The organism is Paraburkholderia aspalathi, assembly GCF_905220735.1.
GTDB classification, from domain to species: Bacteria; Pseudomonadota; Gammaproteobacteria; order Burkholderiales; family Burkholderiaceae; genus Paraburkholderia; species Paraburkholderia aspalathi.
On the sequence record NZ_CAJNBA010000007.1, the window covers coordinates 171,605 to 285,919 of the forward strand.

Genomic DNA, 114,315 nt, shown 5'->3' on the forward strand with positions numbered 1-114,315 from the left:
TCAAGCGCACGTCCTTGGCCTTGTCCTTCAACGCTTCTTTCATCTTGTCGACAAGCGGCTTGAACTCTTCGCCGACCTTTTCCTGCGCCTGCTTTTCTTCGTCATTCAGCGCGCCCAGATCGAGATCGCCGCGCGCGACGCTTTGCAGCGGCTTGCCGTCGAATTCGTTCAGGAACGACAACATCCATTCATCGACGCGATCGGTCAGCAGCAGCACTTCCACGCCCTTCTTGCGGAACACTTCGAGATGCGGGCTGTGGGTCGCGGCCTGCCAGGTATCGGCGGTCACGTAGTAGATCTTCGTTTGCTCGGGCTTCATCCGCGCAACGTAATCGGCGAGCGAGACGTTTTGCTCCGGCGATTCCGTATGCGTCGACGCGAAACGCACGAGCTTCGCAATACGCTCGCGATTGGCGAAGTCTTCGCCGATGCCTTCCTTCAGCACCTGACCGAATTCCTTCCAGAAGCCGGCGTACTTTTCCTTGTCGGCGTCGTTCTCCGAGTTGGCCAACTCTTCCAGCATCGACAGCGAACGCTTGGTCACGCCTTCACGGATCGCCTTCACGTCGCGGCTTTCCTGCAAGATTTCGCGCGACACGTTCAACGGCAGATCAGCCGAATCGACCACGCCCTTCACGAAACGCAGATAGCCCGGCAGCAGTTGTTCAGCGTCGTCCATGATGAATACACGCTTCACGTACAGCTTCAGGCCGGCGCGATGATCGCGGTTGAACATGTCGAACGGCGCATGCGTCGGCACGTACAGCAGTTGCGTGTATTCGCTACGGCCTTCAACGCGGTTATGCGTCCACGTCAGCGGATCCTGATGATCGTGCGAGAGATGCTGGTAGAACTGCTTGTACTGCTCTTCGGTGATGTCGTTCTTCGAACGGGTCCACAGCGCGCTCGCCTGGTTGACGGTCTCGTCTTCTTCCTTCGTGACCATCTCGCTCTTTTCAGCGTCCCACTCTTCCTTCGCCATCAGGATGGGCAGCGCGACGTGGTCCGAGTACTTCTGAATGATCGACTTCAGACGATGCGACGACAGCAGCTCGTCTTCATCGGCACGCAGATGCAGCGTGATGGTCGTGCCGCGCGCAGCGCGTTCGATCTGCTCGACCGCGAAATCGCCCTCGCCCGCGCTTTCCCAGCGCACGCCTTCCGAGGCCGGCAAACCGGCACGGCGCGTTTCGACCGTGATCTTGTCCGCGACGATGAAGCCCGAGTAAAAGCCCACGCCGAACTGGCCGATCAGCGCCGCATCTTTCTGCTGGTCACCGGAGAGCTTGCCGAAGAATTCCTTGGTGCCCGAGCGCGCGATCGTGCCGAGGTTGGCGATCGCTTCGTCACGGCTCATGCCGATGCCGTTGTCGTCGAGCGTGATGGTGCGTGCGGCCTTGTCGTACGACACGCGAATCCGCAGATTCGGGTCGTTTTCGTACAGCGCGCTGTTTTCGATCGCTTCGAAGCGCAGCTTGTCGGCCGCGTCGGACGCGTTCGAAATCAGCTCGCGCAGAAAGATTTCCTTGTTGCTGTACAGCGAATGGATCATCAGGTGCAGAAGTTGTTTAACTTCTGCCTGAAAGCTCATGGTTTCTTGTGCCATGGTCGGACTTCCTCTCTGTTACGAATGGGGTTCTAGTCAGGCGTGGCGCACGGCCGCGAACCGCTTGGGCCCACTTGGGCCTCTCCTTGGCCGCCGGGACCGTGCCGCCGGATGGCCGGATTGCCGTGTCGCCGCTAAGTTGGGGCAGCCCGGCGAGGTTTCAAGAGGCGCGCCGCGCGACGCTGTCGAGATAGCGGCACAGGAACGTCGACAGCTCCGGATCGCCGCAGTTGGCGATATTGAAACGCATCCACGTGGTGGGCGATTGCTGCGGAGAAAACAGGCTACCCGGCGTCAGCAGAAAGCCTTCTTCGTGGCCGGCGGCCGCGAGCGCGCTCGCATCGACGCCCGTGTCGGCCCACAGGAACATGCCCGCCGCGGGCGTCAGAAACAGCTTCATGCCGGTCTTTTCGAGCATCCGCACCGATTTTTCGCGCACGCCGTCGAGCCGCGCGCGCAGCCGCTCGACGTGCCGGCGGTAATGGCCCTCGGTGAGAATCTTGTAGAGCACGCGCTCGTTCAGTTCGGGGCTCGTCATGCCGACCAGCATTTTCTGATCGCTGACGGCCGTGGCCACTTCAGGCGCGCAGGCGATAAAACCCACGCGCAAATTGGGCGCGAGCGTCTTCGAAAAGCTACTCAGGTAGATCACGCGCTTCAACTGGTCGAGGCTCGCGAGGCGCGTGCCCGGATAGCTCGGCGGGCACAGATCGCCGTAAATATCGTCTTCGACGACGATGAAATCGTAGGCCTCGGCGAGACGCAGAATGCGGAACGCCTGCGCGGCCGTGAGCGAGGTGCCGGTGGGATTCTGCAGCACCGAATTGATCACCAGCATTTTCGGCCGCCAGGTCTCGACCAGCGACTCGAGCGCGTCGAGGTCCGGCCCATCCGGCGTGTACGGCATGCCGACCAGCCGCGCGCCTTGCGACGCGAAACGCCCGAACATCTGAAACCAGGCCGGATCGCCAACGATCACTGCATCGCCCGGCTTGACGTAAATCCGAGAAATCAGATCGATCGCCTGGGTGATGCCGGAGACCATCACGATCTGATCCGGCGAAGCGCCGATTTCCAGCTCCTCAAGCCGCGTCTGCAACTGCTGGCGCAGCGGCAAAAAGCCTTGCGGCGTGCCGATGCCGAGCATCTGCGCGCCGCTTTGTCGGCCGAGCGTGCGCAGCGCGTTGGTGATCAGATCGCCGTCGAGCCAGCGGCCCGGCAAGTAGCCGAGGCCAGGACTACGCTCGGGGCGCGCGCCCGTATGCAACATATTGCGCAGCAGCCAGACCACATCGATCGTGGCCGGCGCGGGCGCCGCTGCGGCGATCGTGCGGATCTCGGCCGTCGGCGCAGCGCCCAATCGTTCGCGCACATAGAAGCCGGAGCCGCGGCGCGACTCCAGGTAGCCCTGCGCCACCAGCCGCTCATACGCCTCGACCACGGTGAAGCGCGACACGCCCTTGTCCAGCGCCAGCTTGCGGATCGACGGCATGCGCATGCCGGGACGGAACACGCGCTCCTCGATGCGGCGGCGCGCCCACTGGACGAGCTGCTCGACCAGCGTCAGTGACGTCGTGTCGTGAGGCGTGGGAATCTGGGTAAGCGGGACGGACATAACGGGCTCCAACTGTACCGAACGGTATCGAGTCGATTGTACCGTTACTGTGCCGGTCGCCGCCGCTACATTTAAGGCTACATTTAAGATAAGCAACGGATGATGAAGCGGCCCGGGTTGCATCCCGCCGCTCACAAGCGAACTCGGGCAGGACCCGCCCAAACGCCATCCGCCTGGCCCGCCGACCCGGCAAACGGTTATGCTTACGACCCCGGCAACGCTGCTGCCGCACCCGGCGCACGTCCCGGCTTACCGCAGAAACCGTTTTCCTGATCCGCCATGACTGCCCATTTGCTCCGCCTCGATCACCTCGTGATTTCCGCCCGTACCCTCGACGAGGGCACCCAGTACGTTGCCGACACGCTCGGCGTCGCACCGGCCGGCGGCGGCGCGCATCCGCTGATGCGCACGCACAATCGTCTGCTGAATCTGTGGGGCGGCGTGTATCTGGAAGTGATCGCGATCGACCCGCAGGCGGCAGAACCGGCGGATGGCGCCTCGCCCTGTGCCCGCCTGTTCGCCCTCGACGACCCGGCGACGCAAGCACGGCTCGAAAAAGGCCCGTACCTGTCGCACTGGGTTGCCCGAGTTGAACGGCCGAAGCAGCTCGGCGCATGGCAAACGCAGTATCCGCAGCGCATCGCACCGATCGTGCCGATGACGCGCGGCGATTTCACCTGGAGTCTGTCGGTGCCTGACGATGGCGCCTTCCCCGCGTGGCAAGGCGCCGGCGACGGCGTACTGCCGACGCTGATCCAGTGGGACACGCCGAAGCACCCGTCGGCGGTATTGGATGAAACGGGCATTGCACTGAAAGCTTTGAAAGCAGTCCATCCACAGGCCGACGTAATTGCCGCGCAATTGCACTGGCTGGGCGCGGCGCACCTGATCGCACTCGAGTCCACGGACGGCGCGGCGGCGCTCGTCGCCGAGTTTGAGACACCCGAGGGTCTACGGACCCTTAAATAAGCAGCGCGCGTGGGCCGTCGACTCGCGCGATAATTGAAGTTTTGACCAGTTCCAGAGATACCAGCAGAGGAGACCATGGACCAAAGCGACTTGAAAGCCCCCACGTGGCAACTGTCCGAACGCGCACGCAAGCTCACGAGCTCGGCGATTCGCGAGATCCTGAAAGTCACGGAACGGCCCGAAGTCATTTCGTTCGCGGGCGGCCTGCCCTCGCCGGCAACCTTCCCGGCCGAGCGCATGCGCGAAGCATCCGACCGCATTCTGCGCGACGCGCCCGCCGCGGCCTTGCAATACAGCGCGACCGAAGGCTATCTGCCGCTGCGTGAATGGATCGCGCAACGCTATTCGGTGAACGGCGCGCAGATTCGTCCTTCGCAGGTACTCATCACGACCGGCTCGCAGCAAGCGCTCGATCTGCTCGGCAAAGTGCTGGTATGCCCGAACAGCCCCGTGCTGGTCGAAACGCCAACCTACCTCGGCGCGCTGCAATCGTTCTCGATGTACGAACCGCGCTACGTGCAGGTGCCGACCGACGAGCAAGGCCTGATTCCCGAAGCGCTCACGCCCGAGCTGACAGCCGGCGCACGCCTCCTGTACGCACAACCGAATTTCCAGAATCCGACGGGCCGCCGCCTGCCGGTCGAACGCCGCCGTGCATTGGCCGCGTTCGCGAAGACCGCGCCGTTCCCGGTGATCGAAGACGATCCCTATGGCGCGCTCGACTATGCGGGCGAGCCGCTGCCCACCATGCTGTCGATGGCGCCGGATCACATCGTCCATCTCGGCTCGTTCTCGAAGGTGCTGGCGCCCGGCCTGCGGGTCGGCTACATCATTGCGCCCGAAGAGCTGATCTTCAAGCTCGTGCAAGCCAAGCAAGCCACCGATCTGCACACGCCGAGCTTCACGCAACGCATCGTGTACGAGGTGGTCAAGGACGGCTTCCTCGACATGCATGTGCCGACCATTCGCGAGCTGTACCGCGATCAATGCGCGGCGATGCTGGCTGCTCTCGAACGCTACATGCCGGAAGGCGTAAGCTGGAACCGGCCGGAAGGCGGCATGTTCGTGTGGGTGAATCTGCCCGCGCAGATCGACAGCATGAAGCTGCTCGAAGAAGCCGTCGCGCAGAATGTGGCGTTCGTGCCGGGCGGTCCGTTCTTCGCGAGCGAAGCCCAGCACAACACGCTGCGCCTGTCGTTCGTCACGGTGCCGCCGGCCAAGATCGACGAAGGCGTGTCGCGTCTCGCGGCGCTGATCCGCGCGAAGGTCTAAGCTGTCCCGACCAACTCGCGCCACCGAATTTCATTACTGTTCACTACCGACCAAGGACACACCATGGCTCAATCAAACGTGTACGACAAGCTTAAGGAACTGGGCATCGAACTGCCGAGCGCAGGCGCGCCGGCAGCCGCCTATGTGATGAGCGCGCAAAGCGGCAACACGGTGTACCTGTCGGGCCACATCGCGAAGAAAGACGGCAAGGTATGGGCCGGCAAGCTTGGCGCCACCCTCACCACCGACGAAGGCAAGGCCGCCGCGCGTTCCATCGCGATCGACCTGCTCGCCACGCTGCATGCGCATGTGGGCGACCTGAACCGCGTCACGCGCATCGTCAAGCTGATGAGCCTCGTCAACTCGACGCTTGAGTTCACCGAGCAGCATCTGGTGACCAACGGCGCCTCCGAACTGATCGCAGACGTGTTCGGCGAGCGCGGCAAGCATGCGCGCTCGGCGTTCGGCGTGGCGCAGATTCCGCTCGGCGCATGCGTCGAGATCGAGATGATCGCCGAAGTCGAATAACAACCGCCAACAGGTTCGGCCGCCGGTTCGCCCGGCCGGTCGTACCGAGCGTCCTGAACGCGTCGCGAGGTGTCTGTCACCTGCGACGCGTTTTGCATTTGTGGCGAGGTAGATCGTTCCTTTGTCACCAGATAGAATCCGCCAACCCTATCAATCTGCCGGATTCGCCGGACTGCGCCTGATGACCGCTCACACCGTTCGTTTCAAACAAGTCGACGTGTTCACGTCGGTACCGTTCAAAGGCAATCCGCTTGCAGTCGTGTTCGATGCCGATGCACTCGATGCCGATCAGATGCAGGCCATCGCGCACTGGACCAATCTTTCCGAAACGACCTTCCTGCTGAAGCCGACCGACCCGGCTGCCGACTATCGCGTGCGTATCTTCACGACGCATGGCGAGTTGCCGTTCGCTGGTCATCCGACACTCGGCACCGCGCATGCGCTGCTCGAAAGCGGGTACCGGCCGAAACAGGCTGGCAAGCTGATCCAGCAATGCGGCGTGGGTCTCATCGAATTGAAGGCGCTGAAGGCGCCGGCTGAATCGACCGGTGAAGCACAGGAGACATGGGCATTCGCCGCCCCGCCTGCGCGCGTCACAGCGCTTCCCCAGGATCGGTACGCGGCGCTCACTATGGCTTTGCGTAGCGATGCGATCGACTTCAGCGCAACGCCCTGTGCGGTCGACAATGGTGCGCCATGGCTCGTGGTACGCGTCAATTCAGCGCGCGATTGCCTCGCGCTCGAGCCCGATGCCGCCGCGCTCGCCGACCTCGTCCATGCGATGGACACCCACGGCCTTGCCGTCTATGGACCGCACGGCGCTGACGGCCCGGCCACCTTCGAGGTGCGCTGCCTGATGTCAGGCGGCCGCTTCGGTGTGGGCGAAGATCCGGTGACGGGCAGCGCGAATGCCGCACTCGCGGGCCTGCTGAGCGCCCAGCAATTGCGCCCCGGCGCACACTACACGGCCCGCCAAGGCACCGTGTTGGGCCGTGCCGGCAACGTTTCGGTGCACTACGACGACGACGCCGGCAAAACGTGGATCGGTGGGCCGTCGGTGACGATCGTCGACGGCACGTTCCGCTTGCCATGAACGGCGCAGCGCTCGATTGCGGGTTCGCGCGCGCCGGCCTGCTGCTGAGCGCCGGCCGTGTTTTGCCGCTTCAAGCCACGCTTAACAACAAAATGCCGCACCTTTTGCGCGATTAATGCGCCATGCATGACGAGAGGCCTGGCACACCTGAATTCCATATCCCGATGAAATATTCGAAAACAAGTGCCAGGCCGCAGCCCCATGGCTGGCTGCGCCGGCTGCGAATTCAGCCGGACGGCACGCCCTGTCGCGCCCGCGTATACCCGATGCGAGGACTCTTCCTTAATCCAGTGGCATTAAGTAATATCGAAACGTACCCGATGACCTGCGGATGGTCAGGCACGACGCCACGCTCCCTTCCCCTGCGCAGCAGTCCCGGCACCTTGGTCACCATGCAGCCACCCATGAAATTAGCGCAGTCAATGCTCGCGCAGTTGCAACTGGCCGGCACCAGGGAACGGGCCGCCCGATGAGCCAGTTCCGCTTCTCCGACCAGCGCGAAGCCAAACCCCGCCGCGACCCTGCTGTGTCGCGCCGTCGTGCCCTGCTCGCCATTCCGGCGCTCGGCGTGCTGGTGCTGATCCTGCTTTGGACTGTGATCTTCGCGCGCCTGTCGGTTGAAAAGGAAGCCACGAATCGCGAGGCGATGGCCTCTGCCGCGATTCTCTCCGCGGCGCTGGAGCAGCACACGGTCAAGGCAATTCACCAGGTCGACCAGATCACCCGCTTCGTCAAATACGAGTTCGAAAAAACGCCGAATCATTTCGATCTCTCCAGCACGGTGGAAAAAGGCGTGGTGCAAAGCGAGACGCTCGTGCAGGTGTCGCTGATCGACGAGCACGGCACGCTGATCGCCAACACGGCTGAACTCAATCCCAAACACATCGACCTGTCGGACCGCGAACACTTCAAGGTCCACGAACACGAAAACGACGACCAGTTGTATATCAGCAAGCCCGTGCTCGGCCGCGTATCCGGCCACTGGACCTTGCAGATGACACGGCGGCTGAATCATCCCGACGGCTCGTTCGCGGGCGTCGTGGTGGTCTCCGAAGACCCGAGCTATTTCACCAGCGACTTTTACAACAACGCGGCCATCGGCCGTGAAGGCGTGATCGCGGTAATCTCGGACAACGGCACGGTGCTGGCGCGCCGCACGGGCAGCGTCGACACCGCCAGCGGTTCGTTCTCGGCGAGCGGTTCGTATCCGACCTCAGAGCATGTGTCGGGCACCTACGTCGATTCGATCGACAACGTCACGCGTATCGTCTCCTACCGCCATATCGACGGCTATCCGCTCGGCGTGCTGGTCGGTCTGTCGCAAGCCGAAGAATTCGCCGACTACAACCACACACGCAACGTTTATCTGCTGATGGCGGGCTTCATCTCGCTCGCCATGCTGAGCTTCTTCGCGGTGGCCACCGGCTTGATCGGCAAGCTGCTCGGACGCGAACGCGAGATGACGCATCTGGTCGAGTACGATCTGCTGACCGGTCTGCGCAATCGCTATGCGACGCTGCAAACACTGCGGCACGACGTGGCACAGCATTCCAATCTCGGGCGCCTCGCGATTCTTTTCATTGACCTGGACAACTTCAAGACAGTCAATGACACGCTAGGCCATAACGCCGGCGACATCGTGCTGCAAATGACGGCCTCGCGCCTCGCAACAGCGGTCGGCGACGGCGGTGCATTGAGCCGCATCGGCGGTGACGAGTTCGTCGTGGTGATCAAGGGCGATGACGTCGAGAAGCGTGCCGTCACGCTCGCCGAAGCGGCAGCCGAAGCATTCTCCAAGCCTTTCGAAGTGCGCGGCAGCTCGTTCGTGTTGCACGCGAGCATCGGCATCGCGCTCTACTCGGTTGCCAACGAAAGCGAGATCGACCTGCTGAAAAAAGCCGACCTCGCGATGTACAGCGCGAAAGATGCGGGCAAGAACTGCTACCAGTTCTATTCGCCACAGTTGTCGCACCGCGCGGACCACTTGATGAAGTGGGAGCAGCAACTGCGCGTCGCGCTCGCTGAAGGCCAGTTGTTCCTCGCCTATCAGCCGAAGATCGATCTGACGCGCCGCTGCATCACCGGTTTCGAAGCGCTGGTGCGCTGGAACCATCCGCAACACGGTTTGATTCCGGCCAACGAATTCATTCCGGTCGCCGAATCGACCGGTTTGATCGTGCCCATCGGCGACTTCGTGATCGAGACCGCGTGCCGCCAACTGGCGTTGTGGCAGCAACAGGGCTACGACACGCTCTCGCTCGCGGTGAACATCTCCGCGGTGCAGTTCTGGCGCGGCGATCTGTACGAAACCATCTCACACGCGATCGAGGAAAGCGGCATCTCCGCGCGCCGCCTCGAACTCGAAATCACCGAGACGGCGATGATGGAATATCCCGAACTCGTGTCGGAGAAAATCTTCGCGTTGAAGCGCCTCGGCGTGCGCATCGCGCTCGACGACTTCGGCACAGGCTATTCGTCGCTGTCCTACCTGAATCGCTTCTCGGTCGACACGCTGAAGGTGGACCGCTCGTTCGTCCAGGCGATTCCCGGCGACCGCAGTGTCTGCGTGATGGTCACCGCGATCGTCAACCTGGCGCGTTCGCTCGGACTCACGGTGGTGGTCGAAGGCACGGAGACCGAAGAGCAGATTGCGTGGCTCGCCGCGCTCGGCCATATCGAGGCGCAGGGCTTCCTGTTCTCGCGTCCGGTGCCGGTCGAAGCGATTCCGGCGCTGCTCGAACGCTTCGGCGTATGCGGTATGAAGGGTCATCGCCACGTGCACGATGTCGACAGTACCAGCAGCGTGTCCAGCACGAGCACCAATAGCTGAATGCGGCCCGGCGGTGGCGCGCCAGTCGCACACAAGCGCGCCGCGTGCAGCCTGTAAGCGTATGTGCCGCAGCCCCACGCTTATCCAACCGCTGCTTCGCAAAACCGGCTACATTCACGCTGTAATGCATCACAGCGCGATGCCGTCTGCGAGCCGCGCCAATACACACACAACAATGATCTCAGAGGGCGGGCCGCCCGAATGCGGGGGCCCGCGTCGCCATGCAGTCGATCACGAGCCAGGATGCCGCTAGGCGAGGGAAACGGGAACCGCTATGGACGCTGTTCCGGGTCGTGTTCGGCCTGTCAGCGCTGTCGTGGGGCGGTCTCGCTCTGATGGCACAACTCGAAAACCACTACGTAGAACGCGAGGGGCGGCTCTCGCGCGTGGCGTTTTCCGATCTGATCGCGCTTGCCTGGATGGTGCCGGGACCGGTGGGCTGCAATGTCGCCGTGCAACTGGGACATGCGCTGCGTGGACGCACCGGCGCCTGGGTGGCGGGCGTCGCCAGCGTGCTGCCCTTTTTCATACTGATGACGCTATTCGCGATCTTCTATCGCACGCCGCTCGTGCGCGCCGCAGCTTCCCAAACGTTGCTCAATCACTTCAGCGTGGTGCTGGCCACGCTGATCGCGATCACCTGGTACAAACAGACGCGCGCGCTGGTACGCGGCAAGCTCGAATGGATCGCCGCGGTGCTCGGTTGTGTGGCGCTCTTCTATGCACGCAGTCCCGCGGCCTATGTGTTGATGCTCGGCGCAGCCTTCGGCACCGGTTGGTTCGTCAGTCCGGTTCGCAATACTCGCATCGTGCTGTCGATCGGTCGCGGGGACTGGCAGATGCTGGCCGCATTGAGCGTGTTGCTGGTGTTGTTCGCCCTGCCGTTGCCGCATCGCTATGAACTGGCGCTGCTGTGGCCGCGACTGGCCGGCGCCGGCATGACCTTGTTCGGTGGTGGCTTCTCGGCGTTGCCGGTACTTAAGACATTGTTCGTCACGCCGGCGATCGGCGTGTCGGATAACGACTTCACCTTGGCGTTTTCGCTCTCCCCGTTGTCGCCGGGACCGCTGCTGAATGTGGTGCCGTTCTTCGGCTATCTGGTGGATGGCTGGGTGGGCGCGCTGATTGCCACGCTCGCGCTCTTTGTGCCGTCTGGCTGCCTCGTCGTGCTGGCGCAGCGGCATCTGCATCAGTTGAAGGCCAATCCGCGTTTCGAGCACGGCATGCGGATCTTGCGCGCGGTCACCACCGCGTTTCTGGCGGTGGCCGTGCTGCGCATCGCGGTGCATGTGCCGTTTAAACCTGTGTATCTGGTGACGGCGCTGTTCTCCGGCATGTGCTTCGCAAAGCTCAAGGTGCCGGTGTACGCGGTGTACGGAACCGTGGCGGCCGCATGTGGGTTGTGGCTTGCCTACGGCGCCATGCAGTAGGCGGGCCGGGCGTCAGAACCCGCGTGACAACACCGCTACGCCGATCGTCACCACGCCCAGCACGATATTCACCAGCACCAGACGCCGAATCGTACCGACTGCCTGCGCGCCATCCGGCCACTTCTGCGCCTGCACCGCACGGCGAATGCGCGGGAACACGGCGAAACGAATGTGCCCGAAGATCAGCATCATCACGATGCCGAGGCCGGCCATGGCATGCAACGGCCACGTGGCGTGACCACCACCGAATTGCATCAGCAGAAAGCCGCCCGTGAGGAGAATCACCAGCACGGCTGCGGCGACCCAGTTGAAGAAGCGGCTGAACACCGATTCCCACAAAGGCAAGCGTAGTTGCGGCGAAAGATCGGCAATAGCCGGGCGCAGACAGAAATGCGCGAATACCATCCCACCCACCCACACGGCGACTGCGAGCAGATGCAAAAAGAGTGCGAGTTCGACAGCTTTGTTCATAATTGTTTTCCTCTCCCGATGACGCCACGCCGCTTATGACGAATGATATTTGTAGCGGCTATTGAGCGCATTCGACCGCGCGCTATGCGCTCAGTTCCATGTACTGGCTGCGTCTTAACATTCTTTGTAGTTGTTATTGCAGCGCGCCCGATACCGCGACGGTGCTGCACCCCGGAATTTTGCTGCGTGCGGCGTGTGCTTCAAGGTGCGCGTTGTTGCTGTTTGCACTTTAAAGCACACGCCGCGTTCATGCCTGGTTCTACCTACTTCCAGCTACGACCTGCTAGCTACTAACTACTAGCTACGATTACGCAGCGAGTACCGGACGCATACTGTCGAGCTTCATCTTGCTCTCAGGCGCACGCCCCTTGCGCGCCCGCTTGCCGATATGCGGCGTGAGCGTGGCGCCGCTCAGCTTCTCTTCGTCGACACGGCCACCTCGACGCGTGCCGATCAACACCACGCCCGCCTTGTTGATGGACAGCGCCTGCACCAGCGTTTCCTTGTCGTCGAGCGCCATCAGCGTGACGCCGCGTCCGCCACCCGAGAGCGTCTTCATTTCGTCGAGACCGAACACCAGCAGGCGTCCACCCGAAGACAGACACGCGATATGCGTCGCATCCGGCAGCATCGGCATCGGCGCGAGCGGTGCAGCGCCGGCGTCGATCGTCATGAACGACTTGCCCGCCTTCACGCGGCTCACCATATCGCCGACCTTGGCGACAAAGCCGAAGCCGTTGCTCGACGCAAGCAGCAATGCCTGATCTGCGGACGCCGCGTAGTAATGCATCAGATGGCTACCCGATTCGAGTTCGATCAGCGACGTAACCGGCACGCCATCACCCCGTCCGCCCGGCAGCATCGCCACCGCCACCGAATAGACGCGGCCATTGCTGCCCCACGCGACCAGCGTATCCGGCGTGCGGCACTGGAACGCTGCGTAGAGGCCGTCACCGGCCTTGAACGTGAAGCCGGCCACATCCAGGCCGTGGCCCTTCAGCGCGCGGACCCAGCCCTTCTGCGACACCACTACCGTCACCGGCTCGTCGACCACGCGTGCTTCGAACGTAGCGCGCTTTTCCTGCTGGATCAGCGTGCGGCGCTCGTCGCCGTATTGCTTCGCGTCGCCTTCGATTTCCTTGATGAGCAGACGCTTCATCGCGGTTTCGCTGCCGAGCAGTTCTTCGAGCTTGGCCTTCTCGTCGCGCAGTTCGGACAGTTCCTTCTCGATCTTGATCTTCTCGAGACGCGCCAACTGACGCAGGCGGATTTCGAGAATGTCTTCGGTCTGGCGGTCCGACAAGCCGAATGCGGCCATCAGTGCGACCTTCGGCTCATCCGATTCGCGGATGATGCGAATGACTTCGTCGATATTCAAGAAGACGATCATCCGGCCTTCGAGAATATGGATCCGGTCGTCGACCTTGCTCAAGCGATGACGCGTGCGGCGCGTAACCGTCGCGAAGCGGAACGCGATCCACTCGTGGATGATCTCGCTCAAGCCCTTCTGACGCGGCCGGCCATCGCCGCCCACCATCACCATATTGAGCGACGCGTTCGATTCGAGGCTCGTATGCGCGAGCAGCGAATTGACGAACTCAGTTTGGTCGATGCGGCTCGACTTCGGCTCGAACACGAGACGCACCGGCGAGTCCCGGCCCGACTCGTCGCGCACTGCGTCGAGCAGCGCGAGCATGGTCTGCTTGGTCTGCAACTGTTCGGGCGTGAGCGCCTTCTTGCCGAGCTTGATCTTCGGGTTGGTCTGCTCTTCGATTTCTTCGAGCACCTTCTGCGCGGCCGTGTTCGGCGGCAGTTCGGTAATCACGAGCTGCCACTGGCCGCGCGCGAGCTCTTCGATCTTCCAGCGGGCGCGCACCTTCAGGCTGCCGCGGCCGGTTTCGTAGGCCGCGGAAATCTCGGCGTCGCTCGAAATGATCTGGCCGCCGCCCGGGAAGTCCGGCCCGGCGATGTGTTGCATCAACTCGGCGTGCTCGATCTTCGGATTGCGGATCATTGCCACCGCAGCCGCTGCGACTTCGCGCAGATTATGCGACGGGATTTCCGTGGCGAGACCCACGGCAATGCCGGATGCACCATTCAGCAACACGAACGGCAAGCGCGCGGGCAACAGCCTCGGCTCTTCGAACTCGCCGTCGTAGTTCTTCATGAAGTCGACCGTGCCCTGGTCGATCTCGTCGAGCAGCAGCTTCGCGATTGGCGTCAGGCGCGCTTCGGTGTAGCGCATGGCCGCTGCGCCGTCGCCGTCGCGCGAACCGAAGTTGCCCTGGCCGTCGATCAGCGGGTAGCGCATTGAAAAGTCTTGCGCGAGACGCACCAGCGCGTCGTACGCCGACTGGTCGCCGTGCGGGTGGTACTTACCCAGCACATCGCCGACCACGCGCGCCGACTTGACGGGCTTGGCGTTGTCGCCAAGGCCCATGTCGTTCATGGCGAACAGGATGCGGCGCTGCACCGGCTTCTGGCCGTCGCATACGTCAGGCAGCGCGCGCCCCTTGACCACGCTCACCGCGTAGTCGAGGTACTGCCGTTCCGCGTAGTTGCCGAGCGTCAGGAAGTCGCCCTCCGGGGGCGGCGGCTCGGTGAAAAGGTCGAGAGTGTTATCGTCGTCCATCTAGATTCCGTATCCGTGTTTGGCGTGAAGTTTCGTGCGAAGGCAGAGCGTTGTTAAGAACGCCCGCTCAGATATCCGCTTCTACTTCGTTGCCCTTTTCTTCCAGCCAGCTGCGCCGCGACGCCGCTTCGCCCTTGCCCATCAGCATCGTCATGCGCGCCACCGTGGCGTCGTAGTCGAGTTCGCCGAGCGCCACCGGCGTCAGTCGCCGCGTGTCAGGGTTCATCGTGGTGTCCCATAGCTGCTCCGCACTCATTTCGCCCAGGCCTTTGAAACGGCTGATGGACCATTGCGTATCGCGTACGCCGTCTTTGCGCAGCTTGTCGAGGATGGCTTCGAGTTCGCCTTCGTCGAGCGCGTAGAGCTTCTGCGCCGGCTTCTTGCCCCGCGCGGGTGCATCGACCCGGAACAGCGGCGGACGCGCCACGCACACATGCCCACGCTCGATCAGCTGCGGGAAATGTTTGAAGAACAGCGTGAGCAGCAACACCTGGATGTGCGAACCGTCGACGTCAGCGTCCGACAAGATGCAGATCTTGCCGTAACGCAGATTCGACAGATCGACCTTGTCGTCCGGGCTATGCGGATCGACGCCGATCGCCACCGAAATGTCGTGCACTTCGTTGTTGGCGAACAGGCGGTCACGCTCGGTTTCCCACGTGTTCAGCACCTTGCCGCGCAGCGGCAGGATCGCCTGGTATTCCTTGTCGCGGCCCATTTTCGCCGAACCGCCCGCCGAGTCACCCTCGACGAGGAACAGTTCATTGCGGCCGATTTCCGTCGATTCGCAATCGGTCAGCTTACCCGGCAGAACGGCCACGCCCGAGCTCTTGCGCTTCTCGACCTTCTGGCCAGCACGCGTGCGCGCCTGCGCCTGCTTGATGACGAGGTCCGCGAGTTTCTTGCCGTGCTCGACGTGCTGGTTCAGCCACAGCTCCAAAGCCGGCCGCGAGAACGACGACACCAGCTTGACCGCATCGCGGCTATTCAGGCGCTCCTTGATCTGCCCTTGGAATTGCGGATCGAGCACCTTCGCCGACAGCACGAACGACACGCGCGCGAACACGTCTTCCGCCAGCAGCTTCACGCCCTTCGGCTGCAAGTTATGCAACTCGACAAAGCTCTTCACCGCCTGGTACAGACCGTCACGCAAACCGGATTCGTGCGTGCCGCCCGCAGGCGTCGGAATCAGATTGACGTACGACTCGCGCATGAGCGTGCCTTCTTCGCTCCACGCGACGACCCATGAGGCGCCTTCGCCTTCGGCAAACGTCTCTTCACTGGCGCGCGAGTTTTCGACATAGCGCTCGCCTTCGAACAGCGGGATCAGCAGATCACTGCCGTTCATGCCTTCGAGCAGATAGCCGCGCAGACCGTCTTCGTATTTCCAGGTTTGCGTTTCACCGGTTTTCTCGTTGATCAGCGTGACTTCGACGCCCGGCAACAACACCGCCTTCGAGCGCAGCAGACGCTGCAATTCGCCCAGCGGCAGGTTCGGTGAATCGAAGTACTTCGGATTGGCCCACGCGGTAACGCGCGTGCCCGACTTCTTATCGCCTTTGGTCGCGGGGCGTACTTCAAGCTGCTTGGCGACGTCGCCGTTGGCAAAACTCAGCTCGGCGATTTTGCCGTCGCGCCATACGGTGACGTCGAGCCGGGTGGACAGCGCGTTGGTGACCGACACGCCGACGCCGTGCAGGCCGCCCGAGAACGTGTACGCGCCGCCGGCGGCTTTATCGAACTTGCCGCCAGCGTGCAGGCGCGTGAAAACGATTTCGACAACCGGCACGCCTTCTTCCGGATGCAGGCCGAACGGAATGCCGCGGCCGTCGTCTTCGACCGAGACCGAATGGTCCGTGTGCAGCGTGACCGTGATTTGCCGGCCGTGGCCGCCAAGGGCCTCGTCCGACGCGTTGTCGATAACTTCCTGAATGATGTGCAGCGGATTTTCGGTGCGGGTGTACATCCCGGGCCGTTGCTTGACCGGCTCCAGGCCCTTCAACACCTTGATCGACGCTTCGCTATACGCGGCGTTTGGCTTTTTCGTAGACATGGTTGACTCGGGTGCGTCGGTTCATCGTTGTCCACAGGTCCTGTAGGCAGGTCCGTGGACAATGCGTTGAGTTTTCAAAAAAAGCGAAACGAAACAACGGGGTTAGGTGGGGTGCCCGCAGTGCGGGCAACGTGTTTTATCGCCTGGCTTCCCATGGGCGCGCTCGACGGCGGCTCGATGCGGGCTTACTCAACAGCCCGGCAACGGCCAGCCGGTGCGAACGCCGGGGAAGCCTGTTCGCGGGGTATTTTACTGATTTCGATACGGGCGGCAATTCACGTGGTGCGGGATTGGCCGTTTGGATAAGGCGCGACGCGCGACTTCGGCCAATTGTGCGACCGCGATGAAACCGCTACGGGACCGTAAAAAACTGCGACGGGCCCGCTGCGCAGCCGCGCCCCCCGTCCTCTGCATGAATTCGGCGCAACCTCGGATCACGCCGCCCCCCTGTATCACTTGCGCTTGTTTTCCAGCTCGTCCCAGCGTTCCAGCGCGATCAGCAGTTCCTCGTCGATCGCGGCGTAGCGCTCGGTCAGACGCGTACCTTCCTGAGCATCTTTCGCGAAGACCGAACCGTCTTCGAGTTGGGCGCCAATGGTTTTCTGCTCCGCTTCGAGCGCGGCAATTTTCGCCGGCAACGCCTCGAGCTCGCGCTGGTCCTTGAACGACAGCTTGGCCGCGCGCTGCGTATTACGGCCCGCGCTGGCTGCGCCGCTGTCTTTCGACGCCACTTCTTTAGCCGCGTCTTTCTGCGCGTCCTGCGCCATCTGTTGCGAACGGTCGCGCTGAATCTGCCAGTCCGTAAAGCCACCGACGTACTCGCGCCACTTGCCGCCGCCTTCCGACGCGATCACCGAGGTCGCGACGTTATCGAGGAACGCGCGATCGTGGCTGACCAGCAGCACGGTGCCGTCGTATTCGGTGAGCAATTCTTCGAGCAGTTCGAGCGTCGGGATGTCGAGGTCGTTGGTCGGTTCGTCGAGCACCAGCACGTTGGCCGGCCGCGCGAACAGGCGCGCGAGCAGCAGGCGATTGCGCTCGCCGCCCGACAGCGACTTAACCGGCGACCGCGCGCGTTCCGGCGCGAACAGGAAGTCGCCGAGATAGCTCATCACGTGCTTCTTCTGGCCGTTGACTTCAACCCACTCGCTACCCGGGCTGATCGTATCGGCGAGGCTCTTGTCCAGATCGAGCTGCGCGCGCATCTGGTCAAAGTATGCAACCTGCAGATTGGTGCCGATTCGCACCGTGCCTTCGTCCGGCGGCAATTCGCCGAGGATCATCTTCAGCAACGTGGTCTTGCCCGCACCGTTCGGACCGACAAAGCCGATCTTGTCGCCGCGCATCACCGTGGCCGTGAAGGTATCGACCACCGTGCGCGAACCGTAGCGCTTGGTGACGTCGGTCAGCTCAGCGACGATCTTGCCGGACTTCTCGCCCTGGCCCACGTCGAGCTTGACGTTGCCCTGGACGTTGCGGCGTTCGGCGCGCTCGTTGCGCATCTCCACGAGCCGCGCGATCCGGCCGACGCTACGCGTACGGCGTGCTTCCACGCCTTTGCGAATCCACACTTCTTCCTGTGCGAGCAACTTGTCGAACTTGGCCGCTTCCACTTGCTCCACTTCAAGCTGCTGTGCCTTCCTGGTCTGGTAGGCGCTGAAATTACCCGGATACGACAGCAGACGCCCGCGATCCAGTTCGACGATGCGCGTGGCCACACGGTCGAGAAACGCGCGATCGTGGGTGATGAAGAGCAAACCCGCGCGCAGCGAGACCAGCAGTTCCTCGAGCCAGCGGATGCCGTCGAAGTCCAGGTGGTTGGTCGGCTCGTCGAGCAGCAGCACATCCGGCTGCACGACCAGCGCACGCGCCAGCGCGACGCGCTTTTGCATCCCGCCCGACAGCGAACCGACCCGCGCCTCGCCATTCAAACCGATCTGCTGCAGCGTGGTGGCCACGCGCGTGCTCCAGTTCCAGGCGTCCGAATGGTCGAGCGCCGATTGCAGCGTGTTCATGCGCGACATCAGCGCGTCGTGCTCCGGGCCTTCCGGCTCGTCGGCGAGCTGATTGGCGACCGCGTCGTATTGATCCAGCAGATCGCGGGCGTGGGTTAGGCCGGCAGCGACCGCTTCGAACACCGTGTCGTCCGTATCGAACTCCGGCTCCTGCGGCACGTAGACCGACGTCAGGCCCTGTTGCCGCGTGACGAGGCCGTCGTCCGGCTTGGTCAGATCGGCGACGATTTTCAGCAGCGACGACTTGCCCGCGCCGTTACGGCCGATCAGCCCAACGCGCTCGCCCGCTTCGAGAGAGAAATCCGCGTGATCGAGCAACGCGACGTGACCGAACGCCAGTTGGGCCCCGGTAATGGTGTAAAGCGACATGGAGAATTGGAGAAGACAGCGATGAGTCGGAACTGCTCATTGTACCGGGCGCGCGGGCGGGTGCCTGTCTGCCGGAAGAGATAGGCCGAATGACCGGCTTGCAAAATGGGGAGGAACCGTACGCAAGCCCGATGCAGACCGGATCCGCCTGGGTTCAAGCGCTGCGCGAGCCAGGAGATAAAACAGAACAACGCGGCCGGACGGCGCTCGCGCTCGTCCAGCCGCCTCACCTGTGACGTTACTTCACGTGCACTGTGATGGTTTTGCTCATTTCGGGGCCATACGAACGATGCGCGCCGTCACCGAATTGCAGCGTCAGCGTGTGGTCACCCGGCGGCAGCGTCAGATCGGTTTCGGTCTGGCCTTTGCCGAAGTGAAGCGATTTGTCGGTGGCGGGAATCACTTCGCCCTTGGGAAGCGGCTTACCGTCGATCAGCAGATGATGATGGCCCGTGCCTTCCGTCATCGTGCCAGCCGGCGCGATCTTCATGCCGTCGACGCCGAACACCACGTGCACCGGATTGGTGACGGTCGCGCCGTCCGCCGGTTGCACGAAAGACACGCCAGCGGCCTGCGCCGCGCCCGATACCGCGAGCAACCCGGCCAATACAGTTCCGGCCAACCATTTGTTTTTAAACATCGTTTTTCTCCTTTTTGGGAAACGAGAGTCATGCGCGGGCCATGCGGGCGTCGATCGTGGTTCCAGTTACCTGAGGCCGATCGTCGCAATGCATGCCAGGCGCCCGGCGCGCCTGTCCAAACGACTAGCTGCGGATCAAAGCATACACGCTGTGCATGACGGGTCCGTCACGCGGGCCCGGACATGTCTCAGGCACTTTGCGGCGATGCCGCATGGGTAAATATCTGTCCAATTGACAAATTCCGGTAATATTGCGGATCGCCGCCATGCCCAAAAAAGGGGCAGATTTGGCGGATCAATGCACCGAACCAAAGAAGAGTACGTCGTGAGCGAAGTAATTGAACTGATTGAATATAAGAGCTGGGTCTGCCTGATTTGCGGCTGGATCTACAACGAAGAAGAAGGCCTTCCCGAAGAAGGTATCGCCCCGGGCACGCGCTTCGCCGCGATTCCGGACGACTGGCGCTGCCCGCTGTGCGATGTCAGCAAGGCGGAGTTTGCGGTGGTGGAATTCTGAGCGAGCCAGGTTGAGCCGGGGGTGCGCTGCTTGATGTAGTGCACCGGGCGGTTCGCGCGGCCCAGTGGGTGATGCCCGCTGGGCCGTTTGCTTTGTGGGACGGGGTTTGCGGCGCTCCTCGTGGATAGGCGTGTTTGATGCGCTCTGCGCTCGTTGGCGAATTTGGACTCGCCTGGTCCTTGCCGGGAGTTGGTTGTCGGCGAGATTGCAGCGGCTGTTTTGGTTTGGTCCTCGCCCTGTAGTTCAGGGGGTGGAATGACAGGCAAGGCCCGTCAGATATGGACTTTTGCTATTGCTGTAGCAGATCTGTAGCAAGCGAGACTTCCCCTCTTGGCTCATTGCGCCGACTATCGCGCAGTCCCGACTCGCACGCGTTCATCCGACGACAATCAGCCAACTTCAGACGTTCGCTTACGTCGCGCAAACGGCCGCTTCCCGTCAACCCTGCCCTCGAGAACGCGGCGTTCTTTGTCTCATGCCACGCTCGCGTATCCGTTTGGCGAGCATGCCAAGGTGTCATCCTCCCGCGCCATTTTTTGCAACGCGATTCTTCCGCACGTCACCAAGTTTGGCAGCGAGGTTGCCGGCTGCCGATAATTGCGGTCGTCTTCAACGGTGTTATCTTCCGGTCAAAATTAGTCACTATTTTGCGCGTAACATAGGCACGTTGATCGGACCCCGACACCGCGCTTACCGCCCTGGAGACGCAGACATGCGACTTGCCGACTTTATCTCGCGAGACATGGAGCCGATTCTGGTTCAATGGGAGGCATTCGCGACGACTCTCCTGCCGGCGGCGGCAGACATGGAATCGTTGGGGTTACGCGACCACGCGCAGCAAATCCTGCACGCCGTGGCAAAGGACTTGCAAACTTCGCAAACTAGAGAAGCCCAACGCGAAAAATCACTAGGCCGCGGCCCCAGCCTGATCGATGCGACCGAAACAGCCTCGCAAACACATGCCCTTCTGAGGGCACGGGCCGGTTTCAATATCAAACAGCTCGCCGCGGAATATCGTGCGCTGCGGGCAAGTGTGCTTCGCTTGTGGATGGACGATTGCCAACCTGAAACACCTGATCTGGACGACGTCATTCGCTTCAATGAAGCGATCGATCAGGCACTTGCCGAATCGGTCGCCGTTTTCAGTGCGCAGGTCGAGCAGAGCCGTAACCTCCTGCTTGGCATGTTGGGGCACGACATGCGCAGCCCTCTACAGGCGATTCAGATGACTGCATCGTATCTGGAAGCACTGAATGCTGGGGCGCGGGTATCGGAAGCCGCCGCCCGTCTGATCCGTAGCGGGGCCCGGATTCAAACGTTGCTTGACGACCTGACCGATTTTAATCGGACCAAATTGGGCTTGGGCATCAACGTCACACCCACGAGTGTCAATTTGGCAAACGTGCTTGCCGATGAGCTCGACGAGTTGCGTGCAGTTCATCCTGACAGGCAGATTGAACTGCGCGTGAGTGGTAATTTACAGGGACTATGGGACGGCCCGCGCCTGCAGCAATTGCTTGGAAATCTTGTACTCAATGCCATCAAGTACGGGGCACCAGACACTCCGGTGCTCGTGACGGTAACGGGCGGAGTAACGCATGTCCGAATCGACGTCAGCAACTCCGGACCTTCCATCGAGCGCGCAACGCTAACGCGCATCTTCGATCCCCTGATGCGGGGGCCGGACCAGCAGAGTAGATACGACTGCACTGGTAGCCTCGGCTTGGGACTTTTTATTGCAAGCGAAATCGCCAAGGCCCATCACGGCGCGATCGAAGCGCGGTCCGACGAGACGGAGACCTCATTTTCAGTGTCTCTCCCGCGTGAGGACGGAGCCATAACGACGCGTTGACGGTCGCCCACTGCGAGGTGGAGTGATCCACTCGCCTACGGCTGTTGCAGGCACATGCTGCGTGGAAAGCCTTCATTCATGCGTCGAGTCGAAATGGCGCCTGTGGATCGACCTGAGCCGTTCAAAGCAAAGTAACTTTGCTGGGTCTTCTCGGACTGAGATAGTTCAGGGGGTGGAATGACAGGCGCAACGCCCGTCAGATATATGGATTGCCACCCTTGCTGTAGCAGGTCCGGTACCTGACGAAGCGCGTTCCATCGTCTCCACGCCCGCCTCACTCGCGGGTCGGGGATTGGCGCGGGCGACTAGGGCGATGTGCGCCGCCCTGCGTGTTTCGCGTGACTTTTGCCACATACCGTCGACGCATGGTTAACGATTTCTTCATGTTCTGTCGATGGCACAGGCTCGCGCTTCTGACCACAATGAAACAGGTCAACGTGAGCGGCGCGGTGCGCCGCCGCTGGCCAGCCTCTGCCGGACGCTTTGTGCCTGTGCAAGCGCCTTGACATCACGCACACCCTGCGAAGCGCCCGTGGTCGGTGACAAGGAGATGAACATGAAAAGCAAAAGTTTGACCTGCGCGGCGGCCGTTGCGGCCACCCTTCTGTCGTTGAGCGGTGCGGCGCATGCCAAAGACCCCACCTGTTCCAACGAAACGCTGAGAGGCCTGTATGGATTCAGCGCTCAAGGCGAAATACTCGGCATCATCGGCACGGATGGTGCGGTTCACTACGCAAAGTCTCGGCTGCTGCTCAACGATGTCGCCGTCGTCAACTTCGACGCCAACGGCAACTTCACGCGAAACGATGCGGGCAATATCGGCGGCTTGCCAAAGTCGGGCGGCGCCTTCAACTCCGTTCAGTTCGGCACCTACAACGTGAACAGCGATTGCACGGGAACGATGACGATCAACTACGGCACGAAAGCGAGTCCCGCAGGCGTGGTGCTCGTCGTGAATATCGTTATCTCGTCGGATGCGACACTGGTGATCGGCGAAATGACCAGTGAGACGGTCCCCTTCGCTGCTGCGCCTCCCACCGTCGATGGCACGTGTGGGAACCCATGCTCCGAAGCGGTGCAAATCAGTTTCGAGGGCAAAAAGGTGCTCGCCTACGGATTCCGTTAGGCGGACGGGACACGGCTTCAGGGGAAAGGTGGCAGCGACATCGGTACGACGACGCTTGCCGCTTTGGTGCGCAGGCCGCCCGGCGCCCGGCTTTCGCTGGCGCAGCGGCGCGCTCGGCCAATCGGAGCTGCGGCAGACGCGACCCTTCAAAAACCGATCTGATCGCATCTTTCCGGCGGTCCGTTGCGGGTCGTACTGAGCCGATCAGGTGTCGGGCCGAGTTCGGCCGAGGCCGTGTAAAAACGCGCGTGATCACCTAGACTAAATCAACCCGCTGAAACAAGAGGCGCAGATGGGGCGATTTGTCGAAGGTGCGGAACGCAGTCAGACGACACTCCTGCCGGAGTGTCTCGATGACTTTATCGCTGAAGATAATCCTGTGCGGATTGTCGACGCCTTCGTCGAAGAACTCGAACTGGCATCCCTCGGATTCGAAGGCACCACGCCGGCAAGCACCGGGCGACCTTCTTACCACCCGGCCGTGCTGCTCAAGATCTATATCTACGGCTATCTCAATCGCGTGCAGTCTAGCCGACGCCTGGAGCGGGAGTGCCAGCGCAATGTCGAATTGATGTGGCTGACCGGCCGGCTTGCGCCAGACTTCAAGACGATTGCCGAGTTCAGGCGGAACAATGGTGAGGGCATTCGCAACGTGTGCCGTCGCTTCGTGATGATATGCCGGGAGCTGAAGCTGTTTACACAAGCGTGTCGTAGCCATCGACGGTAGCAAGTTCAAGGCGGTCAACAGCCGCGACAACAACTTCACGCCCAACAAGATTGCACGACGTCAGGAGCAGATCGAGCAAAGCATCCAGCGTTATCTGGACGCACTGGAGACCGCCGATCGCACTCAACCAGCCGAGGTAGAAGCGAAGACTGAACGCCTACGGGAGAAGATTGAGACGCTGCGTGAACAGATGCGCGATCTGGATCGCGCAGCGGAGCTTCTAAACGACCTGCCGGAAAAGCAGGTCTCGCTGACCGATCCCGACTCACGCTCAATGGTCTCTCAAGCCAAGGGTACGGGCGTGGTTGGCTATAACGTTCAGGTCGCCGTCGACGCCCGGCACCATCTCATCGTTACCCACGAAGTCACGAATGTCGGCAACGACCGGACGCAGTTGAGCCCAATGGCCAAAGCGGCGCACGACGCGATGGGCAAGAAGAAAATCAAGGCACTGGCAGACCGTGGATACTTCAGCGCACCAGAGATCAAGGCATGCGACGACGCGGGCATTACGGCATTGGTGCCCAAATCACAAACCTCCGGTGCAAAGGCTGACGGTCGCTTCGACCGGGCCGACTTCATTTACATCGCCAGAGACGACCAGTATCTGTGTCCGGCAGGGCAACGCGATATACCGCTACACCTCGTTGGAGAGTGCCAATCTGCTGAAACTGCGGACCTACTGGAGCACTGCCTGCCCACACTGTCCGCTCAGAAAGCAGTGCACGCCGGCGCCGTATCGGCGCATTCGCCGATGGGAACACGAAGCGGTACTCGACAGAATGCAACGCAGACTGGATCGTCAGCTTGACGCGATGACAATACGGCGACGAACGGTCGAACACGTGTTTGGCACGCTGAAGCACTGGATGGGCTCAACCCACTTCCAGATGCGCAGGCTTGGGAACGTTTCGACTGAAATGAGCTTGCATGTGCTGGCGTACAACCTCAAACGCGTCATGAAGATCCTCGGATTTGCAAAGACACTGCGAGCGATGAAGCTCGCAGGCGCGTAATCTCACGCCTGCCTTTGCTTGTTGGCGTGGCGCAATCAGTTCAGTCGTAGACAACAGGAAGACAGGAAGCTGCGAAGGCGCGGCCTCACCAGTCGCTCGACAGACCGCCGGCTCACGCGTTTTTACACGGCCTCGGCCAGTTCCAGTCACTCGACGCGGGCACTCAGATCGCCGACAATCGATGGTGAATTTGCTCATTGGGAACGCGGCCGAGCAATGCCATATTCCTTGCCGGTCGTGAGGTCGGCACATCGGAAAACAAAATGAAACAGCGACCACAGTTCGTAACGCCGTTGCGTGCAATCATCGCTTTTCCAATTTCACTGGCCGCGGGTGCGATGACGTTTCTTCCTGCAATCATGGCAGAAGGTGTCCCGCAGGTTCCAAGTGTCTTTGTGGGCCACGGAATAGTGTCCAACCTTTTGCGTTTTTCTGCGACCGAGCTAGGTATTGCGCTTTTGGGTCTGGCTATTTTTGGTCTACCAATCTTCCCTTTCTACGTTTGCGGCGTCTTCGTCGCAAAAAGGCTCCAGACCTCGCATTGGCTTTACTTTGCAGCTTTGGGCATTTTGCTTGCCACGGGCCTATGGATCGCGGCAGTCCTACCGCAGTCTCGTGGCGTCAACCACTATTCTCCTTACCTCGGATTGATCCGATTTGCTTTGCCCGTCGGAATGGTCGCCGGGCTTGTTTGCTGGGCTTTTCTCTATCTGACGTGCTCACGCAACCGCGCGCCGGATTCGAGCTGCGAACCTGGGCTTTAGCAAAAGCGCCCGGACGGGACAACGTTTGTCGGACTCGATAGACGCTGTGCGGCCATTTTCAGTCGGTCGACAACGTCGCGTAGATCGCCGACAATCGGTCCGTCGAAACTTGCAGTCCTGCACATTCCGTCGCAGCACGCTCCTATGAAAACAGCATGCTAGTCATAACTCCGCTTAAAACCCTCTCTCCGCAGCTAGTCGACCTCGAACGTGAGGCATCGAAAGAAGGGTTTAACTTTATGAGACGTTTGATCGAGGAGTGGAGAAACGGCAGCAATAGGTTCGACAAGCCGGGCGAACGCCTGCTAGTGGCTATCGACGACATGAACATCGTGGGTATCGTTGGATTGAATGTTGATCCGCATAAACCAGCCGGCGACACCGCGCGGTTGCGGCGTCTCTATGTCGCAAATGGCTTTCGGCGTCGTGGCGTAGGCGAAGCGCTGGTCAATGCGCTCCTCGTGGGAGCGTCATTACGATTTCGTGTAGTTCGGCTCTCGACGGATACCGAAGCCGCCGCTGCTTTCTATACGCGACTAGGGTTCAGTGCAATCGAGGACGAGACAGCTACGCACGTCAAAATGCTTTGAAGGGAAGGTCCAAAATACGAACTACGAGGTAGACATGACCACAACTTCGTCTGGTTGGGACGAGTCGGCATCTGCGTGGATCGCTGCACAAGGAGAAGATGGAGACTTTGGTCGCAGGTTCGTTCTCGATGGCCCTATGAGATCTCGCATCATGAATCGCGGCTTTGTGACCGCGCTCGATGTTGGATGTGGCGAAGGTCGGTTTTGTCGGATCATGCAAGCGGAGGGAATCAGGACCGTCGGCATAGACCCGACCGGAGCGCTCATTCAACGCGCCCGAGAATTGAACGCTCGGGGCGATTATAGAATCGAGTCCGCGGAAAATTTCTGCCTTGAAAGCGCGTCGTTTGATCTCGTTGTGAGCTACCTGTCGCTAATCGACATTCCCGACATAGCGCGCGCTACACATAATATGGTCCGCGTGTTAAATCCCGGCGGCACACTGTTGATCGCGAATTTAACCAGCTTCAACACTGCCGGGATGCCACAAGGATGGGCTACAGGCAGCGATGGAGTTGCCCGTTTTTGCATCGATCACTATCTGGAAGAACGTCCGATTTCAGCCGAATGGCAGGGAATACGGATTAAGAATTTTCACCGGCCTTTGTCTAGCTACATGAAACTGTTTCTAGACACCGGTCTGATATTAAGGCATTTCTCAGAGCCACCACCCACCGGGGGCGACTCCGCGAAAGCAGACCGCTACAGACGGGTTCCATTCTTTCACATCATGGAGTGGCAGAAGCCGGCGTGACATCTTTATTCCGCGTCGAGCGGTCACGTGGAGGAGAACGCAGCAATGTCGAATACGACGCATGAGCGCGACGCCCGACTGTGGCAACGGTCTCTATCGGCCAATCCTAGTGCAGGGGTGAGACTGTCCAACCTGCGCAACGTAACGGTGGACGACGTGCCTGCGTTGGGAACGCTCTTCTTTTGGGCGTTCCTTGGGACGATCGATGACGCAGGTGAAGCCGAATCGCAATATGCATTAAAGGCGGCAGCGATTCTCGGTGGCCGGTACGGAGAATGGATTCCGTCGGCGTCGTGGGCGATTGAAGAAGCTGGGAATATTCTGTCTGCGTGTCTCGTTTGCGACTACAAACCTTACGGCTGCCCGGTCATCGCAGTCGTCGCTACGACACCGTCGCGCAAACGGTCGGGAGACGGCAGAACATTAGTGAACGCAGCGGCCATGTCGCTCGCTGCGCTCGATACCATCGAATGCTGCGCGATGATTACTGCGGGCAACGACGCGTCCGAGCGACTCTTTAGTAGTTGCGGCTTCTTGGCCAAAACCGATTGATCCGCGAAGATCCTTCGAGTCTTTGTCGTTGTCGAAGACGCCATGAATGGCCGCAATCGGAATTGCCGAATGTCTCTTCGGAGTCGCGATCTGCCGATCACGGCCGCGTGAGATTCACGCAGCCCATGCCATTTGCATGTGTCAGTGAACGGCCACAACCGGCCGGTCGACTGCGGGCCGTGAATCGGTGACAATCTGCGTCCGAATGTTCAAGGCAATGTAAGCGAAATGTCGACTTTCAGTGACCCGTCAAACGTGGCCGTGATAGCAAGCCGGAGAGTCGTGTTTGCTGGCGATTGGATCTCATACGTCTCGCATGATGCCGAGGACGGAGCATGGCAATTTCACGGATCCGGATCGGAACCCACTCAAGAAAGCGATGCAGTCGTAGTGAGTTTGCAAAACATACTGGAGCTCGACAGCACGATTCTTGAATTGGCAGACCTTTCCATCGGATGGCATGCCTCGCGAACTGCAAAGGCCGCGCCGTGGCGCAGGGCGAAAATAGAGAAATAGTCCACTCACAACGCTTTCTTGGACAGCGAAATCGCGTTCGACCGACCTAACGTACAGTCGTCATCGGATCGCATTCGCCCAGCCATTGGCGTTTGCCCCGTTCCGGCCAGTTTGGGACCTCCGACACTACAGTGGAAATCGTCGACAATGCGGCTTAAAGCAGACGAGTATCACAATCTCACAGGTGTTCCATGAGTCAGTCCGCAGAGAGCTTTTACGATGACATGGCATCCTCTTATCACTTGATTTTCGATGACTGGGATAAGGCGATCGAGCGTCAACGGGCGGTATTGGCGCCGCTCATGTGCCCGTCTGGTGTGCCTGGCACTATCCTCGATTGCGCATGCGGAATCGGTACTCAAGCGTTAGCTCTCGCACGCGCGGGATATGACGTTGAGGGTACGGATATATCAAAGACGGAAGTCGAGCGTGCAGCACGGGAGGCCGCTCTGCGAAATCTGGACGTCAAATTCCGCGTGGACGACATGAGGTTGCTGGCCACGTGCAAGGCGCAAGACTACGGAACGGTTGTAGCTTTCGACAACGCCATTCCGCACTTGGATAGCGACGAGGAGGTCACCAAAGCATTGGCTGCGATGCTCAGGAGCCTACGACCGCGAGGCAAGCTGTTTGTTAGCTTGAGGGACTACGACGCATTACTGACTCAGCGACCGATTATGTTACCGCCATCACTGTTCATGGATAACGGACTGCGCCGCATTGTGCATCAGGTCTGGGACTGGCAAGACGCTCGACGTTACACAGTTCATTTGTACATCACTCGCCAGACGAAGAGCCTCGACTGGCAGTCGACCCATTTCGTCGGTCGCTATCGTGCTATTACGCCCGGGGAAGTGGCGACTCTTGCCGCTGTGGTCGGATTCAGCGACGTACAGATCCTCCCATCAACTGTCACTGGCTATTACCAGCCGATTGTTACGGCCGTGGCCCCCTAGTCTGGACGCACCTTACGGGTTAGCTTTAAATGGCTGTTACTGGGAGCGACGACTGTCCCTTGAGGGTCGAAGAACGACCCACGTACGGCGCAAGGCCGCCTGAAGCAGGCCCTCGTCGGAGTTGAGCGTCCAAAGCTAGCCACCTGACGCTGGATAACATTACCGTGTATACGTAATTGTTGTTGAAAATCACGTGCGTGCGCGAAACTTGACTCGCAATAATTCGAATCTTCTCCGCCAACTCCGCAAGCTCCTCGTCGCTATCGTCATAGTTGAAGCGATCACTCGCGGCCTTGGCATCCTTGACGTTCCACGTCTCATGATTCCGGCCGTGCAGACGCACGATAGCGAGGCCGTCGTTCGTCACCTCCCATACAGCGGGCACGCTGTTCCCGGAATCCTGAGGTTCGTCGACGATGACGTTGACGAGATGGCGCGAGCGCTCGCTCTGAAGCGTTCCAGCGGCCGCCGCTTCGCTAAAGCATGAGCGGTGTCGGAATTCCGCAGCGACAGTGAAGCCTTCCATCTGGTCAGCGCAGTGATCGACGTGCGCGCGGCCGTCCGGATTGCTGACGACCCAGGACGCAAACTGGAAATGCACCGCCCCCAGTTTGCCTGCGGCGCGGAGCGGCTCGATCGCCGGCGATCGAGCAGCGCGGTCCACTCGTCCGGCCCTTTACCGTCGCTCATACCGCTGCGACGCAATCAATTTCAATGTCGAAATGTCCAGGCCACGCCGGCACGTTGACGAAAATCCGTGCCGGTGGCTGCGTACCGAAGAATCTCGCATAGATCTCGTTGACGACCGGGAACATCGTTACCGACGTGCAGTAGACGTTGCACTTCAGCACCTGATCGAGCGAAGACCCCGCCGTCTCTACGCACAGTTTCAGTTGTGCCAGCACGCGCTCGGTCTGCTGCTCTATCGGTGCATCCAGTACTTCGCCGGTCTGCGGATCGAAAGGCGGGAAACCTGACACGTAGATCGTGTCGCCGTGACGCGTAACGGCGGATGTCGGCGCCTTCCAGCGCTCCAGCCAGCTCGACAGTGGTTCTACACGAATGATTTCACGGGCCATGATGTTCTCCTTGAAAATAGACAGAGTTCGAGCGGACCACGACCTTTAAGCGCCGTCGAGAAATTGCGCATTCAACTGCGCGCCTGAGGCAGCGTCGGCGAACCCATCGAAGCGTCCGTTGGCGAGCGATTGCGCTGCCCGCATGAAGCCACCCCATGCAGCCCGCGCGAGCGCCCCGCCGACGCTGACGCGCCGCACGCCGAGCGCGGCCAGGTCCTGCAGCGTAAGCGTGGACTGCGAGCCGATCAACACGTTCACTGGCCTGGGAGCAACGGCGGCAACGACGGTTTTGATCTGTTCGCGTGTCTGGATACCGGGGGCGTACAGACAATCCGCGCCGGCTGCCGCGTATGCCTTGAGCCGTGTCAACGTATCGTTCATGTCGGGCACCCCAACAAAGAAATTTTCCGCGCGACCAATCAGCAGCGTATCACCGCCGCTCTCGTCGATTGCCTGCCGTGCCGCTTCCAGCCGTTCGACGGCTACCTCTAGCGGGAACAGCGGGCTTTCGGCATTTCCGGTGGAGTCTTCGATGGAAAGGCCGGCGACTCCTGTTTCAATCGCCAGCTTTACGCTTTGGGCGACGTCGGCCGGATTATCTCCGAACCCGTTTTCAAAGTCGGCGTTCACTGGCAGATCGGTTGCCGCAACCATGTCGCGCAGATGCGCAAGAATGATCTCGCGCGTCACGTGATTGTCTGCGCGACCGGTCGACCACGCGAAACCGGAACTGGTGGTCGCAATCGCCTGGAAACCAAGGCTCGCGAGGTAGCGGGCGCTGCCCGTGTCCCAAGGATTTGGCAGCATGAAGCAGCCAGATGCATGCAGTGCGCGAAAGGCGGCGCGTTTTTCAGTAATGGTGCGTGACATGACGGGCTCCTGATAGCAGTTGGGAGCCGTTGCGGGCTCCCGGACACTTTCGGTTCAGCCGATCGCAACTTCGACGACCGGGAAATCGATCTCCGTCTCGAACGCGTTGTTGACGAAGTTCGTCAACAGGAATTGCGCGCTGAGTGCGATGATTTCGACGATATTGGCATTGGTGAAGCCCGCGGCTCGTACGGTGCGCAGATCGTCTTCGCTGACCTTGCCGTGCGTTTCCATCAGCTTCTTCGCAAACGCCACGGCTGCCGCGGTTTTCGGTGTGCCGGATTGACCCCTGCGATTAAGCTGGATTTCGTCGTCGTCGATATTCGCCAGGGTGCTTGCCACATACGAGTGCGCTGACAGACAGTACTGGCAACCGTTCACCTGCGAAACGGCAAGCGCGATGCCATCGCGTACTTTCGCGTCAAGCGTCTTCGCGAGCGCGCCCTGCAGGCCGGCCCATCCATTCAGCACGTTCGGGCTTAGCGCCATGATGCGGAACAGGTTGGGTGTCTTCATCAGTTGCTTCGTCACAGCGTCGACAACGGGTTGTGATGCGGCGGGAATTTGATCGTTGGTAGGAAGTGCAATGCGGGTCATGATGATTCTCCTGATCGAAAAAGGGAAGCGGTCTGCATCGAGTACGGCTGCGTTTGCATTGATGGAAAGTCTAGATGCAGACGTAGTGCAGAAAGTCCGGCAAACCGCGTCGAAAGTCCGCTTGTGTCGATCCGCGAAAGGCGTGGTGAGATCCAGAAAAAGAAATCGGCACCAGGTGTCGGCGCTTGCGCGCCGACACCTGGTGCCGATAGAGAGGGGGCGTTGCCTGTCGCGTTCAGGCAATTCCGCGTGCTGCCCGATCTTCCGTATCGAGCAGCAGGGCTTTGGTCGGGAGTCCGCCTGCGAAGCCGGTCAAGCTGCCCGACGAGCCGACCACGCGATGGCATGGCGTAACGATCGAAAGCGGATTGCGCCCGATTGCCGCGCCTACGGCCCGCACTGCCTCACGGTTGCCGATTCGCGTCGCGATGTCGCGGTAGGTGCGTCGCTCGCCGAACGGAATGTCGAGTAGCGCGTTCCACACGCGCTTCTGGAACGGCGTGCCTTCCATCGCGATATCGAGATCGAACTGCGTGCGCTCACCGGCGAAGAATTCGCGCAGTTGCCACTCAGCGTCGAGCAGCACCGGATTGTCGTCGGCCGGTTGCATCTCGCCCAGCTTCACGCAATTCCTGCGCTCGTTCTCCCACAGGATGGCGATCAGCTTGGTGTCGCGCGCAACGAGTTTGAGCTTGCCGACCGGCGAATCGGTGATCATGTATTCGAGAGCCATTACGAACCTCCTGTCCGTGGTTGGATGTTATCCAGTATGGACGGGAGGACGCCGCACGAAGTCCGTCAAAGCGTGCAAATCGTCCGGCTTTTCAGGCGTGTTCGGCGCTCGATCGATACTCGAGCGGGCCGGTGCCGAACACTTCGCGAAACGCCCGCACAAAGGTCCCACGGCTTGAGTAACCGACGTTACGCGCGACCTGATCGAGCGAGAGATCAGCGGTGCGCAACTGAGCGGCCGCCTGCCGCATGCGAATGTCGCGCAGCGCCTGCATTGGCGACTTGCCAAGGGCCGCTGAAAAGCGGGCCATGAAGGCGGACCGGCTCAGGAATGCGGCGTCGGCGAGGCTCGCGACGCTGTGTGGCGAGCCGGGGCGCGCGACCATATCCGCGAAGACCCGTGCGATCTGTGGGTCGCCGAGCAGCGCGAAGCGTTCGAGCCAAAGGGTGCTCGTTTTTAGCGAGCGGCGCACGAGTGCGACGATCACCTGTTTCAGCAACGCGCCGGACATGGCGCCTGCGCCGATCTCCTGGGCGACGAGCTCATCGAACGCGGTGCGTAGATAGAACTCGAGTCGGTCGGACGCCTCGAAGTGCTCGACGATTGGGGTCGACAGGGTTTCGAAAAGATTAATCGATGCGCCGAACGCCGCATTGAAATAACCGCAGATCATTACGGTCATTGGCTCGGAGGTGCCAGCGCGAAACCGGCTGATCGAATCGACAACCCGCTTGTGTTCACGCCCGGGAACCAGGATCGACGCGATGCCGGCCTTGCTGGCGGGTACTTCGAGCTTCAGCGCGTGGCGGGGTGGCACGATTAGCAGCGTGTGCGGCCTTAGCTGTACCGGTTCCGCGCCGGCGATGTGCAGCAGGCCTTCGCCGGACAGGATGTAGTGGATGCCGGGTGCTTCGTTGCCGTCCAGTTCCAGCACGAAGCCCTGACTGACGAGGCATTCGGACAATCCAAGTACCCGGATCTCAAGTGCGCTGATCAGCTCGTCCAGATCGGCTGGAGACATACGAGGCGCAGGGATAGGCGTTGCGACGGGCATTCGTATCGGGAGTATTGGGAGGCGAAAAGATCACTCGATGATCAATAACGACACACGATTCTCGCACATTACACATAGACGAAGACTTGTGGCCGCTCTTCGACCCCAAGCCGCCATTGCCTTGGTCTACCGGAATGGCCGCTAGGGGTCGAACCGCGCCGCTCAAAGTCACTTTGCTGGGTCTTCCCTAACGGCGATAGCCAAGGGGTGGAATGGCAGGCGCAAGGCCCGTCAGATATGGATTCCGCCCTTTGCGGTAGCAGATCTGTAGCACACGAAACTTCCCCTCATAGAGCATTAATCGCCGATGCTGACGCTGCTCGCAAGGTCGTATAGTGCAGCCCGGTGCTCATACCTGCCAACATCGACAGGTAGTTCCGATGCACTGCCTGCGCCATCATTCATATGATCATTGCGAGCGTACCGTAGAACACCTCTTGCGTTCCGTGCAATCAAGGCATCACCGCTGCGCATCCAATTCCAACCCGCAGCGGCGTAAAAGGCCAAGAATCGGCTTCTTCGCAATGACTACCTTCCGAAGGGCGACAGCGAGGCGACGAACCATGACATCCAGCAGACTCGAGCAAATGCAGGTCAATCTCACGTTGGCCTATATCATCAACAACGCAGCAACCAACCGATTCGGGCACCAAATCCCGCATCCAACTGTCAGGCAGGTCAAAGAGATCATCGTGGATCGCCTGAACGGATCAAAAAAGACCCAGAACAATCGGTTCGAAATTGTTTGGGGGCCCGCCATCGTATTGGACCCCAATGGCTTTGCTGCCAATGTCACCGCGGTCTTGCAATTGGCAGGTACCAACGAGTATTCAGTTGTGACAAGCGGCACCGATTTCCAATCCACGCTTGATCTTCTAGGCGATTTTTCGTATAGCTCCCTTGAGCCGTTCAGCGCGTATGTGCCGAACTGCCCGTCGGACGCACGCATATCGGCGGGTACAAACGGAGCGCTGTTCAACGTATTGGGGAAGGCTGATTCAAGCGAGAAAAAGCTCGCCGACTTCCTGAGGACTGTGCAACCGTCATCGGTAATCAACGTTATCGGGCACAGCCTCGGAGGAGCGCTAGCATCCGCGATTGTGTTGTACCTGAAGAGTCAGAGCGGCTTGCAGACTCACACGTACCACTGCCAGACGTTTGCCGGCCCGACAGCAGGCAACGATGTGTTCGCCGACTATTTCAACGAGCAAATGCGAGCCAATGCGGTACGCATATTCAATTCGCGAGATATCGTGCCGATGGCATGGAATGCAGACAGCATTCTGAATGTGAAAACCGTATACAGTGACGCCAACATTCCGACCCCGTTGGATATGAAGCTTAAGGTCGATGCGGTCAGCTTTGCTACAAGTCCTCTGAAATACACCCAATGGGGAACGTCCGATCCTTCAGGACCCGTGACGCCTGTGATGCAGTACAAGCTTGACGGGAAGGTGAATAAAGATATCGGAAAGACTGGTACAGATGATTCGAAATTCCAGGCGCAGGTTGGCTATCAGCATATCTTCGAATACATTACCTGCCTGGATATGGCTCTTACTGACATAGACATCCCCGGGCCGGGCGCCGGGGACGCGAAATGAGTCTCCAATGAATCGGTGACGGCCGCGCACGCGTTGGTCAATGAGGCACGGTGCCTGTGGCCGTTGGCGCGCACAGGCTATCGCCGATCAGCGAACGGCCGCAATGGCCTTGGTACCTTTGCAACAATTCCGAAGCGTGCACTTTGAGCTTAAACCAGAGCCGTATCGTTGAATCGGAGACTCTTCCGTTTCGATCAATACACTAGCTAAGCGAGGAGTGAAATGATTTTGAAAGAAGGTTACGCGACTATACTTAGTCACGACAATACGCTGCAATTCGCAATAGATCGCCAGATAGTAGGCCAGCAAACTAAAACATCGCCGCTAATATCGTATCCCACGAGCAACGGAAATCCTGCTGAATTATTCCATGTAGTTCATGATTCAGAAAACGGTGCGATTTATAATATTTTATCCCATGGCAATGAATACCTCGGAATCGTGGGCGATCTTTGGCCTATTAACGGAAAGAATATGGGCGGGATATTAATCGCTTGCGGCGTTAGTTTTGCAGAGAGAGCATACTTCATGCTGCTAGATGACAATACATTATCGATTACACCAGGACCAGTTCGACAACGCGCTGCGGCGGCCTGGACCGATTTTGTCACTATCACGGGCGTGCATAACGCTGGCGATACAATTGACTTTAACTTCAATTATTCAAGTTGATTAGCAGGAATGTAATGATGCGAGCTTGACACCAGCGAATTGCCTTGTTGGGAATTTATTAGAATGCACCCCGCCTACCGGTCGGTGTCAGGGCCTTGGCTAATTCACTGGCGGATTCAGTGGAAAGGTGGCCGGCGGAAATGCGCGAACATCATTCCGGTCGCCCTGTCTTTTCCCGCACCACGAAGCACAGTCAAAGCAACTTTATGCCGCACGCGTCAGACGGCTGATTGCCCGCGACACACCCGTGTGGCATGCTGGACGCCGTTTTGTACGAGGAAAGGCTGACCATGGCACAGCCATCTACGCACCATCACCCCGCGACGCGGCACAAGCCGAAGCCACATGTGGCGCCGGCGTACGTGCAGCAATTCATAGATACACATCTGGCCGCTGCGCAGGAGATCCAGCGCAAGTACCAGGTGCCGGCAGGCGTCGTCATTGCCCAATCTGCACTTGAAAGCAACTGGGGAAGGTCCGTCGTCGGCAACGCCTATTTCGGCGTCAAGGGCCGCGCTCCGAGCGGCGACAGCACGACATTCACGACGCACGAAGTGATCAACGGCAAAGCCATCAAGATCGATGACGCCTTCCGTGCCTACGGCAGCTATGAAGATGCCGCCGACGACCATGCGCAGATGCTCCGAAACAACCCGCGCTTCCGGTCGTCGTTTCTCTACACCCGCAGTTCACAGTTCGCCAACGCGCTCGCCAGCAATGGCTATGCGACGGATCCGTCTTACGCAGTCAAACTCAACGCAATCATCCGTGCGCACAAGCTCGATCAATATGACGCGCCCAGGACCGAGCCATGATGCGCCGCGCAATCATCATTGCGGCGCTGATCGTCAGCACGCAGGCGTGCGCCGCCCAGCAGCCGGTGACGAATGACGACAACGCGGCCACCCGTGCGGCCGACATCACGCGTACCTACGGTCTCTCGAAAGACAAGACGGAGTGCCTGCTCTTCGATACCGCAGACAAGGGCGAATACTTTCTTGTTCGGGTACGCGAAAACCACACGGAAGCGTGCGGCGGTGTCGCTGGCGTCTCGCCTACACTGTTCTTCCTGAAGATCCGCAAGCGCGACGGCTACACGGTCACTACCGCTTACGACGGCGAGCGCTATTTGCCGCTCAAAACGCCCGCCAAGGACTGAGTCTCAAGGCCGCCGAAGCACAGTCAACGTAACCTGGTAACGGCACCGTGCGTATGGTGCATTTCATCGTCGTGAGCCGTGTGGCAAAGTGACTTTCGAACGCACCTTCCAAGCGCTGCGGGATGTAGTACTCGCTCGATTTCGGCTTCATGGCGCGGCCAAATTCGGCACGTGCCTCGCGATACTTTTGCCGACGTCGCCCAAGATGAAGTGACCGCGTCGGCAGCGCTCTGCCCCTTGTCGATCTCGACTTCTTTCTCCCGCGCCAAGGCCTCGTCAGCACCTTTCGTTTTGAACGTTTTTGCTATACTCTGCCCTCGCTTGCGTAGCTGGGCACGCGAGCGACTGCCTGCTGGCAGGATTGAAGCCACGTTTTATCCCCGTCGGAAACTGTAGCAGTGTCAGATCGCTTTCGGCGCTACAGGGTCAACTTGTAGCAGACGCTGCTATAAACTGGGATTCACAGGCTGTCACGGCGCTTCAGTTAGGAAGAAGCAGAAAGCCGAAAACGCCCATGGGATAAGACAGAAGCCGGTAACAACAAGGCTCCGGCTATCCCATTGCAGATATCCATCTCCCCGTAGTTCAATGGATAGAACAAGTGCCTCCTAAGCGCTAGATACAGGTTCGATTCCTGTCGGGGGGACCAAGCAAGCGATTCACAGCAGTTCACCACATCTCAGAAAGCCCCGTAGGCCTTGCGCTGCGGGGCTTTTTGCTGTCATTATCGAGTCACGACGCGTCATCAAATACCAGCGCGTTGGGGGCATCGGTGGGGAAATCACCATATGCCCCAAAACCCGATGCCCCCACACCATGCCCAAACAGATAGCCCCGCTCACCGAGATGCAAGTCCGCAAGGCCAAGCCGGCGGAAAAGTCCTATCGCCTCGCTGACGGCAAAGGACTCTATCTGGAGGTCATGCCCAACGGCTCCCGATACTGGCGCATGAAGTACCGCTTCGACGGCAAGGAAAAGCGCGCAGCCTTTGGCGTCTATCCGGAGGTAACTCTCGCTGAAGCAAGGAAGGCGTGTCTTGCCGCGCGCCAATTGCTGGCGGCCGGAACCGATCCGTCCGAACAGAAAAAGGAAGTGAAGCGTGCCCGGGCTCTGGAAGCTGTGTCGTCGTTCGAGGCCGTCGCTCGGGAATGGTTCGAGTCGCAGAAAGGCGGCTGGACGGAGGTCTATGCCGGCAAGGTGATTAACTCGCTTGAGGTCGACGCTTTCCCGAAGATCGGCGCCAGGCCGATCGCGGACATCGAAGCGCCGCACATGCTGGAAATCATGCGGGCAATTGAAGCCCGCGGAGTCCGGGAGACGGCGAAGCGGGTCCTGCAGCGTTCTCGTGCCGTCTTCCAGTACGGGATCATGACCGGTCGCTGCACCCGTAACCCGGCCGCCGACATCGACGCCGAGACAGTGCTCAGGAAGGGCCGCGGCGTGCAGCACATGGCGCGCGTGAAGCCCGCGGAGATTCCCCAACTGATGCGCGATATCGCCGCCTATCCCGGTGATCGGGTAACGCAGCTTGCTCTCCGCTTCATGGCGCTGACATTTGCTCGCACGAAGGAAATGATCAACGCCGAGTGGTCAGAGTTCGACGAGAAGGCCGCCGAATGGCGTGTACCCGCCGAGCGTATGAAGATGCGCGACCCTCATATCGTCCCTCTGTCGCGACAGGCACTGGAGGCGCTGGACGAACTCCGGCAGCTTAACGGCGGCCAGAAGCACGTCTTTTACAGCGTGCAGGGACGCAAACCAATCTCGAACAACACCATGCTGTTTGCGTTATACCGCATGGGCTACAAATCACGCATGACCGGCCACGGCTTCCGGGGATTGGCCGCGACGGTTTTGCGCGAGCTCGGCTATAGCCGCGACGTTGTCGACAGGCAGCTCGCGCACGCCGAGCGCAATCAGGTCACGGCGGCGTATGTGCACGCGGAGTATCTGCCGGAGCGCAGGAAGATGATGCAGCATTGGGCCGATTACCTCGTCGCCGCTGCAGCGTAGGCCTCCCGCCATCGAGGCAAACCGACCAGTCCGCGACTTACTAACTGGTCCCCGAAAGACGTAGAAAGGACGACCATGAAAACCATCGCGATTCTCTGGACTTTAGTACTCCTATCCGCCTGTGGCGGTGGTGGCGGCTCCGATAGCCCACCGCCGATGCCGAAATATGTTCCGTCTATTGGACCGCAACTGCGCCCGTGCGAAAGCACCGGTCCAACCGCGCCGCCGTGCCCGGCACCCGGTCAGCAATGAACGAGCGCGATGACGTCATCGGCGAAGGTACAACGCGGGCAAACGAACGGATGACCGTGCTCACACAGTTCCGGCAATGAAACTGTATGCGCGCACTCCTCTCCCGCAACAGGGGCATCCGCGCTCGTCCTATCCTGACGGTTCTTTACGCGTCACTGCCATTCAAAAATCTTTGCACGTCCCGGGCGAATCACCTAAGATCGAGGCATGAGTCGCGGGACTCGCAGTTATTCCCCGCGGACGAGTGGTGGCGTCCTGCCCACCATGCGCGGTGGTACGTCAGCGTTTCACATCCGCTGAAGCCCACCGGGAACGCGGCGTGACACTCTCATCGGACGGGAGCAGATGTGGCAATTCGTTGCCACTGCCTGCTCCCTTTTCATTTGTGGCGGCGTGGCAATCCTGTCAGGAGTTGTGCCATGCAAACCCGCCGCTTTCTTCGCAGACCCGAAGTCCTTAAAAAGACCGGGCTGAGCGCTTCCACCATCCAACGCCTCGAACGTGCCGGAAATTTTCCCGCGCGGCGCGTTCTGTCGCCGCATTGCGTGGCCTGGTTCGAGGACGAGCTGGACGCCTGGCTCGAGCAGCGGGCGCTTGTCGGAACGCCACAAGCTACGTCCGTACGCTCGCCCAGCACGTCTGTGACGAGCTCGGGGGGCTGATATGGCGCCGCGCCTCTACGCGACTGGCGACATCGTGGCCTCGATCCACAAAGCGAACGGGAGCTTCACGCATGTCGCAGCGAACGTCTCTCACGCATCGATCAAGCCGGTCCATTTCCGGGCGGACAACCTTAGCGTCGACCCTGTGTTCAGCTATGCCAACTGGGTGCCCGCGTCGTTTGCCCAGCTGGAGCGCTGGCGGGCAGCTGGCGGCGTGCTGCTCGATCGCAACGCGATGCCGGATTTGATCGGAGCCGGCGCTGCCGATGTTTTGCTTCTCATCGAAGCCCCGTTTACCCTCGAGCGGATAAAACGCGCGGTGCACGCGGCGCGTGAGCACGTCGTTCTCGCCCGGCCGCACACCTGGAGGATTCACGAGGAAGCGGTCGACCTGCAGGCACCGTCCGTGGAGACGTTACAGAAGATCTGGAAACAGTGCCGTGGGCAGCGGATGACGGATCTCGAACTGGCCAAAGCAACGGGAATACCGACGTCGCGCCTACAGTACATGCGTGCGAGGTTCAAGCCCGTCAGCGAATGGGACATCAAGCCACGACTGGCGCCGGAGAACCCTGCCTATCTGCCGGCGTGGGAGTGGATCGGAAACGGGCGCAGCAGCGTCCGTAAAGAGTTGCGCCTCAGCGGGCACCAGGCGGCTGTGAAAGAGATGGCCCGGCTGGGGCACATTGCGCTCGAGAAGCTGCACCGTTACCCAAGCGCCGAGCCGCGCTGGGACGTTCTGGAGCGGCGGCGTGCGGAGACGCTCGCGGAGCTCGCCGCGGTGCGCGCGCTCATCGAATCGATCCCCGACTATCTCGAGGCCTGAGGCGTGCGAGTACGCGTCAACAAAGCCTTCGCACCTTCTGGAAATAAACCGAGACTGTGCTCTGTAGCTATCTGGAGGTCCATTATGCCTACCGCTTTACATGAGGAAACGCAATCGCTGCCGCTCACCGGCTTGAGCCGCTGGGCACAGCTGAAACGTTTCCTGCCCGTCGGCTACGAACACTTTCGTCGCCTCGGCAAGGCGGGGTTGGCGCCACGGCCCAAACGGTTGAGCCACCGCTGCGCAGTCTATGAAAACGCCGAAATTCACCGCTGGCTCGCGGATCCTGCCGCCTATCGCGCTGATACCCAGAACACCGGAGAGTAACCCCATGCTCGCACTATCCACGCTTCACCAGCTCGCCATCGTGCCCGAGATGCTGTTCGCCGGAATTGCCCGTCAAGGGCCGCCGGAAACGCGTCCGCTCACCCCGTTCGGCTCTGAACATGAACTGCCCGTTCCAGCTGGAATGGTTGCCGTGGCTGCTGGCCTGAACGACGGCGACGAGACGCGCGTGCCGGTCCTTGCGTGCCGCGTCCAGCTTTTTGAGCAGTCGTCTCCGGACGGCCAGAACCGCAGTTACCGCGCAATGCCAGCACTCATCGGTGCCAACGGCGAGATCACGGAATACGACCACATCGTCTTCGCCGATGGCTCAACCGGCTTTCTCGACTTTCTTACGGACGATGAGCCGGATGAACTGCTACGCCGCGCGCAGGCCGGGAGAATGTTCGTAGATCCGGAAGAGGAGGAAGCCGAAAGACTCGATTGGGAGGAGCAGAACGATGCTTAAAACCGCCCGCACTGCACTCGCCAACGGACTCTACCACCTGATATCGCTTCTAAACCCTGGCATCCGCAACCACGATCACGAAGTCGAGGTCAGGAACGAAACTGATTGGGCGCACCCTAGTAGTCACGTAGTAGCCGCGCCGGCTGGCTCTATTGCGCTGGTAAAGGTTTTCGACGACGACGACGTCACCGCGATCGACCTGATGGTCGACCCGGTCATCGCGTTCGCGTTTGACCGATATCCACTGAAAACCACCACGATCAGGAATCTGCATGATCGGGATGTCTCTGATGGCTGGCTAACTGGCGACGAAATTGAGCCCGTAACGCTGTCCTGCGCTGACCGCACTGACATCGTGACGACCGCCGTCGTGCTTCCCGATGGCTCCGTCGCGTGTGGAGACGCTCAGTATGCGTCGCTTGTGGAATTGCTCGAAGAGAAGCGCAAGGCGATTCTTGCTGTGGAATAAGAAAAGGCCGCTTGCAAGGCGGCCCCGATCAAGGAAAACGATGTGTCGACAAACACAATGCTCAGTATAGCTGACGAGAATCTCGCCGCGCCGGATTTTCCCAGCACGAGTATCGCCGTAGGCTTCGGGCGTGGCAATCTCGGCATGGTAAAACCGACCTCCATGCCGTGGCGCGAGCTCGTTGCGAGGCTAACCACCCCCGTGGAGGTGGCAATCGCGCACGATGCGTATCTGTCGCTCTCAAAGGGTGAGCGGGACCGCCTGAAACAGCGCGATCCGTTCTTTCTCCCCGGCGTTTGCCGTGACGGGAAACGCGACGACGCGCACCTGGAATCGCGCAGCGCCGCGACGATCGACATCGACGAGCAGGGGTCCGATGTGTACGGGGCGCTGGCACTGGGCTGCATCGATGTCCCCTTTGCTTACGCGTGGCATACGACCCGCAGCCACACCGACACCGAGCCGCGCCTGCGCATCGTGGTGCCCTTCCGTCGGCCCGTTGCACCCGCCGAGTATCGCAAGCTCATCCCGCTCATCGCGGCGCAGTTTGCGGCGACGATCGATGCAGCAAGCGTGAAGCCGGCGCAGATGATGTTTCTGCCGGTGCAGAATCAGGGAGCGCCTTTCGAATCGGGATGGCAGGACCGGGATTTCATCGACGTAGACGTATTGCTGGCGGCGCCCGTCATTGATACTTCCGCTGGAGCGCCAGAGTCCAAACGCCCGGCGCCGGCATTGACCGCTCACGATGACGAACCGGGCGATGTGATCGAGCGCGAGATCCTGAACAATCCGTCCGACGAGACGCTGTCGGAAATCCGCAGCGCGGCGCTCTGGCTCGCGAAACGGGAAACGGGCTACAACGCATGGGAAACACGCGGCGAGAACCTAAAGCACCTTGGCGAAGCCGGCTTTGACATCTGGCTCGCCTACTCGACGGAACAGGATGACTTCGACCCTGACTGCGATTTCCGGGCGAAATGGGACAACGACATCAAGGGCGACCGGTCGGATTACCGCTCGGTCATCAAGGCGGCACAGAGCGTGGACTGGATCAATCCGAAGAGCCGCGCCGGCCGGGAAGCGGACTACGCAGCCAAGATCGACCGCACCGATCTGGGCAATGCGAACCTGCTCATGCAGCTCACGACGGGCGATCTGCGCCACGTCGCCGATATGAAGCTGTGGATCTTCTGGGATGGTGCCGCGTGGCTGCCTGACCCGCACGGGCATCACGCGAAGAAATGCGCAACCCGCGTGGCTGAGCATTACGCGCGTGAGGCCGCCGCGATCGAGCGGCAAGCCGCGAACACGGCGCTAACCGCTGGCGAACGCAAGCGGATCGAGAAGGCCGCGCAGGGCGTACGTGCGTGGGAAACGCAGTGCCGCAGCCGCCGCGGGAGGGAGAACATGCTAGCCGAGGCACAGGTGCAGCTCGCGCTCCGCGCCGCCGGGCTCGACGCCGATCCACTGCTTCTGGGTGTCGCCAATGGCGTCGTGGACCTTCGCACGGGCGCATTGCGACCGGCGGCGCGCGATGATCTGGTTACCAAGCGTTCGTCCGTCGAGTTTGTGCCCGGCGCGCGCTGTCCGCGATGGGAGCAGTTCATCACCGAGATCACGGCAGCGCCCGTTTCCCCGTTGATCCTTCCTGACGGAACCATCGATCGGACGACCGTTGGACGGTACCGTCCACGCCCAGCGCTTGCCGCCTACCTGAAGCGCATGTTGGGCTACGCGCTGACCGGCCTGACGCGTGAGCAGAAGCTTTTCGTGCTCACCGGCCCCGGATCCAACGGCAAGAGCGTGCTGGCGGATGTGGTGCGCAGGATCATGGGCGACTACGCCCGCGTGGTGGCAAGCGAATTCCTGATGGAGTCGCGCTACCAGAAAAGCGCGGACACTGCGTCGCCGGCGCTGGCGAGTCTTGTTGGCGCCCGCCTGGCGTTGAGCGGCGAAGGCCAGGACGGACAGACTTTCGACAGTGCGCTTATCAAGAGCCTGACGGGCGACGCGACGAAGTCTGCGCGCGTTCCGCACGGCCAGCTCTTCGAGTTCACGCTCACCCACAAGCACTTCCTGCTGACCAACCCTCGCCCGAACATCGCCCATCTTGACGCGGCGATCCGTGGACGTCTTCACCTGATGCCCTTCGACCGCCGCTGGAACCGGCCGGATGACGCCGAGTGGGATGCCGCACTGCCGGACGGCGACAAGGAGCTGATGACCTCGCTCCAGGCCGAGGAGCAGGGCATTCTCGCGTGGCTGGTCGCTGGTGCCGTCGAGTATCTGGCGGTCGGCCTCGCCGCACCGGACGAAGTCACCGGCACAACTCGCGATTACTTCAAGACGCAGGATCCGATCGCGCGATGGCTTGACCGGTACGAGCGCTGTGATGTGAAGGACGGAACAAAAGCGGCGGCGCTGTTTGATGAGTTTGATCAGTGGTGCCACGACGACCATGTGCGCGGCGCCCGCCCCGACAACTCGACGGAGTTTGCAAAGATTCTGGACAGGCGCGGGTTTGAATCGAAAAAGCGACGCGATGCTACGTACTGGGGGCTTCGTGTAAAAGCGCAGGAAACTACGGATTCAGAACTGGATTAACCATCGCATGGGCCTTGTCACCATCAAAGTGTGGCGGGTGTGGCGGGTAGTGCCGGGGTTTCTCATAATTTCCCCATAGGTTCAAAAAACGACATATATAGGATAGTTTTCTGCAAAGTCGCCACCACCCGCCACACCCGCCACACCCCCGAACGCGCCAAATTCTGCAAATTGAAATCGGCTCGACAGTGCTTGATAGTCGCGGGCCGCTGTACGGGATCGGTGCCGAAGCTTGCGCGAGAGACCACCACTATGCGCACGCGCATACGCGCGCGAGCGCGAGCGCGGCCGTAAAGGCTCGTCGATGATGGCTTGCGGGCTGGTGGCCCGATCAGGTGTCGTGCAGGTCCGAAAAACACTCGCGGCGGCGCGCCGTCCAAACAACGTGTGCGGGAACGCTTTGCAGCAGCGCAGGAAAATTTCCGAGACTTGGGCACCAGCCGCACCTCGGAGCACGCTCATGAACCCGCGAATGCTGTTTGTCCCTGATTCCACCGCCCGCCTGGTTCTCGCCGAGCTTGACACCGGTGCTTCGCTCACGCAGGCGCAGCTCGCCATGCGAACGCGTCGCACGCTTGGATCCGTGTGCAAAGCGCTGCAACTGCTCATTTGCTCCGGGTACGTCCGCCAGGCCGGCGCGCGGGTGCGCAGGTTCGGGGTGTCGATCGGGCGCCGCCAATTCGAGTTTGTGAGGACGAACAAGGCGCTGGAGCTTGACGACGGCCTGCCCCAGCTTGATGCGGCAACCATGCTTGAGCTTGCCGCACTCATGGGCGAACTCGTCCGGGCTTCGCTGGAAGCGCAACGGTCGCACGCATAAGCGACAATCCGCGCCAAAATCCAAATCGGACTCCTAATCTGTTCACTGCATTTCATTGCTTTTCGCGCCATGCCGCCGTAAACTGACAACACATTGGACGTTCGTCCTTATATGTAGTCAAGCGGGGTGGCGAGATGGCAAACCGCAAATTCGTGGCGTACTACCGGGTGTCGACGGCCAAGCAGGGAGTGAGCGGCCTGGGGCTCGACGCACAGCGCGAGTCGGTTACCCGGTACCTGAATGGCGGCTCGTGGGATCTCGTTGGCGAGTTCACCGAGACAGAGACCGGCAAGGGTGCCGATGCGCTGGCGAAGCGCCCGCAGCTGCGTGCCGCGCTCGAGCTGTGCCGCAAGCGTGGTGCGCGGCTGCTGATCGCCAAGCTCGATCGCCTTGCCCGCAACGTCCACTTCATCTCCGGGCTGATGGAAAGCAAGGTGAAGTTCGTCGCGGTGGACATGCCCGAAGCCAACGAACTCACGATCCATATCATGGCCGCGTTTGCCGAACACGAGGCCAAGCGCATCAGCGAACGCACAAAGGACGCACTGCGCGCCGCCAAGGCCCGTGGCGTCGTTCTGGGCTCGACTGGACCCCAGAACCTCAAGCGAAACATCGAAGCCCGCCAGCGGGCCGCGGATGCGTTCTCAGGATCTCTTTCGGGCGTACTGGGCGGATTCAAGGCGGCCGGCCTGTCGCAGCGCGCGATGGTGGCCGAGCTCAACAAGCTCGGCGTCAGGACGGCGCGCGGCGGTGAATGGTCGCTGGCACAGCTGCAGCGCGTGCTCGCGCGGGTGTAGCCACCCCTGCCCGATCGCAGCCGCCCAGCACCCGAGGGCACGCCGCCCAGTGCAGCGCCGCGCACCGTGCGCAGGCCAAACTCTGGGACCACCCTGGTCCCCACGGACCGGGGGCACAAAAGTTGGCGACCTGCTCTCCAAACCGCACAGCGAAAAAACATTGATCAGGAATTCGCAAAATTTCACGCGTTTCGCCAGTCATAAGACCCCACCCCCTGCACATTCGCCGCAACAGATGCATGGTCAAAGCGACAGGGGTCGCCCGTGCGCGCGTGAATGTGCGTGCTCACGCGCGTGCGTATACGCGCGCCAAGAGCCGAGGAAAATAACTGAGGATGTATCCCGTGCGGATCTGCATGTCGCAGTTTCACACTGCAAAGGGGCAAACCATGGCCGGACTTTCAGGGCTTCCATATTTTCTGCAGGATCAGCAGGCCGCGCAGCAGCAGGCCGCGCAGCGCCAGTACCTGCAGATGCAGATGGCGCAGTTCCAGCAGGCTCAGCAGGACCGTCAGCGCCAGCAGGCAGCACTGGCCGCGGCGGGCAACGCACTGCCGCAATTGGTCAGTCAGCAGCAGCAGCCGATGCAGCTCGCGCCGCCACCGCAAACTCCAGCACCCGGGCAATCATCTCAATCCACGCAACAGGCAGGCGGTTGGCCCATACCGCAGATGCCCGGCGGGGTTTCATTGCCTTCTGGGCCAGTGCCGGGGCAGCTGAGCCGGCCGCCTCAGACGCCCGGCAGCATGACTGGCTCAATGTCCGGAATGGGGGGGGGCGGCGCCCGGGGCATTAAAGCCTCCCCTGCCACCATTTCGCCCGCTGCCTACGTCAGCGTCACCTGCACAGGCATCACCAGGGGCTATCCCGCCTCCGCCTGTGCCTCAACAACAGCCGCAGACGCCGTCCGGTCCGCTATCGATGGAAAGCGCGATCAAGGTGCTGCAGGATCAGGGTTTGAGTGGCGCGGATCTGATGGCCGGTCTCGCGCAGCTCACGCCGATTCTCGACTCGCGGGCGAAGGTGCAGGCCGCGCAGTTGCAGCAGCAGTTCCAGCGGGAGTTGCAGATGGCGAACCTGCAGGAGCGTTACGACGCGCTTCGCCAGCAGGCGGAAAACAACTCAGCCAACCGTGCAGATCGCGAGCAGGCCCACGCGGATTCTCTAGGCATACAGCGAGCGATGCTCGATCTGCGCCGTCAGGAATTCAGCGCAAAAAATCCGGCGCCGAGCAGCGGCGTGCCTAATATCGCGCCGGATGCGGCGGGCAATCTGCCGCCGGCGCATGCGGTGGGTGGATATAGTGGGGAAGCAATCGACGCGATGTCGAAAGCGTACGCTGCCGGCAACACCGCCATCGTCAATGGTCTGGGGCGCAACACCGCCGACCGGAACGTCAGAGCAGAAGTCATTAGCCGCGCTTCGGCGTACCAGAAACAGTCCGGCGGGGATATGGCCGCCACGCCGATCGAGTACAAGGCAAACACACGCGGAGCTATTGTGAACGCGCAGCAGGGCGCCAAGGTCGATGCAGCGGCCGGAGCACTGACCCAGCCGGGCGGTATTGGAGACCAGTTTCAGGGAGCCATCGACGCGCTCAATCGTACTGGCATTCCTCTCGCCAACGAGGCGCAGATGGCGGCGCTTCGGGCAACGAATGACCCGCGCATTGCGGCCTACGATGCCGCCCAGAATGGCGTCGTTTCAGAAGCCGCGCAGATTCTTGGCCGCGGTACGCTTACGGTCAACTCGATGGAGGAAGCGCGTCGTGTCGTCAACGGGTGGCACACCTCGGCGCAGGCCAAAGCCGGTCTGGCCCAGTTGAAGAAGGAAGCAGAAACCACCATCTCGGCGTCGCGCAGGGAAGTCAGAACGTCGGCATCGGGTGGCGCGCCGGTGCGTGTGTCGTCCGATGCCGAGTACAACAACCTGCCTTCGGGTGCCGAGTTCATCGCGCCGGACGGCTCGCACCGGAGAAAGCCGTAATGGGCTGAAAAGAGGCATCGCACCATAGCTCTCCCAGCCTTTCCGGCCAGACGCGCCGCGCGTCCCCCACCTGGAAGAAACCCAGCTCTTCCCTGTGCGCGTAGATCGTGCCGTAAGACCCGCGCAGGAGCCGCGCCGCCTCGCGGATGCTCAGCGCCGGGCCGGACGAGCGACCAACGCCCGCGATACGAAAAAACACCCAAGACCGAAGCTGCAAACTTTTGCGCTTTCACGTGCACACCCGAAGTTAACCGGCGACGGTTGACACGCGTAACCAACCCAGGTTAAATTAACCTCGCATAGTTAAGTGACCACCCCCAGGAGATAGAGATGATCAGTGCGTTTGGCGAGTTCGTACGGGATCTGCGCCATAAGCATTCCGAGTTGCTTAAGGACATGGCGGAGAAACTCAAGGTTACGTCGGCCTTCCTGTCGGCAGTCGAAACGGGGCGAAAAAGCATCCCACCCGACTGGTGCGACAGGATCGCTGCCCTTTATGCGTTGCCGAAAGCCGAGGTCGCGAAGCTGCGAAAGGCGATCGACGAATCGCAACGTAGCGTGACGATCGACCTCGACGGCCAGTCCGCTGCCCGACGAGGTGTCGCAGTGGCGCTGGCCCGACGTTTCAACGAGATGTCCGACGAAGAGCTGGCGCAACTGCGACAAAACATGTTTTTGCTTAAACCGAAGGGAGATAAGTAATGCATGACTTTCGTGCTCTGCCGATGAGGCGCAGCGAGATCCGGGCAGTCGCCTGTGATCTGCGGCGCTCGCTCGGCCTCGAGGGGCTTTTGTGGTTCCCGGTGCTGCAGCTGGTAGAGCATGCGTTCCCGCGGCTCGACAGGCAGTATCACTTCGAAGTCGCGGAATACGACGAGCTCGGCGAATCACACGGGCTTACGGTCCGCGACGGAGATTCGGTCTGCATCAAGATCCGCGAGGACATCTACGATCGCGCCTGGTCCGACGAGGGGCGTGATCGCGGGACGGTGGCGCACGAAGCGGGGCATTACCTGCTTCATGCACGATCGCCCGCGCTGCACCGCCACTTTGGCGGCCCGCTGAAATCCTACGAGGATCCGGAATGGCAAGCCAAGGCCTTTCAGGGCGAGCTCCTGATCCCGAAGCACCTCGTCACCGGGATGAGCATCGCGGATGTGGCGAAGGAATGCGGGGTTTCTTACGATGCCGCCGAGTACCAGATGAATCTGTACGCGGCCGGCAAATGAAAAAGCGCGTTGACGAGCGGCAACTCATCAACGCGCCTTGAGGCAAGGAACGCCAAACTGCTCCTGGCGCTCCCTCACGACTTGCTTATGTGCGACCGGAATGGTAGATGGTCAATTCCGGGTAGTCAAGTTGTGAGTTCCCATCGGGGCACGCTTTTACGGAGGTGTCGCATGTTCACACAGAACCTGCGTCCGAAAATCGTCCGTGTGAGCAGCTATGTTCGTCGCCGCTTTGGCCGCATCGAACACGTCTGCCAGCACTGGCGTTCAGTACCGAGCGTGTAAACCCCCCGCCAGGCAACGGCTTTCAAAAACTCCCGTTGCCTGGCATACCGAACGAGATCAATATGACTATTTTTGCGAAAACGGCCGATCCTGCGGCCCTTCTGAAATCCATCAGGAAGCTCATCGACGAAGGCAAGATCGAGACGTGGGCGTACGACAAGGACGGCGATTTTTACCACACGCCACCGCAGTGGAAGCACAAGGCGTGGCTGCGGCCGTACGTCGTCACTGGCGGCCTGAAGCTCCACCTGATCAAGCGCAAGGACGAGGCTCTCAGCAAGACGGTGTACGGCGTCTATCACGGCCGCTTCATTGAAATGCTGTTCACACGCTTCGACGATCGCTGTGACTCTGTCGAAGCGTCGGCGCTTCAAGGGTCCTACGTCCCTTGATCGACTGACGCGCTGTACGCCTTCAGACCACGTCGGCCGGCATCAGTCCGGCCGACAACGAATTCGACTCGCCGGAGCCTGTCCGGTTGCCGCGCGACCTCGACGCTGAAACAGCAAATCACACTCTCAACTTTCCAGACGTTTGCGCTATGTTGACGCGGCACTGCGGACCTGGCCGAGCTGATCGATGGGGATTTGAATAACCGCCGGTTGAGCTGAAAGGCTCACGGACGCAAGGATCTGCTCAACATCGCCCGCAGATTTTCGGAGCCGATGCACCTGCCGGACCGGGACGGTGCAACAGTGGCCAGACGTCCGCGCCGGCCCGCTGAGGCGGTCGGGCGCGTCCGGTTAGTTTTTCTTCCGCGGGCGCCCAACGCGTGCGGTCTGATGCGACTCCACCCACTCGATGACCTCCATTGCCTTCCAGCGCGGATGCGCCCTCCCAATGCCGCCGACGTTGGGTAGCCGGATTGCCTCCGGAAAGCCTGGCAGGCAGACGACCCGATCCCTGACGACCTGTGCCGGGCGTTGCAGATACTCACCAATTTCGCCGGTCGACCACAAGGCGTGCTCGATCGGAACCTTGGACTTTAGGCGCTTTTCCAGTTCACCGGCAACCCTGCAGGCCAGTTCATCAATTTCGTACACGGTGCCGCTCTCCCCAGCACGCGGGCGGTCCTTTTCAAGGGCGTCAATCTGCGCGATGAGTGTGTCAAGTTGGCCGCGCATTTCAGCGACGGTCTGACGGATCTTTGCCAGTTCCATATCGGGGCTTCCCACAAATCTCCATGACAGCGTCGAGCCGAAGTGCTAGCTCGACGCTGATGCTGCTTAACGCGCCTCCATCTCGGCATAACCGTCAACGAACCCGGTTTCGAACCCCATGCCGTGAGCGATCAGCTCGAGCGCGTCGCCCCGCATCTAGCGCACACGCAAGGCCGCATCGACCTGTTCAATCGGAATCAGGCCGCAGCGATTGAGCTTGAACTGTCCCACCCGAACCATCTTCGAGACCGAGTGGCGACTCAGACCTAGCATCTCGGCAGCCTGCGTGATCGTCACCTGGACGGGTCTCGGGTGACGATCGGCGTAGAGCTGCACCGCTTGAATCGCTATCCTGAGCACGTCGTTTTCTGCGATCGAGCCGGTCAACGACCCAACACCAGAGGTGCGGTTCAGTTGCGCATATTGTTGGGCATCGAGCGTCATTTCACCTTCGAATTTGCAACGCATCTGAACTCCGGTGGGTAGGGGTAAATCATCGATCAGACGGGCGCCACCGCGTCTCCTTGTTGCGACGACCAGCAGGCAGGCACGTCAAGTTGTGTATTAAAGGTCCGTGCCTGTCAGTCAGGTCGCATCGCTGCGTCAATCATCTCGATGGGGATGAGGCCGCACTTATTGAGCTTTAGAACTCCGGCCTTGATCAGGCTGTGCACGGTGCGCGCGCTTACGCCCAGCATCTCGGCGGCCTGCTTCTGGTTGACCTGTGAGGGGCGTGGGTGGCGCTCCGCGTAAAGCTGCACCGCTCGGATCGCAATACGGAGATCGTCGTTCATTTAGCCCTCTTCGCTATTTCGGAATGCCATCAGCCAGATCGAACCGCACCAGCTACCTTACCGATCTGGCTGCTTGCGGCGTGCTGGTTTGAACCGTCGCCGCCCTGCCGGCCTGCGAGCGACCCGGTGCGGCCGCGGCCAAGCGACACACAAGCCGAAGGCGCCGTATTACGTCACTCCTTGCCTGGCACGCCGATACCGCTCAGCGTGCCTCCACCTCGGCGTAACGGTCGACCATTTCGGCTTCGTGTGCCATGGCGCACGCGATCAGCTCCAGCGCGTCGAGCAGCCCTGAGTGTCGATACTGAGCGCGACCGGTTCGTCATTGCCTTCTTCGCGGATGCTGTTACTGACGAGCCGGCCGATAGTCTGGCTTGCGTTCGCGGCGCGGGCGGAACGCGGAGTTATGCCAGGTATCCGGCCTGGTTCAACGTCCGATTGTGCCAGCCGGTGTGGCTGGCCGGCAGAACGTTCATATCAGTCATTTTTCCACTTCTCCGGGTCTTCAAGCTCCAGGAGCCAGCCGTCATCGGACAGGATCGGCGGATTGCCTTCAAGCGCCATCTGCAGGCAATGAAACACCGTGTCCTGGAAGCCGCGCATCTGCTGCTCGGGCATCTGTGCGCGCATCGACAGAAACTGATCGCCCATATCCCACGGTGCGATCTCGGCCCGATCGCTCCAGCTTTGCATGAACTCGACGGCCGCGCACGAGCCCGCCCTGTACTCCGCGGAGAGATGTCGCTTAAGCATGGCGCTCATCGTCCAGCGTATCGTTCACCGCCAGATCCATGGCCGTCTCGTGCATCGAGTTGCTCGCCTCCTCGAGATAGCTGCCGATGATCTCGATTGCGTTGAGCAGACCAAGATGCGCGGCGTGGTCCAACGGCTGCGCGCGGGACATGGTGGGCTCGCAAAGGCTGTTGTGGACCAGGCGTGCGAGCGTTGTGATCGCACTGGCCGAGCGGGCGACGTCCGCGACGTGACGGAACTCGACCGTTACGTGCGCGGGACCCCGGGCATTGTAGTGATCGAAAGTAAACGCGTCCCCGACGTCGGAGCAGGACGCTACCGGCTTGTCTTTGTGGATGGAGGAATTTTGCGCTTGCCCGGATTGAGCATTGTGGCTGACGGCTTGCATGGTACGGACTCCTGTGTTTTTCAAGAGCCTGCCACTCCGTTTCCAGACGAGGTGGGCAGGCACGTGGCAGGGCTGGAAAACCGGAACACAGGAACCGGCAGGCGCGAGCGCCTCCCCACCACGGCCCGCCCATAAACTGGGCGCGCAATGATACAACGGACGAAAAAATACCGCCTCGTGGCGGTTCGTCCGCCTGTGTTCGCTCGGGTTTCCAGGCCCGGCCGCTGTTGTTTCAGCGACGTTTAAAGACTAGTCCTACGCACGGGTATCGTCAAGCCGGAACGCGTAATTTTTTACTGGTAGGTGTGCAATGCCGCTCAAGTCAAGCCGAATCCTGTCGTTATCTCTGTATTCCATACAAGAGATTGCGGCACACATGACTCCAACGCTAGATATCCGAGAATGGTCACGAAAGCAGGTAAAAGAGCTGGGTGAACATGCCTTATGGGCATTTATGCAGGTTCTTTACACGACAGTTCCGCTTCTTGTTCTTTTCGGAGTTACCGCAGTATTGGGCGGTGGCGACTTGATGACCGTGTTCGGTGGGTCCGAAGCGATGTTTGTTGTAGTCATCGCATTTATCGACGGTGCGCGCGATTCGCTCCGAGGTGTTTCGCTCGACTCGCAGAAGGGAGAGACGGAGAAATTGGACACGGTAGCGATAGGGTCAACCATTCTGGTCGTGATGTCAGTGCTGACTCTTGCCTTGTCCATAGCAATGGACAAAAACGCGATCGCCATAAGTCCCGGGAGACACGAGGCATTCGAAATACTTGTTCGGAACCTGCTTCTTCTCGCACTCGTAACGTCGTGGATTTGTAAATTCCGACTAAAGCGACTCGAACAGAAGTTGTCTAAAGCCCGTCTCGCGGCATCCTCGTCGCCCCACTTTCAGGACTAGAACGAGGGAGGTCTTCGACGCGCGACCGTCGGACGCAAATGCTCACTGAAGCTTGCGGCCATGCGAACATGGCGACACAATCCTGCAGACAACGGGGTCCACAATGAAAACGAAAATAGCTCTTGCGGTCCTGACCATTCTCGCTGCATGCACGACCATATCCGAGGTCACGCCGGCCGGTGACGGCCACTACACTGTCACGACGCAGGTCCGCGGCGGCATGACGCCATGGGGAGAGATCAAAGCGACCAGCCTGAAGCGCGCGGATGAATATTGCAGCAGCCAGGGCAAGCAGATGCATCAGGTCGACATGCAGACGCACGGCGTGCGTGGATGGACGCCGCAGGAGGCGGAACTGACATTCGCGTGTATTCAGCCGCAGACAGACAATGCCGTCATCAAGTAACCTCGACGACGAAGCCCGCGCCGAACTGCTCTGCTACCTGGTGCTCGCCCAGCTGGTCGCTCGAGCGCGCACCGGCGAGTGGCTGCGCACCGATCACCTCGTCGAATCGACTCGGATTTGGCTGGCTAGCAACGGAGCCGAAGGCAATTGGAAAGAACGCATCCACCTGGGAGCAATATCGGAAACAGTCGCACTGGGCTTCGCCGAGTTGCCTCTGTTCTGGCATGCCGACTCGCTGACAAAGTTGTTCACAGATGGCTGGCGGCCCGACTACCGGTCACCGATCGTCCGCGAGGTTTATGCGGCCTGTGAGAGCGAGATCAGCCCGTAGCCGCCGGTCGGTCAGGCGACCATTAGCGCAGCAAGACACGAAAGCGCCAAAGCCAGGAATAGGCCGCCGGCAAGAAGGTGGTATGGATGTTTCATGTGATCCCCGATTTGTTATCCGCGAAGCATAAGACGAACGGGGACGGCGATGTGTTAAGGATGGCCAGGTCGCAGATGTGAAAAAGCCCAGCGCGCAGGACTGGGCTTCGAATCAGCCAGGGCTTTACCGCGACGTAAAACTAGGGGATATGAAAAGCCCCGCTCAGGGCGGGGCTTAGTATGCTCATACGCAGCGAGGAGGCAGCCTATACCTTACCTGCCGTCTGCGGTGAGTCGGTATGTTCGCTCTGCGTGTCGGGATGACCGCGGAAAGCAGAGAGGTCCTTCGCGTCAGCATTCTTCATGACCCGGAAGGCGAGGACTAACGGCGCAAAAAACCCCTTCGAACCCTCTTTCACAGCACCGATAAATTCGTCTCGAAGAGTAGTAGGACCGTCCATGCTAGCCTCCTTATTTCTTGAAGAGATGCAGCAATTCGCGCATGAAACCGCGTGCCGCAACCGCCAGATAAAAAACATACAGCGTACAGTCAAGCAGAAAACTGCCCCGCTCTAACCAAGTAAATACGAACCTGATGAAGTTCGAAACCTCGAATCGGTCGTCTGCCCAGTCAAGTCCCTTAGCAAAACCCACCGAAAAGAGGAACAGCACGACGAACATCAATGTCGCGCCGACAACATGCCCAACCAAAATAACCGAAGGCGTTGCGATCGTCCTCAACGACTTGCCGATCACTATTGCCTTACTTCGGAGCCAGTTGTGATCGTCAGCACCCGTCTTCGTCTCAGCAGAAGACACTTGGCTAGGTGAAGCGGCCGACAACGTCGGTTCCGCCGAATCCGACGATTCAGGCACTTAGAGGTCCCTGCCTTCCAGATGCGCTTTCACGATTGTCCCCTCATTATTTTGGTCTTTCTACGTGTCGCGGCCAACGACCTATCCTGCAAGGTATGACGGCATTCTAGCCCAAAGGTTTAGCTTTCTGCATTAAGTGTTACACCTCCGTTTGCACTGCAACAATGGTTCAAGTCATTGATTTTTATGGGTACTAGATATGAACCTAACGCAATAATTCAAGCATAACGGTACACAAACGAACGTCCCGGGACGGTCTGTGCTGAAACCTCCGGTACTCCCGGTGCTCGACCATGATCGACAGCGCCGACACTATCAAAGTCGCGCGACGGCCTGTTCTGGGATCATGCCAGCCAGACGTGGCCGCCGCGCGACATGGGAATCGCACCCGTATTTCCTCAAGAGACGATTTTTAGGGGCATCCTTGGGGGCATAAATTTCTAAAAATCGGCTGAAATACCCTACCGACATTGAAGTATGAATTCTGTCGGGGGACCAATCAGCAACATCCAGACACATCAAAAAGCCCCGCCCGGCATTGCCCGGCGGGGCTTTTTTGCCTCCGTCATTACCCACGCGTCTGCCGAATACGGAACGGTTGAAGCCCAATTCTCCTCTGCCCTGCGTGCCAACCGTACCCGCCTGACCACATCCGCGAAATCCACGCAGCCTATAAACCCACACCACCCACCAACACCTAAAGTATTCCCACCGCCCGCCGAAAATCAGGCATGGAAAACGACGACCGCCTCCGCCCTGGCCATCCTCTATATGAAGAAGCGATGGCTCTCGAATTGACCGTGCGCACGCTGCGTCACGCACGGGGCAAGAAGAATCCAGAAGACGTCCTCTATGCCTCACCCGAGTGGAACGTCGTCAGCGAGGAGTTTGTGCGCGACCTTTACCGAGCGATGGGTGGCAACCCGGCCGAACTGCCCTGACCGCCGCAACGGGTCTCGCCATCACATCGCAGTCGCAGCACAAACCACCCTCACCCCATCACGCAGGCCGCTTCGGAATATCCAATCCCCGGGCCACTGCCGGACGCGCAACAAACGCCGCCAGCACCCGCTTCACATTCGAAAACTCGTCAATCCCAACCAGATCCCCGGCTTCGTAAAACCCGACCAGATTACGCACCCAAGGGAAAGTCGCGATATCAGCAATCGAGTACTGATCCCCCAAAATCCACTCGCGCCCTTCAAGCTGCCGATCCAGCACAGCAAGCAGTCGCTTCGCCTCACCGATATAGCGATCACGCGGGCGTTTGTCTTCGTATTCCTTTCCAGCGAACTTGTGGAAGAAGCCCACCTGGCCAAACATCGGGCCGATGCCGCCCATCTGGAACATCACCCACTGGATCGCTTCATAACGGCCGGCGGCATCCTGTGGAATGAATTTGCCAGCCTTGTCCGCGAGGTAAATCAGAATCGCGCCGGATTCGAACAGCGGCAGCGGCTTGCCGTCCGGACCGTTCGGATCGATGATCGCCGGAATCTTGTTGTTCGGATTCAGCGACAGAAACTCCGCCGACATCTGGTCGTTCGTATCGAAGCGCACGAGGTGCGGCTCATAGGCCAATCCGGTCTCTTCGAGCATGATCGAAACCTTCACGCCATTGGGCGTCGGCAGCGAATACAGCTGAATCCGGTCCGGATGCTCGGCAGGCCATTTCTTCGTGATCGGGAAGGCGGAGAGATCGGTCATGGATGGTGTAACCCTTATGCGAAAGCTGCGGCTAAAAATGGGAATCGGAAATCAGCGACCGGCCGAAAGACCGAGAACAGAGACCCGAACACGCGACCGCCAAATATAAACCGACTCGGCAGAACGCGTGCGTGAGCGCCGCAGTGCGGGTCGCCTCGAATCACACCAACGCGAACATTGCCACGCGACGCGTTTCCCCACCGCCTAACCGCACAAAGGCACTCAGGTTCACCACAAATCCTTGGTAGCCGTACCGGCGCGCAGGTTATACCCTTCGCGCCACAAAGCCGCGCCGATTGTCAGCAACAGCGTCTTCTGCTCGCCATCGTGTTGGTCCCACGTCGCCGCCAGCCACGTGGCGAAACTCGCACAGAGGGTTTCGAGGTCGACGGGCGTCTTGCCCTCGAGGTACTGCCGCTCGAACATCGAAAGCACTTTTTCGGGTGTCATAGGCGCCTCCTACGTGTTGGATGCGCCAAGTCTAAAGGCGGCGCACAGCGTGCGGAACGTCCACGGCGCCGAACCCGGGTTACTCCCAGGCCAAAACGGCGCCGTACCCCGCGTCTGACGGAAAAGCACTAACACCCAACAGCCAGAGCCCGGCACCCAAGCCCCGTAAAAACAGAAAAAGGCGCCGAAGCGCCTTTCCCCGTCAAACAACACCGCGAACCAAATTACGGCGCGTTGCGCTTTGCATTGTCCTTGGCGTCTTCCTTAGCGTCGCCATAGGCCTTCTGCACCTTGCCGGCGCCTTGTTGAAGGTCGCCCTTAAGTTCCTTACCGGGGTTGTTGGTGGCCTTGCCGACGGCTTCGTTGACCTTGCCCTTGATCTGCTCACCCACACCCTTTACCTGGTCCTTGTTCATGTTTGGCTCCGATATCTGGAATGCCGGCGCGTCATTACGCCAGTATCCCGATTCAGCAACGGGTGTGCCCACGCCGCCCGCCGGCCGTTTTGCCCAACGAACCGAACCGCGAAAAATATTTCAAAAAAGCCCTAAAGTCCCGCCCCGGCCTGCCGTAAAGGTGCCATGGAGGGGCCATGGAACGCACACTCATTATGCTGACGGGGTCATCCCAGGCGGCGCTAGTCGACCAGGATATCGCGCATATTGGGCGCGTGATGCGACCGTCTTTACAAGGCGATCTGGCTGGACCGATTCTGCCGGTTACCTACTGGCGCAAGCGCCTGTACCAATTGCTCGACACCGGCAATCTGTCCCACGCGCAACTGTGCGCGGTCGACAGCCTCCTGCTCCAGTTGGACCGGTTCGAAGCCGAACCCCCGCCAGTATGGACCGGACCGACCGCCGCCCCGTTCCAGCCGCTACACGTCGCCGCCAGCCGTCATCTCTGATCTGACGCGCCGCAAGCTCGATGGCCGGTCTTCCGCGCCGCTCAGCCCTACTCTTCCCAGCTAAAACCCAGCTAAAAAAAGGCCGCGAACCCTGTCGCGGCCTGAACACGTCGCAACGCGGGGATTTCGCGTCACGCTGTAAGCCTACACGTCCAACTGTGACATTCGCATTTAGGCAAAACGGTCTTCGTGCGACCGGAAATTTTCTGCTCACACTCAGTGAAAATAGGAAAAAGGGACGACCTTAGGTCATAATGTCCGCAAAAATTCCCAGCAAGGACATCCGTGACCCTCGCCGCACCGCTCGACCTGCTCAAACAGGCGCGCGCCCGCTTCACTCAACGCGAAATCGCCGCGCACGTCGGTAAGGACATCAAGACGGTACGTCGCTGGGAAAAAGGCGAAACACCGTGTCCGTCGATGCTCGAACCAGCCTTGCGCGATCTGCTGCACAGCAGCGGCCGGACGAAGGCCGGCTCAGCCACCGGTGACGCCCAATTCCGCTTCATCGATCTGTTTGCGGGCATCGGCGGCATTCGGATGGGTTTCGAGGCGCACGGTGGCGACTGCGTCTTCACGAGCGAGTGGAACGATTTCTCCACCAAGACCTATCGCGAGAACTACCCTCCCGGCGGCGACCACGCGCTGATCGGCGACATCGTCTCCTTTCCCGCCGAAGAAGTGCCGAGCCACGACGTGCTGCTTGGCGGCTTTCCGTGCCAGCCGTTCTCGATTGCCGGCGTCAGCAAGAAAAACGCGCTGGGTCGTCCACACGGCTTCGAATGCACGACGCAGGGCACGCTGTTTTTCGACGTCGCGCGAATCATCGCGGCAAAGCGCCCCGCCGCATTCCTGCTGGAGAACGTGAAGAATCTGCTCTCGCACGACAAAGGCCGCACCTTCGACGTGATCCTGCAGACGCTGCGCGACGAGCTCGGCTACGAAGTGCACTACCGCGTGGTCGACGGCCAGCATTTCACGCCGCAGCATCGGGAGCGCATCATCATCGTCGGCTTTCGCGGCAAGACGTCGTTTTCCTGGGACGATCTGCGTCTGCCGGAAAGCGGTCCGCGCCTTGGCTCGATCCTGCATCGCACGGACGGCAGCGAACCGGTGCTGCCATGGGACCACGATCGCTTCTTCGACCACGCGAGCAAACGCGTGCAGCCGAAGTACACGCTCACCCCGAATCTCTGGACCTATCTGCAAAACTACGCGGCGAAGCATCGCGCGGCGGGCAATGGCTTCGGTTTCGGCATGGCTTATCCCGACAGCGTCACGCGCACACTCTCGGCGCGTTATCACAAGGACGGGTCGGAGATCCTGGTCTATCAAGGCGAACACTTGCGGCCGCGGCGCCTCACGCCGCGTGAATGTGCACGGCTGATGGGCTTTCCCGACACCTTCAGGATTCCGGTCAGCGACACGCAGGCTTACCGGCAGTTCGGCAACAGTGTCGTCATGCCGGTGATGCGAGAAGTGGCGCGCATCATGCTGCCGCATGTGCAAACCCTGCTCGCCGTGGAGACGCACAATGGTTCGAAGCAAGCCCTTTCGCTCTATTCCTGAGCGGCCCGATCCGCTACCCAGACGCTAACGATGGTCGATATCGTCGACAGCGCAACGCGTAGCCGGATGATGTCCGGCATTCGCGGCCGCAATACGAAGCCGGAAATCCTGATCCGCAGCCTGCTGCATGGCCGGGGCTTTCGCTTCCGTTTAGACGCGCGCGATCTGCCGGGCCGGCCGGATATCGTGCTGCCGCGCTATCGCGCCGTCGTGCTGGTGCACGGCTGTTTCTGGCATGGTCACGACTGCCATCTGTTCAAATGGCCGCAGACTCGGTCCGAGTTCTGGCGCGACAAGATCGGCCGCAATCGCAGCAATGACGAGAAGGTTCGCGCGGCGCTGCTTGCGAGCGGCTGGCGCGTCGGGGTGGTATGGGAATGCGCTTTGCGTGGCGCGAATCGCGATATCGAGGGGGTGTTGCAGCGGCTCGTCGACTGGTTGAAGAGTGACGCGCCGAGCTTCGAGGAACGCAGCTGAAAGCTGCTTGTAGCCTGCCCGGCTGGAGGGAACTCCAGAGCCGCTGGTGATACACTCGATTGGCTAGCTCGGAGCATTTTTTGCGTGCCGACGCTGCAGAAATCAGGCAGCAACTGGCCGGCAGTTCAATGGCAAGCCGGTAGCAAAAACAGCACGCTCCGACCATCCCAGAACCACCAAGAAGGGAGGCACACGATGGCTGATTTCCGTCTCTGGTCCGACGATTTCCCCACCAACGGCTTTATGCCGAAAGCCCACGAATACCACGACAAGGCCTTCGGCGTAGACGGCGAAAACATTTCGCCCGCGTTGCAATGGGACGCGCCGCCGGCCGATACCCAAAGCTTCGCACTCACCGTTCACGATCCGGACGCGCCTACCGGCAGCGGCTTCTGGCACTGGGTCGTCGTCAACATTCCGGCTGATGCCCGATCGCTGCCGCGCAACGCGGGCAAAACCGATGGCTCATTGCTGCCGCAAGGCGCGCTGCAATTGCGCAACGACTACGGCACGGTCGGCTTCGGTGGCGCCGCGCCGCCGCGCGGCGACAAGACGCATCGCTATATCTTCCGCCTGCATGCGCTGAAGGTGCCGCATCTGCCGATCAATGCGGAGACCACCAACGCGGTTGCGCGCTTCATGACGCATCTGAACGAACTCGACTCGACCACCCACACCGGCCTGTACGAACTCAAATAACGCGTGAGACGCGATGCCGGTGCGCTGTCTCAGCGTCGGCATCGTCGCTGCGTGCCATCCTGCCTTTCCAGCGCGGCACGTGGCGCGCGTGGCTCATCGTAGGATGGATGCGCCGCCCCATTCCAAATCAAAAGAACGATGCAAGCACAACCATCGCGCAAGGACGGCTCGATGCCGGCCAATGCCGCCCCCGCCGCTCCACTCGCCGCCGGCACACCGCTCGCGGACAGCACCGAACAAGGCTTGCCGATTCCGCAACGCTATTGGGCGATGCTGGTTATCGCCCTCGCCCTCACGCTGGCGGTGCTCGACAGCGCGATCGCCAACGTGGCGCTGCCGACCATCGCGCGCAATCTGCATGCAAGCGCAGCCGGCTCGATCTGGGTCGTCAACGCTTACCAGCTCGCCATCACCATTTCACTGCTGCCGCTTGCGTCGCTCGGCGATCGCATCGGCTACCGGCGTATCTATCTGGCCGGGCTGATCCTGTTCACGGTGGCGTCGTTCGGGTGCGCGTTGTCCACGTCACTGCCGACGCTCGCACTCGCCCGCGTGGTCCAGGGCTTCGGCGCAGCGGGCGTCATGAGCGTGAACACGGCGCTCGTACGCATGATCTATCCGCCCTCGCAGCTTGGACGCGGCGTTGCGATCAACGCGATGGTCGTTGCGATATCGTCCGCGGTCGGGCCGACGGTCGCCTCCGGCGTGCTCGCCATCGCGCCATGGCCGTGGCTGTTCGCGATCAATGTGCCGATCGGGATCGCGGCGATTATCGGCGGCTTCAAGGCGCTGCCGATGAATCCCGGCCACGAGTCTCCGTACGACTATCTGAGCGCGGTGATGAACGCGTTCGTGTTCGGTCTGCTGATCTTCGCAATCGACGGTCTCGGTCACGGCGAGCACATCCGCTGGGTCGTTATTGAGGCGCTCGTTGCGGTTGTGATCGGCTACTTCTTCGTGCGCCGTCAGTTGACTCAACCCGCGCCTCTGTTGCCGATCGATTTGCTGAGGATTCCGGTGTTCGCGCTGTCGATCGGCACCTCGGTGTGTTCGTTCTGCGCGCAGATGCTGGCTTTCGTGTCGTTGCCATTTCTGTTGCAGGACACGCTGGGTTTGTCGCAGGTAGAAACCGGTTTGCTGATGACGCCGTGGCCGGCGGTCATCATCATTGCCGCGCCGATTGCGGGTGTGCTGTCGGACAAGATATCGTCCGGATGGCTGGGTGGCGTCGGCCTCGTGACGATGACGGTGGGCCTGCTGCTGCTCGCCACCCTCGGCGCGCATCCCGAGCCCATGCAGATCGCGTGGCGCATGGCGCTGTGCGGTGCGGGCTTCGGGATATTCCAGTCGCCGAACAATCGGACCATGTTGTCCGCCGCGCCGCGCGAGCGCAGTGGCGGTGCTAGCGGGATGCTCGGCACTGCGCGCCTGACCGGGCAGACGCTCGGCGCGGCGTTGGTCGCGTTGATCTTCGGCATCGCACCGCAGAATGGGCCGACCATCACGCTGTATGTGGCAGCCTGCTTTTCAGCGGTCGCCGCCGTGGTCAGCATGATGCGTGTGAGGCAGCGCGTGAACGTGCAAGCGGCGTGAGTGCGCTGCAGGCTTAAACGCATGACCGGCCTGCTCGGGTTGTTCGCCTGACCCCGGATACAACAAGGGCGCGAACCGCAAATAGCGGTCCGCGCCCTTTTTCAACGCTTCGGCTTTATCCAAACAAACAGTTCGACGTGACCAGCGCGCGCGGCTCCTGAAGACCCCCGCGCCGCCTTTAATAACAACTACGACGACGATGCCGTCACGTCAGCGAGCTTTACCGCTTTGGCCGTCACCGAAGAAGCGGTCGCGACGTTGCGCAGATCGCCGAGGAACGTATCGCGCCAGACCGACAGATTGTTCTCGCGCATCGGCGCCATCATGTCCGCGTGACGCGCCTGACGCTCGGCGAGCGGCATCGACAGCGCACGCTCCAGCGCCTCGGCCATCTGCGACAGATCGAACGGATTGACGACCAGCGCCCCCGGCAGCTGCTCAGCCGCGCCGGCGAATTGCGACAACACGAGTACGCCCGGATCGGCCGGATCCTGAGATGCGACGTATTCCTTCGCGACCAGGTTCATCCCGTCGCGCAGCGGCGTCACATAGCCGACCTGCGATTGACGGAACAGCGCCATCAGCAGATTGCGCTCGTACTTGCGGTTCAGGTATTGGATCGGCGTCCAGTCGAGTTGCGCAAAACGACCATTGATGCGGCCGGCTTCGCCCTCCAGCGTCTGACGAATGCGCTGATATGTCTGCACATCCGCGCGTGTCGGCGGCGCGATCTGTACCAGCGATACCCGTCCGTGCCAACCCGGCGCATTCAGCAGCAGCCGTTCGAACGCCTGAAAGCGCTCCACTAGACCCTTCGAATAATCGAGCCGGTCGACGCTCATAATCAGCTTGCGTCCACGCATGCCGTCACGCAGGCTGCGCACCGGCTTACGGTCAGTGAACTGCTCGGCGGCCTTGGCGATCGCGTCCGGATAGATGCCGATCGGGTACGCGGCCACTTTCAGGAAACGGTTGTAGGCGTGCACCATGCCGTCTTCGCTCGAGGTGCCGTGCTGGCCGCGCTCGATAAAGTCGACGAACGACTGGCGGTCTGCTTCGGTCTGGAAACCGACCACGTCGTAGCTGCACATCGCCTTGACCAATTCCTCGTGCGGCGGAATGGTACGGAGTACTTCCGGCACCGGAAACGGAATATGCAGGAAGAAGCCGATGGGATTCTTCACGCCGAGCTCGCGCAGGCAGCGCGCGAACGGCAGCAGGTGATAGTCGTGCACCCAGATGATGTCATCGGGTTTGAGCAACTCCTTGAGCTGCTTGGCGAGCGTCGCGTTGACGCGCTGATAGCCCGCGTATTCCTGCCGGTCGTAGCGCGACAGGTCGTTGCGATAGTGGAACGTCGGCCACAGTGTCGCGTTGGAAAAGCCGCGATAGTACTGGTCATAGTCGCGCTTGGTGAGGCCCACCGTCGCGTACGTCACATTGCCCTGCTTTTCGATCACCGGTGCGGACGGCTCACTTACCGTTTCACCGCTCCAGCCGAACCAGACTCCGCCGGTTTCCTTCAACGCGTCCAGCACGCCGATCGCGAGGCCACCTGCCGCGGGTCGGCCTTCCTGGGTCGGCGCCACACGATTCGATACCACGATCAGTCTGCTCATTGGTGCTCCACCTAGTCAGTTGTTTCGTTGCATACGGATATGTGCCAAAGAGGTGCACGCAAGTCGCGTGCCGTTTTATGAGATGCTGAAAATAAAAATGTATGTAAATGTGACAAGCGAGCAGAAACGCGCGGCATCAGAACGCCACGAGGAATTTTTTTCTGCTTTGCGTGACGAAACCGGAACCCTTCTTACCGGCCGTCGGACGGACTCAGGCGTCCTGCTCCGAACCGAGATCGCGCTGGTACTCCAACCCTTCCTGACGCACGCCGCCCTGGTTGTGCTCGCCGTCTGGCGGCGCATTGGGCGCGACGCGGTTCTGCGCAGCCGGGTCCGGCGACTCCTCTGGGGCGTTCTTGCTGCTTGGCCGGGAGTCGCGCTTCGAGTGGCGCGCGGAACGCCGCAGTGCTGGGTGTCTCATGATTGATGCCTCCGGGGGAAGCCCGCCGCCATCGGGAGCGGCGTCAATTCAGTGTAGGGTTCACGACGGTAAATTGCCGGTAAAAGATGCGCCGGCTTTGTAACAAGTACATAAAATCAATGCGCTGGACTGCGGTCCAGCGCACAGAACACGTCAGAGTTGCATGCTGGAGGCTCGCAACGGCGGACACCGACTGGCTTGTGGCGTTTGCGTGGGCTGCGAAGGCGGATCGCCAATGGGCGGCGCAACCGGTTCGATAGGATCCGGAGTCGGACTCGGAACAGTGTCAGGCTCCGCAGGATTCGGCGGCTCGTTAGGCTCAGGACGATGAGCGTACTGCGGAAGGGGAAGCGAACAAGCGGCGGCGTATTCCGGCATATCGGTTACCTCGTTTTGCGTTCAAGAGAACCGCAGCAAGGCCCGTGCCGAATAAAAGGAAGGAGAGAGAAACCAACAAATGGTTCGAAGACCTACGCTTCGGCGCGCGCAGCGCCGCCGGAAGAATGACACCCTTGTCACTGGCGTATGCAGCGGCACGAACCCAGATTCCAGATGCACCACTACCCTATGTAAACCACGGTGCCCACTTAGCAGGAGTGGTGTGAGCCGCTTTCTTTTGCCTACTTTTCTTTGCGGCGGCAAAGAAAAGTAGGTGCCGCCCCGCACAGGGGCAACGCTAATAGACCACTAACAAAACAAGGAAAGGCACCAAAGCCAAAACAAGGAAAGGCCAAAGCCCTAAGAGCACGGACAAAAAAGCGCCGAACAGGCAAAAACCTCAAGCGCCAGCGCCCCCAACAACTCGAGACTCATCAGCAACATCCCCCTCATCCCGAGCATCATTCCCATACTCAACAAGCCGGTTATAAAGCGTCTTCAAACTAATCCCAAGAATCTCAGCGGCCCGCGTCTTAACACCACCACATTGCTCAAGCGTAGCCAGAATCAACTGCCGATCAGCCTCAGCAAGCGAGGTTCCAAAAGGAATCGTAATCGCCGTACCAGCCGCAGGCTTGGACAAAGTAATCTGCAACGGCACGGTAGCCGTACTATCCGAATCGGAACCAGACATAATGTGCGCCCGCTGCACATAATTCTTCAGCTCACGCACATTGCCCGGCCACGGATACGACATCAACATATCCTTCACAGCAGCCGGAAAATGCTTCTTCGTGCTGTGCCGCTCATTGAGCTCATCGAGGAATGCCTGCGCAAGCAAATCAACATCCTTACCGCGATCGCGCAACGGCGGCAGACTGATCGGAAACACGTTCAGACGATGGTACAAATCGAGCCTCAACTTACCTTCCAGCACAGCCTGCTCAGGATCGCGATTAGTAGCCGCAATCAGCCGCACATCCGTTTCGATTTCCTTAGTCGTCCCAACCCGCATGAACATGCCGGTTTCCAGCACGCGCAGCAACTTCACCTGCAACTCGATCGGCATTTCGGTGATTTCATCGAGGAACAGCGTGCCGCCGTTCGCACGTTCGAAATAGCCTTTGTGCTGACGGTCCGCACCGGTGAAAGAGCCGCGCTCGTGACCGAACATTTCCGATTCGATCAGGTTCGGCGAGATCGCACCGCAGTTCACCGCGAGGAACGCATGCTTACGGCGCAAGCTGAGCTGATGCAGCGTCTGGGCGGCGACTTCCTTACCGGTGCCAGACTCTCCCACCAGCATGACCGAGGCCGCCGTCGGCGCAACGCGGCCGATCTGGTCGTAAACCTCCTGCATAGCCGGCGAATTGCCGAGCATCAAACCAAAGCGGCCCATGCGGCGCAACTCGCCGCGCAACGTGCCGATTTCCGCCTTCAGGTCGCCCGCGCGCGGCAAGCGCGACAGGATCGCCTTCACGCGCTGCATGTTGATCGGCTTCACCAGGTAGTCGGTGGCGCCCATCTTCAGCGCGTTGACCGCCGACTCCACCGTGGCGTGACCGGTAATCACGATCACCTCCACACCGGAGCGCGGATCGAGATCTTCAAACAGATCGACTCCGCTGCCGTCGGGCAGCTTCAGGTCGGTAAAGACGACGTCCGGCATCTGCCGGACCAGTTGAATGCGCGCTTCGCGCAAATCGCCCGCAGTGGCGGTAGTCAAACCGTCTTCCCCGATGATGGCGGAAAGCGCCTCGCGGGTACCGGCATCGTCATCGACAATCAGTACGTGTGGCATCGCGTCTCGAAAGCCCGAAAGCGTGAATGGGGGACATGCAAAACCGCATGATAGGAAGCCGGCCGGCAGCTTGCCGCCGCGCCGCGAGTGCGTCCGAATGTGAGCACACGCTAACGTTTCGCAGCAGCGCCGGACCTCTGACTTGACTCAATATCGCAACAATCAATAGGAAAAACACCTAGGAAAGTGCAGTATTGTTGTCTGTAAACCTATTATACGGCTTTATCGGGACAAGTTTGTAATGTACGCCGGGCGCCGCTTGCGGAAGCTGCACGCTGACGCGCCGCGTCCGCAAGGCCCTGTTTTTGCCCCTCAACTGCGCGGAAACGGCCATGCGCCGTCTTTGCCATTCGGATGCGCCGAGCCGTTTGCGCCATGCGCGGTATCTGGCGTGGACGGGCCGGCAATCGCCGCCGTCACGCTGCCGGACGGCGCAACCGAGGGCGTGGCGACTGTGCCGCCCTCGCCTTCCCAGCGGCTCAGTTCACGCGCCGCAGGAACCTGCGCGGCGCGGTTTCGCTGCACGTAGCGCACAGCCAGAAATCCGCCGAGAGCCATCAGCGCGCCGAAAATACCAATTTTGGGTCGTCCCATCGTGAACTCCTTGTTGTCGTCAAGCGGATCGGCGTCGGGCGCTCCGCGTTAGCGCGTGCTGAGGACGCCAAGCAGGAAACCGGCGCCCGCGGCAATGCCGATCGAGCGCCACGGGTTGCGCCGCACGTAGCGTTCCGCATTGACGGTCGCGACCCGGTAGCGCCGTTGGGCGCTCTCCTGCGCATCGCCGAGCGCCGATTGCAGCGTTTCGACATGCGCGCCTAGCCGCTCGCGCAGTGCATCGACGCCTTCGCCCGGCACGGTGGCAGCGAGCCGCAGCATCTCTTCCGAGTCCGTCAGCAGCACTCTCAGATCATCGACAATCTTCTGCTTGCCGAGTGCAAGCTGTTGCGTGGTGTCAGTCATCATTCACTCCTATGTCTGAATTCGGCGTTTGCATCTTGTTTCCGGCACGTCGCGGACAATCGGAGAGCCGCATCCGCCGCCGGCGCGCGTCGAACAGAATCGCTCAAAAGCACACGCATATCGGATTCACGGCGCAAACGCCGTGCCCGGTAAATTTGCCGCTGTCATTCGGTACAGACCTGAGCTCAGGCACTTTCGACCGGGCCTGCGCCGGCCTATTTCGCCGACCGTCACATGGATTGCCGGAAGCGGCGTCAAAGTGGTTAAATCGAATTTCTGTGAGATAGTGGCCGCACGGGTCCGTCTTGCTACAAGGCCTGCGCGCCGCAACACCGAACCCCAATTTGCACAGGACTTTCCGTTTATGGCGTCAATCGAGCTGGACTCGCCCACCGTCTCCGCCGGCGGCAACGCTTCGGCCCAGGCGAAGCAGCGCGTCGCGGACGGCATCGCGGGACTGAAATCGTACGGGCTGCTATATGGCTCGTCGCCGGTGATGCTCGATCTGTACGAACAGATCGAACGCGTCGCCAGCACCGACGCGACCGCGCTGATCATCGGCGAATCCGGCACGGGCAAGGAACTGATCGCCCGCACGATTCACGATCAAAGCAGCCGCAAGGACGCACCGTTCGTCGCCGTGAACTGCGGCGCGATTCCGGACGAACTCATCGAAGCCGAATTGTTCGGCCACGAAAAAGGCAGCTTCACCGGCGCGGTCCAGGCCCGCGTCGGCTACTTCGAACATGCGAACGGCGGCACGCTGTTTCTCGACGAAATCACTGAAATGGCGCCGGTGCGCCAGGTCAAACTCCTGCGCGCGCTCGAGACCGGCACGTTTTTTCGAGTCGGTGGCAACGAACTGATTAGTGGTGACGTGCGCGTGATTGCGGCGACGAATCGCGACCCTGCGGTAGCGGTGAAGGAAAACGGTCTGCGTGAAGACCTGATGTACCGGCTCGCGGTTTTCCCGTTGCGCGCGCCGCCCTTGCGCGAGCGTGAAAACGATCGCGAACTGCTCGCGCAACACTTCCTTGCCTTGCTCAATCAGCAGGAAAGCGCGAGCAAGAGCTTCAGCAAACGCTCGATCGAAACACTGCGGACCTGGTCGTGGCCGGGCAACGTGCGCGAGTTGAAGAACGCGGTGTATCGCGCGTTCATTCTCGCGGAGAAGACGGTCGAACTGCCGCATCCGCATCTCGCCTCGCGCGTGAAAAAGCCCGTGACGCAGGGCGATGCGATGAGCGTGTGGATCGGCACGCCGCTCGCCGATGCGCAAAAGCAGATCATTCTCGGCACGCTCAAGTATTGCGGCGGCGACAAACGGCGCGCGGCCAAAGCGCTCGGCGTGAGTCTGAAAACGCTCTACAACCGCCTGAGCGCATACGGCGGTGAAGAAGGCTCGGACGAAGAAACCGAGCAATAAGCCGTCCCAGGCGCTCACGCGGTTCGTTCACGTGAGCCGGTGTTTTCTGCGTGCTTGCTGTCTTCTTTTGCACGCTCCTTGTGTGCTTGCTTTGCATCGCCTCTCTACTGAAACGGTCCTTTTTGCGGGGCCTTTCATCTCATAATTAATCCCTTCGCACCGCCAGGTAAATCGGCCTTTTCTCACCAGAAACCGATCTGACTCGCACCATCTTTTGCAATTGCTTGCACTTTCCCACTGCCAATTACAAATGGCATCCTGCAAAATGCGGCAGCGTACGGCGCAACGATAAGGAAGACGTGCCTTTCGCTCACGCACCGTCAACACACGCGAAACACATGTGTGAACAGTGCTTGAGCCAAAGGCACTTGCAGGAGCAGAGACAGGGAAATGCAAAAAAGTATGGTGTGGGTCGAATGGGCGAAACGAACCGCCAGCGCGTCCAACGCAGCTAAGCGCGGACGTCCGAATACAACGGCGCTCGTCGCACTAGCCGTGGCGATCACGTCGGCGTTGAGCGGCTGTAGTTCGGTCTACTCGGAAGGCGCCACTGCCGGCGCCGGTATCGCGGGCGCAGCGCTCGCGGCCAAGGTCACCAGCAATGCGGCAGTCGCCACCGGCATCGGTCTCGGCGCAGTGGCCGCGGCCCGAGCCGGCGTGCAGTACTCGGAACGCGTGGTCCACAAGAATACGCAGGACGGTATCGCCAAAATCGCCGGGCCGCTCGACGTCGGCGCAATCGCACCGTGGAGCGTGACCCACTCGGTGCCGATCGAAGACGACGAACACGGCCGCGTCACCGTCAGCCGCACGATCAGCGCCGGCGCGCTCGACTGCAAGGAAATCGTCTTCTCGGTCGATCAGACCGCCACCAAGAATGTGCCGGCGAGCAGCGCGTTCTACGTCGCGTCGATCTGCCGCGACGGCGACAACTGGAAATGGGCGTCGGCCGAACCCGCTACTGAACGCTGGGGCGCGCTGCAATGAAGGCGCTGACGCTTCCACGTCCACGGAAAGAACACGCGCTGACTGCGCAGCGGCTCATCAACGGCACGCGTACTGCCTTGGTTCCAAGCACGCCTGCGGCGGCGCTCTCCGGCAACCGGCTGCGACTCGTGCTGGCTGGTGCGCTCTGCGTCGGCGCCAGCCTGTTGACGAGCGGCTGCTCGTCGGTCGGCGCGGCGAGTGGCGCCGCAGCCGGTGTCGCGTCAGGCCTCGTCACATCCAACCCGGCAATCGGTATCGGCGTCGGCATCGCCGTACAGGCCGCGACCGATGAAGCCGTCGGCCATTACATGCGCGTCATGCACACCGATCAGCAGAACTTGATCGCCGCGCTGGCGGGTGCCATGCCGGTCGGCGAGACGCGGCCCTGGGCGGTCAAACACACGCTGCCGATTGAGAACGGCCACGGCCAGGTGCGCGTGACCCGCGCATTCAGCTCGGCGCTCGCGCTGTGCAAGGATTTCGTGTTCTCGGTTCAGGACGGCGACGGCCCGAACGCGCACGAAGACTGGTACACGGCGAGCGCATGCCGGCAGGACAAGGGCTGGAAGTGGGCGTCGGCGGAACCGGCTGTCGAGCGCTGGGGCGCTCTGCAATAAAAAAAGCGGCAGGGTCTCCCCTGCCGCTTTTTGCCTGAAGCGTCTTAATCGACTCAACCAGGTTTAAGACTCCACGTCTTCCAGACTGAAAATTTCCGTCTGGTCGTTGTACGAGAAGATCTCGCCATAACGGCCCCAGTTGATCACTGCGTCGAGCGTCTCTTCCGCGGCGCTGTCCGACAGAAAATCCTCCAGCTCCTGCTCGAAACGCACGCGCGGCGCACGATGCCCCGGCCGTTCGTTCAACACCTTCTTGATCCGCGCGGCGAGCGGCACGTGGCGCAGCAGATGTTCCGCGAACATCATCTTGCGCTCCTGGGTGCCGAATTCAGAGAACACGCGCGCCGGCGGCGTCAGGAAAATGTCCCCTTCGCGGATGTCGGCAAAGCCCAGGTGCTGCAGCACTTCGGCGACCGGGAACAGATCGTCCACCTCCAGATGCAGCGAACGGGCGATTTCCGGCATGTCGGCACGGCCGTGATACGGCGCGGCGGCCAGCGTTTCGATCAGACCGGCCATCAGGTTGGTCGACACATGCGGCAGCCAGCTGTGCAGCTCGAGGCCCTTCTTGGTCTTTTCATCCGTCTGGCGCGCGGTCATCTTCGCGTAAATGTCGTCGACCAGCCGGCGGAATGCGGGGTCCAGACGGTTACGCGGATGCTTGAACGGTACCTTGATCTCAGCGATCACACGGCCCGGATTCGACGACAGCACCAGAATCCGGTCGCACATGAACACCGCTTCCTCGATGTTGTGCGTGACGATCAGCACAGCCTTGATCGGCATGCGGCCTTGCGTCCACAGGTCGAGCAGGTCGGTACGCAGCGTTTCGGCGGTCAGCACGTCGAGCGCGGAGAACGGCTCGTCCATCAGCAGCAACGTAGGGTCGACCACCAGCGCGCGCGCAAAGCCGACGCGCTGACGCATGCCGCCCGACAACTCGCGCGGATACGCGTTTTCAAACCCGTCGAGACCGATCAGGTCGATCGCCGCCAGCGCGCGCGTACGGCGATCACTCGCGCCGACGCCTTGTGCTTCGAGTCCCGCTTCCACGTTTTGCAGCACGGTCAGCCACGGGAACAGCGCGAAGGTCTGGAACACCATCGCCACGCCCTTGGCCGGGCCGTCGAGCGGCTTGCCCATATACGTGACTTCGCCGTCGGTCGGCTCGATCAGACCTGCGATGATGCGCAACAGCGTCGACTTGCCCGAGCCCGAGCGGCCCAGCAACCCGACGATCTCCCCTTCGCGCAACGACAGATTCGCGTCGTCGAGGACGAGCAGCTCGCCCTGCGACTTGTTGAACCCGCGGCACACGTCCTTGACGCGCAAGATCTCCTCACCGAGGCGCGGCGGCATCGGCGGGGTCTGGATCGGCGCGGCGGTCATAGCAGCTTTAGGATTTTGCATCGCGTTTAGCCTTTAATTCTCAATCTAGCCGGAGCTTCGCTTCAGCGTAGGCGAACATCGGACGCCACAGCAGGCGGTTGAACAGGGTCACGAACAGGGACATCACGGCGATGCCCACAATGATCTTCGGATAGTCGCCTGCTGCGGTGGTCTGCGCGATGTACGCGCCCAAGCCATGCGCGGCAACCTTGGTGTCGCCCCACTGAACGAATTCCGCGACGATACTGGCGTTCCACGCACCGCCCGACGCGGTGATCGCGCCAGTCACGTAATAAGGGAAAATGCCCGGCAGCATCGCCTGACGCCACCATTGCCAGCCGCGAATATGGAAGTTCTTGGCCGCTTCCCGGTAGTCGTTCGGATACGAACTCGCACCGGCAATCACGTTGAACAGGATATACCACTGTGTGCCGAGCACGATCAGCGGCGACAGCCAGATGTCCGGGTTCAGATGAAAGCGCACGATGGCGATAACGAACACCGGGAACAGCAGATTCGCTGGGAACGCGGCGAGGAACTGCGCAATCGGCTGCACCTTCTCGGCCAGCGCCGGCCGCAGGCCGATCAGCACCCCGATCGGCACCCAGATCACCGAAGCAATCGCGATCAGCACCACCACCCGCAGCAACGTGATGAGCCCGAGTACGAGCACGTGCCAGACTTCGTCGAGCGACACGCCGGTCCGCACGTAGGCAACGACGCGGTACACGACATAGACCGTGGCAAGCAGCACCAGAGCTGCCCAGACAATGTCGCCGATGCGCGAAGTCTTCTCGCGCTGCGGAATATGGAACCGCGGGCCGCCAAACGCAGGCAACGTGAAGTTGACGCGCGCGGCCTTGGCGAACATCCAGCCGAGCGGCACCAGCAGACGGTGAATCAGATGGGTGCGGCGGATCAGGTCGAGCAGCCACGATTCCGGCGCATTGCCTGAGCTGGTGGTTTCCATGCGGAATTTATCGGCCCATGCGACGAGCGGGCGGAACATGAACTGGTCGTACGCAAGAATCACGACCGTCATGGCAAGGATCACCCAGCCGATTGCGTGCAGATTCTTGTCGGAAATCGCCTGCGCGAGATAAGCGCCGATCCCCGGCAACGTGATCGTGTTGTTGCCGACCGTGATGGCTTCGGAAGCGACCACGAAGAACCAGCCGCCCGACATCGACATCATCATGTTCCAGATGAGGCCCGGCATCGAGAACGGCACTTCCAGTTTCCAGAAGCGCTGCCATGAAGTCAGATGAAAGCCGCGCGACACCTCGTCCAGATCGCGCGGCACCGTGCGCAGCGACTGATAGAAGCTGAACGTCATGTTCCACGCCTGGCTCGTGAAGATCGCGAAGATCGCCGCCAGTTCAGCGCCGAGCACGCGGCCCGGGAACAGTGCGAGGAAGAACGTGACCGTAAACGAAATGTAGCCAAGCACCGGCACCGACTGCAGGATGTCGAGAATCGGCACCAGCACCATGCCGGCGCGGCGGCTCTTGGCAGCCAGCGTGCCATACACCAGCGTGAAGGTCAGCGAGGCGACCATTGCCGCCAGCATGCGCAGTGTGGTGCGCATGGCGTACTCGGGCAGATTCGTCGGGTCGAGCGAGATCGCCTGAGTCTTGAGCGTCGACATCGGCGCCAGGGTCTCGTGAAAGCCGATCGCCGCCATCGCAATGATGCAGATGATCAGCGGAAAGGCGACGAAGTCCCAACGGTTAGGCAACACCCGCCATGCAGACGCATTGGCAGTGCGCTTCAGATTGAAGCTGAAATCCATCAGACGCTCTCCCTATTCATACAGGTATTCAAACGCTCGCAGGGGGCCGCGGCTTCGGCGCGGCAGTCTGTAGATCGGTCCAGACAGAGGAAATCAGGCATGGCAAAACGCATGTGCGCGGTAAATCGTTAGCGTTGGAGACACGCGGGCCGGCCGCGGACGGGTCCGTGGGCACGCCGCCCGGGACCGCAACCGTCAAGCCAGGCCCCTGTCGCCGCAGGCGCCGCCCGAAGGCTGGCGGGCTTTCCTTGTTTTGGACGGCACGACACTACACCATCCTATGTTTCAGGCACAACCTTTCACGGCAAATAGCAATAAATAGCGTCGAACACCCCGGCAACCGCCTCCGGCCGGCGCCGCTAAAGCATGTAGAGCGAAGCATCTACTATCGGCCAACCACTTTCCCGGCAATCGCGATCACCGCGCGGATCGGGTTTCAAACACCTGTAAAACCCGTGCAGCCATTCAGAAAGCTGATGCGCTGCCGTTAAGAACCTGATGGGCAAAGCGGATGTACTTCGCATTCCCGCAATAAGGGTGGCGTCTGGCCCCATGACGGTTAAAATCAAGAGACGGCATGCCTTTTTGCGGTTTTGCCGGCCCACAACGCGGCCCACACCGAGGGCGTATCGCCAGCCGTTTCCACAGGGGCGGCACAGCGCCGGGGCGCTGCCACGAATGAGCTAGTTGCATGTCACAGCCAGACGAATCAGAGGGTCGATGAACAGGACAACCTTGCGCCAGGCAACCGGACCGATCAGCTTCGCGCTGATCGTGCTCGTTTGTTGGTTCGTGGCCGGCATGGTCGCGGACCGGATGGTACAGCAAGAGCTGGACGCGGCTTTGCGCACGCAACGCCAGATGTCCACGTCGATCGTCGACAACATGGCGGAGGTGATCGCCAGCGACCTCGCCATGTCTCGGGCCATCCCCGCAACCATGGCCGAAATGGACGTGGTCCAGCACGCGCTGGTGCAATCGCAGAATTATGCCGCGAACGGCGAAGCGGCGGAACCCGCCCTGCGCGACGCGTTGTTAAAAGACCCGCAGATGCGCACCATCAGCAATTTCCTGCACGACGCGCAAGGCTTCTCCGGGCTCGACCAGGTCTGGCTCGTCAATGCCAACGGCATCTGCGTCGCTTCGAGCAACTCCGTCAATCGACCGCTTGCAGCGGAGCACACCTTCGTCGGCGCGGATATGCGCATGCGCGGCTACCTGACGAATGCCTTGCTCGGTGCATTTTCGGAAGCTTATGGCGTCGGCCGCCAGAGCGGCGAGCCGGGCATCTTCATCGCGGCGCCGGTGTACGCCGACGGTCTGCTGGTGGGGGTTGTCGTAGCCAAGGTGGGGATCGCGCGGCTACGCCACTGGGTCGCGCATGCCGGTACCTTTGTCGCCGATGAAAACGGCGTCATCATCATGGCGCACAACAGCGCACTCGAAGGCCACGCGCTGCCGAACTCGCACGTCACGAAGATGAGCGCCGCCGAGCGCCTGACTATCTATCGCCGCGAAATCCTCCCCGACATCCAGATTCAGGTCGACACGCGGGTGCGCGAACAGGCGCCCTGGGTGCCAGCCGGTGTCGCCGAACAGTTGTTCGGCATGAGCGAGCAGCCGGCGCCATCGCTGTACCAGGCACGCAACGGTCTGAACTCGGGGCTCTCGGCGCATCTGGTCGATCCGCTCGCGGCCTGGCCGGAACTGCTGCGCAATCACAAGCGCGACCATCTGCTGGTGTTTCTGACGCTGGCCGGCACCGTCGCGCTCGCATGGGTCATCACCGTGTCGTACGTGCGCGAGCGGCGCCACCATCGCGCCACGCGCGACCTTGCAGAACAATTGCAATCGGCCAATACGCTGCTCTCGGCTGAGGCGCGCCACGATGCGCTGACCGGCGCGCTGTCGCGGCGCTACTTCCTCGACCTGCTGCGCCACGAGATCGAGCGCGCGCATGCGGGCAATGAGCCGCTGTGCATGGCGATCGCCGACCTCGACCACTTCAAGCAGATCAACGACCGCTTCGGGCACGCCGCCGGCGACCGCGCGCTCGAACATTTCGTCGACACCTGCCGGGCCGAGTTGCGCGGCACCGATGCGATCGGCCGGCTGGGTGGAGAAGAGTTCGGCCTGCTGCTGCCGGCCACGGATCTGGCTGGCGGCCGTGAAGTTGTCGAGCGCTTGCGCCTGCGTCTGAAGGCAGTTCCTTCGCCGAAGCTGCCGGCCTCGGTGGGCTTGAGCGTGAGCATCGGCATCACCGAACTCTCATCCGACGATCTGCCCGAGCGCATCATGAGCCGCGCCGACACCGCGCTTTATGCGGCAAAGACGGGCGGCCGCGACCGCACCGAAGCCCTTCCGCCCGACGACACCGCGCCGCCCGCGCGGACGGTGGTCAACGCCTGGTGACGCCTGGCGAAGGCGCACGACCTTCCCTCCAATCCGATGCGCCATCCGCAACCCAATGCGTGCGGCCGCTGATGCAAAGCAAGTCCTGGCCTCGGGCGTTCCGTAGCGAAGCAGGTATCATCAACCCTGACATTGAGGTTGCCGCTACCGCTCTAACGGGAGATTCGCATGAAGGGAAATTTGGTCATCGTCTGTCGCGATCAGGATGCTGACGCATTCGACCATCTGCTGGCCGAATATGGCGCGTTCCAGACGCGCTTGTCGTCGACCGCGTGGTATCTGAAGCTGGAGGTCGCACCGGAACTGATTCAGGAAGAGATACTCACGCGCCTCGGCAAATACACCACGCACTACATCTTCGAAGCCGAAACGGTCACGTGGAATACGGTGGATGGTGACGCGGCCAATGCGTTGAACACGCTGTTTTCAGACTAGCGCAAAGCTTGCCGGACGCTCATTCCGAACCTCGCGCTCGGACATCACGTTGCGGCATATATATAGCGGGGCAGGCGCTTGCCGCCCTTGCCCCGCTCACCCCCAGGCGTTTTCCGAGGCCACCGCGACACGCGGCACCACATCGAACGGAAAGCTCATCAAGACCCGTAAGCCACGGCCGTCGTGGTTGCCGATCTCCCACTCCCCGCCTGCACGCCGCACCAGACGCTCGACGATCGCAAGCCCCAGCCCGCTATGACCATTGCCGCCACGCGCCGGGTCGAGCCGGACGAACGGCCGGCTGGCATTGATCAGATCCTGCGCGGCGATACCGCTGCCGTTGTCGCTCACCGAAAGCGTGAAACCTTGCGCCGTGCGCGCCGTAGCGACGACGATCGGCGGCGCGCCGTAGGCATGTGCGTTGTCCAACAGGTTCGACAGGATCCGGTCGAGCGTTGCCGCCGGCAGCAGAAAACCCGGGCCTGCGTTGAGTTCGGTTCGCACCGTGGGCCCGCCGGCCGCGACCGCACGATAACTACGGACCACGCGCTCGCACTGCCCGTCCACTTCGACCGCTTCGCTGCGATCGGCGCCGTCGTGTGCGAACACCAGAAACTGTTCGACGATATGCGTCATCGAATCGACGTCGCGCACGACGCCGTCACGCATCTTCACTTCTTCCATCATTTCGGCGCGCAGCCGCAAGCGAGCCAGCGGCGTTTTCAGATCGTGCGCGACGCCGGCCAGCATGACGGCCCGATCGTTTTCGGTGCGCGCCACTTCCTGAACCATCTGGTTGAAGCCGTGCGTCAGCTGCCGCAACTCACGCGGACCGCGTTCAGGCACCGGCGGCACCGGCAAGCCGCGGCCAAAGCGCGCCACCGCCTGGGCGAGCGAGCGCAACGGCTGCTGCAGCGCCCACGCGGCAAAGAGCGCTGCCATCACCGCGAACGAAAAGATAATCGCGAGCCATAGCACCGTGCGATCGAGGGAACGCGGCGTGCGCAGTGGCTGCACCGGCACGACGATCCAACTTCGGTCCGCGGTGCCGCGCACCCACAGCGTGGGCGGACGGCCAGGCTGGCCGATCCGCACCAGCGTACCGGTGGGCATGCGATCGCGCACGTCCTCGATGAAACGTTCGAGCGGCGGCGGCAGATCCGTGCTATCCGGCGGCACATCGGCGCTCGCCGGATCGACCAGCCTGACGCGTGACGGCAAGGGCTGGTCCGGCGTACGGGCGACGTGCTGGCGCACCGCGTCGACAAGGAAGGTGGCTTCCTCGACTGCATAGCGCGCTTGCAGCTGGCTGCGCTCGAGCCGCATAAGCGCGTACCACGCGAAATGCGACAGCAGCAGCACCGCAATCACTAGCAGCGCGAGGCGCCCGAACAGCGAATCAATGGGCCGGCGCATGCTGTTCGCCATCCGGCACGAACACGTAGCCGCGTCCGCGCACCGTTTGAATAAAGCGCGGCGTGGACGGGTCGGTTTCGAGAATGCGACGCAAACGCCAGACCTGTACGTCGATGCCGCGATCGGTGCCGTCGTATTCCGGGCCATGCAGCAGTTCGAGCAGACGCTCACGTGTGAGCGTGCGCATGGGGTGATTGACGAAAATCTTCAGCAGCGCGAATTCGCTGCCCGACAGCGTGAGCGGCTTGTCTTCGAGATGCAGCGTGCGCGACTGGAAATCCAGCGTGAAGCGGCCGAAGTTGAACGGCTCGCGCTGCTCCGGCGCTGCCGCCGACGGCAGCGTGCGGCGCCGCCGCAGCACCGCCTGCACACGCGCCAACAGCTCGCGCGGGTTGAACGGCTTGCCGAGATAGTCGTCCGCGCCGAGTTCGAGCCCGACGATGCGGTCCACGTCGTCAGCACGTGCGGTCAGCATGATCACCGGGATGTCGTCGCCCGACGCGCGCAGCTTGCGCAGCGCGGTCAGCCCGTCTACGCCCGGCATCATCAGATCGAGCACGATCAGATCCGGACGCTCGCGTTCGAGCCTGCGCTCGAGCGTGCCCGCGTCATGCAGCACCGAAACTTCGATGCCCTGACGGGCCAGATAGTCGCGCAGCAGATCGCGCAATTCGACGTCGTCGTCGACAACCAGTATTTGAGTAGCCATGGGATGAAGTTTAACGCGCAGCAGGAAGGGTTTTCGATTTCAGACGGCCCGCAAGGGTTACCGGGTGTTACGGTGAAAGCCGTACGTAATGACCCGTAACAGCCGCATCAAGCCACGTAACACAGCGCTCGGCGCAGTTCTCTACGCTGTGACTTACCGAATGCAGGCCGTCCACATTATCGGTTGCATCGTCGGCTATTCCATTACAGGGAGTCTTACATGTCCACCAAAAAAATGTCGCGCGTTCTCGCCGTTGCCGCCACTGCCCTCGCCATCGGCGCGGGCGCTGCCTATGCCGCCCAACCCGCCGATCACGGCGGCCCCGGCGGCTGGCATGGCCACTTCATGAAGGAACTGACGCAACTGCACGACCAGTTGAAGCTGAACGCGGATCAGGAAAAGCAATGGCAGGCCGCGCTCGACACCATGAAACAGAACCATGAGGCCATGCGCGCCAACCATGAACAGATCAAGAACCAGATGAAGGCCGCGCAGCAACAGCCGATTCTGGATCTGAACGCCATGGCTGCCGCGCACCAGCAGGTCGAGCAGAAAGACGCGCAACTGCGTCAGCAAACCTCGGACGCGTGGCTCAAGTTCTATAACGGCTTGAACGACCAGCAGAAGACCACTGTCAGCACGGCGCTGAAGCAGCGTTTTGCGAAGATGGAAGCGCGTCACGAAAAGATGCGCGACCGCTGGGAACACCATAATAAGGGTGCAGCGTCGGCGCCGGCTGCGAATCAGTAAGCGGGTCGAAGCAGGTAGAAGACGGCTCGCGCGGCCGTCGTCCGAATGCAAAAACGCCACGGAAAAACTTCCGTGGCGTTTTTGTTTGTGTGCGGCGCACGCTTCAAGCCAGGGGACTCGTTGCGCTTGCAACCAGCCCCCTCAACCAGCAGTCATCAGGCGATGAGAACGTCCGGTGATCCGCACTTACCCGCGTGCTTACCCGTTGAGCTGACCCAGATCGAACAGCAGCACTTCGGCGTTGTCGCCCTTTTCGAGCGTCACCGTATCGGTCTCGCTGAGCTTGGCGGCGTCGCCAGCCTGCAGCGTCTGGCCATTCACGGTCAGCGCGCCCCGCGCCACGTGCACATACGCCAGCCGGCCTTTCGGCAACGCAAACGTAGCCTGTTCCGCGCCATCGATCAACGCTGCGTAAATCGATGCATCCGCGTGAATCGTCACTGAGCCGTCGCGGCCGTCGGGCGAGGCGACCACGCGCAGACGCCCGCGCTTGTCGGCGTCCTCGAAGCGCTTTTCCTCGTAGCCGGGCTGGTCACCCGCACGTTGCGGGATCACCCAGATCTGCAGGAGGTGCGCGGATTCGTCCTGCGACGCATTGAACTCGCTGTGCTGCACGCCCGTGCCGGCGCTCATGCGCTGCACGTCGCCGGGACGGATGGTCGAGCCGTTGCCCATGCTGTCGCGGTGCGCGAGCGCGCCTTCGAGCACATAGGTCACGATTTCCATATCCCGATGGCCGTGCGTGCCAAAGCCCTGGCCGCCGGCGATGCGGTCTTCGTTGATTACCCGCAACGGGCCGAAATGCACGTGTTGCGGGTCGCGGTAGTCGGCAAACGAGAAGCTGTGATACGAGTCGAGCCAGCCGTGATTGGCGTGGCCACGTTCGTCGGAACGGCGAATCTCGATCATGGGGGATCTCCCGGTGAGTAAATAGCGATGCCCAGAATGTATGGGCGCGAAGCGCACTAAACAATCGGCAACGATGCACTGGATCGTTCCATAAATCCGTGCAATCACGGCCCAGCACCGTCGCGCATGCACAACGCATGCCGCCGCCCACCGGCCGCCGGCGGCGTCCCGCACTGGCGCGCTGCCCCTGATCGGGTAAAATACCGCCCTTTTCAAGACGCGTGGGCGCCAAAGGCGCGCCGGGCGGGCCCGAAGCCACACTCGCACGCGGCGCGACAATTTTGACCGCCTAGAATAGCGACGGCCGGCCACGAGCCGGCGGTCGTCGAGATCGGCACACCACGACGATCAGTTTGATCCAGGAGAAACATGAAGAAGGCCGCACTGTGCGTGGCGCTTGCGGTCATGGCCACCGGCGCCATGGCGAAAGAGTGGAAAACCGTGCGCATCGGGGTGGACGCCAGCTACCCGCCATTCGAATCGAAGGCGGCCAGCGGCCAGGTCGTCGGCTTCGACGTCGATTTGACGAAAGCGCTGTGCGCAAGAATGAACGTCAAGTGCGTGTGGGTCGAGCAGGACCTGGATGGGATCATCCCCGCGTTGAAGGGCAAGAAGTTCGACGCGATCGTGTCATCGCTGACCGTCACGGACAAACGCCGCGCACAGATCGATTTCTCCGACACGCTATTCGATGCGCCGGCCCGCATGATCGCCAAAGCCGGCTCGCCGCTGCTGCCCACGGCTGAATCGCTGAAGGGCAAGCATGTCGGCGTCGAGCAGGGTTCGACTCAGGAAGCCTATGCCAAGGCGTACTGGGAGCCCAAAGGCGTGACCGTCGTGTCCTATCAGAATCAGGATCAGGTGTACGCCGACATCGCATCGGGGCGTCTCGACGCAGCGTTGCAGGACGAATTGCAAGCCGACGCCGGGTTCCTGAAGACGCCGCGCGGCAAAGGCTTCGCGTGGGCCGGCCCGGAAGTGAAAGACCCAAAGACGATCGGCGAAGGCACGGCCATCGGCATGCGCAAGGATGACGTCGCGCTGAAAGCGATGTTCAACCAGGCGTTGGCGCAAGTGCGCGAGGACGGTACGTTCAAAAAGCTGGAAAAGCAGTACTTCGACGTCGATATCTATCCAGGTCGTTGAGTGGAGCATGAACTCGGGGCTCGCCCGCATGGGCTTTCCCGAGGCTTCGTAATACAGTCGCTGATAGCCTCAAAAAGCAGTTTCAGAAGCAGCTTCAACCCCGATTCACAACAAGAATCGAAAAGCGCGCTGCAAGACCGGCAACGGCCATGCAGTCATGATTTGCACAGCGGTGCGCTGTGCGCCGCAGGAAACGGCGAGCTCAGGCTCGCGGCAAACGCGGTGCAGAGCTGGCCGCGTCTTTCGCGGTGCGCCACAAGCGCATCGTCAAGGACCCCATATGTTCCTTCAAGGCTACGGCCCGCTGCTTCTTAACGGCACCTGGCAAACCGTCAAACTGGCGGTGTTGTCGCTGGCGTTCGCTTTCGTGCTGGGCCTGCTCGGCGCAGCGGCGAAGCTGTCGAAAAACCGCTTCTCCTATGGTGCCGGCACCGTCTACACGACCCTCGTGCGGGGCGTGCCCGACCTGGTGCTGATGCTGCTGCTGTTCTACAGCATCCAGATCTGGCTGAATAACCTGACCGACCTGCTCGGCTGGGACCAGATCGACATCGACCCATTCGTGGCCGGCGTCGCGGTGCTGGGCTTCATCTACGGCGCGTACTTCACCGAGACTTTCCGCGGCGCGTTCCTCGCGGTGCCGCGCGGCCAGCTCGAAGCGGGCTCGGCCTACGGCATGACCGGCTGGCAGGTGTTCACGCGGATCATGTTCCCGCAGATGATGCGCTTCGCGCTGCCCGGCATCGGCAACAACTGGCAGGTGATGGTGAAAGCCACGGCGCTGGTGTCGATCATCGGTCTCGCCGATGTCGTCAAGGCCTCGCAGGATGCGGGCAAGGGCACGCTGCGGTTCTTCTTCTTCACCCTGTTCGCAGGGGCGATCTATCTCGTCATCACCACAGTGTCCAACTTCGTGCTGATGTACCTCGAAAAGCGTTACTCGACCGGCGTGCGAAAGGCGGATCTATGATCGAGATCATTCAGGAATACTGGCGCAACTATCTGTATACCGACGGCTACCGCCTCACCGGCGTCGTGATCACGCTGTGGCTGCTGGTGGTGTCGATCGGACTCGGCTTCTGCCTGTCGATTCCGCTCTCGGTCGCGCGCGTGTCGAAGAAGAAATGGCTCGCCGGTCTGGTCTGGCTGTATACGTATGTCTTCCGCGGCACGCCGCTCTACGTGCAACTGCTGCTCTGCTACACCGGCCTGTACAGCCTCGAAATCATCCGCAACCACGAGCTGACCAACGCGTTCTTCCGCGACGGCATGCATTGCACGCTGCTCGCGTTCACGCTGAACACCTGCGCGTACACCACCGAGATTTTCGCGGGCGCGATCAAGGCCACGCCGTATGGCGAGATCGAAGCGGCGCGCGCGTATGGCATGTCGTCGTTCACACTGTACCGGCGAGTGATTCTGCCGTCGGCGCTGCGCCGCGCGTTGCCGTACTACAGCAATGAAGTGATCCTGATGCTGCACGCCACCACCGTCGCGTTCACCGCGACCGTGCCGGACATTCTCAAGATCGCCCGTGACGTGAACTCGGCCACGTACCAGTCGTTCAACGCGTTCGGTATCGCCGCCCTGCTCTATCTGTTGATTTCTTTTGCGCTCGTGTGGCTGTTCCGCCGCGCCGAGCGCCGCTGGCTCGCTTACCTGCGGCCGCAAGGCAAGTAAACAAGATGGGCGCACGCCCCCAAGCAAGTAAGCCCGCCAAGGATCCCGATGAACACCAAGAAGCAAAAGCTCTTCGTCGACGAGCTTCACAAACAGTACGGCGACAACGAAGTCCTCAAGGGCGTGTCGCTGAAGGCCAACGCCGGCGACGTGATCAGCGTGATCGGCTCATCCGGTTCGGGCAAGAGCACGATGCTCCGCTGCATCAACTTCCTCGAGCAGCCGAACTCCGGACGCATCTTCGTCGACGGCGAAGAAGTCCGCACGCAGATCGCGAAGAACGGCGCTTTGCGCGTATCCGATCCGAAGCAGTTGCAGCGCGTGCGCACCAGGCTGTCGATGGTGTTCCAGCACTTCAATCTGTGGGCGCATATGAACGTGCTCGAGAACATCATTGAGGCGCCGGTCAACGTGCTGGGCTTAAAGCGCAAAGAAGCCGAAGAGCGCGCGCGTGAATATCTCGAGAAAGTGGGCCTCGCACCTCGTCTCGAGAAACAGTACCCGTCGCATCTGTCGGGCGGTCAGCAGCAACGCGTCGCGATTGCGCGCGCGCTGGCCATGCACCCTGACGTGATGCTGTTCGACGAACCGACTTCGGCGCTCGATCCCGAGCTGGTCGGCGAAGTGCTCAAGGTCATGCAGACGCTCGCCGAAGAAGGCCGCACGATGATCGTCGTCACGCACGAAATGGCGTTCGCGCGCAACGTGTCGAATCACGTGATGTTCCTGCATCAAGGCCGGGTCGAAGAAGAAGGCCATCCGGACGAAGTCTTCAAGAACACGAAGAGCGAACGGCTCAAGCAGTTCCTCTCTGGCAGCCTCAAATAAGACTGCCGTAAAGCCTGGTATTTGGGCTGTAGTCAAAGTAGCATTACAAGGCGCTTACGAGCGCCTTTTTTACTTCGCTCACCTGTGCATTCTGGTCATTCTGGCCTCGAAACTGTGCACGAACCTGCCTCTAACCGCCCTCTTTCCGCCTTACTCTGCCGCATTTGAAGCGTCAATAGTGGCAATCCTTGACGTGGTCCGTCCCAATCCGTGATTCCCTTATGGCATAAGGGTTTCCCGCCTTTTGGGGGATATCGCAACGATTCCTTGCACACATTCGTATTGCAATTTGGAGACACCGGCCCAAGCCGGTACTAATTTCTTCTCCCACTCCAGGGTATTTTTGATAAATTAGTAACCAAAGTAGCAAAACAAAGTTCATTAAAAGTAGTTTCACTTCAAAGCAACAGAGGAGAACCGGTCGGCGAGGGATCGGCATGGCGCGAAGAATAGCCCGCTGAGGCTATCCGTCACGACAGGAGACCCAATCCACCCGCTAATCTCCCTGGTACCGATTTCTGTTCGGCGCGCTTGCGTCCGAACACCATTCGCAGTACTGGGTTTCACTTTTTGACAGGGTATGGAGGAGAAGATGAAGAAAGCTTTGCTCGCCGCTGCGTTGATGACAGCCGGTGTAGTTGCGCACGCCCAAAGCAGCGTAACGCTGTACGGCCGCCTTGACGCCGGCCTGGAATACATGACGGGTGTTCCGCAAGGCACGGGTGCAAACGGCCAGGCAACTGGCAGCACGAACCGTTGGCGCGCGGAAAGCGGCGACTGGGGTACGAGCCTGTGGGGTTTGAAGGGCGTTGAGGACATCGGTGGCGGCAACAAGGTCCTGTTCCAGTTGGAAGGCTCCTTCAACACCATGACGGGTGCAGGCCCTGGCGGCGGCGGTCTCTTCAATCGTTGGGCAACCGTCGGTTTGTCGAACGACCAGTACGGTACGTTCACGATGGGCCGCATGCTCTATATCTCGAACGGCGTGTGGGACTTTGACCCGTTCGGTCAATCGAACTGGTCGTCGGCATCGCTGGTGCGTGGCCGCAACTGGCCGCAATCGAGCAACAACTTCGCGTACCAGTCGCCGAAGATCGCAGGCTTTGACTTCTACGGTCAATACGCTCTGTCGAACGCAACGAGCTGGAACGGTAACGGCACGACGGCTCAAGGTCGCGAAGCAGGCGCACAGGTCACCTACACGAACTCGCTGTTCCAGGTTCGCGGCCTGTACGACGAAATCCGCAACCCGGCTAACGGCAGCCTGTACGGCCCGACCGCCACCGGCGTCAATACGGCCAACATCGGAACTGGCGTGTTCGCGGCATCGCGTGAATACTCGGCTCTCGTGAACGTGTTCCTCGGCCAGTTCAAGATTCAGGCCGCTTACCAGGCTATCCGTTCGGCGGGTGCGACGGGTGTTCTGCCGGGCACGCCGACCACGCTCGACCACGAATGGGGTGGTGTGACGTGGCAAGCAACGCCGGCTGCAGCACTGATCGCAGCGGTCTATCACGTGAACGGCAACAATGGCGCAGGCAATGCGACGATCTACACGATCGGCGGCTCGTACAACCTGTCCAAGCGCACGCTGCTGGATCTGCAGATCGCAACAACGCAAAACAGCAAGACGGCTAACTACGGCCTGAATGCGAATAACTCGGGCACGGCGACCTCAACGGACAACCCGCTGCCGGGTCATAGCCAAACTGGTGTGTACGCAGGTATTCAACACTCGTTCTAATCGAACAGTGTGCCCCGAGGGGATTTCCTTCGGGGTGTAGTCAGAAGTTCTTCAAGAGAATCTTTTTCACGCTGCTGCGAGAGGCGCGTATCGGTGCGATGTCCGAAAGGGTATCGCACCGTTTTTTATTTGCGCGCACGGTTTTGCCACTGCCCCGGCGCACCTGATCGGTGCGTGCGTGCCGCGGATGTCAATACCGGCGCTTTAACTCTGCGTTTCAACAGTACGAGTCGAACCGCTCAAACCGCCGCTTCGTTCTCCTCACCCGTGCGAATCCGGATCACCCGCTCCACGTCCGCGACGAAAATCTTGCCGTCGCCGATCTTGCCGGTGCGCGCCGCGCCGATGATCGCGTCGATCACCTGATCGCACTGATTGTCCGCAACCACGACTTCGATCTTCACTTTCGGCAGAAAGTCGACCACGTACTCTGCACCACGATAGAGCTCGGTGTGGCCTTTTTGCCGACCGAAGCCTTTGACTTCCGTCACGGTCAACCCCGTGAGGCCGACTTCAGCAAGCGCCTCGCGCACTTCGTCGAGTTTGAACGGTTTGATGACTGCAGTGATGCGCTTCATGGCGGACCTCATCTCGTGATTGGAAGGTTGAAAGGGAAATGGATGATTTTTATTCTACGCCGCGCCGGATGCGTTGCGGCAATCCGGCGCGTGCTTCTGGTCTGCTATGGGGTAAGTCAGTAAGTCCGCAGCCTTTCGCCTGAGACTCACTCCACCGGCTCGGTGTAGCGCGACGTAATCGGATAACGCCAGTCGCGGCCGAACGCGCGATGCGTGACGCGAATTCCGATCGGCGCCTGACGGCGTTTGTATTCGTTGATCTTGATGAGGCGCGTGACGCGTTTCACGTCGTCGACCGCGTAACCCGCCGCGATGATTTCGGCGAGCGAGCGATCCTCCTCCATGTACATGCGCATGATCGCGTCGAGCACTTCGTACGGCGGCAAGCTGTCCTGATCGGTCTGGTTGTCGCGCAGCTCGGCCGACGGCGCGCGCGTCAGAATCCGCTCGGGAATCACATCCTGCTTGCTGAACGTGGTGGCCTGATTGCGGTAGTGACACAGCTTGTAGACCAGCGTCTTGGCGATGTCCTTGATCACCGCAAAGCCGCCGGCCATGTCGCCGTACAACGTGCAGTAGCCCACGGCCATCTCGCTCTTGTTGCCGGTGGTCAGCACGATCGAGCCGAACTTGTTCGACAGCGCCATCAGCAAGGTGCCGCGAATGCGCGCCTGAATGTTTTCTTCGGTGGCGTCTTCGGCGCGGCCGGCGAACTCCTCGGCGAGCGAGCCGCGGAATGCATCGAACATCGGCGCGATCGCGATTTCGTCGTAACGCACGCCGACGCGGCGCGCCATTTCGGCGGCGTCGGTGGTAGAAATGTCGGCGGTGTAGCGCGACGGCATCATCACCGCCCGCACGCGGTCCGCGCCCAGCGCGTCGCACGCAACCGCCAGCACCAGTGCCGAATCCACGCCGCCCGACAGGCCGATCAGCGCGCCCGGAAAGCCGTTCTTGTTGATGTAGTCGCGCACGCCCATCACGAGCGCGGCATACACCTGCGCTTCGAGCGAGCGCTCCGGCGCGATCGCCGTGGGCACCGGCTTGCCGCCGTCGAATTCGACAATCGCGTTGCCTTCCTCGAATTGCGCCATCTTCGCGACCAGATCGCCCTTTTCATCGAGTACGAACGAGCCGCCGTCGAACACCAGTTCGTCCTGCGCGCCGACCATGTTCACGTAGACCATGGGCAAGCCGGTCTCGCGAATCCGCGCGCGCAGAATGTCGAAGCGCACCGCTTCCTTGTTCAGGTGATAGGGCGAGCCGTTCGGAATCAGCAGCACTTGTGCGCCCGCCGCTTTCGCCATTTGCGCAGCCGATGCATGCCACGCGTCCTCGCAAATCACCACGCCATACTTCACGCCGTCCAGTTCGAACACGAACGGCTTCGGGTCGGAAGCGAAGTAGCGCTTCTCGTCGAACACCTCGGTATTGGGCAAATCCTGCTTGCGATAGGTGCCGACCACTTCCCCGTCGACGATCAGCGAGGCCGCGTTGAAGGTATCAACCGGCGGCACGCCGCGCTCGATCGGCGCGTTTGCATTACCATGGCCGTGCGCTACATCGCGCAACGGATGGCCGACGATCACATGCAAGCCGGCGAAGGGCTTCAGTTGCGCGGCCAGATCGGCAAGCGCCGCCGCACTCGCGGTGTAGAACGCAGGACGCAGCAGCAGATCTTCGGGCGGATAGCCGGATAGCGCGAGTTCTGGCGCAATCAGCAGCTTCGCACCATCGTTGTGCGCGGCGCGCGCGGCAGCGACAATCTTCGCGACGTTGCCGGCGAAATCGCCGACGGTGACATTGATTTGAGCAAGAGCGATTCGGGTCTTCATGGCAGGATCGACAGGCAAGCCAGACGGCTTGCGAGTACCGCGGCTGGTTAGCTCGACGGCAACGGACAAATCGGATAAACGAACGACGCACCGCTACATGCTGCGCGTCGCTCATTGGGAACAGTCACACAGATTGAACCAGGAACGCTTTGATTATCGCACGGGCATTCTGGCGTCGCCCTCCGAGGTGGACGCCGCGGAATGGAATGCCCTCCTCGCCCAGCAAGCGCAGCCCACGCCGTTTCTGCGGCACGAGTTCTTGAGCGCACTGCACGCGACCCGTTGCGCGGTCGCCGATACTGGCTGGGCGCCGCAATTCGTCACGCTCACCGACCCGCGCACGGACAAGCTCGCGGCCGCGGCGCCCGTGTATCTGAAGGGGCACTCGTACGGCGAATATGTCTTCGATTGGGCATGGGCCGACGCGTACAAACGCAACGGTCTGCCGTATTACCCGAAGCTGCTGTGCGCCGTGCCGTTCACACCGGTGCAGGGCAACCGGCTGTTATCGGCGGATACGCATGCGCTCAGGCATCTGGCCGCGACGCTGATGGCGTTCGCCGAGCAGGCCGACGTGTCGTCGCTGCATGTGCTGTTTCCGACCGAAACAGAAGCAGGCGCGCTGACCGACATGGGCATGATGCAGCGCGAAGGCGTGCAGTTCCACTGGCTGAACGACGGCTATCGCGACTTCGACGATTTCCTCTCCACGCTCGAACAGAAGAAGCGCAAGAACATCCGCGCGGAGCGTCGCAAGGTTCAGGAGGCCGGCGTGACGATGCGCCGGATTCGCGGCGAAGATATCCAGGACGCCGATTGGCGATTCTTCAGCAAGTGTTATCGGCAAACCTACCGCGAGCACTTTTCGAGTCCGTATCTGAACCTCGATTTCTTCCGGATGATCGGCGCGTCGATGCCGGAAAATCTGCTGCTGGTAATCGCCGAATACGAAGGCAAGCCGATTGCCAGTTCGCTCGTGGTCTATCAGCGCGACGCGAAAACCGGCGGCACGCTCTATGGCCGTTACTGGGGCGCGTTGGAACACGTGCCCTGCCTGCACTTCGAAACCGCCTACTACCAGCCGCTCGAATTCTGCATCGAAGAAAAGCTCGGCGCGTTCGAAGGCGGCGCCCAGGGCGAGCATAAAATGGCGCGTGGTTTTTTGCCGACCGTGACGCGCTCGGCGCATTGGCTCGCGCATCCGGCCTTCGCCGATGCGGTCGGCCACTTCCTCGACAACGAAAAGAACAGCATCCACGCGTACGTGGACGAGCTGCGCGAACACAATCCGTTCAAAGGTTGAAGCGTACCCATGGCGTGGTTTCTGTATCTGCTCGAATGCTCGGACGGCAGCGTCTATACCGGCATTGCCACCGATGTGCAGGCGCGCTTCGACAAACATGTGAGCGGTGAAGGCGCGCGCTATACGCGTTCGCGCAAACCGGTGCAGGTGCTGGTGTCGTTTGAGTTGGCCGACCGGTCAAGCGCTTCGCGCGCCGAGTATTGGGTCAAGCGTTTGCCGCCGGCCGAAAAGCGTGCGCTAGGCGCGGGACTGCGTACGCTCGAATCGGTGTTGCCCGTGCCCGAACCAGAGCCAGAGCCGGTTGCCGCAGACGAGCCGCCCTCCACCTAACCCCTCGCTTCACGCATCCGCTCAGTCAGCAGCCGATGCATCAGCGCGATTTCACCCACGGCGTCCGCCTCCAGCGACGTCAACCGCTCCCGTGGAGGAAGGTCGTGCCGGATCGGCCGCAACGTCCGGTTCAAAGCCGCCTCGATGTCGGCACTCGTGGTGTCAATCCACGCGCCGAGTTCATCGTGCATGCTGCGCCGGTTCGTACTCAAGCGCAGTTGCGTCGCCGTTCCCGCCATCTTTCGCAACACGCTCAGCACCGTCAGCGTCACCGTGTCGACCATCGAGTCCTCGAGTTTTTCGAGGCGAATGCGGCCGATGGCCTCCTCGGCGTTATTGCTGCCCAAACCCGCGGCCCGGCGCAGGCGTTCCATGTCCTTCTCGCTTCGGTCCGGCGACTCCAATGCTGCCCTCAGATACGCAAGATTGGCCCGCACCGCGTCGCTCAGATAGGCACGATAGTCGACCTTTTCCCGCGTCGGCCACAGATAGAACGTCGCCAGCAGCGCCAATACACAACCGAGCACGTTGTTGCCGAGCCGCGTCAACGCGAAGGCGAATTCGCTGGCGCCGGGCGTCGCGAAGTCGGCCACGAGCACGAAGGTCGGTGTCAGGAAAAGTACGAAGAGGCTGTAGCTGACGGGACGCAGCGCCATGGTGGCCACCACCAGCGGAAACACCGCCAGTGAAATGCCGAGAGGCGAATGAATCGCATAGCCGATCACGGCCGCCAGCAGGCCGCCGACGATGCTCCCGGCAGCGCGCTCGATACTCCGTGGCCAGGTCGCAGCAATAGACGGTTGCAGAATCAGCAGCGTCGCCATGGTTGCCCAATAGCCGAAGGGCAGCCCGAGCGCCCGGATGACCAGAAAACCCGCCGTGGTCGTGACGCCGACGCGGGCAGCGTGGCGCAAGCCGACCGACTGAACGGAAAAGTTTGCCTTGAGGGTCGACCACGTCCGCGTCAGCAGTCTGGCGGCACTGTCCTGCCACCCGAGCGGATGAGCAGCTGTCGGCGCGAAATCGACCAGTTCGAAATCGAACTTCAATGTCACAGGTTCCATCAGCGCGGATTCGAGTCGCCGCGCCAGGCGTCGCAAACGGAGTTGCAGGTCGGCGAGACGGTTCCATTGGGCTTCGTTGCTGGCCACGCCGATTCTTCGCAGAACCTCGCCCAGCCCGATCAGCAACCGCGCCGCGCGTCTGGTGCGACGTGCGTCTTGCGGGGTTTTTTCGCAGGCGCCGGTGACCGCAATCAGGTACGCAAAGAGCGCTTCACTCTCGGTCAGGAGCGCGAGCAGATTGTCGTAGTCTTCCCGGCCGGCCGTTCGTGAGCCAGGCACGTTCGCCAGCGCCTTGCGCGAGCGCTCCAGCGCAGCGCGTGCATCGGCGCGAAATTTCGCGGCATGCGTGGCCCACTCGCCAGGCGCTGCGCGCGCTTCGAGCAGGCGCGCGCTGTCCAAGGCGATATCAGCCAGACGCAGATACACCGCACGCAGCGAAGCGCGGCTTGTGCCGAACGGATGAATGCGCCAGACGGTCAAGCTCAGCACGACGGCGAACAGGCATCCGGCCAGATAGACGCCGAGAAAGGCCACACCTTCGCGAACGTTGTGCATCGGCCGGTCGACCATCACCACGCAGGCGGTCGCCGCTAGAATCGTCACCTGCGATGTCGCGGCGCCCCAGATCCTGCCGAACGCGCCGAGCGTCGTGAATATCAGAATGGCGAGCGCCGCGAACACCGTCCCCTCGCCTGACGCGAAGGCGGTCACGCCGCCGCACACGGTGGACAGCAGCGCGAAGCCCATCATCGAGGCGAAGCGCGCGCGATTCGAGCCGGCTGCATCCGCGAGACAGGTCCAGAAAGCGCCGATCGCAGCCCATGCAAATACCGGGTCGTGCAGCAGATTGCCGAGCACCAGCATGGCGGTGGATGCGCAAGCAGCTCTCAGCCCTTCCGACAGATTGGCCTCGCTCGTCGAAAACGACACCATCCATATCGGCCGTTTGCGGTAGATCGCGGTGACGAGCGCATACAGGCTCGCATACAGGCGGCTCGGCCAGCGCAACGACGAAGGGTTGGACTTGCGATTCAGCATCCGGACGGTGGGCTTCCAAAAAACGCACGTTGGCGCTACCTCAGCGCATTGATACGCCGACGGTGGAAAACCTGCCGCGGCCGCCGAATGATAAGGGTTAACACTCATATATAAAAATGCATTCGGTTCATTCATTCGATGCGTTGTGTCTATGCGCTGCAACGCCCGGCCAGACACGCGCACTAACTGCAAGACCCGCTGCGCATGGCGCGGAATCCCTGAAAACGCCGCCCATGAAAAAACCGCGTGGCCCTTGCAGGCTCACGCGGTTTTTTCATCAAGCACCGATGTAACGCAGCTTACTTCTTGTAGTTCGCCACGCCTTCGGTGATTTCCTTGTGCGCGGCTTCGATGCCCGCCCAACCCTCGACCTTCACCCACTTGCCCTTTTCCAGCGCCTTGTATTGCTCGAAGAAGTGCTTGATCTGGTCTTTCAGGTACGCCGGAACGTCGTCGATCGACTTGAGATCAGCGGTCATCGGGCAGACCTTGTCGTGCGCGACGGCAACCAGCTTGGCGTCGACGCCCGATTCGTCAGTCATTTGCAGCATGCCGAGTGCGCGGGCGCGGACCACCGAGCCAGCCAGCAGCGGGAACGGCGTGATCACCAGCACGTCGACCGGATCGCCATCGCCCGACAGCGTTTGCGGAATGTAGCCGTAGTTCGCCGGATAGCGCATGCCCGTGCCGATGAAACGGTCGACGTGCAGCAGACCCGTTTCCTTGTCAGCTTCGTACTTCACCGGATCGCTTTGCGCCGGGATTTCGATGATGACGTTGAAATCTTGCGGAAGGTCTTTGCCTGCGGGGACGTTATTGAAGCTCATGAGCGCTCTCTGATCAGATGGAATTCGGAACACGGCGTGCGGCGCGTGATCTCGAGCGGCGCGAAACTCGCCAGCCCAAGGCGCTACGGCCGGACAGTACGGAATACGCCATTATAGCCAATCGGCCGATGGCACCTCTGGTTGGATCGGCGCGATAATCGTCTGGCGTCGCTCGATTGTGCCTCTCGTTTGTGAACACCGCGTATCTGACCTCGGCCCGAATCACGGCTTGAATCATGGCTGGGTGACACCTCAAGGAGCATGCATGGAAGAAGCCCGGCATTTCATCGGCGGCGAATGGTCCGCTGCATCAGGCGGCGAAACGATCGCCGTGCTCGATCCCTCGGACGGCCAGCCGTTCACCCGGCTGGCCCGCGGCACCGCGGCGGATATCGACGCCGCCGTCCATGCCGCCCGCCGCGCCTTCGAAGGCGCATGGGGCGCAGCGAGCGCCGCGGAACGCGGCCGCGTGCTGTACCGGCTGTCGATGCTGGTGGCCGTCCATCAGGAAGAACTCGCCCAACTCGAAGCCCGCGACACCGGCAAGCCGCTCAAACAGGCGCGCGCCGATTCCGCTGCGCTCACGCGCTATTTCGAGTTTTACGCCGGCGCGGCTGACAAGCTGCACGGCGAAACGCTGCCCTATCAGGCCGGCTACACGGTGCTGACGATCCGCGAGCCGCATGGCGTGACCGGCCACATCGTGCCGTGGAACTACCCGATGCAGATCTTCGGCCGCAGCGTCGGCGCGGCGCTCGCCACCGGCAATGCGTGCGTCGTCAAACCAGCGGAAGACGCGTGCCTCTCGGTCTTGCGCGTCGCCGAACTGGCGGCCGAGGCGGGTTTGCCCGCGGGCGCGCTGAATATCGTCACCGGTTACGGGCATGAAGCGGGCGCGGCGCTCGCGCGTCATCCCGGCATCGATCACATCTCATTCACCGGCTCGCCCGAAACTGGGAAGCTCGTCACGCAAATGGCCGCGGAGAACCACGTGCCGGTCACGCTGGAACTGGGCGGCAAATCGCCTCAAATCGTGTTCGCCGATGCGGATCTCGACGCGGCGCTGCCCGTGCTCGTATCGGCGATCGTGCAGAACGCCGGGCAAACCTGCTCGGCAGGCAGCCGCGTGCTGATCGACCGGGCGATTTACGAGCCCTTGCTCGACCGGCTGAGCAGCGCGTTCCATGCGCTGCGGGTCGGACCGTCGCACGCCGATCTCGATTGCGGTCCGCTGATCAATGCGAAGCAGCAACAGCGCGTGTGGGACTTCCTTTCCGACGCTCAACACGACGGCATCCCGATGGCGGCGCACGGCGAGGTCATCCCCGAAGCGCCCGAAAGCGGCTTCTATCAGGCGCCCACCCTGCTGCGCGACGTGCCCGCAAGCCACCGTCTCGCGCGCGACGAAGTGTTTGGCCCGGTCCTCGCCGCGATGTCGTTCGCCGACGAAGACGAAGCGCTCTCGCTCGCCAATGGCACGCAGTACGGCCTGGTCGCAGGCATCTGGACGCGCGACGGCGCCCGGCAGATGCGCCTCGCGCGGCGTCTGCGCTCCGGCCAGGTGTTCATCAACAACTATGGCGCGGGCGGCGGCGTCGAATTGCCGTTCGGCGGCGTGAAGCATTCGGGCCATGGCCGTGAAAAGGGTTTCGAAGCGCTGTATGGCTTCACAGTGTTAAAAACCATCGCGATTCGTCACGGCTAGGCAGGCATGAGTTCATGCAATTGAGTTCGAAGCGAAGTTAGTCAAAGCATCACCATCCACAACAAACAACGGAGACATCATGCGGTTGACAGGTAAAACGGCCATCGTCACGGGTGGCGGCTCGGGTTTCGGCGAAGGCATCGCGAAGACCTATGCGCGCGAAGGCGCGAACGTGGTGGTCAACGATCTGAACGGCGCCGCGGCTGAACGTGTGGCGAGCGAAATCGCCATCGCCGGCGGCAAGGCGATCGCGGTGGCCGGCAACGTCACGCAACGGGAAGACTGGCAAAAACTGCGCGAGGCCGCGCTCGAAGACTTCGGCAGCGTGCAGATCGTCGTCAACAACGCCGGCACCACGCATCGCAACAAACCGGTGCTCGACGTGACGGAAGCCGAGTTCGACCGCGTCTATGCGGTGAACGTCAAAAGCATCTACTGGAGCGTGCAGGAATTCGTGCCGTATTTCCGCCAGCAAGGCGGAGGCGTTTTCATCAATATCGCGTCGACGGCCGGTGTGCGGCCACGGCCGGGCCTCATCTGGTACAACGGCAGCAAGGGCGCGGTGATCATCGCCAGCAAGTCGCTCGCCGTCGAACTGGGCCCGGACCGCATTCGGGTGAACTGCGTGAACCCTGTGATGGGTGAGACGGCGCTGCTGACCGAATTCATGGGCGTCGAAGATACGCCAGAGAATCGCAAGCGCTTTCTCGCCGGCATTCCGCTCGGGCGTTTTTCGACGCCGCAGGATATCGCCAACGCGGCGCTCTATCTCGCTTCGGACGAGGCCGAGTTCATCACTGGTGTGTGCCTCGAAGTGGACGGCGGGCGCTGCGTGTAAACGCCATGTCAGGCAAACCGTCCAGCACGGCTAGAATCGCGATCGACGGCGGTACTTCATTTCCACAAGAAAAAAGGAGACACCATGGCTAGTCCTGCAAATCCGCTCCACCATCCCGGCGCGGGGGCGCCACCTTCCACGTTCGAGGAGGCGACCTACCGCAAGGTCAGCTGGCGGCTCGCGCCGCTCCTGATGCTCTGCTACGTGGTCGCGTATCTCGACCGCGTCAACGTCGGCTTCGCCAAGCTGCAGATGACTACCGACCTGGGCTTGAGCGACGCGGTCTATGGTTTCGGTGCGGGGATTTTCTTCGTCGGCTATTTCATCTTCGAAATTCCGAGCAACGTGATCCTGCACAAAGTGGGTGCGCGGGTGTGGATCGCGCGAATCATGGTGTCGTGGGGCGTGATCTCAATGCTGACCATGTTCGTCACCACGCCGGCCATGTTCTACGTGATGCGCTTCCTGCTCGGTCTCGCCGAAGCGGGTTTCTTCCCCGGCATCATCCTGTATCTCACGTACTGGTATCCGGCGCACCGCCGTGGCCGCATGACCACCTGGTTCATGACGGCAATCGCATTGTCCGGCGTGATCGGCGGCCCGGTGTCGGGCTATATCCTGAAGAGCTTCAACGGCATGAACGGCTGGCACGGCTGGCAGTGGCTGTTTCTGCTCGAAGGGATTCCGTCGGTGATCGTCGGAGTTCTGGTGTTCGTGATGCTCGACGACCGCGTTGCGAAGGCGAAGTGGCTCACGGCGGAAGAGAAGGAACTGCTCGAGCGCCAGGTGTCGGCTGAAGAAGCGACCAAACACGATATGCCGATACGCCAGGTGCTCTCGAGCGGCCGCGTGCTGATGCTGAGCCTCACGTACTTCTCGTTCGTGATGGGCCTCTATGGCGTGAGCTTCTGGCTGCCAACCATCATCAAGGCGACCGGCGTGACGGATGCGTTCATGATCGGCATCCTGTCGGCGATTCCGTTTGCCGCGGCGGTGGTCGCGATGGTATTTGTGTCGCGCAGCGCGGACCGCAAACGCGAGCGGCGCTGGCATATCGCCTTGCCGGCCTTCGCCGGGGCGATCGGCCTCGTGCTCTCCGTGGTGTGGGCGCACAACACGGTGCTGGCGATGGCCTCGCTCACGCTCGCAACCATGGGCATCCTCACCACGCTGCCGCTGTTCTGGAGTTTGCCGACGGCAATCCTCGCCGGCACCGGCGCGGCCGCCGGCATCGCGATGATCAATTCGATCGGCAATCTCGCAGGCTTTCTCAGCCCGTATGCGGTCGGCTGGCTGAAGCAGGCGACTGCCGCGAATGACTCCGGCATGTATATGCTGGCGGCGTTCATGATCCTCGGCGGTCTGCTGGCGATCAGTGTGCCGGCGAAGATGGTCAATAAGTAAGCGCGGCCGACCAGCGATCTCGCGGACGACGTAACGCAGCAACCGCCGCCAACAGTGTTGAGTTACGCGTAACGCGCCACGCTTCAAAGAAAAAGCCCCGGCATCTTCCAATGCCGGGGCTTTTTCATGTGCGTCTACTGCGGCGCGTCTCAACTGCTCGCTGCAGCGCTCAACGCATCAAACGATATTCATCGCCAGCGCACTCTCGCGATAATGCTCGCTCGCCTTGGCGGAATCGCCAATCTGTTCATGCAAACGCGCCAACGCGCGATGCGAACGAATTTTCAGCGTCTCGTTGTCGGCAAGTTTCAGCGCGCGCTCGAGGAACGATTGCGCCTTGCCCCACAACTGCTGATGCAGGCACAAACGGCCCAATGCGAACATCAAGTCCGCGTCTTCCGGGCGATCCTTCTGCCAGCCTTCGGCCTTCTGGATCAGCGGCAACGCGTCGCCGCCGGTCGTGTCCGGATAACGGCGCAGCAGACGCGCGTCCCAGTTCTGCGCCAGCGCTTCTTCCACGATCTTGCGGGCTTCCTGCGGACGATTCAGCGCTACCAGCAGTTCGGCGGCGAGATCGGCGAGACGCGGCGAATGACGTTCCGTAGCCGACAGCGAATTCCACAACTCCAGCAGCGCATCGGCGTTATGACGCCGGTCGCGCAGCAGGTTTTCCGCCGCGAGCTGGCGCAAACGCACCGCCACAGCAGGATGGATCGCCTCGCGTTTTTCCAGTGTCTTGACGAGCTTGAGCACTTCGCCCCAGTTCTTCAATTGCTGTTGCGCACGCAACGTGATCTGCTGCGCGTGGATCCGCCGTGCGCCCTGCGACTGCATTTCAGTCAGCGCGGCGAGTGCACCGTCCGCGTCGCGCCCGTCGGCACGCATGTCCGCGGTGGCCATCAGGCGAGCGTCCTGCCAGTCGGCTTCGTCGATCTGGGCGAGCCATTCGTCGCGCCGTGCATATTCACGCATGCGGTGCGCCGCGGTGGCCGCGATCAAACCGGCCGCGCCCTTGTTGTCGCCATTCGTGAGCGAATCTTTCGCTGCTTTTTCAGCGCGCGAGAAACGCCCGGCGTACAGATTGCCGATTGCGTCACGCAGCGCGGCGTGCGCCTTCGCGACACGCGAGCGCGCACGGTAGGCCGCCACGCGCTGCGGCATGCGCCAGATATTGCGAACGATGCGCAGAAGCGCGTACATCAGGATGAACAGCACCACCAGCCCGACCACGAACAGATTCAGCGAGATGTCGACGCGGTACGGCGGATAGACCAGCAGCACCTGCCCCATGTCGAAGCGTCCAACCACCGCCAGCACCACGGCGATGGCGAACAGCAGCGCGAGCCATAGAAGTCCCCGGATTGCCATGATTAACCTCGGCTCCGGTATTGATTGACGGCCTGCAGGCTGGTGTTCAGAGTCGGCAGTTCAACCGCGGCCGAACCCGCATCCACCTGCTTGACCAGATCGACCACGGTCTGCGTTTTCTTCGACGTATTGTCGAAGTAACGCGTGAGCGCAGCCTGCGCCGCCTGCAGGTCGGACTTCAGCGTGGTCTGGTTGCGCGAGAGCAGCGCGAGCCGCGCCGACAGCAAACGCAGCTTCAGATTCTCGCGCACGAAATAGCCTTGATCGGGCGTGACGAGCATGGCGTCGGCGTTATCGATTCGGCGCACCTGCACGAGGCTGCTGAGCTGCTGGCCGATGCCGGTTGTGACTTCACGCCACCACACTTTCCAGCGCGGCTCGCCGGTGGCCGCGGCCACCTTCGCCGTGTCGGCCCAGGTGGCGGCCTTCGGCGTTGCGTGAGCAATCGGGGCTTCGCCGGAAAGCGGCAGGCTGTCGACCTGGTCGATCGCGTTGTCGAGCTTGATCGCCATACCGGTCAGATCCGTGGACGGCGCGGCCTTCAGCTTGTCGATGTCTTGCGCGATTGCCTTGCGTACGGTCACGGCCTGCGGGCTATCCGACGCGGCGAGACGCGTGTCCGCGCTTTGCAGCGCGAACAACGCAAGCTGCGTATTGCCGGTGAGCTGCAATTGCTGGCTCGCGGCCGACAGCATCTGGCCGACCTCGGCCATCGTCCAGTCGTCGCGATTGCGGGCGAGATCGGAGTATTGCTGTTGCAGCGCCTGCTGCGCGGTCTGCGCATCCGCAAGCTTGCCTTCGAGTTGCGCGACCTGCGAGTCGGACTGATGCACCGTGGCCAGCGCCTGATCGGTCTTGACGCGCAAGTCGTTGGTCTGCGCGTCGTTCGCCTGCTGGCGTTGCACGAGCTGTTGCTCGGTGCGCTCCACCTTGCGATTGAGCGCATAGCCGCCCACCCCCGCCGCACAAGCAATGATCACGACGACAAACCACAGCAGCGGTCCGCTCGCGCTGCGGCGCTTTTCCTGCGCTTCGTAGGGCGTGAAGGGTGGATTCGGCGGCAACGCAGTGGTTGCGGCCGGCTGGGGTGAAGCGTTCGTGGATGCGTTCGTTTCAGTCATGCGTGATTTAGCCGGTGAATGAGCCGGGTTGGACGGTACCGGTTGAACAACGGTCGGGACGGCGGCAAGCAAGGCGCGGGCAATACGCTCATCGCCCGCACCGGACACCGTAATGCTATCAAAACCCAATGCCCGCGCGGTCTGCGCGATACGGGGATGCGGCGTGACCAGATTGGCGTGCTTCAGTTGCGTGATTTCGTCGGCGGTCAGATGCTCCTGCGCGAGTTCGTGCAGGTTGCGCACGCCCTCCGAACTGGTGAGCAGCCAGGCGTGCGGCGCGCCGGCTAGCAGCGCGTGCACGCGCGCCCAGCCGCCGATCGACGGTTCCGGCACGAGACGGCGATAGGCCGCGACCGTTTCGACTTCGGCGCCCGCTTCGCGCAAGCGGTCAGCAAGCCATTCGCGGCCGCCGTCGCCACGCACGATCAGGACGCGCTTGCCTTCGAGGCTCGTCGCGCCGAGCGCGGTATCGATCGCCGCGAACAGGCCTTCGGAATCGAAGCGCGCCGTATCGTCTTCGGCTACGGACGGCGGGCTGATGATCGTGTAAGCCGGCGCCGCGACGCCGTGGCGCGCCAGCGCCTGCACGCTGCCAGGTCCGACTACGCCGATCGGCAGCGCGTGCGGCCAGATCGCATCGCTCCTGGCAAACGCGTGATCGACCGCGTTGGGCGAGACGAACACCACCAGTGCATAGCGTTCCAGAGAGGCCAGCGCTGCGCGCAACGGCGCTTCGTCAGTGACAGGCGCGATGTCGATCAGCGGAAAGTCGAGCACGGCAACGCCCGCTGCCGCGAGTTGCGCGATTAATTCGTTCGACTGACCGGCCGGTCGCGTAATCACGACCGTGAACGCCGCCTTGTCGACGGATGAGGATGCGTTGCCCGGGATATCGGCCGCCATCACTCGCCGGTCGCCGCGCTGTCCGCCGACCCGGCGGCGGGGCCGCTGGCCGTGCTCAACGCGCGGACGATTTCCATCGCACCTTGCTGCTCGAGCGCGTCCGCCACTTCCTTGCCGAGCGCCACCGCGCGTTCGACCGTGGGCGCCGGCGCCGATGCCTGCGCGCTCAACACACGCTGGCCATCAGGCGTAGCGACGATGCCGCGCAGATGCAGCGCGCCGTCGTGCCAGTGTGCATAGGCCGCGAGCGGCACTTCGCAGCTGCCGCCCAAGGCGCGCGAGACCATCCGCTCTGCTTCGACGGCCGCTGCCGTATGTTCGTGATGCAAGGGGGCGAGCCATGCCGCGAGGTCCGCGCGATCGGCGCGAATCTCGATGCCGAGCGCGCCCTGACCGGCTGCGGGCAAGCTGTCTTCCGGATCCAGATTCGCGCGGATGCGCTCGCCCAGACCCAAACGCTTCAAACCGGCAGCCGCCAGAATGATCGCCGCATAGTCGCCGCGATCGAGTTTCGACAGACGGGTGTCCAGATTGCCGCGCAACGGCCGCACCACCAGGTGCGGATAACGCATGCGCAGCATCGCCTCGCGGCGCAGGCTGGAGGTGCCGACCACCGCACCGGCCGGCAGCGCGGCAAGCGAGTCGTACTCGTTCGACACCAGCGCGTCGCGCGGATCTTCGCGCTCCATGATGGTGGAGAGCGCAAAGCCCGCGGGCAGCTCCATGGGCACGTCTTTGAGCGAGTGCACGGCCAGGTCGGCGCGGCCGTCGGCCAGCGCCGCTTCCAGTTCCTTGACGAAGAGGCCCTTACCACCAACCTTCGACAAAGTGCGGTCGAGAATTTGATCCCCACGTGTCGTCATTCCGAGGATTTTTACGTCACAAGATGGATATAATTTGTGCAGCGCACATCGCACATGCTCCGCCTGCCACATGGCAAGGCGGCTTTCTCGCGACGCAATCACAAGCGTGTGGGGTGGCGTAGAAAACGTCTCGGTGTTCATTAGCTTGCTGATCGAATGACGGGATGTAATAACAATCAATGTTAGCACGCGCCCTTGTGTCTCAAGGCACAGCGGAGCGCCGTGCTAGCGCGGTATCGATGGAGGAGACGGGCCTCGTAGAGCGCACGCCTGCCTCATCCCAGCCTGTTCAAGCACGGTCGTTCGCGCACCGGGGCGCGGCATGCGGGATGATGCAATGCGGCGCAACGTGGCTGTCGTGCATGCAATGCACGTCACACACCTCGTGCGCTCCATGCAAATGGGCACGCGGCTCCCCTCTCCGGCGTATTGCCATCGCCGCATACCGGTTTGTCCAGGTTTCGCGCAGTTCACGTTGCAACTCTTAGTGCAGTTCCGCAGTAGCAGTTCATCACTCAACAGACCCTGGCTTCCCTGAGGAAACCCATCGTGACGTCTTCCGGATCGGCGCGCCCTGCCCGCCGCAACACTGCATCGCCCAACGCTCAAGCGGCTGACGCCGCAACGGCTGCCCAGTCCACACCGGCCCAACGCGCCGGCAAATCTGCTAAGGCAGGCCAGGCCGCTAACGTCGCCAAAGCCTCCAAATCCGCCAAAGCCTCTACGCCCGCCAAGGCGGACAAGACGGTGAAGGCCGTCAGGACAGGTAAGGCGACGCAAGCCGCGAACGCCGCCCAGACGCTGAAACCGGCCAAGGCGAAGTCCCCGAAGACCAAGGCCGTCGCGAGCGTTGCCGCGCCAGAAGCCACTCAGGCGCCCAAGCTGCAAGCCGTTTCGCCGGATACGGTCGTACCCGCCTCGAAAAGCAGCGGCCGCACGCGTGAGGACAAGGACCATCCGCTGTTCCAGGACATCCGCTATCTCGGGCGCCTGCTCGGCGACGTGCTGCGCGAACAGGAAGGCGACGAGGTGTTCGACGTCGTGGAGACGATCCGCCAGACCGCCGTGCGTTTTCGCCGCGAAGACGATAGTGCCGCCGCACAAACGCTCGATAAGAAACTCCGTTCGCTGAGCCCGGAGCAAACGGTCAGCGTGGTGCGCGCGTTCAGCTACTTTTCGCATCTTGCGAATATCGCTGAAGACCGCCACCGCAACCGCCGTCACCGGATTCACGCGCTGGCCGGCTCGACCTCGCAGCCGGGCACCATGGCTCATGCGCTCGAACGGCTCGTCGAAGCGGGCGCCGCTGCAACGCCGGTCCTGCAGCAGTTCTTCAATGATGCGTTGATCGTGCCGGTCCTGACCGCGCACCCTACCGAGGTGCAGCGCAAGAGCATTCTCGACGCGCAGCACGACGTCGCGCGTCTCCTCGCCGAACGCGATCAGCAGTTGACCAACCGCGAACGCGCGCACAACGAAGCGATGCTGCGTGCGAGCGTCACGTCGCTCTGGCAAACGCGGATGCTGCGCGATTCGCGCCTGACGGTCGCCGATGAAATCGAAAACGCGCTGTCGTACTACCGCGCGACCTTCCTCGAAGAAATTCCGGCGCTCTACGCCGACATCGAGGAAGCGCTCGCCGAGCACGGCCTCGAGGCGCGCCTGCCGCCGTTCTTCCAGATGGGTAGCTGGATCGGCGGCGATCGCGACGGCAATCCGAACGTCACGGCCGAAACGCTCGAGCACGCGATCACCCGCCAAGCGGCGGTGATCTTCGAACACTATATGGAACAGGTGCACAAGTTGGGCGCCGAGTTGTCGGTGTCGAACCTGCTGGCCGGTGCAAGCGACGCGTTGAAAGACCTCGCGGCCATCTCGCCCGACCAGTCGCCGCACCGCACCGACGAACCGTATCGCCGTGCCTTGATCGGCATGTACACGCGACTCGCGGCGAGCGCGCGCGTGCGTCTCGGTGAAGGCAGCGTGCCGGTGCGCAGCGCGGGCCGCGGTGCGGCGCCGATCCGCGCCAAGCCGTACGACGACTCCGCCGAATTCGTGCGCGATCTGCACGTGCTGATCGATTCGCTCGCCGAGCACCATGGCGCGCCGCTCGCGGCACCCCGCCTGTCGCCGCTCGCGCGCGCCGCCGAAGTGTTCGGCTTCCATCTGGCGAGCATCGACTTGCGTCAAAGCTCCGACATCCATGAAGCGGTGATCGCCGAGTTGATGAAGCGTGCGGGTGTGGAAGACGACTACGCGTCGCTCTCCGAAGAAGACAAACTCAAGGTGCTGCTCGCCGAATTGTCGCAGCCGCGCCCGTTGCGCCTGCCCTACGCCGAGTACTCCGATCTCGTGAAGAGCGAACTCGGTGTGCTCGAAGAAGCCCGCGTCACGCGTGAGAAGTTCGGTGCGCGCGCGGTGCGCAACTACATCATTTCGCACACGGAGACCGTCAGCGATCTGGTCGAAGTGATGTTGCTGCAGAAGGAAACCGGCCTGCTGCACGGCCGCCTCGGCGACGCGCACGATCCGGCGCGCGCGGGGCTGATGGTGATCCCGCTGTTCGAAACGATCCCCGACTTGCGCAACGCGCCGCACATCATGCGCGATCTGATCGCGCTGCCGGGCGTCGACGCACTGATCGAACATCAGGGCAACGAGCAGGAAGTGATGCTCGGCTATTCGGACAGCAACAAGGACGGCGGCTTCCTGACGTCGAACTGGGAGCTGTACCGCGCCGAACTGGCGCTCGTGTCGCTGTTCAATGAACGCGGCGTGACCCTGCGCCTGTTCCATGGACGCGGAGGCACGGTAGGCCGTGGCGGTGGTCCGACGTACCAGGCGATTCTGTCGCAGCCGCCAGGCACCGTCGACGGCCAGATCCGCCTGACCGAGCAAGGCGAAGTGATCGCCAGCAAGTTCGGCAATCCGGAAATCGGCCGGCGCAACCTGGAGACGGTGGTGGCCGCAACGCTCGAAGCCTCGTTGTTGCCGCACGGCATTGCGCCCGCGCAATTGCCCGCCTTCGAAGAAACCATGCAGCAATTGTCCGACGCGGCGATGGCCTCGTATCGCGCGCTGGTCTACGAAACGCCGGGCTTCAAGGAGTATTTCTTCGAGTCGACGCCGATCTCCGAGATCGCCGAGTTGAACATCGGCAGCCGTCCGGCTTCGCGCAAATTGCAGGACCCGAAGCAACGGAAGATCGAAGACCTGCGCGCGATTCCGTGGGGCTTCTCATGGGGCCAATGCCGTTTGCTGCTGACCGGCTGGTACGGTTTCGGCAGCGCAGTGGCCGCGCATCTGGACAGCGCGCCGAGCGATGCCGAGCGCACCCGCCGTCTTGCGCTGCTCAAGAAAATGCACAAGACGTGGCCGTTCTTCGCGAACCTGCTCTCCAACATGGACATGGTGCTGGCGAAGACCGACCTCGCGGTGGCCTCGCGCTACGCACAGCTCGTGTCGGACAAGAAGCTGCGCAAGCATGTGTTCGAGCGGATCGTCGCGGAATGGGAGCGGACGTCGAAGGTGTTGTCGGAGATCACCGGCAAGAGCGAACGGCTTGCTGAGAATCCGCTGCTCGCGCGTTCGATCAAGAACCGCTTCCCGTATCTCGATCCGTTGAATCACTTGCAGGTCGAGTTGCTCAAGCGTCACCGCGCGGGCGATACCAACGCACGTGTGCGGCGCGGGATTCATTTGAGCATCAACGGGATTGCGGCGGGGCTGCGTAATACGGGCTGATCAAAGCCACATCAACCGGGTGGGTAGTACCACCCGGTTGATTCGACTTACTGCATGGACCTACTGCGCCGCGATCATCAGCGCGTCGAGCTTGAACGAGCCGTCTTCCTTTACGTCGAAATACTGACGCACCTCATCGGGCGAATTGCTCCACAGCGAGCGAATCGCCACCACGCGCGGCTCCGGCGTGCGCATGCGCGCCACCCACGAGCTGAACTCAATCTCAATGCGCCAACGCTCGCGAATCGATGCCGTGAAACCGGCCGCTTCGAACAATGCAATCCATTCGTCGGCGCGGTAATCGCGGATATGCGAGCCGTCGCGCAGCAACTCCACCGCCTGAATATGCGTGTCGAGCAGCGGATGATCGGCGCCGGCGATGTCGATGAACAGCACCTTGCCGCCCGGCTTCAACACGCGACGCACTTCGGCCAAGGCAAGCGGCACGTCGTGCCAGTGATGCGCGCTCATCCGGCTGATGATCCAGTCGAACGAATGATCGTCGAACGGCAGCGTTTCGGCCGCACCCTGTTGCGTGCGGATGTTAGAGAGGCCGCGATCTTTGGCCGCGCCATCGACCGTCGCCAGCATTTGCGGCGCGATGTCGTACGCGACCACTTCTTTCGCATGCGGCGCGACTGCGAAACTCGCGTGACCTGCGCCACAGCCCATATCGAGCACCTTCGCATCCGGCGTCGCGGCGATCGATTCCGCCAGCGTCTGCAGATCGGCGCCGGTGGCATGCGTCTGACTCGTCAAATACGCGGCGGCGGTCGAGCCGAAGGCGTCGGCGACCTGATCGTGATGCTTCATGGGAGGCTCCGGTTATGTACGTGGGGGTTGCGCCGGGCTTGAGCCCGGGTCTCTCTGGACGGCGCTGCGTCGTTCCAGTCGTTACAATAGAGCCCGCCGTGTACCAGTACAAGTTAAGCAATTATTCTGGTATCAATAACACCACCCCCGCCAAGCGCCGCCCGATCAGAATGACCACGCCGTCCTCCGCCGACAATCCGCCGCCGCTCGAAGCCACGCCCGCGCGTGCACTTGGCGATTTCATCCGTGCGCATCGCGAAAGGCTCTCGCCGCAAGCGCTCGGCCTACCGCCTGGCCCGCGCCGCCGCACGCCGGGCTTGCGGCGCGAGGAAGTCGCGCAGCTGTGCGGCGTCAGTCCGACTTGGTACACGTGGATCGAACAGGGCCGCCCCGTCTCCGCTTCCGCCGATGCGCTGGCGCGGATCGCCGTCGCGCTGCAACTGTCGCGCGCCGAGCGGGCGTATCTGTTCGAACTGGCTGCGCAACGCGACCCTGCCGAGCCTGATCCGGCCGCCGCCGACGCGCCCGCCACCCTGCTCGAAACCGTACAACTCGTGAACGCACCGGCGTACGTGCTCGACCGGCAGTGGAACGCGCTCGCCTGGAACGAACGCGCCGCAGACCTGTTCGTCGGCTGGCTGGACGGCGCGCACGACCGCAATCTGCTGCGCTACACCTTCACCGAACCGGCCGCGCGCGAGTTGATCGTCGACTGGGAAACGCGCGCACGGCGCCTCGCCGCCGAATTCCGCGCCGACTCGATCCGCCATCTGAACGACGCCCCCACCCGCGGGCTGATCGACTCGCTCACCGCCGCCAGCGACGCGTTCGCCCGTTTCTGGGCGTCGCAGGACGTCGGCGGCCGCGAAGGCGGCAGGCGCGAATTCAACCATCCGCGCGACGGCCGCCTCGTCTACGACCAGATCACGTTCAAGCCCGCTCATCGCGAGGATCTGAAGCTGGTGGTGCTGGTGCGGGAATAGCCCAGTGTTAAAATCCCTGTCTTTCGCCCGTTTCGACGGCGCCCGCACCGTCCGCGAACGCCGTCAGCCTTCTTCACCGCTCGCTCAACTGCCGCTTAACTGCCCAACACCATGACGTCCCAACTGCACAAAAAAGGCGAAGCCTGGTCGGCTCGCTTCTCGGAGCCGATGTCGGAGCTCGTCAAACGCTACACGTCGTCGGTTTTCTTCGACAAGCGTCTGGCGCTCGTCGATATCGAAGGGTCGCTCGCGCACGCCTCGATGCTGGCCGCGCAGAAGATCATCGCCGCCGACGACCTCGCCGCGATCCAACGCGGCATGGCGCAGATCAAGGGCGAGATTGAGCGAGGCGAGTTCGAGTGGCAACTCGATCTGGAAGACGTCCACCTGAACATCGAAGCGCGCCTGACCGCGCTGATCGGCGACGCCGGCAAGCGCCTGCACACGGGCCGCTCGCGTAACGACCAGGTGGCGACGGATATCCGCCTGTGGCTGCGCGGCGAGATCGACCGTATCGGCGGCCTGCTGACGGAATTGCGCACGGCCCTGCTCGACATGGCGGAGAAGAACGCCTCGACCATCATGCCGGGCTTCACGCACCTGCAAGTGGCGCAGCCGGTTACGTTCGGCCATCACCTGCTCGCCTACGTCGAAATGTTTTCTCGCGACGCCGAACGCATGGTCGATTGCCGCAAGCGCGTGAATCGCCTGCCGCTCGGCGCAGCTGCTCTCGCCGGCACCAGCTATCCGATCGACCGTCATGCCGTGGCGAAAACGCTCGGCTTCGACGGCATCTGCGCGAACTCGCTGGACGCGGTGTCCGATCGTGACTTCGCGATCGAGTTCACGGCAGCGTCGGCATTGATCATGACGCACGTGTCGCGCTTCTCCGAAGAACTCGTGCTGTGGATGAGCCCGCGCGTCGGCTTCATCGATCTGGCCGACCGTTTCTGCACCGGTTCGTCGATCATGCCGCAGAAGAAGAACCCGGACGTGCCTGAACTCGCGCGCGGCAAGACGGGCCGCGTGAACGGCCATCTGATCGCGCTACTCACGTTGATGAAGGGCCAGCCGCTCGCGTACAACAAGGACAATCAGGAAGACAAGGAGCCGCTGTTCGACACCGTCGATACGGTCGCGGACACGCTGCGCATCTTCGCAGAAATGGTCGCCGGCATCTCGGTGAAGCCGCAAGCCATGCGCGACGCCGCATTGCAAGGTTTCTCCACGGCAACCGATCTCGCCGACTACCTCGTCAAGCGCGGCCTGCCGTTCCGCGACGCGCACGAAGCGGTGGCGCTGGCAGTTCGCGTGTGTGCCGATCGCGGCTGCGATCTGGCCGACCTGACGCTGGAAGAAATGCGTAAGGAACTACCGAACGTCGCGCATCTGATCGGCGAAGACGTGTTCTCGTATCTGACGCTCGAAGGTTCGGTGGCGAGCCGCAACCATCCGGGCGGTACCGCGCCTGAGCAGGTGCTCGCGGCGGTCAAGGCTGCGCGGGAAGCGTTGAAGTAAGGTAAGGCCCGGCGCGCACGTGCGCGTCGAGCCAATGCGTGCATGACGGCTTGCATTGGCATCACCGCAAGCACGAAGCAGCATGAAAACAAAAGGCGAACTCACCAACGAGTTCGCCTTTTTATTTTCACGGCTGGATTGATTGCGCGAAGCGTCGCGCAAAAAAGAAAGCCCGCGCGAAGCGGGCTAAATGAAAGACTTCCACCGATGCCTCTCGAAAGAGGCCATCGAAGTGTAGGCGTGTTTTGGCCGAAGAGAAATCCGGCCATATTTCAGCCTATTACAAGCGGTCGAATCGTAAAGGAGCGGGTCAACGACAATTGCATCCTGGCGTTTTTTGACTACCATCAAGTTAGATCCTGTCACAGTGCTTACCTCGACGATGTCCACCTGCGCACGTCACCTTCCCCGCTTGACTGGACGCTTCGCTTCACGCGTGAGCGCATCCTTTTCGCCTGCGCATCGCGCGGCTTCCGCGTTGACAACGGCTTCGCTTTTGGCGCTCGCAGCGCTCGCGGGCTGCACGTTCACGCCACCTGATCGCCCGCTTGTCATCACGCCGCCGGCGGCCGTCAACAGTGCGACGCTCGACCAGTACCGCAGCGCGGTCGCGCAACGCATCGTCGAACGCAGCCCTTCCTATGTGTTGCGCGGCACGCCGCAAGCGATGCTGCGCTCGCTGGTGGTCGTGTCGTTCACGGTGGATCGCGATGGCCGGGTGCTGCAGTCGTCGGTGTATCGCACCAATGGCGACGACGAAGCCGAAAGCACCGCGCTCGCCTCCTTGCGGCGCGCCTCGCCGCTGCCGCAACCGCCCGGTAAATTGCTGAACGGCCATGGCCAGCTCGAACTGTTCGAAGACTGGCTGTTCAACGACAACGGCAAATTCCAGCTGCGCGAGTTCGCGTCGCCGCAAGCGCAGACCATCGACTGAACGCAACGCCTCACACCCCTCACCTGCCTGTTCCCCTGGCATGGCCGCTTTCGCGCGCCAACACTGACGGCTGACGACTGACGTCCGCCGTTGTAAGCTGTCGCTTCATCGTCCGTGCCGAAGAAGGCTTCAACCGCCAGCAAGACGCGCGATGCGCACGAACTTAAACAAAGATGCCGACCGACCACGCGCCGCCTGCCCGTCGAAGTACGGCGCCCGACGGCATCACGACATAGGAGACCCTGCATGTCCACTTCGCCGATTTCCGCGGCCCAGCCCAATGCGGCCGGGCAGACCAGCAGCGCGCGGATCATCTTCGCGAGCTTTATCGGCACCGCGATCGAGTTCTACGATTTCTATGTCTATGCGACCGCTGCGGCGCTCGTCATCGGACCGGTGTTTTTCCCGCACGGCTCGGCGACCGCCCAAGCTTTGTCGGCTTTCGTTACCTTCGGTATCGCCTTCGTCGCGCGGCCGATCGGCTCGTTCCTGTTCGGCCACTTCGGCGACCGGATCGGCCGTAAATCGACGCTCGTCGCTTCGCTGCTGGTGATGGGTGTGTCGACCACGCTGATCGGTTTCGTGCCCGGCTACGACTCGATCGGCAGCCTCGCGCCGATCCTGCTGTGCGTGCTGCGCTTCGGCCAGGGTATCGGTCTTGGCGGCGAATGGGGCGGCGCGGCGCTGCTCGCCACCGAGAACGCACCGGCCGGCAAACGCGGCTGGTTCGGGATGTTCCCGCAACTGGGGCCGTCGATCGGCTTTCTGGCGTCCAACGGTCTGTTCTTCGCCTTGGCCCTGTCTTTGAGCGACGAGCAATTCCGCAGCTGGGGCTGGCGCGTGCCGTTCCTCGTCAGCGCGGTGCTGGTCGCGCTCGGTCTGTATGTGCGCCTGAAGATCGCCGAGACACCGGCCTTCCAGGCGGCCATCGAACGCAAGGAACGCGTGAAGGTGCCAATCGCCACGCTGTTTTCGCAGCACGGGCTGCCGACCCTGCTCGGCGCGCTGGCAATGGTGGTCTGCTACACGCTGTTCTACAACGCAACGACGTTTTCGCTGTCGTACGGCGTGTCGGTCCTGCATATTCCGCGGCCGACGTTCCTCGGCATGCTGTGCATCGCGGTCGTGTTCATGGCGCTCGCCACGCCGCTGTCGGCCTGGGCGAGCGATCGTTATGGCCGCAAGCCGGTGCTGATCGTCGGCATCATCGCTGCGATCCTCTCCGGCTTCACGATGGCGCCGTTGCTCGGCAGTGGTCAGACGCCGCTGGTGCTGCTGTTCCTCGTGATCGAACTGTTCCTGATGGGCGTGACCTTCGCGCCGATGGGCGCGCTGCTGCCGGAGCTGTTTCCGACCAACGTGCGTTATACCGGCGCAGGCGTGTCGTATAACCTCGGCGGGATTCTCGGTGCGTCAGTCGCACCGTATATCGCGCAGGTGCTGGCCGCGCACGGCGGGTTGCCATGGGTAGGTGCTTACGTTTCGATTGCGGCGGCCGTCAGCATGATCGGTGTGCTGTGCATGCGCGAAACCCGCGATTCGCAGCTGATGTAATCAGGGTAAAGACGCGCTGGTAAATCCCCTGCCTTGCGCGTCTTTTTGACTTGCCTATACTCGATTCCAATAACCCTAAGGCAAGCAGGGAGGCTCTGATGAGTATTCATCTTCACAACGCGGACATCGTGATGATCATCGCGCTGGCATTGCTATGCTCGCTGCTGCTGGCTTTGCGCTTTCGTCCCGCGACGTGGAAAGGCATTGTCGTGGAAGCATTGGCCGCCAACGCGGCTGCCATCACTGCGGTGATTGCTTTCGAAATGCTGCTCGCCTGAGCGGGCGAGAGCCGCGATACCCGGCTGGGCGCGGCTGACGAAAGCGGTCTGACCTGATCCGAAGAAGCGGTTGAGCGGCTGCCCGTGCCTATGCAGGCAAGCGGCAGCCGTCAGCGCCTCGCGCTGCGTTCAAGCCGAACGCGCGCCGCTAGCCGTTACCGGTAGTAGTACCCGCCGTGATGGTAATAACCGCCGCCACCGTAGTAATAGCCTGGCGCCGGTGCAACGATGCAGCCGCCGAGCGCCGTTGCGAGTAGTGTGCCGACGATCAGGGTCAGGATTAAGCGTTTCATATTGTTCTCCTTCGAGTCAGATTCATTCGAGCCGAAACCCCGAATGACTCGATTGAACACGACCCTGCTTCGCGCGACCGTTGCGATTTGTAAGGGAAAATCACTGAGGTGTTACACCTTCGGACCCCGAAAGCCGCCGCATCCGAAGCGCGACAACGACAGACACACATCAGACAAAAACACCGCCTATACTGCTTTGAACATGTACAAACCGCGCAAGTCCTGCCCGTGGCGGGTGCGCGAGTCGGGGCGCCGATTATAGGCATTGGGTACGCGTTTCCATGCGCCATGGCTGAGCCAATAGCCACGCAAAAGCGCGCACGTGTAGTCAATTAGGCACTCAACGAAAAGCGACAGATTTAACAGGTATGTAATGCGCGGCGCTTATTCAAACGCTGCGAGCGGCCGCGAGTAGCCACCCGCGCGAGACGCCAACGAGCGGCGCACGAATCTGCCGGCGCACGCACGGCATGTCTTGATGAATGCGCCATTGAACTCGACCGCCGGCCGGCGGTCTCTGTAGAACTGAGTCGGCTACTCGACGTCGCCGCTCAGCGCTTGAGTCAGTTTGTTCATTGCAGTGATTCCTCTCCGCCCGTAGTTCCCCGACGCGGGCGTTTTTCGGAGGCGTTCCGTGGCAGCGCTCGTTTGATTGGGCGACTGCGCGTCACGCCTCTTTTCTTTTAGCCAAACGATTGCGCGAAAGCGCTGCAAAGCTGCGCTCAGGCTGCGGCCGATCCGTGCTGCATGGCTGCGACGCGTGGCTCGCTGTGTACGTCGCCATGCACGTAATCGATCGCCTCCAGTGCCTCGGCGATCGACGGCACTGAGTGGCCGTCGCCGATCGAAATCGAGCGGAACGGCGCCTGGATGCCGAAATGCGATGGCGAAGTCGCCACAAAAATCATGACCGTGCGCTTCTGCAATCCATGCGCCACGTGAACGAAACCCGTATCGGTACCGACCACCAGCGCGCACGCGTCGATCATCTGCGCGATTTCGGTCACGTTCAGCTTCGGCAGGACGGTCGAGCCCGGCACCTGCGACGCAATCTGCTCCGCCTCCGTGCGCTCGCGTTCCGAGCCCCACGGCAGCACCACGTGAAAACCGCGCTGCGCCAACTCGAGGCCGACTGCGACCCAATGGGGCACCGGCCACTTCTTGTCGTCTTTGGAGGTGGCGTGAAACAGCGCCGCGACCGGCCTGCCGTCAGCCGCGAACAGTGGGGTGGCCGGCTCGGCCAGACGCAGATTGTAGACAGGCGGGCCTTCGACCTCATAGCCCAGCGCCTCGCTCGCGCTGATGCGCATGCCATGCCATGCATCGCACTGCGGACGCGGGCCGAAACGCCCCGTATAGGCAAATGCGGCGCCCCGTTCGCCCAGATCCTTGGACTGGTAGCCAATACGCTTCGACGAACGCGCCAGAAACGCGATGATCGCGCTCTTGTACACGCCGTGAATGTCGATGATGAAGTCGTAGCGGTAGGCGCGCAATTCGGCGATCGACGCCCAGATTGCCTTGAAATCGCCCCAACTGCGCGCTTTCTTGAAGCGTCGCAATGGTGCGCAAAGCACGCGGTCCACACTCTGGCTCCAATGCACCACTTCGGCGAATGCTTCGTCGGCCGCCCAGTCGACTTCTACGCCGGGATACGCGCGTTTGATATCGGCGACGACTGGCAACGCCTCCACAATATCGCCGAGCGAAGTGACCTTGACGATAAGGACTCGCTTCATTGAGGACCTATTAATTGTTCGAACATCAAAACATTTTAGCTGACGATTGGAATAACCATCGCCGAACGCTCCAGTGCGCCGTCCCGGCATTAATACAGGGCGTTACACTGCGCACCTTACGAACAGCCCTTTTACTACATTTCAAAAAACTTTCATACGGTTGAAGCGATAGGGCGCGCTTTATAATTCACCCTTTGCGCCAGCACATCCTCATGTCCCGGGCATTTCCTCCCCTCTCTTCCGGCATCGTGCGTCGCGCGAGACGCCTGTGGCGTCAATACGGCATCTTCTGGCTCGGCGCGATCGCGGTCGGCCTGGTGGCGGTGCTGTACGCCAGGCTGATCGATTGGGGCTACGGCGAATTCCGCACCATGCAGCAGCACCACGTGTGGGCGCCGCTGATCGTCACGCCCGCGGTCGCGGCGCTCGCGGTCTGGCTCACGCGCAAGTTCTTCCGCGGCGCCGAAGGCAGCGGCATTCCACAAGTCATCGCCACCCTGCATGCCAAGCCCGGCGAATACGGCGCACGGCTGTTGTCGTTCCGGATCCTGGTCGGCAAGATCGCGGTGTCGTTTCTGGCGATTCTCGGCGGCTTTACGATCGGGCGCGAAGGGCCGACCGTGCAGGTCGGCGCGGCGCTGATGTTCAATCTGCGGCGGCTGTATCCACGCTCGAACGCGCAGATCGAACGGCAACTGGTGCTGGCGGGCGCGGCGGCGGGTTTGTCCGCGGCGTTCAATACGCCGCTGGCGGGGATCGTGTTCGCGATCGAGGAACTCACGCGCAGCTTCGAGGCCCGCGCGAGCGGCGTGCTGATTACGGCGATCATCATCGCCGGGGTGATCGCGCTGGGGCTGAACGGCAACTACACCTATTTCGGCACCATCCAGATCGGCGCGCACTTCCCCGATCTGCTGGCGGTGGCCGTCGTGCTCACGGCAATCGTCACCGGTATTGCGGGCGGCGTGTTCGGCTGGCTGCTGCTGAACACCGCGCGCTGGATTCCGGCGCCGCTGCGTCAGTTGCACGGCGAGCGGCCGGTCGCGTTCGCCGCGCTGTGCGGTTTCGTGATCGCGGTAGTCGGCCTTATCTCCGGCGGCACGACCTTCGGCAGCGGCTATGCGGAAGCGCGTGGCCTGCTCGACGGGCACGAGCACCTGTCCCTGTTCTATCCGTTTCTGAAGATGATCTCGATGGTCGGCTCGTACCTGCCGGGCATTCCGGGCGGTATCTTCGCACCGTCGCTGTCGATCGGCGCGGGTTTCGGCAATCTGCTGCACATGGTGTTCGGCTCGATGCAATTGCCGATGCTGATCGCCCTCGCGATGGTCGGCTATCTGGCCGCCGTCACGCAATCACCGATTACGTCGTTCGTGATCGTGATGGAGATGATCGATGGTCATGCGCTGGTGATTTC

General features: G+C 61.5%; 109 protein-coding genes, 1 tRNA gene and 1 pseudogene (2 of these 111 only partly in view). 65 read left to right on the forward strand and 46 right to left on the reverse strand.

Annotation, left to right across the window (positions count from 1 at the left end):
* On the reverse strand, nt 1-1,606 hold the 5' portion of the coding sequence (gene htpG / locus KHO30_RS31740) for a molecular chaperone HtpG (RefSeq protein WP_200654109.1). 293 nt of this gene lie to the left of the window's left edge; the window shows 1,606 of its 1,899 coding nt (coding positions 1-1,606); it begins with the start codon at nt 1,604-1,606; its stop codon lies off the left edge, out of view.
* A 160-nt stretch (nt 1,607-1,766) separates the two neighbouring features.
* Nucleotides 1,767-3,221 carry an aminotransferase-like domain-containing protein gene (locus KHO30_RS31745; RefSeq protein ID WP_211703292.1) on the reverse strand — a complete coding sequence of 485 codons (1,455 nt, stop codon included), beginning with the start codon at nt 3,219-3,221 and terminating at the stop codon, nt 1,767-1,769.
* 279 nt (nt 3,222-3,500) lie between these two features.
* On the opposite strand from KHO30_RS31745, the gene KHO30_RS31750 reads away from it, so the two are divergent.
* From KHO30_RS31750 to KHO30_RS31775, 6 genes are all read left to right on the forward strand, one after another.
* Nucleotides 3,501-4,190, forward strand: a complete 690-nt coding sequence (locus tag KHO30_RS31750; protein ID WP_211703293.1) for a VOC family protein — start codon at nt 3,501-3,503, stop codon at nt 4,188-4,190.
* Between the two features lie 75 nt (nt 4,191-4,265).
* The gene (locus tag KHO30_RS31755; RefSeq protein WP_211703295.1) at nt 4,266-5,462 is read left to right on the forward strand and encodes an aminotransferase-like domain-containing protein; all 1,197 of its coding nucleotides are present in this window, start codon (nt 4,266-4,268) and stop codon (nt 5,460-5,462) included.
* A 63-nt stretch (nt 5,463-5,525) separates the two neighbouring features.
* A complete protein-coding gene (locus KHO30_RS31760; protein ID WP_211703297.1) occupies nt 5,526-5,990 on the forward strand; it encodes a RidA family protein in 465 nt (154 codons plus the stop codon).
* Between the two features lie 181 nt (nt 5,991-6,171).
* Nucleotides 6,172-7,083, forward strand: coding sequence for a PhzF family phenazine biosynthesis protein (locus KHO30_RS31765; RefSeq protein WP_211703298.1), 912 nt, complete (start codon nt 6,172-6,174; stop codon nt 7,081-7,083).
* Between the two features lie 469 nt (nt 7,084-7,552).
* Nucleotides 7,553-9,913, forward strand: coding sequence for a bifunctional diguanylate cyclase/phosphodiesterase (locus tag KHO30_RS31770; RefSeq protein WP_093639335.1), 2,361 nt, complete (start codon nt 7,553-7,555; stop codon nt 9,911-9,913).
* A gap of 221 nt (nt 9,914-10,134) precedes the next feature.
* Nucleotides 10,135-11,343: a chromate transporter gene (locus tag KHO30_RS31775; protein ID WP_200619806.1), complete on the forward strand. Its 1,209-nt coding sequence runs from the start codon at nt 10,135-10,137 to the stop codon at nt 11,341-11,343.
* Between the two features lie 12 nt (nt 11,344-11,355).
* On the opposite strand, the gene KHO30_RS31780 is transcribed toward KHO30_RS31775, so the two are convergent.
* The 5 genes from KHO30_RS31780 to KHO30_RS31800 form a co-directional block, all read right to left on the reverse strand.
* On the reverse strand, nt 11,356-11,814 hold the full coding sequence (locus KHO30_RS31780) for a CopD family protein (protein WP_054035038.1): 459 nt from the start codon (nt 11,812-11,814) through the stop codon (nt 11,356-11,358).
* Nucleotides 11,815-12,121: 307 nt separating this feature from the next.
* Nucleotides 12,122-14,446, reverse strand: a complete 2,325-nt coding sequence (parC, locus tag KHO30_RS31785) for a DNA topoisomerase IV subunit A (protein WP_211703299.1) — start codon at nt 14,444-14,446, stop codon at nt 12,122-12,124.
* A 67-nt stretch (nt 14,447-14,513) separates the two neighbouring features.
* Nucleotides 14,514-16,499 (reverse strand): DNA topoisomerase IV subunit B, encoded by a 1,986-nt coding sequence (locus tag KHO30_RS31790; protein ID WP_211703300.1) that lies wholly within the window; start codon nt 16,497-16,499, stop codon nt 14,514-14,516.
* Between the two features lie 452 nt (nt 16,500-16,951).
* Complete coding sequence (locus KHO30_RS31795; RefSeq protein ID WP_093639323.1) at nt 16,952-18,883, reverse strand: ATP-binding cassette domain-containing protein; 1,932 nt, start codon at nt 18,881-18,883, stop codon at nt 16,952-16,954.
* 238 nt (nt 18,884-19,121) lie between these two features.
* On the reverse strand, nt 19,122-19,523 hold the full coding sequence (locus KHO30_RS31800; protein ID WP_054035043.1) for a DUF4399 domain-containing protein: 402 nt from the start codon (nt 19,521-19,523) through the stop codon (nt 19,122-19,124).
* 325 nt (nt 19,524-19,848) lie between these two features.
* Between KHO30_RS31800 and KHO30_RS31805 the strand changes: the two genes are divergently transcribed.
* From KHO30_RS31805 to KHO30_RS31845, 9 genes and pseudogenes are all read left to right on the forward strand, one after another.
* The gene (locus tag KHO30_RS31805) at nt 19,849-20,040 is read left to right on the forward strand and encodes a rubredoxin (RefSeq protein WP_093639713.1); all 192 of its coding nucleotides are present in this window, start codon (nt 19,849-19,851) and stop codon (nt 20,038-20,040) included.
* Nucleotides 20,041-20,752: 712 nt separating this feature from the next.
* Complete coding sequence (locus tag KHO30_RS31810; protein WP_211703301.1) at nt 20,753-21,892, forward strand: sensor histidine kinase; 1,140 nt, start codon at nt 20,753-20,755, stop codon at nt 21,890-21,892.
* Between the two features lie 556 nt (nt 21,893-22,448).
* Nucleotides 22,449-23,018, forward strand: a complete 570-nt coding sequence (locus KHO30_RS31815; RefSeq protein ID WP_093645158.1) for a hypothetical protein — start codon at nt 22,449-22,451, stop codon at nt 23,016-23,018.
* A 292-nt stretch (nt 23,019-23,310) separates the two neighbouring features.
* Nucleotides 23,311-24,761: pseudogene (locus KHO30_RS31820) on the forward strand (IS1182 family transposase).
* A 263-nt stretch (nt 24,762-25,024) separates the two neighbouring features.
* Entirely contained in the window at nt 25,025-25,525 is a 501-nt protein-coding gene (locus KHO30_RS31825) for a cytochrome b family protein (protein ID WP_211703302.1), read from the forward strand.
* Between the two features lie 155 nt (nt 25,526-25,680).
* The gene (locus KHO30_RS31830; protein WP_211703303.1) at nt 25,681-26,115 is read left to right on the forward strand and encodes a GNAT family N-acetyltransferase; all 435 of its coding nucleotides are present in this window, start codon (nt 25,681-25,683) and stop codon (nt 26,113-26,115) included.
* A 34-nt stretch (nt 26,116-26,149) separates the two neighbouring features.
* Nucleotides 26,150-26,869, forward strand: a complete 720-nt coding sequence (locus KHO30_RS31835; protein ID WP_211703304.1) for a class I SAM-dependent methyltransferase — start codon at nt 26,150-26,152, stop codon at nt 26,867-26,869.
* A 45-nt stretch (nt 26,870-26,914) separates the two neighbouring features.
* The gene (locus KHO30_RS31840) at nt 26,915-27,421 is read left to right on the forward strand and encodes a GNAT family N-acetyltransferase (RefSeq protein ID WP_211703305.1); all 507 of its coding nucleotides are present in this window, start codon (nt 26,915-26,917) and stop codon (nt 27,419-27,421) included.
* A gap of 707 nt (nt 27,422-28,128) precedes the next feature.
* Complete coding sequence (locus KHO30_RS31845) at nt 28,129-28,893, forward strand: class I SAM-dependent methyltransferase (RefSeq protein ID WP_211703306.1); 765 nt, start codon at nt 28,129-28,131, stop codon at nt 28,891-28,893.
* A gap of 25 nt (nt 28,894-28,918) precedes the next feature.
* Here the strand turns inward: KHO30_RS31845 and KHO30_RS31850 are convergent, their stop codons facing one another.
* The 6 genes from KHO30_RS31850 to KHO30_RS31875 form a co-directional block, all read right to left on the reverse strand.
* Nucleotides 28,919-29,557, reverse strand: a complete 639-nt coding sequence (locus KHO30_RS31850; RefSeq protein ID WP_211703307.1) for a DUF72 domain-containing protein — start codon at nt 29,555-29,557, stop codon at nt 28,919-28,921.
* Between the two features lie 22 nt (nt 29,558-29,579).
* Entirely contained in the window at nt 29,580-29,972 is a 393-nt protein-coding gene (locus tag KHO30_RS31855) for a RidA family protein (RefSeq protein ID WP_211703308.1), read from the reverse strand.
* 45 nt (nt 29,973-30,017) lie between these two features.
* Nucleotides 30,018-30,842, reverse strand: coding sequence for an isocitrate lyase/PEP mutase family protein (locus KHO30_RS31860; RefSeq protein ID WP_211703309.1), 825 nt, complete (start codon nt 30,840-30,842; stop codon nt 30,018-30,020).
* A 54-nt stretch (nt 30,843-30,896) separates the two neighbouring features.
* Nucleotides 30,897-31,439 (reverse strand): carboxymuconolactone decarboxylase family protein, encoded by a 543-nt coding sequence (locus KHO30_RS31865; RefSeq protein WP_211703311.1) that lies wholly within the window; start codon nt 31,437-31,439, stop codon nt 30,897-30,899.
* A gap of 235 nt (nt 31,440-31,674) precedes the next feature.
* On the reverse strand, nt 31,675-32,172 hold the full coding sequence (locus KHO30_RS31870; RefSeq protein ID WP_211703312.1) for a methylated-DNA--[protein]-cysteine S-methyltransferase: 498 nt from the start codon (nt 32,170-32,172) through the stop codon (nt 31,675-31,677).
* Between the two features lie 91 nt (nt 32,173-32,263).
* Nucleotides 32,264-33,193, reverse strand: a complete 930-nt coding sequence (locus tag KHO30_RS31875; protein ID WP_244864181.1) for an AraC family transcriptional regulator — start codon at nt 33,191-33,193, stop codon at nt 32,264-32,266.
* A 596-nt stretch (nt 33,194-33,789) separates the two neighbouring features.
* Here KHO30_RS31875 and KHO30_RS31880 point away from each other — a divergent pair.
* From KHO30_RS31880 to KHO30_RS31935, 12 genes are all read left to right on the forward strand, one after another.
* The gene (locus KHO30_RS31880; RefSeq protein WP_211703314.1) at nt 33,790-34,830 is read left to right on the forward strand and encodes a lipase family protein; all 1,041 of its coding nucleotides are present in this window, start codon (nt 33,790-33,792) and stop codon (nt 34,828-34,830) included.
* Between the two features lie 222 nt (nt 34,831-35,052).
* Nucleotides 35,053-35,502, forward strand: a complete 450-nt coding sequence (locus tag KHO30_RS31885; protein ID WP_200654928.1) for a hypothetical protein — start codon at nt 35,053-35,055, stop codon at nt 35,500-35,502.
* A gap of 254 nt (nt 35,503-35,756) precedes the next feature.
* Nucleotides 35,757-36,317 carry a glycoside hydrolase family 73 protein gene (locus KHO30_RS31890; RefSeq protein WP_211703315.1) on the forward strand — a complete coding sequence of 187 codons (561 nt, stop codon included), beginning with the start codon at nt 35,757-35,759 and terminating at the stop codon, nt 36,315-36,317.
* Nucleotides 36,314-36,661, forward strand: a complete 348-nt coding sequence (locus KHO30_RS31895; protein WP_200654926.1) for a hypothetical protein — start codon at nt 36,314-36,316, stop codon at nt 36,659-36,661. Before KHO30_RS31890 ends, KHO30_RS31895 begins: the two co-directional genes overlap by 4 nt.
* A 574-nt stretch (nt 36,662-37,235) precedes the next feature.
* A tRNA-Arg gene (locus KHO30_RS31900) sits at nt 37,236-37,310 on the forward strand.
* Between the two features lie 167 nt (nt 37,311-37,477).
* A complete protein-coding gene (locus KHO30_RS31905; protein ID WP_211703316.1) occupies nt 37,478-38,674 on the forward strand; it encodes a tyrosine-type recombinase/integrase in 1,197 nt (398 codons plus the stop codon).
* A 671-nt stretch (nt 38,675-39,345) separates the two neighbouring features.
* Nucleotides 39,346-39,588, forward strand: a complete 243-nt coding sequence (locus KHO30_RS39790) for a helix-turn-helix transcriptional regulator (protein ID WP_211703317.1) — start codon at nt 39,346-39,348, stop codon at nt 39,586-39,588.
* Nucleotide 39,589: 1 nt separating this feature from the next.
* Entirely contained in the window at nt 39,590-40,414 is an 825-nt protein-coding gene (locus KHO30_RS31915; protein ID WP_211703318.1) for a hypothetical protein, read from the forward strand.
* Nucleotides 40,415-40,498: 84 nt separating this feature from the next.
* Nucleotides 40,499-40,741, forward strand: a complete 243-nt coding sequence (locus tag KHO30_RS31920) for a helix-turn-helix transcriptional regulator (RefSeq protein ID WP_211703319.1) — start codon at nt 40,499-40,501, stop codon at nt 40,739-40,741.
* Between the two features lie 4 nt (nt 40,742-40,745).
* Nucleotides 40,746-41,207, forward strand: a complete 462-nt coding sequence (locus tag KHO30_RS31925) for a hypothetical protein (RefSeq protein WP_211703320.1) — start codon at nt 40,746-40,748, stop codon at nt 41,205-41,207.
* The gene (locus tag KHO30_RS31930) at nt 41,200-41,676 is read left to right on the forward strand and encodes a hypothetical protein (RefSeq protein WP_211703321.1); all 477 of its coding nucleotides are present in this window, start codon (nt 41,200-41,202) and stop codon (nt 41,674-41,676) included. The genes KHO30_RS31925 and KHO30_RS31930 overlap by 8 nt, the downstream gene beginning before the upstream one ends.
* Nucleotides 41,677-41,718: 42 nt before the next feature.
* Nucleotides 41,719-44,283, forward strand: a complete 2,565-nt coding sequence (locus KHO30_RS31935) for a DNA primase family protein (RefSeq protein ID WP_211703322.1) — start codon at nt 41,719-41,721, stop codon at nt 44,281-44,283.
* An 81-nt stretch (nt 44,284-44,364) separates the two neighbouring features.
* On the opposite strand, the gene KHO30_RS31940 is transcribed toward KHO30_RS31935, so the two are convergent.
* A complete protein-coding gene (locus KHO30_RS31940; protein WP_211703323.1) occupies nt 44,365-44,745 on the reverse strand; it encodes a hypothetical protein in 381 nt (126 codons plus the stop codon).
* Here KHO30_RS31940 and KHO30_RS31945 point away from each other — a divergent pair.
* Nucleotides 44,744-45,103 carry a hypothetical protein gene (locus tag KHO30_RS31945; RefSeq protein WP_211703324.1) on the forward strand — a complete coding sequence of 120 codons (360 nt, stop codon included), beginning with the start codon at nt 44,744-44,746 and terminating at the stop codon, nt 45,101-45,103. The genes KHO30_RS31940 and KHO30_RS31945 overlap by 2 nt on opposite strands.
* A 134-nt stretch (nt 45,104-45,237) precedes the next feature.
* Entirely contained in the window at nt 45,238-45,900 is a 663-nt protein-coding gene (locus KHO30_RS31950) for a recombinase family protein (RefSeq protein ID WP_211703325.1), read from the forward strand.
* Between the two features lie 401 nt (nt 45,901-46,301).
* On the opposite strand, the gene KHO30_RS31955 is transcribed toward KHO30_RS31950, so the two are convergent.
* Entirely contained in the window at nt 46,302-46,508 is a 207-nt protein-coding gene (locus tag KHO30_RS31955; RefSeq protein ID WP_211703326.1) for a hypothetical protein, read from the reverse strand.
* Nucleotides 46,509-46,779: 271 nt separating this feature from the next.
* Between KHO30_RS31955 and KHO30_RS31960 the strand changes: the two genes are divergently transcribed.
* The 4 genes from KHO30_RS31960 to KHO30_RS31975 all read left to right on the forward strand — a co-directional run bounded on the left by KHO30_RS31960 (nt 46,780) and on the right by KHO30_RS31975 (nt 49,792).
* The gene (locus tag KHO30_RS31960) at nt 46,780-47,886 is read left to right on the forward strand and encodes a hypothetical protein (protein WP_211703327.1); all 1,107 of its coding nucleotides are present in this window, start codon (nt 46,780-46,782) and stop codon (nt 47,884-47,886) included.
* 330 nt (nt 47,887-48,216) lie between these two features.
* Nucleotides 48,217-48,588 carry a helix-turn-helix domain-containing protein gene (locus KHO30_RS31965; RefSeq protein ID WP_211703328.1) on the forward strand — a complete coding sequence of 124 codons (372 nt, stop codon included), beginning with the start codon at nt 48,217-48,219 and terminating at the stop codon, nt 48,586-48,588.
* Nucleotides 48,588-49,115 (forward strand): ImmA/IrrE family metallo-endopeptidase, encoded by a 528-nt coding sequence (locus tag KHO30_RS31970; protein WP_211703329.1) that lies wholly within the window; start codon nt 48,588-48,590, stop codon nt 49,113-49,115. The genes KHO30_RS31965 and KHO30_RS31970 overlap by 1 nt, the downstream gene beginning before the upstream one ends.
* 347 nt (nt 49,116-49,462) lie before the next feature.
* Nucleotides 49,463-49,792 carry a hypothetical protein gene (locus KHO30_RS31975; protein WP_211703330.1) on the forward strand — a complete coding sequence of 110 codons (330 nt, stop codon included), beginning with the start codon at nt 49,463-49,465 and terminating at the stop codon, nt 49,790-49,792.
* 351 nt (nt 49,793-50,143) lie between these two features.
* Here KHO30_RS31975 and KHO30_RS31980 read toward each other — a convergent pair whose 3' ends face one another.
* The 5 genes from KHO30_RS31980 to KHO30_RS32000 all read right to left on the reverse strand — a co-directional run bounded on the left by KHO30_RS31980 (nt 50,144) and on the right by KHO30_RS32000 (nt 52,495).
* Nucleotides 50,144-50,560, reverse strand: coding sequence for a hypothetical protein (locus KHO30_RS31980; RefSeq protein WP_244864182.1), 417 nt, complete (start codon nt 50,558-50,560; stop codon nt 50,144-50,146).
* Nucleotides 50,561-50,716: 156 nt separating this feature from the next.
* Complete coding sequence (locus KHO30_RS31985; RefSeq protein WP_244864183.1) at nt 50,717-51,028, reverse strand: helix-turn-helix domain-containing protein; 312 nt, start codon at nt 51,026-51,028, stop codon at nt 50,717-50,719.
* Between the two features lie 113 nt (nt 51,029-51,141).
* On the reverse strand, nt 51,142-51,354 hold the full coding sequence (locus KHO30_RS31990) for a helix-turn-helix domain-containing protein (protein ID WP_211703331.1): 213 nt from the start codon (nt 51,352-51,354) through the stop codon (nt 51,142-51,144).
* A 477-nt stretch (nt 51,355-51,831) separates the two neighbouring features.
* Nucleotides 51,832-52,107 (reverse strand): hypothetical protein, encoded by a 276-nt coding sequence (locus tag KHO30_RS31995; RefSeq protein ID WP_211703332.1) that lies wholly within the window; start codon nt 52,105-52,107, stop codon nt 51,832-51,834.
* Entirely contained in the window at nt 52,100-52,495 is a 396-nt protein-coding gene (locus tag KHO30_RS32000; RefSeq protein WP_211703333.1) for a hypothetical protein, read from the reverse strand. The genes KHO30_RS31995 and KHO30_RS32000 overlap by 8 nt, the downstream gene beginning before the upstream one ends.
* 376 nt (nt 52,496-52,871) lie before the next feature.
* On the opposite strand from KHO30_RS32000, the gene KHO30_RS32005 reads away from it, so the two are divergent.
* From KHO30_RS32005 to KHO30_RS32015, 3 genes are all read left to right on the forward strand, one after another.
* On the forward strand, nt 52,872-53,396 hold the full coding sequence (locus KHO30_RS32005; RefSeq protein WP_211703334.1) for a hypothetical protein: 525 nt from the start codon (nt 52,872-52,874) through the stop codon (nt 53,394-53,396).
* Between the two features lie 103 nt (nt 53,397-53,499).
* Nucleotides 53,500-53,802, forward strand: coding sequence for a hypothetical protein (locus KHO30_RS32010; RefSeq protein ID WP_211703335.1), 303 nt, complete (start codon nt 53,500-53,502; stop codon nt 53,800-53,802).
* Entirely contained in the window at nt 53,786-54,133 is a 348-nt protein-coding gene (locus tag KHO30_RS32015) for a hypothetical protein (protein ID WP_211703336.1), read from the forward strand. Before KHO30_RS32010 ends, KHO30_RS32015 begins: the two co-directional genes overlap by 17 nt.
* Before the next feature lie 301 nt (nt 54,134-54,434).
* Here KHO30_RS32015 and KHO30_RS32020 read toward each other — a convergent pair whose 3' ends face one another.
* The gene (locus tag KHO30_RS32020) at nt 54,435-54,629 is read right to left on the reverse strand and encodes a hypothetical protein (RefSeq protein WP_211703337.1); all 195 of its coding nucleotides are present in this window, start codon (nt 54,627-54,629) and stop codon (nt 54,435-54,437) included.
* 10 nt (nt 54,630-54,639) lie between these two features.
* Nucleotides 54,640-55,044 carry a hypothetical protein gene (locus tag KHO30_RS32025; RefSeq protein WP_211703338.1) on the reverse strand — a complete coding sequence of 135 codons (405 nt, stop codon included), beginning with the start codon at nt 55,042-55,044 and terminating at the stop codon, nt 54,640-54,642.
* A gap of 731 nt (nt 55,045-55,775) precedes the next feature.
* On the opposite strand from KHO30_RS32025, the gene KHO30_RS32030 reads away from it, so the two are divergent.
* Nucleotides 55,776-55,985 (forward strand): hypothetical protein, encoded by a 210-nt coding sequence (locus KHO30_RS32030; protein ID WP_093643810.1) that lies wholly within the window; start codon nt 55,776-55,778, stop codon nt 55,983-55,985.
* A gap of 58 nt (nt 55,986-56,043) precedes the next feature.
* On the opposite strand, the gene KHO30_RS32035 is transcribed toward KHO30_RS32030, so the two are convergent.
* From KHO30_RS32035 to KHO30_RS32045, 3 genes are all read right to left on the reverse strand, one after another.
* Nucleotides 56,044-56,751, reverse strand: coding sequence for a glutathione S-transferase C-terminal domain-containing protein (locus tag KHO30_RS32035; protein WP_211703339.1), 708 nt, complete (start codon nt 56,749-56,751; stop codon nt 56,044-56,046).
* A 228-nt stretch (nt 56,752-56,979) separates the two neighbouring features.
* On the reverse strand, nt 56,980-57,201 hold the full coding sequence (locus KHO30_RS32040; protein ID WP_054035047.1) for a hypothetical protein: 222 nt from the start codon (nt 57,199-57,201) through the stop codon (nt 56,980-56,982).
* Between the two features lie 224 nt (nt 57,202-57,425).
* Nucleotides 57,426-57,617 (reverse strand): CsbD family protein, encoded by a 192-nt coding sequence (locus KHO30_RS32045; RefSeq protein ID WP_035552219.1) that lies wholly within the window; start codon nt 57,615-57,617, stop codon nt 57,426-57,428.
* 176 nt (nt 57,618-57,793) lie between these two features.
* Here KHO30_RS32045 and KHO30_RS32050 point away from each other — a divergent pair, with 176 nt between their 5' ends.
* The 5 genes from KHO30_RS32050 (at nt 57,794) to KHO30_RS32070 (ending at nt 62,446) form a co-directional block, all read left to right on the forward strand.
* Complete coding sequence (locus KHO30_RS32050) at nt 57,794-58,108, forward strand: hypothetical protein (RefSeq protein ID WP_211703340.1); 315 nt, start codon at nt 57,794-57,796, stop codon at nt 58,106-58,108.
* 285 nt (nt 58,109-58,393) lie between these two features.
* Nucleotides 58,394-59,677: a DNA (cytosine-5-)-methyltransferase gene (gene dcm / locus KHO30_RS32055; RefSeq protein ID WP_211703341.1), complete on the forward strand. Its 1,284-nt coding sequence runs from the start codon at nt 58,394-58,396 to the stop codon at nt 59,675-59,677.
* A 30-nt stretch (nt 59,678-59,707) separates the two neighbouring features.
* Nucleotides 59,708-60,154, forward strand: coding sequence for a very short patch repair endonuclease (locus KHO30_RS32060; RefSeq protein WP_211703342.1), 447 nt, complete (start codon nt 59,708-59,710; stop codon nt 60,152-60,154).
* A gap of 195 nt (nt 60,155-60,349) precedes the next feature.
* Nucleotides 60,350-60,853: a YbhB/YbcL family Raf kinase inhibitor-like protein gene (locus tag KHO30_RS32065; RefSeq protein WP_054035050.1), complete on the forward strand. Its 504-nt coding sequence runs from the start codon at nt 60,350-60,352 to the stop codon at nt 60,851-60,853.
* 138 nt (nt 60,854-60,991) lie between these two features.
* Nucleotides 60,992-62,446 (forward strand): MFS transporter, encoded by a 1,455-nt coding sequence (locus tag KHO30_RS32070; RefSeq protein WP_211703343.1) that lies wholly within the window; start codon nt 60,992-60,994, stop codon nt 62,444-62,446.
* Between the two features lie 188 nt (nt 62,447-62,634).
* Here KHO30_RS32070 and otsA read toward each other — a convergent pair whose 3' ends face one another.
* The 6 genes from otsA to KHO30_RS32095 all read right to left on the reverse strand — a co-directional run bounded on the left by otsA (nt 62,635) and on the right by KHO30_RS32095 (nt 67,625).
* Nucleotides 62,635-64,065, reverse strand: coding sequence for an alpha,alpha-trehalose-phosphate synthase (UDP-forming) (otsA, locus tag KHO30_RS32075; protein WP_093643822.1), 1,431 nt, complete (start codon nt 64,063-64,065; stop codon nt 62,635-62,637).
* A 211-nt stretch (nt 64,066-64,276) separates the two neighbouring features.
* Nucleotides 64,277-64,486 carry a hypothetical protein gene (locus KHO30_RS32080; RefSeq protein ID WP_093643824.1) on the reverse strand — a complete coding sequence of 70 codons (210 nt, stop codon included), beginning with the start codon at nt 64,484-64,486 and terminating at the stop codon, nt 64,277-64,279.
* A gap of 153 nt (nt 64,487-64,639) precedes the next feature.
* Nucleotides 64,640-64,864, reverse strand: coding sequence for a hypothetical protein (locus KHO30_RS39380; RefSeq protein WP_244864184.1), 225 nt, complete (start codon nt 64,862-64,864; stop codon nt 64,640-64,642).
* Between the two features lie 400 nt (nt 64,865-65,264).
* On the reverse strand, nt 65,265-66,665 hold the full coding sequence (locus KHO30_RS32085) for a sigma-54-dependent transcriptional regulator (protein ID WP_093643829.1): 1,401 nt from the start codon (nt 66,663-66,665) through the stop codon (nt 65,265-65,267).
* Between the two features lie 312 nt (nt 66,666-66,977).
* Nucleotides 66,978-67,259 carry a hypothetical protein gene (locus KHO30_RS32090; protein WP_093643831.1) on the reverse strand — a complete coding sequence of 94 codons (282 nt, stop codon included), beginning with the start codon at nt 67,257-67,259 and terminating at the stop codon, nt 66,978-66,980.
* Nucleotides 67,260-67,307: 48 nt separating this feature from the next.
* The gene (locus KHO30_RS32095) at nt 67,308-67,625 is read right to left on the reverse strand and encodes an ElaB/YgaM/YqjD family protein (protein ID WP_093643834.1); all 318 of its coding nucleotides are present in this window, start codon (nt 67,623-67,625) and stop codon (nt 67,308-67,310) included.
* 364 nt (nt 67,626-67,989) lie between these two features.
* On the opposite strand from KHO30_RS32095, the gene KHO30_RS32100 reads away from it, so the two are divergent.
* The 3 genes from KHO30_RS32100 to KHO30_RS32110 all read left to right on the forward strand — a co-directional run bounded on the left by KHO30_RS32100 (nt 67,990) and on the right by KHO30_RS32110 (nt 70,655).
* Nucleotides 67,990-69,051, forward strand: a complete 1,062-nt coding sequence (locus KHO30_RS32100) for a sigma-54 interaction domain-containing protein (RefSeq protein WP_200650756.1) — start codon at nt 67,990-67,992, stop codon at nt 69,049-69,051.
* 390 nt (nt 69,052-69,441) lie between these two features.
* On the forward strand, nt 69,442-70,038 hold the full coding sequence (locus KHO30_RS32105) for a hypothetical protein (protein WP_200620195.1): 597 nt from the start codon (nt 69,442-69,444) through the stop codon (nt 70,036-70,038).
* Nucleotides 70,035-70,655, forward strand: a complete 621-nt coding sequence (locus tag KHO30_RS32110) for a hypothetical protein (RefSeq protein ID WP_244864185.1) — start codon at nt 70,035-70,037, stop codon at nt 70,653-70,655. The genes KHO30_RS32105 and KHO30_RS32110 overlap by 4 nt, the downstream gene beginning before the upstream one ends.
* Nucleotides 70,656-70,718: 63 nt before the next feature.
* On the opposite strand, the gene KHO30_RS32115 is transcribed toward KHO30_RS32110, so the two are convergent.
* On the reverse strand, nt 70,719-72,065 hold the full coding sequence (locus KHO30_RS32115) for an ABC transporter ATP-binding protein (RefSeq protein WP_093643836.1): 1,347 nt from the start codon (nt 72,063-72,065) through the stop codon (nt 70,719-70,721).
* Nucleotides 72,066-72,084: 19 nt separating this feature from the next.
* Nucleotides 72,085-73,836, reverse strand: coding sequence for an ABC transporter permease (locus tag KHO30_RS32120; RefSeq protein WP_093643837.1), 1,752 nt, complete (start codon nt 73,834-73,836; stop codon nt 72,085-72,087).
* Between the two features lie 720 nt (nt 73,837-74,556).
* Here KHO30_RS32120 and KHO30_RS32125 point away from each other — a divergent pair.
* Nucleotides 74,557-76,248 carry a sensor domain-containing diguanylate cyclase gene (locus KHO30_RS32125; RefSeq protein WP_200650755.1) on the forward strand — a complete coding sequence of 564 codons (1,692 nt, stop codon included), beginning with the start codon at nt 74,557-74,559 and terminating at the stop codon, nt 76,246-76,248.
* Between the two features lie 168 nt (nt 76,249-76,416).
* Nucleotides 76,417-76,683: a hypothetical protein gene (locus tag KHO30_RS32130; protein ID WP_054035057.1), complete on the forward strand. Its 267-nt coding sequence runs from the start codon at nt 76,417-76,419 to the stop codon at nt 76,681-76,683.
* A gap of 96 nt (nt 76,684-76,779) precedes the next feature.
* Here the strand turns inward: KHO30_RS32130 and KHO30_RS32135 are convergent, their stop codons facing one another.
* Both KHO30_RS32135 and KHO30_RS32140 read right to left on the reverse strand, forming a co-directional pair.
* Entirely contained in the window at nt 76,780-78,099 is a 1,320-nt protein-coding gene (locus tag KHO30_RS32135) for an ATP-binding protein (protein ID WP_093643841.1), read from the reverse strand.
* On the reverse strand, nt 78,083-78,808 hold the full coding sequence (locus KHO30_RS32140) for a response regulator (protein WP_054035058.1): 726 nt from the start codon (nt 78,806-78,808) through the stop codon (nt 78,083-78,085). Before KHO30_RS32140 ends, KHO30_RS32135 begins: the two co-directional genes overlap by 17 nt.
* A gap of 219 nt (nt 78,809-79,027) precedes the next feature.
* Here KHO30_RS32140 and KHO30_RS32145 point away from each other — a divergent pair, with 219 nt between their 5' ends.
* Nucleotides 79,028-79,558: a Spy/CpxP family protein refolding chaperone gene (locus tag KHO30_RS32145; protein ID WP_054035059.1), complete on the forward strand. Its 531-nt coding sequence runs from the start codon at nt 79,028-79,030 to the stop codon at nt 79,556-79,558.
* Nucleotides 79,559-79,756: 198 nt separating this feature from the next.
* Here KHO30_RS32145 and KHO30_RS32150 read toward each other — a convergent pair whose 3' ends face one another.
* Nucleotides 79,757-80,467, reverse strand: coding sequence for a pirin family protein (locus KHO30_RS32150; protein ID WP_200650754.1), 711 nt, complete (start codon nt 80,465-80,467; stop codon nt 79,757-79,759).
* A gap of 369 nt (nt 80,468-80,836) precedes the next feature.
* Here KHO30_RS32150 and KHO30_RS32155 point away from each other — a divergent pair, with 369 nt between their 5' ends.
* From KHO30_RS32155 to KHO30_RS32175, 5 genes are all read left to right on the forward strand, one after another.
* Nucleotides 80,837-81,613 carry an ABC transporter substrate-binding protein gene (locus KHO30_RS32155; protein ID WP_211703344.1) on the forward strand — a complete coding sequence of 259 codons (777 nt, stop codon included), beginning with the start codon at nt 80,837-80,839 and terminating at the stop codon, nt 81,611-81,613.
* Nucleotides 81,614-81,893: 280 nt separating this feature from the next.
* Nucleotides 81,894-82,583, forward strand: coding sequence for an ABC transporter permease (locus KHO30_RS32160; RefSeq protein WP_093643848.1), 690 nt, complete (start codon nt 81,894-81,896; stop codon nt 82,581-82,583).
* Nucleotides 82,580-83,293: an ABC transporter permease gene (locus tag KHO30_RS32165; protein ID WP_054035061.1), complete on the forward strand. Its 714-nt coding sequence runs from the start codon at nt 82,580-82,582 to the stop codon at nt 83,291-83,293. The genes KHO30_RS32160 and KHO30_RS32165 overlap by 4 nt, the downstream gene beginning before the upstream one ends.
* A 48-nt stretch (nt 83,294-83,341) precedes the next feature.
* Entirely contained in the window at nt 83,342-84,121 is a 780-nt protein-coding gene (locus KHO30_RS32170) for an ABC transporter ATP-binding protein (RefSeq protein WP_093643850.1), read from the forward strand.
* A 592-nt stretch (nt 84,122-84,713) separates the two neighbouring features.
* Nucleotides 84,714-85,865 (forward strand): porin, encoded by a 1,152-nt coding sequence (locus KHO30_RS32175; RefSeq protein WP_093643852.1) that lies wholly within the window; start codon nt 84,714-84,716, stop codon nt 85,863-85,865.
* A gap of 239 nt (nt 85,866-86,104) precedes the next feature.
* Here the strand turns inward: KHO30_RS32175 and glnK are convergent, their stop codons facing one another.
* On the reverse strand, nt 86,105-86,443 hold the full coding sequence (gene glnK, locus KHO30_RS32180; RefSeq protein ID WP_006048444.1) for a P-II family nitrogen regulator: 339 nt from the start codon (nt 86,441-86,443) through the stop codon (nt 86,105-86,107).
* Between the two features lie 146 nt (nt 86,444-86,589).
* Nucleotides 86,590-88,278: an NAD+ synthase gene (locus KHO30_RS32185; protein WP_211703345.1), complete on the reverse strand. Its 1,689-nt coding sequence runs from the start codon at nt 88,276-88,278 to the stop codon at nt 86,590-86,592.
* 133 nt (nt 88,279-88,411) lie between these two features.
* Here KHO30_RS32185 and KHO30_RS32190 point away from each other — a divergent pair, with 133 nt between their 5' ends.
* On the forward strand, nt 88,412-89,581 hold the full coding sequence (locus KHO30_RS32190; protein WP_200650761.1) for a GNAT family N-acetyltransferase: 1,170 nt from the start codon (nt 88,412-88,414) through the stop codon (nt 89,579-89,581).
* Nucleotides 89,582-89,590: 9 nt separating this feature from the next.
* Entirely contained in the window at nt 89,591-89,911 is a 321-nt protein-coding gene (locus KHO30_RS32195) for a GIY-YIG nuclease family protein (protein WP_211703346.1), read from the forward strand.
* Here the strand turns inward: KHO30_RS32195 and KHO30_RS32200 are convergent.
* Both KHO30_RS32200 and ppa read right to left on the reverse strand, forming a co-directional pair.
* Nucleotides 89,908-92,013: an FUSC family protein gene (locus KHO30_RS32200; RefSeq protein ID WP_211703347.1), complete on the reverse strand. Its 2,106-nt coding sequence runs from the start codon at nt 92,011-92,013 to the stop codon at nt 89,908-89,910. The two genes, KHO30_RS32195 and KHO30_RS32200, sit on opposite strands and share 4 nt — an antisense overlap.
* A 299-nt stretch (nt 92,014-92,312) precedes the next feature.
* The gene (ppa, locus tag KHO30_RS32205; RefSeq protein WP_093643862.1) at nt 92,313-92,840 is read right to left on the reverse strand and encodes an inorganic diphosphatase; all 528 of its coding nucleotides are present in this window, start codon (nt 92,838-92,840) and stop codon (nt 92,313-92,315) included.
* Nucleotides 92,841-93,105: 265 nt separating this feature from the next.
* Here ppa and KHO30_RS32210 point away from each other — a divergent pair, with 265 nt between their 5' ends.
* The 3 genes from KHO30_RS32210 (at nt 93,106) to KHO30_RS32220 (ending at nt 96,787) form a co-directional block, all read left to right on the forward strand.
* The gene (locus KHO30_RS32210) at nt 93,106-94,545 is read left to right on the forward strand and encodes an aldehyde dehydrogenase family protein (protein WP_200650748.1); all 1,440 of its coding nucleotides are present in this window, start codon (nt 93,106-93,108) and stop codon (nt 94,543-94,545) included.
* Nucleotides 94,546-94,624: 79 nt separating this feature from the next.
* Entirely contained in the window at nt 94,625-95,383 is a 759-nt protein-coding gene (locus tag KHO30_RS32215; RefSeq protein ID WP_093643867.1) for an SDR family oxidoreductase, read from the forward strand.
* Nucleotides 95,384-95,467: 84 nt separating this feature from the next.
* The gene (locus tag KHO30_RS32220) at nt 95,468-96,787 is read left to right on the forward strand and encodes an MFS transporter (protein WP_211703348.1); all 1,320 of its coding nucleotides are present in this window, start codon (nt 95,468-95,470) and stop codon (nt 96,785-96,787) included.
* Between the two features lie 177 nt (nt 96,788-96,964).
* On the opposite strand, the gene KHO30_RS32225 is transcribed toward KHO30_RS32220, so the two are convergent.
* The 3 genes from KHO30_RS32225 to hemC are packed head-to-tail and all read right to left on the reverse strand — an operon-like array spanning nt 96,965 to nt 101,183.
* Entirely contained in the window at nt 96,965-98,155 is a 1,191-nt protein-coding gene (locus KHO30_RS32225; RefSeq protein ID WP_211703349.1) for a heme biosynthesis protein HemY, read from the reverse strand.
* Between the two features lie 2 nt (nt 98,156-98,157).
* Entirely contained in the window at nt 98,158-100,179 is a 2,022-nt protein-coding gene (gene hemDX, locus KHO30_RS32230; protein ID WP_211703350.1) for a fused uroporphyrinogen-III synthase HemD/membrane protein HemX, read from the reverse strand.
* Nucleotides 100,179-101,183 carry a hydroxymethylbilane synthase gene (gene hemC / locus KHO30_RS32235; protein WP_200620205.1) on the reverse strand — a complete coding sequence of 335 codons (1,005 nt, stop codon included), beginning with the start codon at nt 101,181-101,183 and terminating at the stop codon, nt 100,179-100,181. Before hemC ends, hemDX begins: the two co-directional genes overlap by 1 nt.
* A gap of 408 nt (nt 101,184-101,591) precedes the next feature.
* On the opposite strand from hemC, the gene ppc reads away from it, so the two are divergent.
* Nucleotides 101,592-104,786: a phosphoenolpyruvate carboxylase gene (gene ppc / locus KHO30_RS32240; RefSeq protein WP_211703351.1), complete on the forward strand. Its 3,195-nt coding sequence runs from the start codon at nt 101,592-101,594 to the stop codon at nt 104,784-104,786.
* Between the two features lie 60 nt (nt 104,787-104,846).
* On the opposite strand, the gene KHO30_RS32245 is transcribed toward ppc, so the two are convergent.
* Nucleotides 104,847-105,599: a class I SAM-dependent methyltransferase gene (locus tag KHO30_RS32245; protein ID WP_200620208.1), complete on the reverse strand. Its 753-nt coding sequence runs from the start codon at nt 105,597-105,599 to the stop codon at nt 104,847-104,849.
* Nucleotides 105,600-105,769: 170 nt separating this feature from the next.
* Here KHO30_RS32245 and KHO30_RS32250 point away from each other — a divergent pair, with 170 nt between their 5' ends.
* The 5 genes from KHO30_RS32250 (at nt 105,770) to KHO30_RS32270 (ending at nt 110,866) form a co-directional block, all read left to right on the forward strand.
* A complete protein-coding gene (locus tag KHO30_RS32250; protein WP_211703352.1) occupies nt 105,770-106,582 on the forward strand; it encodes a helix-turn-helix transcriptional regulator in 813 nt (270 codons plus the stop codon).
* Between the two features lie 111 nt (nt 106,583-106,693).
* Nucleotides 106,694-108,100: an argininosuccinate lyase gene (argH, locus tag KHO30_RS32255; protein ID WP_175052721.1), complete on the forward strand. Its 1,407-nt coding sequence runs from the start codon at nt 106,694-106,696 to the stop codon at nt 108,098-108,100.
* A 382-nt stretch (nt 108,101-108,482) separates the two neighbouring features.
* Complete coding sequence (locus KHO30_RS32260) at nt 108,483-109,034, forward strand: energy transducer TonB family protein (protein WP_211703353.1); 552 nt, start codon at nt 108,483-108,485, stop codon at nt 109,032-109,034.
* A gap of 246 nt (nt 109,035-109,280) precedes the next feature.
* Nucleotides 109,281-110,588, forward strand: coding sequence for an MFS transporter (locus tag KHO30_RS32265; protein ID WP_093643887.1), 1,308 nt, complete (start codon nt 109,281-109,283; stop codon nt 110,586-110,588).
* A 98-nt stretch (nt 110,589-110,686) separates the two neighbouring features.
* Nucleotides 110,687-110,866, forward strand: a complete 180-nt coding sequence (locus tag KHO30_RS32270) for a hypothetical protein (protein ID WP_093643889.1) — start codon at nt 110,687-110,689, stop codon at nt 110,864-110,866.
* 155 nt (nt 110,867-111,021) lie between these two features.
* Here KHO30_RS32270 and KHO30_RS32275 read toward each other — a convergent pair whose 3' ends face one another.
* The gene (locus KHO30_RS32275; protein WP_211703354.1) at nt 111,022-111,159 is read right to left on the reverse strand and encodes a hypothetical protein; all 138 of its coding nucleotides are present in this window, start codon (nt 111,157-111,159) and stop codon (nt 111,022-111,024) included.
* 722 nt (nt 111,160-111,881) lie between these two features.
* Entirely contained in the window at nt 111,882-112,898 is a 1,017-nt protein-coding gene (gene waaC, locus KHO30_RS32280) for a lipopolysaccharide heptosyltransferase I (RefSeq protein ID WP_211703355.1), read from the reverse strand.
* A gap of 212 nt (nt 112,899-113,110) precedes the next feature.
* On the opposite strand from waaC, the gene KHO30_RS32285 reads away from it, so the two are divergent.
* Nucleotides 113,111-114,315 carry the 5' portion of a chloride channel protein gene (locus KHO30_RS32285; RefSeq protein ID WP_211703356.1) on the forward strand. Its footprint extends 211 nt past the window's final position, so only the first 1,205 of its 1,416 coding nucleotides appear in the window; the start codon lies at nt 113,111-113,113; its stop codon lies beyond the right edge, outside the window.

Coding starts and splice junctions, on each gene's coding strand:
- KHO30_RS31990 (WP_211703331.1), bottom strand. CDS start 51,354: ATGAACGACGATCTCCGTATTGCGATCCGAGCGGTGCAGCTTTACGCG.
- KHO30_RS31745 (WP_211703292.1), bottom strand. CDS start 3,221: ATGTCCGTCCCGCTTACCCAGATTCCCACGCCTCACGACACGACGTCA.
- KHO30_RS31925 (WP_211703320.1), top strand. CDS start 40,746: ATGCTCGCACTATCCACGCTTCACCAGCTCGCCATCGTGCCCGAGATG.
- glnK (WP_006048444.1), bottom strand. CDS start 86,443: ATGAAGCGCATCACTGCAGTCATCAAACCGTTCAAACTCGACGAAGTG.
- KHO30_RS31975 (WP_211703330.1), top strand. CDS start 49,463: ATGACTATTTTTGCGAAAACGGCCGATCCTGCGGCCCTTCTGAAATCC.
- KHO30_RS31860 (WP_211703309.1), bottom strand. CDS start 30,842: ATGTCACGCACCATTACTGAAAAACGCGCCGCCTTTCGCGCACTGCAT.
- KHO30_RS32105 (WP_200620195.1), top strand. CDS start 69,442: ATGCAAAAAAGTATGGTGTGGGTCGAATGGGCGAAACGAACCGCCAGC.
- KHO30_RS31885 (WP_200654928.1), top strand. CDS start 35,053: ATGATTTTGAAAGAAGGTTACGCGACTATACTTAGTCACGACAATACG.
- KHO30_RS32250 (WP_211703352.1), top strand. CDS start 105,770: ATGACCACGCCGTCCTCCGCCGACAATCCGCCGCCGCTCGAAGCCACG.
- KHO30_RS32065 (WP_054035050.1), top strand. CDS start 60,350: ATGGCTGATTTCCGTCTCTGGTCCGACGATTTCCCCACCAACGGCTTT.
- KHO30_RS32100 (WP_200650756.1), top strand. CDS start 67,990: ATGGCGTCAATCGAGCTGGACTCGCCCACCGTCTCCGCCGGCGGCAAC.
- KHO30_RS32045 (WP_035552219.1), bottom strand. CDS start 57,617: ATGAACAAGGACCAGGTAAAGGGTGTGGGTGAGCAGATCAAGGGCAAG.
- KHO30_RS32225 (WP_211703349.1), bottom strand. CDS start 98,155: ATGGCAATCCGGGGACTTCTATGGCTCGCGCTGCTGTTCGCCATCGCC.
- KHO30_RS32000 (WP_211703333.1), bottom strand. CDS start 52,495: ATGCAAGCCGTCAGCCACAATGCTCAATCCGGGCAAGCGCAAAATTCC.
- KHO30_RS32160 (WP_093643848.1), top strand. CDS start 81,894: ATGTTCCTTCAAGGCTACGGCCCGCTGCTTCTTAACGGCACCTGGCAA.
- KHO30_RS31890 (WP_211703315.1), top strand. CDS start 35,757: ATGCTGGACGCCGTTTTGTACGAGGAAAGGCTGACCATGGCACAGCCA.
- KHO30_RS31840 (WP_211703305.1), top strand. CDS start 26,915: ATGTCGAATACGACGCATGAGCGCGACGCCCGACTGTGGCAACGGTCT.
- KHO30_RS32115 (WP_093643836.1), bottom strand. CDS start 72,065: ATGCAAAATCCTAAAGCTGCTATGACCGCCGCGCCGATCCAGACCCCG.
- KHO30_RS31880 (WP_211703314.1), top strand. CDS start 33,790: ATGACATCCAGCAGACTCGAGCAAATGCAGGTCAATCTCACGTTGGCC.
- KHO30_RS31950 (WP_211703325.1), top strand. CDS start 45,238: ATGGCAAACCGCAAATTCGTGGCGTACTACCGGGTGTCGACGGCCAAG.
- KHO30_RS31790 (WP_211703300.1), bottom strand. CDS start 16,499: ATGTCTACGAAAAAGCCAAACGCCGCGTATAGCGAAGCGTCGATCAAG.
- KHO30_RS32090 (WP_093643831.1), bottom strand. CDS start 67,259: ATGGGACGACCCAAAATTGGTATTTTCGGCGCGCTGATGGCTCTCGGC.
- KHO30_RS31980 (WP_244864182.1), bottom strand. CDS start 50,560: ATGGAACTGGCAAAGATCCGTCAGACCGTCGCTGAAATGCGCGGCCAA.
- KHO30_RS31870 (WP_211703312.1), bottom strand. CDS start 32,172: ATGGCTCTCGAATACATGATCACCGATTCGCCGGTCGGCAAGCTCAAA.
- KHO30_RS31875 (WP_244864181.1), bottom strand. CDS start 33,193: ATGTCTCCAGCCGATCTGGACGAGCTGATCAGCGCACTTGAGATCCGG.
- KHO30_RS32245 (WP_200620208.1), bottom strand. CDS start 105,599: ATGAAGCATCACGATCAGGTCGCCGACGCCTTCGGCTCGACCGCCGCC.
- KHO30_RS32140 (WP_054035058.1), bottom strand. CDS start 78,808: ATGGCTACTCAAATACTGGTTGTCGACGACGACGTCGAATTGCGCGAT.
- KHO30_RS31930 (WP_211703321.1), top strand. CDS start 41,200: ATGCTTAAAACCGCCCGCACTGCACTCGCCAACGGACTCTACCACCTG.
- KHO30_RS32095 (WP_093643834.1), bottom strand. CDS start 67,625: ATGACTGACACCACGCAACAGCTTGCACTCGGCAAGCAGAAGATTGTC.
- KHO30_RS32120 (WP_093643837.1), bottom strand. CDS start 73,836: ATGGATTTCAGCTTCAATCTGAAGCGCACTGCCAATGCGTCTGCATGG.
- KHO30_RS32270 (WP_093643889.1), top strand. CDS start 110,687: ATGAGTATTCATCTTCACAACGCGGACATCGTGATGATCATCGCGCTG.
- KHO30_RS31845 (WP_211703306.1), top strand. CDS start 28,129: ATGAGTCAGTCCGCAGAGAGCTTTTACGATGACATGGCATCCTCTTAT.
- KHO30_RS31920 (WP_211703319.1), top strand. CDS start 40,499: ATGCCTACCGCTTTACATGAGGAAACGCAATCGCTGCCGCTCACCGGC.
- KHO30_RS31915 (WP_211703318.1), top strand. CDS start 39,590: ATGGCGCCGCGCCTCTACGCGACTGGCGACATCGTGGCCTCGATCCAC.
- waaC (WP_211703355.1), bottom strand. CDS start 112,898: ATGAAGCGAGTCCTTATCGTCAAGGTCACTTCGCTCGGCGATATTGTG.
- hemDX (WP_211703350.1), bottom strand. CDS start 100,179: ATGGCGGCCGATATCCCGGGCAACGCATCCTCATCCGTCGACAAGGCG.
- KHO30_RS32155 (WP_211703344.1), top strand. CDS start 80,837: ATGAAGAAGGCCGCACTGTGCGTGGCGCTTGCGGTCATGGCCACCGGC.
- KHO30_RS31905 (WP_211703316.1), top strand. CDS start 37,478: ATGCCCAAACAGATAGCCCCGCTCACCGAGATGCAAGTCCGCAAGGCC.
- KHO30_RS31755 (WP_211703295.1), top strand. CDS start 4,266: ATGGACCAAAGCGACTTGAAAGCCCCCACGTGGCAACTGTCCGAACGC.
- KHO30_RS31770 (WP_093639335.1), top strand. CDS start 7,553: ATGAGCCAGTTCCGCTTCTCCGACCAGCGCGAAGCCAAACCCCGCCGC.
- KHO30_RS31795 (WP_093639323.1), bottom strand. CDS start 18,883: ATGTCGCTTTACACCATTACCGGGGCCCAACTGGCGTTCGGTCACGTC.
- KHO30_RS31985 (WP_244864183.1), bottom strand. CDS start 51,028: ATGCGTTGCAAATTCGAAGGTGAAATGACGCTCGATGCCCAACAATAT.
- KHO30_RS31855 (WP_211703308.1), bottom strand. CDS start 29,972: ATGGCCCGTGAAATCATTCGTGTAGAACCACTGTCGAGCTGGCTGGAG.
- KHO30_RS31815 (WP_093645158.1), top strand. CDS start 22,449: ATGAAAAGCAAAAGTTTGACCTGCGCGGCGGCCGTTGCGGCCACCCTT.
- KHO30_RS32020 (WP_211703337.1), bottom strand. CDS start 54,629: ATGGACGGTCCTACTACTCTTCGAGACGAATTTATCGGTGCTGTGAAA.
- KHO30_RS32265 (WP_093643887.1), top strand. CDS start 109,281: ATGTCCACTTCGCCGATTTCCGCGGCCCAGCCCAATGCGGCCGGGCAG.
- KHO30_RS31760 (WP_211703297.1), top strand. CDS start 5,526: ATGGCTCAATCAAACGTGTACGACAAGCTTAAGGAACTGGGCATCGAA.
- KHO30_RS32220 (WP_211703348.1), top strand. CDS start 95,468: ATGGCTAGTCCTGCAAATCCGCTCCACCATCCCGGCGCGGGGGCGCCA.
- KHO30_RS31825 (WP_211703302.1), top strand. CDS start 25,025: ATGAAACAGCGACCACAGTTCGTAACGCCGTTGCGTGCAATCATCGCT.
- KHO30_RS32135 (WP_093643841.1), bottom strand. CDS start 78,099: ATGCGCCGGCCCATTGATTCGCTGTTCGGGCGCCTCGCGCTGCTAGTG.
- KHO30_RS31750 (WP_211703293.1), top strand. CDS start 3,501: ATGACTGCCCATTTGCTCCGCCTCGATCACCTCGTGATTTCCGCCCGT.
- hemC (WP_200620205.1), bottom strand. CDS start 101,183: ATGAACACCGAGACGTTTTCTACGCCACCCCACACGCTTGTGATTGCG.
- KHO30_RS32060 (WP_211703342.1), top strand. CDS start 59,708: ATGGTCGATATCGTCGACAGCGCAACGCGTAGCCGGATGATGTCCGGC.
- KHO30_RS39790 (WP_211703317.1), top strand. CDS start 39,346: ATGCAAACCCGCCGCTTTCTTCGCAGACCCGAAGTCCTTAAAAAGACC.
- KHO30_RS32110 (WP_244864185.1), top strand. CDS start 70,035: ATGAAGGCGCTGACGCTTCCACGTCCACGGAAAGAACACGCGCTGACT.
- KHO30_RS32260 (WP_211703353.1), top strand. CDS start 108,483: ATGTCCACCTGCGCACGTCACCTTCCCCGCTTGACTGGACGCTTCGCT.
- otsA (WP_093643822.1), bottom strand. CDS start 64,065: ATGAGCAGACTGATCGTGGTATCGAATCGTGTGGCGCCGACCCAGGAA.
- KHO30_RS32175 (WP_093643852.1), top strand. CDS start 84,714: ATGAAGAAAGCTTTGCTCGCCGCTGCGTTGATGACAGCCGGTGTAGTT.
- KHO30_RS32210 (WP_200650748.1), top strand. CDS start 93,106: ATGGAAGAAGCCCGGCATTTCATCGGCGGCGAATGGTCCGCTGCATCA.
- KHO30_RS31895 (WP_200654926.1), top strand. CDS start 36,314: ATGATGCGCCGCGCAATCATCATTGCGGCGCTGATCGTCAGCACGCAG.
- KHO30_RS31800 (WP_054035043.1), bottom strand. CDS start 19,523: ATGTTTAAAAACAAATGGTTGGCCGGAACTGTATTGGCCGGGTTGCTC.
- KHO30_RS32170 (WP_093643850.1), top strand. CDS start 83,342: ATGAACACCAAGAAGCAAAAGCTCTTCGTCGACGAGCTTCACAAACAG.
- KHO30_RS32085 (WP_093643829.1), bottom strand. CDS start 66,665: ATGCCACACGTACTGATTGTCGATGACGATGCCGGTACCCGCGAGGCG.
- KHO30_RS32130 (WP_054035057.1), top strand. CDS start 76,417: ATGAAGGGAAATTTGGTCATCGTCTGTCGCGATCAGGATGCTGACGCA.
- KHO30_RS32185 (WP_211703345.1), bottom strand. CDS start 88,278: ATGAAGACCCGAATCGCTCTTGCTCAAATCAATGTCACCGTCGGCGAT.
- KHO30_RS32275 (WP_211703354.1), bottom strand. CDS start 111,159: ATGAAACGCTTAATCCTGACCCTGATCGTCGGCACACTACTCGCAACG.
- KHO30_RS31945 (WP_211703324.1), top strand. CDS start 44,744: ATGAACCCGCGAATGCTGTTTGTCCCTGATTCCACCGCCCGCCTGGTT.
- KHO30_RS31775 (WP_200619806.1), top strand. CDS start 10,135: ATGCAGTCGATCACGAGCCAGGATGCCGCTAGGCGAGGGAAACGGGAA.
- KHO30_RS32040 (WP_054035047.1), bottom strand. CDS start 57,201: ATGACACCCGAAAAAGTGCTTTCGATGTTCGAGCGGCAGTACCTCGAG.
- KHO30_RS32195 (WP_211703346.1), top strand. CDS start 89,591: ATGGCGTGGTTTCTGTATCTGCTCGAATGCTCGGACGGCAGCGTCTAT.
- KHO30_RS32200 (WP_211703347.1), bottom strand. CDS start 92,013: ATGCTGAATCGCAAGTCCAACCCTTCGTCGTTGCGCTGGCCGAGCCGC.
- KHO30_RS39380 (WP_244864184.1), bottom strand. CDS start 64,864: ATGCCGGAATACGCCGCCGCTTGTTCGCTTCCCCTTCCGCAGTACGCT.
- KHO30_RS32125 (WP_200650755.1), top strand. CDS start 74,557: ATGAACAGGACAACCTTGCGCCAGGCAACCGGACCGATCAGCTTCGCG.
- KHO30_RS32080 (WP_093643824.1), bottom strand. CDS start 64,486: ATGAGACACCCAGCACTGCGGCGTTCCGCGCGCCACTCGAAGCGCGAC.
- KHO30_RS31965 (WP_211703328.1), top strand. CDS start 48,217: ATGATCAGTGCGTTTGGCGAGTTCGTACGGGATCTGCGCCATAAGCAT.
- KHO30_RS31810 (WP_211703301.1), top strand. CDS start 20,753: ATGCGACTTGCCGACTTTATCTCGCGAGACATGGAGCCGATTCTGGTT.
- KHO30_RS31970 (WP_211703329.1), top strand. CDS start 48,588: ATGCATGACTTTCGTGCTCTGCCGATGAGGCGCAGCGAGATCCGGGCA.
- KHO30_RS32150 (WP_200650754.1), bottom strand. CDS start 80,467: ATGATCGAGATTCGCCGTTCCGACGAACGTGGCCACGCCAATCACGGC.
- KHO30_RS31995 (WP_211703332.1), bottom strand. CDS start 52,107: ATGCTTAAGCGACATCTCTCCGCGGAGTACAGGGCGGGCTCGTGCGCG.
- KHO30_RS32165 (WP_054035061.1), top strand. CDS start 82,580: ATGATCGAGATCATTCAGGAATACTGGCGCAACTATCTGTATACCGAC.
- KHO30_RS31940 (WP_211703323.1), bottom strand. CDS start 44,745: ATGAGCGTGCTCCGAGGTGCGGCTGGTGCCCAAGTCTCGGAAATTTTC.
- KHO30_RS32145 (WP_054035059.1), top strand. CDS start 79,028: ATGTCCACCAAAAAAATGTCGCGCGTTCTCGCCGTTGCCGCCACTGCC.
- KHO30_RS32010 (WP_211703335.1), top strand. CDS start 53,500: ATGAAAACGAAAATAGCTCTTGCGGTCCTGACCATTCTCGCTGCATGC.
- KHO30_RS31865 (WP_211703311.1), bottom strand. CDS start 31,439: ATGACCCGCATTGCACTTCCTACCAACGATCAAATTCCCGCCGCATCA.
- KHO30_RS32015 (WP_211703336.1), top strand. CDS start 53,786: ATGCCGTCATCAAGTAACCTCGACGACGAAGCCCGCGCCGAACTGCTC.
- KHO30_RS31830 (WP_211703303.1), top strand. CDS start 25,681: ATGCTAGTCATAACTCCGCTTAAAACCCTCTCTCCGCAGCTAGTCGAC.
- KHO30_RS32030 (WP_093643810.1), top strand. CDS start 55,776: ATGGAAAACGACGACCGCCTCCGCCCTGGCCATCCTCTATATGAAGAA.
- KHO30_RS31765 (WP_211703298.1), top strand. CDS start 6,172: ATGACCGCTCACACCGTTCGTTTCAAACAAGTCGACGTGTTCACGTCG.
- KHO30_RS31780 (WP_054035038.1), bottom strand. CDS start 11,814: ATGAACAAAGCTGTCGAACTCGCACTCTTTTTGCATCTGCTCGCAGTC.
- KHO30_RS31835 (WP_211703304.1), top strand. CDS start 26,150: ATGACCACAACTTCGTCTGGTTGGGACGAGTCGGCATCTGCGTGGATC.
- ppa (WP_093643862.1), bottom strand. CDS start 92,840: ATGAGCTTCAATAACGTCCCCGCAGGCAAAGACCTTCCGCAAGATTTC.
- argH (WP_175052721.1), top strand. CDS start 106,694: ATGACGTCCCAACTGCACAAAAAAGGCGAAGCCTGGTCGGCTCGCTTC.
- KHO30_RS32050 (WP_211703340.1), top strand. CDS start 57,794: ATGGAACGCACACTCATTATGCTGACGGGGTCATCCCAGGCGGCGCTA.
- KHO30_RS32005 (WP_211703334.1), top strand. CDS start 52,872: ATGACTCCAACGCTAGATATCCGAGAATGGTCACGAAAGCAGGTAAAA.
- parC (WP_211703299.1), bottom strand. CDS start 14,446: ATGGACGACGATAACACTCTCGACCTTTTCACCGAGCCGCCGCCCCCG.
- KHO30_RS32215 (WP_093643867.1), top strand. CDS start 94,625: ATGCGGTTGACAGGTAAAACGGCCATCGTCACGGGTGGCGGCTCGGGT.
- KHO30_RS32035 (WP_211703339.1), bottom strand. CDS start 56,751: ATGACCGATCTCTCCGCCTTCCCGATCACGAAGAAATGGCCTGCCGAG.
- KHO30_RS32070 (WP_211703343.1), top strand. CDS start 60,992: ATGCAAGCACAACCATCGCGCAAGGACGGCTCGATGCCGGCCAATGCC.